At 60.0% G+C, this 115,343-nt stretch carries 77 protein-coding genes and 1 pseudogene (2 of these 78 cut by a window edge); 32 read left to right on the forward strand and 46 right to left on the reverse strand.

Annotated elements, in window-relative coordinates; translation table 11 throughout:
- From tssI to ACMXYJ_RS24450, 5 genes are all read left to right on the forward strand, one after another.
- Nucleotides 1-101, forward strand: the 3' portion of a protein-coding gene (tssI, locus tag ACMXYJ_RS24430) for a type VI secretion system tip protein VgrG (RefSeq protein ID WP_415757259.1). It extends 2,323 nt beyond the left edge of the window; the window shows 101 of its 2,424 coding nt (coding positions 2,324-2,424); its start codon lies off the left edge, out of view; the stop codon is at nt 99-101.
- A gap of 2 nt (nt 102-103) precedes the next feature.
- The gene (locus ACMXYJ_RS24435) at nt 104-3,343 is read left to right on the forward strand and encodes a phospholipase D-like domain-containing protein (protein WP_415757260.1); all 3,240 of its coding nucleotides are present in this window, start codon (nt 104-106) and stop codon (nt 3,341-3,343) included.
- Nucleotides 3,340-4,449: a T6SS immunity protein Tli4 family protein gene (locus ACMXYJ_RS24440; protein WP_415757261.1), complete on the forward strand. Its 1,110-nt coding sequence runs from the start codon at nt 3,340-3,342 to the stop codon at nt 4,447-4,449. The genes ACMXYJ_RS24435 and ACMXYJ_RS24440 overlap by 4 nt, the downstream gene beginning before the upstream one ends.
- A 124-nt stretch (nt 4,450-4,573) precedes the next feature.
- The gene (locus tag ACMXYJ_RS24445) at nt 4,574-5,395 is read left to right on the forward strand and encodes a tetratricopeptide repeat protein (protein ID WP_415760800.1); all 822 of its coding nucleotides are present in this window, start codon (nt 4,574-4,576) and stop codon (nt 5,393-5,395) included.
- Nucleotides 5,396-5,438: 43 nt separating this feature from the next.
- The gene (locus ACMXYJ_RS24450; protein ID WP_415757262.1) at nt 5,439-5,654 is read left to right on the forward strand and encodes a hypothetical protein; all 216 of its coding nucleotides are present in this window, start codon (nt 5,439-5,441) and stop codon (nt 5,652-5,654) included.
- A gap of 6 nt (nt 5,655-5,660) precedes the next feature.
- Here ACMXYJ_RS24450 and ACMXYJ_RS24455 read toward each other — a convergent pair whose 3' ends face one another.
- Nucleotides 5,661-6,437 (reverse strand): AraC family transcriptional regulator, encoded by a 777-nt coding sequence (locus tag ACMXYJ_RS24455; RefSeq protein WP_415757263.1) that lies wholly within the window; start codon nt 6,435-6,437, stop codon nt 5,661-5,663.
- A 93-nt stretch (nt 6,438-6,530) separates the two neighbouring features.
- On the opposite strand from ACMXYJ_RS24455, the gene ACMXYJ_RS24460 reads away from it, so the two are divergent.
- On the forward strand, nt 6,531-6,782 hold the full coding sequence (locus tag ACMXYJ_RS24460) for a hypothetical protein (protein ID WP_415757264.1): 252 nt from the start codon (nt 6,531-6,533) through the stop codon (nt 6,780-6,782).
- A 138-nt stretch (nt 6,783-6,920) separates the two neighbouring features.
- A complete protein-coding gene (locus ACMXYJ_RS24465; protein ID WP_056740119.1) occupies nt 6,921-8,072 on the forward strand; it encodes an MFS transporter in 1,152 nt (383 codons plus the stop codon).
- A 338-nt stretch (nt 8,073-8,410) separates the two neighbouring features.
- Here the strand turns inward: ACMXYJ_RS24465 and ACMXYJ_RS24470 are convergent, their stop codons facing one another.
- Both ACMXYJ_RS24470 and ACMXYJ_RS24475 read right to left on the reverse strand, forming a co-directional pair.
- Nucleotides 8,411-8,665 (reverse strand): hypothetical protein, encoded by a 255-nt coding sequence (locus tag ACMXYJ_RS24470; RefSeq protein WP_033061103.1) that lies wholly within the window; start codon nt 8,663-8,665, stop codon nt 8,411-8,413.
- Nucleotides 8,666-8,698: 33 nt separating this feature from the next.
- Nucleotides 8,699-9,085: a DUF6124 family protein gene (locus tag ACMXYJ_RS24475; protein WP_415757265.1), complete on the reverse strand. Its 387-nt coding sequence runs from the start codon at nt 9,083-9,085 to the stop codon at nt 8,699-8,701.
- 395 nt (nt 9,086-9,480) lie between these two features.
- Here ACMXYJ_RS24475 and ACMXYJ_RS24480 point away from each other — a divergent pair, with 395 nt between their 5' ends.
- Together ACMXYJ_RS24480 and ACMXYJ_RS24485 are read left to right on the forward strand one after the other, a co-directional pair.
- Entirely contained in the window at nt 9,481-10,077 is a 597-nt protein-coding gene (locus tag ACMXYJ_RS24480; protein WP_415757266.1) for a helix-turn-helix transcriptional regulator, read from the forward strand.
- Nucleotides 10,067-10,945, forward strand: a complete 879-nt coding sequence (locus ACMXYJ_RS24485; RefSeq protein WP_415757267.1) for a queuosine precursor transporter — start codon at nt 10,067-10,069, stop codon at nt 10,943-10,945. Before ACMXYJ_RS24480 ends, ACMXYJ_RS24485 begins: the two co-directional genes overlap by 11 nt.
- Nucleotides 10,946-11,004: 59 nt before the next feature.
- Here ACMXYJ_RS24485 and queC read toward each other — a convergent pair whose 3' ends face one another.
- Nucleotides 11,005-11,694 carry a 7-cyano-7-deazaguanine synthase QueC gene (gene queC / locus ACMXYJ_RS24490; protein WP_415760801.1) on the reverse strand — a complete coding sequence of 230 codons (690 nt, stop codon included), beginning with the start codon at nt 11,692-11,694 and terminating at the stop codon, nt 11,005-11,007.
- 287 nt (nt 11,695-11,981) lie between these two features.
- Nucleotides 11,982-13,130: a hypothetical protein gene (locus ACMXYJ_RS24495; protein ID WP_415757268.1), complete on the reverse strand. Its 1,149-nt coding sequence runs from the start codon at nt 13,128-13,130 to the stop codon at nt 11,982-11,984.
- A gap of 634 nt (nt 13,131-13,764) precedes the next feature.
- Here ACMXYJ_RS24495 and tnpB point away from each other — a divergent pair.
- Together tnpB and tnpC are read left to right on the forward strand one after the other, a co-directional pair.
- Entirely contained in the window at nt 13,765-14,169 is a 405-nt protein-coding gene (tnpB, locus tag ACMXYJ_RS24500; RefSeq protein ID WP_415756171.1) for an IS66 family insertion sequence element accessory protein TnpB, read from the forward strand.
- An 18-nt stretch (nt 14,170-14,187) separates the two neighbouring features.
- The gene (gene tnpC / locus ACMXYJ_RS24505) at nt 14,188-15,729 is read left to right on the forward strand and encodes an IS66 family transposase (RefSeq protein ID WP_415756930.1); all 1,542 of its coding nucleotides are present in this window, start codon (nt 14,188-14,190) and stop codon (nt 15,727-15,729) included.
- 570 nt (nt 15,730-16,299) lie between these two features.
- On the opposite strand, the gene ACMXYJ_RS24510 is transcribed toward tnpC, so the two are convergent.
- Both ACMXYJ_RS24510 and ACMXYJ_RS24515 read right to left on the reverse strand, forming a co-directional pair.
- Nucleotides 16,300-20,811, reverse strand: coding sequence for a hemagglutinin repeat-containing protein (locus tag ACMXYJ_RS24510; protein ID WP_415757269.1), 4,512 nt, complete (start codon nt 20,809-20,811; stop codon nt 16,300-16,302).
- A gap of 92 nt (nt 20,812-20,903) precedes the next feature.
- The gene (locus ACMXYJ_RS24515) at nt 20,904-22,631 is read right to left on the reverse strand and encodes a ShlB/FhaC/HecB family hemolysin secretion/activation protein (protein ID WP_415757270.1); all 1,728 of its coding nucleotides are present in this window, start codon (nt 22,629-22,631) and stop codon (nt 20,904-20,906) included.
- A 240-nt stretch (nt 22,632-22,871) separates the two neighbouring features.
- Between ACMXYJ_RS24515 and ACMXYJ_RS24520 the strand changes: the two genes are divergently transcribed.
- Nucleotides 22,872-23,993: an HlyD family secretion protein gene (locus ACMXYJ_RS24520; RefSeq protein WP_415757271.1), complete on the forward strand. Its 1,122-nt coding sequence runs from the start codon at nt 22,872-22,874 to the stop codon at nt 23,991-23,993.
- Complete coding sequence (locus ACMXYJ_RS24525; protein WP_415757272.1) at nt 23,990-25,582, forward strand: DHA2 family efflux MFS transporter permease subunit; 1,593 nt, start codon at nt 23,990-23,992, stop codon at nt 25,580-25,582. The genes ACMXYJ_RS24520 and ACMXYJ_RS24525 overlap by 4 nt, the downstream gene beginning before the upstream one ends.
- Here ACMXYJ_RS24525 and ACMXYJ_RS24530 read toward each other — a convergent pair whose 3' ends face one another.
- The 5 genes from ACMXYJ_RS24530 to ACMXYJ_RS24550 all read right to left on the reverse strand — a co-directional run bounded on the left by ACMXYJ_RS24530 (nt 25,583) and on the right by ACMXYJ_RS24550 (nt 30,077).
- Nucleotides 25,583-26,023: a carboxymuconolactone decarboxylase family protein gene (locus ACMXYJ_RS24530; RefSeq protein WP_223432503.1), complete on the reverse strand. Its 441-nt coding sequence runs from the start codon at nt 26,021-26,023 to the stop codon at nt 25,583-25,585.
- Nucleotides 26,024-26,186: 163 nt separating this feature from the next.
- The gene (locus tag ACMXYJ_RS24535) at nt 26,187-27,629 is read right to left on the reverse strand and encodes a mechanosensitive ion channel domain-containing protein (protein ID WP_415757273.1); all 1,443 of its coding nucleotides are present in this window, start codon (nt 27,627-27,629) and stop codon (nt 26,187-26,189) included.
- Between the two features lie 120 nt (nt 27,630-27,749).
- Nucleotides 27,750-28,376 carry an isochorismate family cysteine hydrolase YcaC gene (ycaC, locus tag ACMXYJ_RS24540; protein WP_415757274.1) on the reverse strand — a complete coding sequence of 209 codons (627 nt, stop codon included), beginning with the start codon at nt 28,374-28,376 and terminating at the stop codon, nt 27,750-27,752.
- A gap of 57 nt (nt 28,377-28,433) precedes the next feature.
- Nucleotides 28,434-29,117 carry an isochorismatase family protein gene (locus ACMXYJ_RS24545; RefSeq protein WP_046048436.1) on the reverse strand — a complete coding sequence of 228 codons (684 nt, stop codon included), beginning with the start codon at nt 29,115-29,117 and terminating at the stop codon, nt 28,434-28,436.
- 93 nt (nt 29,118-29,210) lie between these two features.
- Nucleotides 29,211-30,077: a pirin family protein gene (locus ACMXYJ_RS24550; protein ID WP_415757275.1), complete on the reverse strand. Its 867-nt coding sequence runs from the start codon at nt 30,075-30,077 to the stop codon at nt 29,211-29,213.
- 104 nt (nt 30,078-30,181) lie between these two features.
- Here ACMXYJ_RS24550 and ACMXYJ_RS24555 point away from each other — a divergent pair, with 104 nt between their 5' ends.
- Together ACMXYJ_RS24555 and dkgB are read left to right on the forward strand one after the other, a co-directional pair.
- Entirely contained in the window at nt 30,182-31,090 is a 909-nt protein-coding gene (locus ACMXYJ_RS24555; RefSeq protein WP_415757276.1) for a LysR substrate-binding domain-containing protein, read from the forward strand.
- Nucleotides 31,091-31,326: 236 nt separating this feature from the next.
- Entirely contained in the window at nt 31,327-32,130 is an 804-nt protein-coding gene (gene dkgB, locus ACMXYJ_RS24560; protein WP_415757277.1) for a 2,5-didehydrogluconate reductase DkgB, read from the forward strand.
- 3 nt (nt 32,131-32,133) lie between these two features.
- Here the strand turns inward: dkgB and ACMXYJ_RS24565 are convergent, their stop codons facing one another.
- From ACMXYJ_RS24565 to ACMXYJ_RS24590, 6 genes are all read right to left on the reverse strand, one after another.
- Nucleotides 32,134-35,352 (reverse strand): transporter substrate-binding domain-containing protein, encoded by a 3,219-nt coding sequence (locus tag ACMXYJ_RS24565; RefSeq protein WP_415757278.1) that lies wholly within the window; start codon nt 35,350-35,352, stop codon nt 32,134-32,136.
- 12 nt (nt 35,353-35,364) lie between these two features.
- Nucleotides 35,365-35,991: a response regulator gene (locus tag ACMXYJ_RS24570; RefSeq protein ID WP_415757279.1), complete on the reverse strand. Its 627-nt coding sequence runs from the start codon at nt 35,989-35,991 to the stop codon at nt 35,365-35,367.
- 110 nt (nt 35,992-36,101) lie between these two features.
- Complete coding sequence (locus ACMXYJ_RS24575; protein WP_415757280.1) at nt 36,102-36,515, reverse strand: response regulator; 414 nt, start codon at nt 36,513-36,515, stop codon at nt 36,102-36,104.
- A gap of 94 nt (nt 36,516-36,609) precedes the next feature.
- A complete protein-coding gene (mgtA, locus tag ACMXYJ_RS24580; RefSeq protein ID WP_415757281.1) occupies nt 36,610-39,312 on the reverse strand; it encodes a magnesium-translocating P-type ATPase in 2,703 nt (900 codons plus the stop codon).
- Nucleotides 39,313-39,813: 501 nt separating this feature from the next.
- On the reverse strand, nt 39,814-41,151 hold the full coding sequence (locus ACMXYJ_RS24585; protein WP_415757282.1) for a lysine N(6)-hydroxylase/L-ornithine N(5)-oxygenase family protein: 1,338 nt from the start codon (nt 41,149-41,151) through the stop codon (nt 39,814-39,816).
- A gap of 149 nt (nt 41,152-41,300) precedes the next feature.
- Nucleotides 41,301-41,783: a sigma-70 family RNA polymerase sigma factor gene (locus ACMXYJ_RS24590; protein ID WP_046048427.1), complete on the reverse strand. Its 483-nt coding sequence runs from the start codon at nt 41,781-41,783 to the stop codon at nt 41,301-41,303.
- Nucleotides 41,784-42,199: 416 nt separating this feature from the next.
- On the opposite strand from ACMXYJ_RS24590, the gene ACMXYJ_RS24595 reads away from it, so the two are divergent.
- The 3 genes from ACMXYJ_RS24595 to ACMXYJ_RS24605 are packed head-to-tail and all read left to right on the forward strand — an operon-like array spanning nt 42,200 to nt 46,748.
- Nucleotides 42,200-43,372, forward strand: a complete 1,173-nt coding sequence (locus tag ACMXYJ_RS24595; protein WP_415757283.1) for an efflux RND transporter periplasmic adaptor subunit — start codon at nt 42,200-42,202, stop codon at nt 43,370-43,372.
- Complete coding sequence (locus ACMXYJ_RS24600; RefSeq protein ID WP_415757284.1) at nt 43,373-45,346, forward strand: MacB family efflux pump subunit; 1,974 nt, start codon at nt 43,373-43,375, stop codon at nt 45,344-45,346. It abuts the gene before it with no gap.
- 7 nt (nt 45,347-45,353) lie between these two features.
- Nucleotides 45,354-46,748 (forward strand): efflux transporter outer membrane subunit, encoded by a 1,395-nt coding sequence (locus ACMXYJ_RS24605; protein ID WP_415757285.1) that lies wholly within the window; start codon nt 45,354-45,356, stop codon nt 46,746-46,748.
- A 141-nt stretch (nt 46,749-46,889) separates the two neighbouring features.
- Here ACMXYJ_RS24605 and ACMXYJ_RS24610 read toward each other — a convergent pair whose 3' ends face one another.
- Nucleotides 46,890-48,509 (reverse strand): pyoverdine maturation tyrosinase PvdP, encoded by a 1,620-nt coding sequence (locus tag ACMXYJ_RS24610; RefSeq protein ID WP_415757286.1) that lies wholly within the window; start codon nt 48,507-48,509, stop codon nt 46,890-46,892.
- Nucleotides 48,510-48,757: 248 nt separating this feature from the next.
- Between ACMXYJ_RS24610 and pvdM the strand changes: the two genes are divergently transcribed.
- From pvdM to ACMXYJ_RS24635, 5 genes are all read left to right on the forward strand, one after another.
- Nucleotides 48,758-50,107, forward strand: coding sequence for a pyoverdine-tailoring dipeptidase-like protein PvdM (pvdM, locus tag ACMXYJ_RS24615; protein ID WP_415757287.1), 1,350 nt, complete (start codon nt 48,758-48,760; stop codon nt 50,105-50,107).
- Nucleotides 50,108-50,137: 30 nt separating this feature from the next.
- Nucleotides 50,138-51,418 carry an aminotransferase class V-fold PLP-dependent enzyme gene (locus ACMXYJ_RS24620; RefSeq protein WP_415757288.1) on the forward strand — a complete coding sequence of 427 codons (1,281 nt, stop codon included), beginning with the start codon at nt 50,138-50,140 and terminating at the stop codon, nt 51,416-51,418.
- A gap of 150 nt (nt 51,419-51,568) precedes the next feature.
- Nucleotides 51,569-52,447 (forward strand): dihydropyoverdine dehydrogenase, encoded by an 879-nt coding sequence (locus tag ACMXYJ_RS24625; protein ID WP_415757289.1) that lies wholly within the window; start codon nt 51,569-51,571, stop codon nt 52,445-52,447.
- A 232-nt stretch (nt 52,448-52,679) separates the two neighbouring features.
- Nucleotides 52,680-54,329, forward strand: coding sequence for a cyclic peptide export ABC transporter (locus ACMXYJ_RS24630; protein ID WP_415757290.1), 1,650 nt, complete (start codon nt 52,680-52,682; stop codon nt 54,327-54,329).
- 197 nt (nt 54,330-54,526) lie between these two features.
- Entirely contained in the window at nt 54,527-57,004 is a 2,478-nt protein-coding gene (locus ACMXYJ_RS24635) for a TonB-dependent siderophore receptor (RefSeq protein WP_415757291.1), read from the forward strand.
- A 128-nt stretch (nt 57,005-57,132) separates the two neighbouring features.
- On the opposite strand, the pseudogene ACMXYJ_RS24640 reads toward ACMXYJ_RS24635, so the two are convergent.
- The 6 genes and pseudogenes from ACMXYJ_RS24640 to ACMXYJ_RS24665 all read right to left on the reverse strand — a co-directional run.
- Nucleotides 57,133-57,360, reverse strand: a pseudogene (locus tag ACMXYJ_RS24640) (DUF6124 family protein); the annotation flags it as partial.
- Between the two features lie 561 nt (nt 57,361-57,921).
- Nucleotides 57,922-58,878 carry an alpha/beta hydrolase gene (locus ACMXYJ_RS24645; RefSeq protein ID WP_415757292.1) on the reverse strand — a complete coding sequence of 319 codons (957 nt, stop codon included), beginning with the start codon at nt 58,876-58,878 and terminating at the stop codon, nt 57,922-57,924.
- Between the two features lie 166 nt (nt 58,879-59,044).
- On the reverse strand, nt 59,045-70,807 hold the full coding sequence (locus tag ACMXYJ_RS24650; protein WP_415757293.1) for a non-ribosomal peptide synthase/polyketide synthase: 11,763 nt from the start codon (nt 70,805-70,807) through the stop codon (nt 59,045-59,047).
- Nucleotides 70,807-81,780, reverse strand: coding sequence for an amino acid adenylation domain-containing protein (locus ACMXYJ_RS24655; RefSeq protein WP_415757294.1), 10,974 nt, complete (start codon nt 81,778-81,780; stop codon nt 70,807-70,809). Before ACMXYJ_RS24655 ends, ACMXYJ_RS24650 begins: the two co-directional genes overlap by 1 nt.
- 269 nt (nt 81,781-82,049) lie before the next feature.
- On the reverse strand, nt 82,050-82,784 hold the full coding sequence (locus ACMXYJ_RS24660) for a thioesterase II family protein (RefSeq protein ID WP_415757295.1): 735 nt from the start codon (nt 82,782-82,784) through the stop codon (nt 82,050-82,052).
- 171 nt (nt 82,785-82,955) lie between these two features.
- Entirely contained in the window at nt 82,956-84,128 is a 1,173-nt protein-coding gene (locus tag ACMXYJ_RS24665; protein ID WP_415757296.1) for an MFS transporter, read from the reverse strand.
- Nucleotides 84,129-84,339: 211 nt separating this feature from the next.
- Here ACMXYJ_RS24665 and ACMXYJ_RS24670 point away from each other — a divergent pair, with 211 nt between their 5' ends.
- The 3 genes from ACMXYJ_RS24670 (at nt 84,340) to ACMXYJ_RS24680 (ending at nt 87,662) form a co-directional block, all read left to right on the forward strand.
- Complete coding sequence (locus ACMXYJ_RS24670) at nt 84,340-86,166, forward strand: glycoside hydrolase family 15 protein (RefSeq protein ID WP_415757297.1); 1,827 nt, start codon at nt 84,340-84,342, stop codon at nt 86,164-86,166.
- Between the two features lie 168 nt (nt 86,167-86,334).
- On the forward strand, nt 86,335-86,724 hold the full coding sequence (locus ACMXYJ_RS24675) for a hypothetical protein (protein ID WP_008145319.1): 390 nt from the start codon (nt 86,335-86,337) through the stop codon (nt 86,722-86,724).
- Nucleotides 86,725-86,759: 35 nt separating this feature from the next.
- Nucleotides 86,760-87,662, forward strand: a complete 903-nt coding sequence (locus tag ACMXYJ_RS24680; RefSeq protein ID WP_415757298.1) for an alpha/beta fold hydrolase — start codon at nt 86,760-86,762, stop codon at nt 87,660-87,662.
- On the opposite strand, the gene ACMXYJ_RS24685 is transcribed toward ACMXYJ_RS24680, so the two are convergent.
- On the reverse strand, nt 87,631-88,614 hold the full coding sequence (locus ACMXYJ_RS24685; RefSeq protein ID WP_415757299.1) for a GlxA family transcriptional regulator: 984 nt from the start codon (nt 88,612-88,614) through the stop codon (nt 87,631-87,633). The two genes, ACMXYJ_RS24680 and ACMXYJ_RS24685, sit on opposite strands and share 32 nt — an antisense overlap.
- 90 nt (nt 88,615-88,704) lie before the next feature.
- On the opposite strand from ACMXYJ_RS24685, the gene inhA reads away from it, so the two are divergent.
- Nucleotides 88,705-89,400, forward strand: a complete 696-nt coding sequence (inhA, locus tag ACMXYJ_RS24690) for an isonitrile hydratase (protein ID WP_415757300.1) — start codon at nt 88,705-88,707, stop codon at nt 89,398-89,400.
- 527 nt (nt 89,401-89,927) lie between these two features.
- Here inhA and ACMXYJ_RS24695 read toward each other — a convergent pair.
- Both ACMXYJ_RS24695 and ACMXYJ_RS24700 read right to left on the reverse strand, forming a co-directional pair.
- A complete protein-coding gene (locus tag ACMXYJ_RS24695; RefSeq protein ID WP_415757301.1) occupies nt 89,928-90,737 on the reverse strand; it encodes an aminoglycoside phosphotransferase family protein in 810 nt (269 codons plus the stop codon).
- A 7-nt stretch (nt 90,738-90,744) separates the two neighbouring features.
- Complete coding sequence (locus ACMXYJ_RS24700) at nt 90,745-91,233, reverse strand: SRPBCC family protein (RefSeq protein WP_415757302.1); 489 nt, start codon at nt 91,231-91,233, stop codon at nt 90,745-90,747.
- A gap of 220 nt (nt 91,234-91,453) precedes the next feature.
- On the opposite strand from ACMXYJ_RS24700, the gene ACMXYJ_RS24705 reads away from it, so the two are divergent.
- Together ACMXYJ_RS24705 and ACMXYJ_RS24710 are read left to right on the forward strand one after the other, a co-directional pair.
- The gene (locus tag ACMXYJ_RS24705) at nt 91,454-91,852 is read left to right on the forward strand and encodes a GFA family protein (RefSeq protein ID WP_415757303.1); all 399 of its coding nucleotides are present in this window, start codon (nt 91,454-91,456) and stop codon (nt 91,850-91,852) included.
- 57 nt (nt 91,853-91,909) lie between these two features.
- Nucleotides 91,910-92,311 (forward strand): lysozyme inhibitor LprI family protein, encoded by a 402-nt coding sequence (locus tag ACMXYJ_RS24710; RefSeq protein ID WP_415757304.1) that lies wholly within the window; start codon nt 91,910-91,912, stop codon nt 92,309-92,311.
- 140 nt (nt 92,312-92,451) lie between these two features.
- Here the strand turns inward: ACMXYJ_RS24710 and peaD are convergent, their stop codons facing one another.
- The 4 genes from peaD to peaA form a co-directional block, all read right to left on the reverse strand.
- Nucleotides 92,452-93,570 (reverse strand): quinohemoprotein amine dehydrogenase subunit beta, encoded by a 1,119-nt coding sequence (gene peaD, locus ACMXYJ_RS24715; protein ID WP_415757305.1) that lies wholly within the window; start codon nt 93,568-93,570, stop codon nt 92,452-92,454.
- Nucleotides 93,571-93,594: 24 nt separating this feature from the next.
- Nucleotides 93,595-93,918: a quinohemoprotein amine dehydrogenase subunit gamma gene (gene qhpC / locus ACMXYJ_RS24720; RefSeq protein WP_008027961.1), complete on the reverse strand. Its 324-nt coding sequence runs from the start codon at nt 93,916-93,918 to the stop codon at nt 93,595-93,597.
- 1 nt (nt 93,919) lies between these two features.
- Nucleotides 93,920-95,350, reverse strand: coding sequence for a quinohemoprotein amine dehydrogenase maturation protein (gene peaB / locus ACMXYJ_RS24725; protein WP_415757306.1), 1,431 nt, complete (start codon nt 95,348-95,350; stop codon nt 93,920-93,922).
- A gap of 81 nt (nt 95,351-95,431) precedes the next feature.
- Nucleotides 95,432-97,012, reverse strand: a complete 1,581-nt coding sequence (gene peaA / locus ACMXYJ_RS24730; RefSeq protein WP_415757307.1) for a quinohemoprotein amine dehydrogenase subunit alpha — start codon at nt 97,010-97,012, stop codon at nt 95,432-95,434.
- Nucleotides 97,013-97,355: 343 nt separating this feature from the next.
- On the opposite strand from peaA, the gene ACMXYJ_RS24735 reads away from it, so the two are divergent.
- Nucleotides 97,356-97,712: a hypothetical protein gene (locus ACMXYJ_RS24735; protein ID WP_415757308.1), complete on the forward strand. Its 357-nt coding sequence runs from the start codon at nt 97,356-97,358 to the stop codon at nt 97,710-97,712.
- Between the two features lie 50 nt (nt 97,713-97,762).
- Here ACMXYJ_RS24735 and ACMXYJ_RS24740 read toward each other — a convergent pair whose 3' ends face one another.
- Entirely contained in the window at nt 97,763-98,017 is a 255-nt protein-coding gene (locus tag ACMXYJ_RS24740) for a DUF1652 domain-containing protein (protein ID WP_008145342.1), read from the reverse strand.
- A 274-nt stretch (nt 98,018-98,291) separates the two neighbouring features.
- On the opposite strand from ACMXYJ_RS24740, the gene ACMXYJ_RS24745 reads away from it, so the two are divergent.
- Nucleotides 98,292-99,782, forward strand: a complete 1,491-nt coding sequence (locus tag ACMXYJ_RS24745; RefSeq protein WP_415757309.1) for an aldehyde dehydrogenase family protein — start codon at nt 98,292-98,294, stop codon at nt 99,780-99,782.
- A 203-nt stretch (nt 99,783-99,985) separates the two neighbouring features.
- On the opposite strand, the gene qhpG is transcribed toward ACMXYJ_RS24745, so the two are convergent.
- From qhpG to ACMXYJ_RS24780, 7 genes are all read right to left on the reverse strand, one after another.
- A complete protein-coding gene (qhpG, locus tag ACMXYJ_RS24750) occupies nt 99,986-101,311 on the reverse strand; it encodes a flavin-dependent monooxygenase QhpG (RefSeq protein WP_415757310.1) in 1,326 nt (441 codons plus the stop codon).
- Nucleotides 101,308-101,985: a subtilisin-like serine protease QhpE gene (gene qhpE, locus ACMXYJ_RS24755; RefSeq protein ID WP_415757311.1), complete on the reverse strand. Its 678-nt coding sequence runs from the start codon at nt 101,983-101,985 to the stop codon at nt 101,308-101,310. Before qhpE ends, qhpG begins: the two co-directional genes overlap by 4 nt.
- Entirely contained in the window at nt 101,975-103,693 is a 1,719-nt protein-coding gene (locus ACMXYJ_RS24760; RefSeq protein ID WP_415757312.1) for an ABC transporter ATP-binding protein, read from the reverse strand. Before ACMXYJ_RS24760 ends, qhpE begins: the two co-directional genes overlap by 11 nt.
- Complete coding sequence (locus ACMXYJ_RS24765; protein WP_415757313.1) at nt 103,693-105,597, reverse strand: sigma-54-dependent Fis family transcriptional regulator; 1,905 nt, start codon at nt 105,595-105,597, stop codon at nt 103,693-103,695. Before ACMXYJ_RS24765 ends, ACMXYJ_RS24760 begins: the two co-directional genes overlap by 1 nt.
- A 222-nt stretch (nt 105,598-105,819) precedes the next feature.
- Nucleotides 105,820-106,845: a histone deacetylase family protein gene (locus tag ACMXYJ_RS24770; RefSeq protein WP_415757314.1), complete on the reverse strand. Its 1,026-nt coding sequence runs from the start codon at nt 106,843-106,845 to the stop codon at nt 105,820-105,822.
- Nucleotides 106,846-106,996: 151 nt separating this feature from the next.
- Nucleotides 106,997-108,226, reverse strand: a complete 1,230-nt coding sequence (locus ACMXYJ_RS24775; RefSeq protein WP_415757315.1) for a Zn-dependent hydrolase — start codon at nt 108,224-108,226, stop codon at nt 106,997-106,999.
- A gap of 24 nt (nt 108,227-108,250) precedes the next feature.
- On the reverse strand, nt 108,251-109,561 hold the full coding sequence (locus ACMXYJ_RS24780; protein WP_046055142.1) for an MFS transporter: 1,311 nt from the start codon (nt 109,559-109,561) through the stop codon (nt 108,251-108,253).
- A 162-nt stretch (nt 109,562-109,723) separates the two neighbouring features.
- On the opposite strand from ACMXYJ_RS24780, the gene ACMXYJ_RS24785 reads away from it, so the two are divergent.
- On the forward strand, nt 109,724-110,656 hold the full coding sequence (locus ACMXYJ_RS24785; RefSeq protein ID WP_415757316.1) for a LysR family transcriptional regulator: 933 nt from the start codon (nt 109,724-109,726) through the stop codon (nt 110,654-110,656).
- Here the strand turns inward: ACMXYJ_RS24785 and ACMXYJ_RS24790 are convergent.
- The 6 genes from ACMXYJ_RS24790 to ACMXYJ_RS24815 all read right to left on the reverse strand — a co-directional run.
- Entirely contained in the window at nt 110,653-111,264 is a 612-nt protein-coding gene (locus ACMXYJ_RS24790; RefSeq protein ID WP_415757317.1) for an RraA family protein, read from the reverse strand. The genes ACMXYJ_RS24785 and ACMXYJ_RS24790 overlap by 4 nt on opposite strands.
- Nucleotides 111,257-111,649: a RidA family protein gene (locus ACMXYJ_RS24795; protein WP_033061193.1), complete on the reverse strand. Its 393-nt coding sequence runs from the start codon at nt 111,647-111,649 to the stop codon at nt 111,257-111,259. Before ACMXYJ_RS24795 ends, ACMXYJ_RS24790 begins: the two co-directional genes overlap by 8 nt.
- 18 nt (nt 111,650-111,667) lie before the next feature.
- Complete coding sequence (locus ACMXYJ_RS24800; RefSeq protein ID WP_415757318.1) at nt 111,668-113,047, reverse strand: MFS transporter; 1,380 nt, start codon at nt 113,045-113,047, stop codon at nt 111,668-111,670.
- A gap of 127 nt (nt 113,048-113,174) precedes the next feature.
- Nucleotides 113,175-114,116 carry a 2-hydroxyacid dehydrogenase gene (locus tag ACMXYJ_RS24805; protein WP_415757319.1) on the reverse strand — a complete coding sequence of 314 codons (942 nt, stop codon included), beginning with the start codon at nt 114,114-114,116 and terminating at the stop codon, nt 113,175-113,177.
- Nucleotides 114,113-114,868: a class II aldolase/adducin family protein gene (locus ACMXYJ_RS24810; RefSeq protein WP_008145462.1), complete on the reverse strand. Its 756-nt coding sequence runs from the start codon at nt 114,866-114,868 to the stop codon at nt 114,113-114,115. Before ACMXYJ_RS24810 ends, ACMXYJ_RS24805 begins: the two co-directional genes overlap by 4 nt.
- Nucleotides 114,865-115,343 carry the 3' portion of an MFS transporter gene (locus tag ACMXYJ_RS24815; protein WP_415757320.1) on the reverse strand. 823 nt of this gene lie beyond the right edge of the window, so 479 of the gene's 1,302 nt are visible here — the last part of the coding sequence; its start codon lies beyond the right edge, outside the window; its stop codon occupies nt 114,865-114,867. The genes ACMXYJ_RS24810 and ACMXYJ_RS24815 overlap by 4 nt, the downstream gene beginning before the upstream one ends.

The raw sequence follows: 115,343 nt of genomic DNA on the forward strand, positions 1-115,343 counted from the left end.
CAAAACACCGCACTATCAGCACCGCGAACAACGAACGCAGCAAACAGGATTTGCTCGTTGAAGGCGATCTGTACAGCCAACTGCAAGCCAGGGATGAATGACCATGACGAATTCCGCAACGCCTTATAACGGCATTCGCCACAAAGAAATCAGCCAGATCAACACCGCCGAGGGCAAAGCCCTGCCGGCGGTCAATGCGCCGGATTTCTTTATTCAGGACGAATCCGCATTCGCCCCCAAACGCAGCGGCAACCAAGTACGTTTTTTCACCACCGGCGAGGACTACTACAAGGACCTCGCCGGCGCGATTGCCGGAGCAACAAAATCCATCTTCATCACCGGTTGGCAGATCAACTACGACGTGACGCTGGATGGAAAACAAAGCCTTTGGGAATGCCTTCACAATGCACTCAAGGCCAATCCGACGCTGAAAGTCTTCGTCATGCCCTGGCTGAGTCCGGCGGCAAGTGTCGGCACCCATGATTTCGAAACCATGCTGGCGATCTTTCAGCTCAATGCCGGCCTGAAAGGTGCTCGGGCGTTCTGTACCCCGGCGATCCAGCAGAGCGACATGAAAGGCCTGGGCTCGACCTTTTCCCATCACCAGAAGTGCGTGGTGATCGACAACAAGATCGGCTACGTCGGCGGCATTGACCTTGCCTACGGCCGACGCGATGACAACAACTTCAGCCTCGACGCTCGCTCGCGCCAGGGCAACGACGCCTACAATCCCGGCATCCCGCACCTGGGCTGGATGGACATGCACAAGCACGTCAGCCGCACCGGCCTGCTGATGGCCACGCTGTTCGACTTGTCCAGGCCGGCCGGTCACGTCCCTGTCCTGCCGGGCGTCGTCAAAGTGCCGTTGCCTGCCACCGATGGCGTCATCAACGCCGGCGCGACCATTCAGAACTTCTTCGCCAGCCCGGCGGCACCCGCTATCGAATGGATGTCCAAGGCCGGCAACAGCTTCAAGGAACAGATCGGTGCAATCGACCCGTTGGCTTCAACCAGAAAATACCTGACCGACGCGGTTATTCGACAGATATCGGCGCTGATCAAACGCAACTGGGAAAACCTGCCCATCGCTGAACCCTTGAAAGGCCAGGTGAAAGTCTGGATCAGAGAAGTCGAAGGCACCGTTGGTAACCTGCAAGCGGCCCTGCGCTTGAAAAGCTATGAGCTGATCAACAAATGGATGAGCGCCACCGACCTGGGCCGGATGATCGCGATGTTCTGCGATAAAGGCTACGACGCTCTGCCGGCAGAGAAAATGGGTTGGTTGAACGACATCAACGAAGTCGGCACATCCCTGCTCGGACACTTCTATGCGCTGCTGCAGAGCCGCCTGGAAAACCGCGAGGAACCGTTCTACTACCTCGAGCACAAGCCACAGCCGCTGGCCTCTTCAGACTACAGTCGACTGGCCGATGATCAGCCGCGCATGCCGTGGCAGGATGTCCACAGTCGTATCGAAGGTCCGTCAGTCTATGACTTGTCACGCAACTTCATCGACCGCTGGAATGGCCAGCAGGCGTACATTGCCGACATCAAGAAACTGGAAAAAACCAACGTTATCGTGGCGGTCATGGAATGGCTGAACATGCTCGCCAAAGATGCCGGACTGACCAATCACCTGGACCTGAACAACCGTATCCAACTGAACCTGCCCACGCCTAAGCCAGTGTGGATCAACCAGCCGCAATCCCTCCCGACACCACCGGAAATGCTCCGCGGCGGCGTCAGCGTGCAAGTGTTACGTAGCGCCTCAGCCAACATGACCGCCCAAGAGGCTAAAGGCCGAAGCAAATCCAACGTCCACCTGCCAGTCCCTCCCGGCATCAATACCGGCGGCGTCCAGGCCAACTGCCACAGCGCCATGTTGCAGGCCATCTCGAGTTCGCAGCATTTCATCTACATCGAGAACCAGTTCTTTCAGACCGATTTTGGGGATGAGGGGGAGCTGCTGGATGGCAAACCATTGTCCGGACCGATGGCCAGTCTGCGCGACCCGTCCAGTTTGCGGCAGGACTATGTAGCGCGAATCAACCTGCGAAAAGCTTTGGAAAAGGAAGACTTTGCCGAAATCAACTGGCAGGAAGTCAACGCTATCGGCAAACAGCGCAATGAAGAGGCTCGAAAGTTTCTCGATGGGTTCTTCGCTATCTGGCAAACCAATGCGCAGGGCTGGCTTACCAGAAAACTCGGCAAAGAAGTGAAACTCACAAACACCATAGGCAAAGCCCTTGCTGACCGGATTGGGCGGGCAATTGAAGAAGATCGACCGTTCCATGTTTACCTTATTTTGCCGGTACACCCTGAAGGCGCGTTGAACGTACTGAACCTCATGCATCAGGTTCACTTGACCATGCAGAGTCTGGTGTTTGGCGACCAAAGCCTGGTGAAACGCATTCAGCGACATATGGCGATAAAGGCGATGATGGATCGCAAGAGCACACGTGCGGAGGCTGAGAAAATTGTCGAGCGCAAGGATCGAGACGAAGTGCCAGTGTATGCACAACAGGATTGGTCCAAATACCTGACCTTACTAAACTTAAGAACTTGGGACACCCTCGATGGTCGGGTGGTTACCGAACAAATATACATTCACAGTAAATTATTGATTGCAGATGACCGCGTTGCCATTTTGGGTAGCGCCAATATTAATGATCGAAGTCAATGCGGCACCCGCGACTCGGAATTGGCGGTAATTGTAAGAGATAGTGAATCCATCCCGATCAAACTGGACGGCAAGCACGATCATCAGGTCGGAAGATCGATAAACACATTACGTAGAGATTTATGGAAAAAGCACTTTGCGTTGAGCTTGACGAAAAATTCATCAATCGAACCGGCCAAGGGCCTAACTGACTATCTTGATCAACCAGCAGCGGAAGAAACCTGGAAAAAAATACAGTTACGAGCCCAGGACAACACAACTGCATACAACAAAGTTTTCGATTTCATTCCACAGGATAAAAGCCAAGTACAAACGTCTGAAGGAGAAATGCGAGGAAGGTACAAGAAGGGTGTTCCTGCATCCCTTTGGCCCACCTGGATATATAGAGCATTGAATGAGCCAAAAGTTGGCGGGAAGTTGGCATCACCTATGCCATATGAGAAAAGCTTTTGGGAAAGCTCTAATTTGACTCCTGAGAAAAAATTTAAACCCCCTCTAGGAATCAAAGGATTCATTACTGCGTTACCTACAAACTGGACACGAGGAGAAAACAATGACTCCGGTCTTAACCTGACCATCATTGCGGATATTCCCGAAAAAGCCTCCAGCGTGATGGTAGCCAGCAAACAAGACTCTTCAAAAGATGGAACACAACGGTCATGAAATTTCTCCTGGCAATACCTTTCGCCCTCACGTTATTGCCGGCAACATTCGTTCTAGCTGAGCCGTCCCGACCTGAATGCCTGGGCCGTATCACGTTCGATAGTCCCGAAGGGATGGAATGGGCGACCTTCACGTTCAGCCGCAGTCAAATCAGTGAAGGGGGAGGACATTCATTCAGCAAGGAAATTAGCGCTGTTGACGACTCCATTGCATACGACTACGACGGGTTGGTCATCCGAGTCAGCCAAAAGGTAGACCGCGAGAAACTTGATCGGCAGCGCAACTACATTTTTCGAAAATCTGAAGACTTCAAGAAATCGCTGCAAAAGGATCTGGACTCGAACAAAAGAATTTTGAAAGACCTGGAAGATTCGAACTACGCGTCAGCGGACGTCACCAATCAGAAAAACGATATCAACAAGCTGGAACAGTCGATCACCCAAGCAACGATCCACGAACATGACTTGGGTATTCCCGATGCTTACGTTCTGGGCAGTAAATCAACACCGCACGAATTTTTGCTATGGCGCAATTCACGCATTTACTACTTCAGCATGAACAACCCTGCTGCCGATTCCGCACAACGCATCAAAGACTTGATCGCCCGCTTCGAACCGCGCGACCTCTATCAAGTCCCCAAAGGCCCCGGCGTCTGCATCCCCTACGGCTTCATCCACGACGATGGAAAAACCGGTTTCAGCGTCAAAAACAGCCTGCGCTTCACCAGCACGCCGAACGTAATCATGAGCATCATCAACTCCTCGCAAGATGATCCAACCAAAGCCACCACAGGCACCTACGACACCGATCACCGCCCAGGCTACGACGCGGAAAAATGGAAAAAGTCGAAGATCATGGAGAAGTTTTATTTTGGTGAGCGGATGACCACACTGGAAGGCTGGCGCCTGGACCCTCGCCCCGAGTCCGGCGAGCAGGAACGCGCCTGGTTTGCCATTGCACATGTCGGTGGACTTGCCAGTCCATTGATGGCCGTGCAGATGTTCACATTCAAGCAAGGCACCGATGGACTGAAAGACCTGACGCCGCCACCCGAAGCGGTGGTTCCGCGGTTCTTGAAATTGACTGAGAGCATCAAGTCTCAGTAATCACGCCGTACGATTTCAGTGGAAAAGGAGGATGGATTTATTTATGAGATGGATATCGCTTTTAATGAATCAATTCGCCCTCTTTTTCGTGTTCGCCTTATCTATCAGCATTGGAGGTTCAGCGATGGCTACGTCTGCCTCCTATATATGCGTCCATGAAGTCGACAACTTGCCAGCTATCGATCCTGACGCTGATGCTTGGTACCGAGAGGCCGCGTTGCTAGCCAAACCCGATACGCTCAGACCTTGGGATCGAATTGTTGATCTGTACTCGAAAGCTGCCGAGCGAAATCATTGGAAGGCCATGCACAACCTTGCGGCTCTTTACAGAACGGGCTGGCCAGGTGGCGTAGAAAAAGATACGCAGAAAGCCCTTGATCTCTATCAGAAGATGGTGGAGCTGAATATTCCGCAGGGTTACTACGACATGGCGGCAATGATAGGTAATACGACAGGAGTCACCAACCCAGCCTCCGACGGCATCGCGTTTCTAAACAAAGCCGCAAAACTAGGGAACCCGGCGGCCCAGACAGAGCTTGGCAAACGCTACATTTACGAGGCAAAAAATATCGAGCTTGGTCTTAAGATTACACAGTGCGCCGCTGACCAAGGGTATGGGCAAGCAAACTATGAGTTAGGCGATTATTACAATATTGTTGCCCACAACTACCCGAAGGCACTGAGTTTTTATCAGATCGCTGTATCGCAGGGGCACGCTGGCGCCGCGTTGGTGATGGCAGACATCTTCGATAAGGACTCTCTTCCTCATGACGCTATGTGGTACCGACCGGATGAGAAGCAGGATGCGTTGTACAAACAATTACGTGTTCAGCTGAAAGAAGATCCAGAACTGCGCGCCCCAAACCTCATGAAAGACCACCCGCTACCCGCCCATCCCAAACAAGGCTTCGACGCCGAACACCCGGATCAGCGCCCATCGCTATAACCCGAATCCCCCATGGAAGACCCATCAATCAAGGAGCTACATCATGCGTAAAACACTCGGAATACTCGCCGCCATATTGCTGGCCATTTCAATTTTCAGTGCACTGATCGGACTGGGCGGTATCGCTGGCGCAGCCTCTGGCGGTGGAAGGGTTTCCGGTGACGTGGATGTCGCATTCATGGCGGCCAAAGTGCTCTTTTTCTTGAGCTTGGCCGGTGGCGTGGTTGCGATTTGCTGGCCAAAAGATAACGCCGAATAAAACCCTTCAAGACTCAGCAAAATACCGCCCCGGCGTCACCCCGAACGTTCGTCGAAACATCGCAATAAACGCGCTGACGTTTTCATAACCCAGCTCCAACGCAATCATCGTCACGGCCTCTCCTGCCGCCAAAAGCTCCAGCGCGCGCAACAACCGCGCGCGCTGGCGCCATTGGCTGAAGGTGAAGCCGGTTTCGCTGACGAAGCGTCGGGCCAGGGTTCGCGCCGACACCCCGCCCCACTGCGCCCATTGGTCCAGTGAGCGGTTGTCTGCCAGGTCATCGACCAACGCCTGAGTGATCCGGCGCAATCGCGGATCGTAAGGCAGCGGCAGGCCGAAAGGTTCGGCGGGCGATGCGGCGATTTCATCGAGAATGAGTTGGGCGACACGCTCCTGTCGCTCATCAAGGGCGCCCTGCCCCCAGGTCGCAGCGCGGTCGACGGCCTCTCGGAGCAGACCGGTGGTCACGATGATGCACGGTTGCTCCGGCAACTCGGCACAGGCCGGCGGCGCCACATAGACACTCCAGCCATGAAACGGGCCGTGGGAGCGCAAGCCGTGCAGGCAGTCCGGCGGAATCCACACCGCGTGGGTGGCCGGCACCACCCAATGATGATCTGCCGCGTCCACGGACAACAAACCGCGCCGTGCCCCCAGCAACTGGCCGCGGGCATGCTGGTGCAAGGCACTTTGGCGCTCGACGGGGCTGTCCTGAGTGACGGCGATCACCCGCGCCGCCGTGGAAGACTGCGCCAGCTCGGTGGATATCAGCGGTTTGACCATTGGCAGTTTTACGTTATCGAATGACCTGGATGACGCAGTTTAGCCATGAACAACCCTTTAGGCTGAACACTCATTCAACAGAGGAACACTCTTATGCGCGCTGAAGACCTGCTTCCCGACCATCTCGACCAAGGCCAATTCAACGGCATTGCTGTGCGCAAAGGCACGGTCGGGGCTTTTCTGATCAATGCGCGCAGGCTTGCCGATCCGGGTGCCAGCGAAGAACAGCGGCGTCTGGCCGAGCACGACATCGTCGAGGCTTTGCCGGCGTTACGGGCATTGAGTTTGTTCGAGATTCTGCAGGTGCGCGACGAGCGCCTGCGCGGATTGTGCGAAGGGCACTGACAGCCGCGCTCGCGATGGAGGGTCAGGCTGTGCAAGGATGTCACCCTGCCTCACCGCGAACCTGGGCGGACGCTGATCGAACCCTCGCAGGTCGATCACTGTCCCTTGGGTACGCGACGTTTTTTGCCAAGGATTGATATGACCAACCTCAACACTCAAACCGCATTTGTTCCCGGACGCCTGGAACAGATGTCCACGCGCATCGCCTTTTTCATTGCCGGTTTCGGCATTGCAGCATGGGCACCGCTGGTGCCCTACGCCAAGGCTCGGGCCGGGCTGGATGAAGGGACGCTCGGTTTGCTGCTGTTGTGCCTGGGGGTGGGGTCGATTCTGGCGATGCCGATGGCGGGGCTTCTGGCCACGCGTTTCGGCTGTCGCCGGGTGGTGAGCGCCGGGGTGTTGCTGATCTGTGCGGCCCTGCCGCTGTTGGCGACGGTGACGTCGATTCCGGCGTTGATTGCTGCGTTGTTCATGTTCGGCGCGGGCCTTGGCACAGTGGATTCGACGGTGAACCTGCAAGCGGTGATCGTCGAACGGGCCAGCGGCAAGACCATGATGTCGGGTTTCCATGGGCTGTTCAGCCTTGGCGGGATTGTCGGTGCAGCGGGCGTCAGCGCCCTGCTCGGCTTCGGAGTTTCACCGCTGGGGGCGACGCTGGTGGTGATCGTGATGCTGCTGATCGCCCTGGCCAAGGCCGCGCCGCACCTATTGCCTTACGGCAGCGAAAGTTCGGGGCCGGCGTTTGCCGTTCCCCATGGCATCGTGCTGTTCATCGGCGGGATGTGTTTCATCGTGTTCCTCGCCGAAGGCGCGGCGCTCGACTGGAGCGCGGTGTTCCTGGCGCAGGAGCGCGGGATCGACACCGCTTATGCGGGACTGGGTTACGCGGCGTTTGCGTTGACCATGACCGTCGGACGTCTGACCGGTGATTCGATCGTGCGTCGTCTCGGCGCTACCCGGGTGATTGTATTCGGTGGGTTGACGGCCGCGGCGGGCCTGTTTGTGGCGACCTTCGCCCCGAGCTGGGAAGCGGCGCTGGTGGGTTATGCATTGTTGGGGGCGGGTTGTTCGAACATTGTGCCGGTGCTGTACACCGCAGTGGGTAAACAGACGGTGATGCCCGAAAGCGTCGCCGTGCCGGCCATTACCACGCTGGGTTACGCGGGCATTCTTGCGGGGCCTGCGTTGATCGGGTTTATCGCCCATGGCAGCAGTTTGAGTTTTGCCTTCGGGTTGATGGCGGTGTTGCTGGTGGCGGTGGCCATTGGCGGGAAGGTATTGAAAGTCTGAAAAGCATCGCGAGCAAGCTCGCTCCCACAGGGGATCTTCTGTGAACACAAAAAATCTGACACTCTCTCAGCAACTGAGCCACACACTAAAAAAGACATTTTTCATAATAAAAAATGTTCCGTATCTATCGGTACGGAACAATCACCAGGCAAGGCTCAGGTTTGCACAGAACCTGCGACTCTTCTTTACTTCAGCGTATGTCCATCACCGAAACCAGCGGCGCTACACAGGTTTTTGCACCCCTGCCTATCCGCTGATGACCTTGTGCATGAGTGGTGGCAATCAGGACGACGACCAGCCGAACTGTTTGTAACGGGGCGCCGAAAGGCGCCCTTTTTCTACGCTGAAACCTGCCCCTGCAATCGTCGTCCGACGACATCCATCAAATCACAGCCATCGCGCAGTGAAGTCACCAACACCCGCGCCAGCTCACTGTGGACACCCTCGCCAAACGCAATGCTCTCCAGCAGTTGCGTTGCGGTACGAATGCGGTAGGCCGCGGTTTCATGCAACACGTCCAGTGGTGCTTCAGTGTCGATCAGCAATGATGGGATGTTGCAGTCGATGCCAGTGATAGGCATGTATCGATCCATGATGAAAAACCTCCATTGGGTAAAGGCACACGATTATTCAGCGCTGGCAGTTGGACGACCTTCAGACGATCCCCGGGGCGGTTCCAGGTTGTCCAGCGCTCGATTGACCAGCAATTCGCCCAGCGCGGACAGTTGCTGAATACCCACAATGACATGGCGACGAGGGCCTTCCAGTTCACGGGCGAGATCGGTGGCCATGACACTGAGGGAGGCGAGGGTTTCAGAGGCGTGACAGAGCAGGGATTCCGTGTCGACATCCGGAACGACGGCGAAGAAATAGTTGGCAGATTTGGGAGGTGTGTGAGTGCGCAGGGGCACGCTGACGAGTTGTTCGGTGACTTTGGCGGGACTGGATGAATCGACGTTGTCGTCGGCCGGAAGGCCTGACGGTTCGATTGCGATTGAAGTGATCTTTTTCATGCCGGAGCTCCTTGCAAGGGTAAGAAAGCGCCCGTCTCTTGCCCTCAACCAGGATTGGGTGACGGCTATACACGGCGGACCGGTAGATTTATTACCAGAAAATTCTATTTAATTAATCAAATAAATGAACATCTGTGTAATTAAATGATTCTCGCCAGATTAATATTTTTTGGCTCTTCCTAGTTACTGTAAGAAACTTCTACAACCCAAGTAGGCAGCGTCTTACATGCAATGTCAGAACTCAAACGCGGAAATAGAAAACATTCCACAGCTGTTTACCCGTGAGAAAAATTATCTTTTTTGTCTAGGGCGCAGGCGTGTAGGATGCTGCACTCAAAGCGAATCACCTCCCCACGTGCGATCTATTGCAACGACACGCAAATGGTAAATATTTAATGCACAAGAAAGATAGAACGGAAAAGTTAAAAAACAACATCAAGTACCTGATAAAGAGCCGTGGAGAGACTCGGCTTTCCTTGTGTAATGCTAGCGGACTGACCAGAACGACCATCTATAACATTTTGGAAGGAAGGGTTGTCCATGTACAACAATCTACCATTCAAAAAATATCAGATTTTTTTGGTGTGTCTTATAAAGAGATAGAGACAATAGATTTTGAAGAGAAAGAAACAATAGAGAGTAGTGTCTCACCCTATGGGAATATGAACCCTGCAGCAGTCCCGATCATTAGAGAGAGTTTACTAATTGAAAGTCTGGACAAAAGAATTGGTGAGTTAGCCATCACGCATCCGCTGACATATTACTTCGGAACGGCCTCCAATTTAATAGGCGTGCTTCTGGAGAATGATATTAGTTGGATGAATGAGTCAGGGGATCTCTTGATAGTCAAGAAGGGCCTATCGAGTGGTGATGGAGAAAAATTGGCATACGATAAAACAACAAAAAAACTACGCATTACCACTGACAGTTTTGACACTGACACCAGCTACATTATTGGAGCAGTGATCGAGGAAAGATTTAATGGTAATTAACAATGAAGCGGAAAATAGCAAATACAAACTATTGGGATTTGAAAAAAACAAAAACCTGGTCGTCATTATGGTGATCCCCACAGGAAAAATTATAAAAATAAAGATAGGCGAGGTATTAAGAAGCGAAATAATAGACAACCTAAGCAAGCTGGAAATCAAGGATATATACCGGAAATATTACTCTGGAGGGACCGCGCCAACCACCTACGAAATGAATGATCGCCATGAACGATCCTGGATGATCTATGTAGCTCTAAATGTACTTCTGCTTTCACTTTACATCTTCACAAATATTGCGGCGACTAAACTTGTCTATTTGCAATGGTTTGATCTTGTCATACCTCCTGCTGTTTTTCTTTATCCTCTAACATTTTTAGTTGTTGATTTGTTGAACGAGACCTACGGACTTAGATTGGCAAGGAGAGCGCTGCTATTTGCTTTTTCAAGTAATGCTTTAATCGTTTTACTGATGAACGCAGTCATCTATCTCCCTGGACTACCCGGATGGAAACTTGATGTACCGTATACAGAAGTCGTCACTCACGTATCATCAGTCCTAGTAGCATCATCAGTTTCGTTTCTTTTCTCGGAGTACGTAAACTCTTACTTGCTTTGTAAAATAAAAGAGCTCACAAACTCCAGATTTCTATTTTTGCGCGTGTTTTTTAGCACTTTCTTCGCAGTGATAATAGATAGCATTCTTTTTTGCTTTATTGCGTTTTATGGTGCAATGCAAAATAGCGATATACTTAATATGGTCTACGCGCAAATAGCGATAAAGATGTGCTTCGCTGTATTTAACATTTTTCCAGCTTACGGAGCAAGGTCATTATTTAAAAGATATATAGCAGGAGCCAAAACCACCTAAAGCTCGGGGAGAGCGCGCCTATTACAAATTGCGCACTCTCCCAACAACACAATGTCTTTCTATAATTCAATTTTTATTTTTAGACTATCCAAAGCTTCCGCTCTATTCCCCAGAAACTCACTCAATCCTTTTGAACGAAGACTACAAGCATCACAGTCGCCGCACCCACTTCCCATTATCCCGTTGTAGCAAGTCAATGTATGATAACGAATCAAATCCAGTTGCTTATGGTAATCAGCCAAAGCCCAAGTCTCAGCTTTATTAAGCCGCATAAGCGGCGTCTCGATTCGTATCTTATAGTCCATTCCCAAGTGGATAGCGCTGTTCAACACCTTAACAAACTCATCGCCACAATCAGGATAACCAGAGCTCTCTGTTTCACACACACCTGTGATGACAGCTTCCGCGCCCACTTGATAGGCATAAATAGAAGCCAACGTTAAAAACAGAATATTCCTGCCAGGCACGAACGTATCAGGCACGCCGTTCCCCGTACTCCTTGCAATTGGAATGCGGTCGCGCGTCAAGCTGCTAATGGCCAGTTCGCTCAACAATGAAGCGTCCAATACTTTGTGCACCTTCACGCCAAGCTGTTTCGAAAGCTGTTGCGCCACTTCGATTTCCGCACGATGGCGTTGGCCATAATCAAACGTGATGCAATGAATTTCATCGTACATCGGCAATGCATGGATCAAGCAGGTGGTCGAGTCTTGTCCGCCGCTGAAAACGATTACGGCCTTTCTGGTCATGGTTCGTTCTTCCTTGGGGTGTCTCGGCAGGGTGCCGGGGCCGTTGACCCTACCGGGAAGCTCAAATTCTGGGTGTGGGAGGTTTCCGAAATGACCGTCTCCGATTTCCGTTTGTGTCATTTCCATGCTGGATTCCCGAGGGATTTTCCAAACAGTCATCACTGATGACCCGCTTCAAACGGCAGTTACGCGGTCCCTGTGGGAGCGAGCTTGCTCCGGGCGGCGATCCGACGAAAGCAATTGATCACTCAACATTGATGCTGACTAACCTGCCGCTATCGACGGTTTCAAGCCTGTGGAAGATCCATTCTGTAACCCGCCCCAGGCGCACCTTCATGCAACGTCGACTGAATGTTCGCATACAAGGCGTTCGCCTCGTGGGTAGTGATTGATCGCGAACAATCACGCAGTACAACGCGCAGAAGCACATTTTCCTGGCCCGGCAGCAGTCCGAGGCGTTCAATTGCCTGCACAGGTAAATCCGAGAATCCCCAACGTCCCTTGACCTGCATCTCCTCGATCCAGTCAGAGTTGTCGCCAGCAGCTTGTAACATCCTCTCGGTCAACACTTCCTCACTTAACCCTGGCGTTACCGCCAACGAAATATCGCGAGCAATCGAAGGTAAACGTGATACAGCGCTCCAGGGATTCAAATCATGCATCTGCGCCTGTACTCGTACGTTCTGATCACGTAGCAAGCGAATATCCGGAATTCCCTTGCGCAACATGGTCAGTCGATCCAACCCCATCCCGAGCGCCAGCCCTCCATGACGCTGCGGATCAATCTTCAAGCGCTCTAACAAAGACGTAGCAATACGACCGCACTCCAGCACCTCGACCGGAGAGCCGTCATTCACCACATTCACTTCGATTCCACCCTCCGTGTAGTGATGCGGGCTATCACTGTAGACCCAACGCTTGTCAGGAACGGCTGATTTGAGGATATCGCTGACCAGACGCAACAAGTGGTCATGTGTCGACAGTTCCGGATCACCCAGCACCCAGATATCCATTTGATGTGGTTCTGCGCAATGCCAACGATCCCGACTATCTCGACGAAAAGTGATACCTGGCGCGGCCAGCAATATCGTCTCCCCCGGTTGCCGCACATGAGCTGCACGCTGAAGTGCCGCCGGAATTTGACTGGTGGTTTGTGTACGCAAAAGGGAACACTCATCGACCCAACGGGTGTGTTCACTCCCAAGAGTGACTTCTGCTGGGTCATAACCCAGCAAACCGTAATTTTCTTCAGCGGACACAATTCGTGGTCCGGTCTGAAGTTGCGCTTGGGGCCAGCCTTTTTCAGCAAGCCCCTGAAGAACTTCATTTAGCAATAGTCGGACGGCGTGATCGGGAGCGCTTGCCTCGGTAAGATCAACCAGTAGCAGGGCTTGATGGACAGACGTATCTGTCAGGTATTTCTTTGATACATGCACTATATAACCCTCTATTAACAGTTGGACATTTAGCCCTAAAAAAAACAAACCCCATAAATAAAGCTAACGACATCAGGTCATCAGCAACAACCAAAAAAAGGCGAATATTAAATTTTCAGAACAAGATTACAGATATGCCCTACACAAATAACCTATAGAGAGCTTTACGATGAACAACAGTCAGACCAATTTAAAAAACCCAACAAATCATTTAACACATCAAAAAATTTGTATTAATTAGCCCACTCCCTAACATTTCCGGGAGTACACACCAACAAAATAAAAAAGAAAGATCAGATAAAAAAGAAAAATAACAAAATCAACTCACAGATGAATGAAGGTATCAGTGGGGTTCATTTAGCTATTGGTGATGGATCTTCCGGCTATCACATAGACTTCCTTAGCCCAGCCGTGAGCGTAAGCCCAATACACTAGCAGTTCCATTGGTAACTAATTACTGATAGCGCAGAGCAATCGGACCGCGATTGGTTAATACGCCTGTTCCACAGCACCTGTCGCAAAGATACCTGCGACAGTTCCTACATACATCCCCCCAGTAGGAGCTGTCGTGCTCGCGATGGCGGTTTTACATTCGTAAGCGCTCCATGAACCCCACATTCAAAGCGCTTAGCTGATGCCGGATGCTGTGCTCCCGATTCTCTCAGGAGGCCAGCTCGTCATGATGCGACCCGACGCCAAAGTTGAAAAAGTTTATCTCTACCCCAAGCCCGTGGACTTCAGAAAGTCCATTGATGGCCTCGCTGCGCTGGTCGAGCTGGACATAAAAGTGGCGGTGTTCGATCCCGTGCTCTTCGTTTTTCTCAACAAGCCCCGTAACCGCGTGAAGATTTTGTACTGGGAGCGCAACGGCTTCTGCCTTTGGCTTAAGCGCTTGGAGTCCGAGCGATTCAAAACATCGCCTGATCTCAGCGATGAAGTGATCGTTCTGACCGTCCAGGAACTGAACTGGCTGCTCGACGGTTTTGACCTGTGGCGCAACCGTCCTCACCAGGTTTTGACTCCACGCTACGTAGCCTGACCCGGTATAATCCGGGCCATGATTTCTCTGCCCGACGATCTTCCTGATGACCCCGTTTTGCTCAAGCAGCTGCTGCTTGAGGCACTCAATCGCCAGGAAGAAGTTGCCCAGGCTTATCAGGCTCACATCCTCGACCTGAAAGGACAGATCAAGCTGTTGCGCGACCGCTTGTTCGGGCGTAAGTCCGAGCAGACAGCGCAGCCCAATACGCCGCAACTTGCACTGTTCAATGAGCCTGAAAGCGAGCCGATGCCATTGATCGGCGATGCTGAAGAAGTCGTTTCCCCGGTGCCGCGCCGAGGAAAACGTAAGGCGTTGTCGGCTGAGCTGCCGCGTGTCGAGGTCATCCACGAACTGCCCGAGCACGAACTGACCTGTGCCTGCGGTTGCCGCAAGCACGTGATCAGCGAAGAAATCAGCGAACAGCTGGATATCGTGCCGATGCAGATCCGTGTCATCAAACATATCCGCAAGGTTTACGGTTGCCGTGGCTGCGAAACGGCACCGGTCACCGCCGACAAACCGGCTCAACTGATCGAAAAGAGCATGGCCAGCCCAAGCGTTCTGGCCATGTTGCTGACCACCAAGTACGTCGATGGCTTGCCGCTGCATCGTTTCGAGACGGTGTTAAGTCGACACGGTATCGATATACCAAGGCAAACACTGGCGCGCTGGGTGATGCAGTGCAGCGAACACTTTCAGCCACTGCTGAACTTAATGCGCGACCGATTACTGGAAAGCCCGGTGATCCACTGCGATGAAACCCGTGTTCAAGTATTGAAAGAGCCAGGTCGAGACCCGACCAGCCAATCCTGGATGTGGGTACAAGCCAGCGGCCCGCCAGATCGCAAAGTCGTGTTGTTCGAGTACACGTCCAGCCGTGCGCAGGAGGTTCCGTTACGTCTACTGGAAAGTTATCGCGGCTATGTTATGACCGATGATTACGCGGGCTATAACGCCTTGGCGTTGCAGCCGGGGGTTGAACGGCTGGCCTGCATGGCCCATGCGCGCCGCAAGTTTGTCGAGGCTCAGAAAGTGCAGCCGAAGGGCAAGACGGGACGTGCCGATATCGCCCTAACAATGATCAACAAGCTGTATGGCATCGAGCGCGACCTCAAGGACGGCGATGATGGACAGCGTTTAATCGGCCGTCAGCAAAGGAGCGTACCGATCCTGGCTCAGTTGAAAAGCTGGTTGGAGAAAACGCAGCCCCAAGTAACGCCGCAAAGTGTGCTGGGTAAGGCCATTAATTATCTGGCCAGCAACTGGAGCCGGCTGGAGCGTTATGTAGAAGCCGGTTTTTTACCTATCGACAACAATGCGGCCGAAAGGGCGATAAAACCGTTCGTTATCGGTCGTAAGGCGTGGCTGTTCAGCGACACGCCCAAAGGCGCTACCGCCAGTGCTCAGATCTACAGCCTGATGGAGACCGCCAAGGTCAACGGGCAAGAGCCTTATACGTGGCTACGCCACGTACTGGAGCAGTTACCACATGCGCAGTCGGTGGCGGATTATGAAGCGCTGCTGCCGTGGAACTGTTCGCCAGAGATACGAAGTTAAGCCTGACCCTATCGTGGGTGGTTGGATCGTACGCTATCGAGACCTTTCGATATCCTTGGCTGTACTGCCAAATCCACCCAACACGTAATAGACTCGGTACGTTTTTTGGGCCTCCAAAGCCCTGTAAAAACGGAAAATCCTACCCCCGGTACAAAAATAGTCCTACCCCCGGTACAGGTCCAAAATGGCTCACATGAGCGCAGATAGGGCGTACTTCTCCATTTTCGTGGCATTTATGTGACATTTGAATGGCATTTAAATACCACAGAAATAGGGCCCATCTTTTGTGCCACCTGAAATACCTGGCCTTGGCATTTTTGTGCCACTGAAATAACCAAACTTTGGCATTTTTATGCCACTAAAATAGCCAAACATTGGCATTCTTATGCCAGCAAAATGGTAGGTAAGCTATTTATGTGCCACAGGTAGAGAAATATGGGGCGCCGCGTCTGGGATCAGGTGGTGACTTTGAATGTGGGGTTCATGGAGCGCTTACTTACATTCAACATTGATGTTGACAGGTAGTCCGCTTTCGCAAGCAAGCCCGCTCCCACAGGGGATGTGTGTGGCTTAGATGTTTTTCTCGTCAATACCGGCCTGTAGCGACTGGCTGTCGTAATGACCACCCAAGGTTACGGGGCCGAGTTTGACACTGTGCTCCCCGGCGGCTGAGACGTCGGGTTTACTGCCCTCGGTTTGTGCTTTCTCCGGCAGATCCAGACCTGCCTTGACCCTGTAGTCGCGGTTATTCAGGTCGGTGGTGCTGACCTTGGTGTCCCCTAAATCCACGCGACTTTCAGATGAAGCAACCCGCGCGCCGGTCAATTGCGTTGCACCGTCAACCTTGAGATTCACACCTTGCGTGCCGCTGATGCCAGAGGCCTGGCCGACGCTGTCCTTGTGGGCATAACCGGCGTCCAGTTTTAGGGTCGGCTTGTAGTCCGTCCCGCCCGGTTTGCTGTTGTCGGCCACTTTGTCTTTGTCAGCGGGCGCTGCTTTCTTGCCGGTCAACCCGAGGTCAACTTCGACCTTGGCGCTGGTCTGGCTGTCCTGACGGCTTTCCACGATCAGGTCGCCTCCGACCTTGCCGCTGACCGTCGTCGCATCAATCCTCGCACCGGCCAACTGCGCATCGCCCGCGCTATTCAACACCACGCTGTCAGCCTTGAACTGGCTGTTCTGCTGAGTAGTGCCTTGCAGGTAATCAACGCCAACCTTGGCCCCGGCATTGAAGCCATGGTCGCTCTTGGCGATGTCTTTTTCGTTGGTGGCAGTGGGTGTGCTGTTGCTCAGATTACCGCCGGCATTCAGGGCGACGTTCCAGTTCGTGCGGTTCTGCGTGGACTGGGCCGATTCCTGATAGACCCCGCCGTTCTGCGCATCAAGGGCAACGCTCGGCGAGCTGACTTGGGTGCCTTGCAGGTGGATCGAATCACCGCTGAGTTGAATCTTGTCCTGGCTGTTGAGGCGGCCGCCGCTCAGGGTCTGGCTGCTTTCATTGACCCGGCCGATGTTGAAGTTGGCGCTCAGGTTGCCGCCCTGATCGCTGCTTTTCTCGGTGCTGGTTTTGCTGCCGCCTACATTAAGACCGCCACCGAGATTGCTGCCCGTGGAGCGATGGGCGTCAGAGGCCGCTTGCAGGTCGAGTTTGCCGCCGGCCTTCAGGTCGATGGCGTCGCGGGTATCGACTGTCGTCCCTTGCAGGATCTGGTCGCCGCCGCTGCTCAATTGCACCGGGCCTTTGCCCGCAATACTTGCCACGCGAGCCTGACTGTCCTGAGTCTGATTGCCTTTGTGATCCAGTTGGAAACCCGCGCCGAGATTGACGTTGGTGCCGTCGGTGCCAGGGGCGGTGCCGACGCTCAGCGAACCGTTGCCACGCAGGCTGGAGCTGTCGTTGCTCTGACGGTCATTGGCCTGATTCAGCGCCAGATCGCCACCAGTTTTGATGCTTACTCCGCCCTGCCCGCCATTGAATTGGCTGCCTTCGAACTGGCCGTCATTACGCAGGTTGATGTTCACGCCTTGGCTGCCGGCATAGCCGCCGACCACCGCCGTGGAGTTCTCTTTGCGAGTCTGGCTGCTGCCACCCGCGCCGCTGCCGCTGACATTCACGTCCTCACCGGTTTTGGTGTAGACCCGCACATCAGCCTTGGCGTCCAGTGCCTGATCGGTGCTGTTGCGAGTGTGACTGGCGGCGCTGGCCACCAGGTTGTCGGCGCTGATGTTCACCGCGCCCGCGCTCGCCTGGTACTGCGTGCCTTGATCCTGCAACGTGCCGGCGACGTTCACGTCCACCGTGCCGCCCTTGAACTGGCTGACCACGGCGTGGCTGTTTTGCTCGGTATGGCTACCGTTCTGATGACCGATCGCCACATCGATGCCGACATTCGGCTGGCCGAGGTTGGCGAGGCCGTCCTTGTCCGGCACCTTGCCGTTCAGTACGCCTTCGACAGCTTTGGCGATCGGCCGGGCGATGTCTTTGTATTCGACGTTGGCACCGATGTCCGCCGACCAGTTGCTCTCTGTATGAGTACTGCTGTCGGTGTTGCTCGCGGCCTGATTGTTGACCTCGGCGGCGGCGACATTCAGACCTTTGCCCGCATCAAGACGCGCGCCTTCAGTGGTGAGTTTGCCGGTGTTGATATTCAGGTTGCCGCTGCTTTGGACGCTGGTGGTTTGTGCGGTGGTTTTGTTCGTGGCGTCCTGGGATGTACCGTGGGCGAAATCGACGCCGCTGCCGGCACGATCGAGGCCGCCGGTGTAGTAGAAACCGCCGCTGGTGCTGGTTGTGTCCGTCGAAGTGCTGTGGCTGTCCTGCTCGGCCAGCAGCGACACGTTTTTACCGCTCAGGGTCGCGTCGCCGTTTGTGGCTTTGACCTCGGCACCTTTAAGGGTCAGATCACCGCCCGCCGCCAGTTGCACGTTGGCGCCGCTGAGGCTGGAGCCTTGCTGGCTGACATCACGGGTATTCGCGGTTTGCTGCTTGTCTTCGTAATGCACACCGGCGCGGTACTGGCCGGCGTCCGGTGCGTTTTCCTTGGCGTAGGCATCGAAGCCACGGGTCTCGGTGGTTTTGCCAGACTCACGGGTGTTCTGCGCGGAATGGACATTCACATCCCCCGTCGCCTCGGCGCTAAGGGTGCCATTGGCCTTGACCGTGGCGCCGGCCACTTCGATGTCTTTGGCGCTCTTGAGTTTGAGGTTGCTGTCGGAGGTCAGTTCGCTGCGCACCGTGGTGCTGTCCTTGGCGTTCTGACGGGTTTCATCCTTGGTGATGCCGAAAAACTTGCTGTCCTTGTCGTGGCTGTTGGCATGGGAGGTGTCTTGCACGCCATCGATGACCAGCGAGCCTTTGTCGCTGATCACGCTGGCCTCGCTGCCGCCGCGCACCTGACTGCCGCTGATGCGCACATCGTCGGCCTTGACGATCAGTTTGCCGCCGGCATTGACCTTGCTGCCCTGGTTCAGGGTTTTGCCCTGATCCGCATCACCGGTCTTGCCGAAGAAACCGCCGCCCACCAGATCGCCGGAATAGCGGTTGTCGCTGTTGCGTTGGGTGCGGCTGGCGCTGGTGATCTCGACCTGTTTGCCGGCGAGCTGGATATCACCCTTGCTGCTCAACTCCGCGCCCTCGGCACGTAACAACGCCGCCGTGGCCAAGGCGATATTGCCACCCTTCAACTGGGTGGTGATGCTGCGCTGCTCTTCGCTGCTGGTGTCCCAGTTGGCCTTCCACAGGTGTTTGCGGTGGTTGCCCTGATCGGTTTGGGTGTGGCTTTCGGTGGCGGCGGTCAGGCGCAGATCGCCGCCGCTCTGGACGCTGAGGGTGTTGGCAGCCTCGACCTTGGCCGCTTTGAGTTCGGTGTTGCCACCGGACGACAACTTGGCGTCACGGCTGGCGAGAATCTGGCTGCCGTGCTGGCGCGAGTCGCTGTCGGTTTGGGTCCGGTCATAGGTTTCCCAAGTGATGCCGATGGTGCTGTTGTTCCAGTTTTCGCGCTTCTCTTGAAGCTTGCGGCTTTCGACGGTGGTCAAGGTCAGGTTGCGTTTGGCGTCGACCTTTACGTCACGGCCACTGACATCGGCGGCGGCCAGCAGCAGATCCTTGCCGCTGTGCAGACCGACATCGCCCTGACTGCTGCGCACGCCCGCCCGGACCACATCGAGGCTGTCGGGAACGGCCTGACCGCTGATGCTCAGGTCACCGGCGGAACGAATCTGCACACCCTCACGACCGTCGACCTGCACCGGGCCGACCCGCACGCCTGCGCCCTCGGCGGTGCTGACGATGTTGATGCGCCCAGCCTGCATCGCACCGAACAGGCTGGCGTCGATGCGTTGGTCTTGAGTGTTGCCGGCCGGGTCCACGGTTTTAACCTGGCCGCTGGCGTAATCCACCTGGTTGCGGCCAACGGTGAGGTTCAACTGATCCCGGGCGCTCAGGTTGCCCTGGCTGTCGATGCGTGGGGCGATCAGGTTGACCGAGCCTTCGCGGTTTTGCAGGCCCGCGCCTTGAATCTGCAAGGAGCCGGTGGCGTCGCGGGTGCTGAGGGCTTGCAGCTTGCCGTCGTTCAGTTCGGGGCGACCGACCACCAGATTGGCGTTCGGGGTGTTGATGAAACTGCCGCCGTTCACCGAAATCCCGTTGGGGTTGGCCAACACGTAATCGGCGGCGCGGCCGAAGATTTCCTGAGCACCGTTGAGGGCCGACGGGTTGCGGCTGATCACTTCATTGAGGATCACGCTCGCGGCCTGCCCCTGGAATTGCGGGTTGGCCGCCAGTTGTCCTGCGAGTTGCGACTGGCCGGCTTGCAGCGCGTTGTTCAGCACCAAGCCCTGACGGTCAACGTTGTAGTCCAGGAACTGGTTATGGGACAGGCCGGAACCGTTAGGCGCAACGATATTGACGATGGGCACGCCGCCCTGGGTTTGCAGTTGCGCAGTGCCGCCGGGGCCTGGCGCGACCACTACGCCCCCTGCCAAAGCGTTAGGCAGGTGAGCAATCAGAAACAGGCTGGCAATCGCCCAGCGCAGTTTGCCCCGAGGGGAAAGATGGAACGCAAATGTCTGTGCAGGCATAGAAACCTCTCAATTAAAGTGCGGCATCACGTTGCGCGCCGAGTTGTTGGCCGTGGCTGTGGCGCTCAGGTCCGACGGCTGTTTGTCAGTGTTCATATCTGCAACCCCACGCGCATCAGCCAGGTCTCTGGCTCATGCTGCAAACCGCTGGGCGTGTTGAGGCTGCGTTGGTAATCGACGTCGACTTGCAGGTTTTTCCAGCTCAGGTTGACCCCGGCGCTGGCGCCACTCAGGCGTTGCCCTTGAGCGCCGTGGTCGGCCTTGATCCAGCCGTTGTCCAGGCCCAAACGTGGGGTGATCTGCACTGGCAGAGCGCTGCGCAATGGCAGGCGCAAGGTGTTGCGCCAGATCGCGCCACTGGCACCGGACGCACTGCTGACCCGATAGCCGCGCACCGCGGAATCGTCGGTGCCCAGCAATTGCTCGATGGCCGGCAGCGGATCGGGGCTGTATTGCACGTTGAACTGGCTCTGCCATTGCCAGGTTTGCTGGCCGATCTGGCCGTTGCGCCACTGGCTGAGGCCAGCGCGGTATTTGCGAAACTGCGCCTTGGGCAGGTTATTGACCTGGCGCTGGGCATCGTCATCGGCACCGAGCCAGCGCAAGCCTTGGGCGTAATTGATGTCCAGATTCCACACCGCGCTGTTGAGCCAGAACAGGTTCAGCCCGGCTTCGGCCACGGTCAGGGTCGGGCTCTGGATGCCCAGGCGAATGTTTTCCAGGTAACTGTCGACGTCCTTGTGGGCCAGTTGCAGATTGGCGCTCAGCTGATGGCTTTGATCGCGCCACAGCACCCGGTCGGCGCGCAGGCTCAGTTGATCGGTGATGCCGGTGCTGTGGAACGTCAGCGTGCTGAGTTTGAACGGCGCACGGTATTCGGCGTGGCTGGCGAACAGGCTGTAAGTCCAGTAACCGTAGGGAATGGCGTAGTACAGGCTGGCGTTGCGGCTATATCGGTCGCCCTGATTGAGGGTGTCGCTGAAACTCAGATTGAGCGCATCGTTGAGTTCCAGCGGGCTGTCCAGGCTCAGGCTCAGCGTGTCGCGATCCCGCCCGGTGCTGGCACTGCCGAGGTTGTCCACGCCCAGGCCCAACGACCAGCGCGACTGTCCGCGGGTGCGCGAACGCAGGATGAGCCGTGAGGCGCCGGGCTGGCTGCCGGGGGCGATGTCGGCGGTCAAATCCACGGAGCGCAGACGGTTCAACTGATCCAGGCCTTGCTCCAGATCTCGCAGGTTCAGCGGTTTGCCGAGCATCCCGGGGAACGCACCGCCGAGGGACACCGGCAAGCTCTGGTCGGCCAGCTCAATGGACTCGACGTAGCCTTCATCGACCACGATATCCAGCGATTGCACCGCCGCTGGCGCGCTGCGCAGGTAAGGCCGACTGGCGATGTAACCCGCCTCGACATACAGACCGGTGATGGTCGCCAGCAGATGATTGATCTGACCGACGCCCATGCACGACGACAGCTGCGGTTTGATTCGCTCATTGAGTGTCTGGCTGCTGATCAGCGTCACGCCGCCAATGCGCGTTCCGCTCAGGGGCCAGCAGCGCTCATCGGCAGGCACCGTGGCAGGAACGACAGGCGTGAGCGGCGCCGCACCGAAACTGCCGCGCTCCAATTGCCGGCGGCGCTGTTCCAGTTGCAGTTGTTGCAGATCGCGCTGTTGTTGCTGTTGTTGGCGCAGCACCTCCTGGCCTGGAGCAGTGGGCTCGGCCGCCTTTAGCGAGGAAACGTTCAGGCTCAGCAGCAAGGCCAACAACAGCGTGCAAGGCGTGGGACTACGACGAGGAACAGCGCGAAGCGAATACGGCACTCAACATCCTTGCGATCATCAAATGGCCTAATGCCACTCCATTAATGCGAGTGATAGTCAGATCGTTCCTACGCAAATGCAAGAGATGTCCTACAACGCTTACATTTCTTAAACATTTGCTTCGCCCCTTCTGTTTACCCAAGACCACCTGACGACCGGCAACAGAAATTAATTGCCACTAAATATTACCTACGTCATATTACATACGTAATAAAGACCCGTTTCCCACAGGTAATCTCCATGACTAGCATGCCCAGCCTTGAAACCGACCTTGCTGTCCCGGTGAGCACACCCAAGCCTCCCCTGCTCAAACGGTTGATCTTGCTGGCTGCGGTCATCGCTGCCCTGGTGTTCGGCGGGCTGTACGCGACTCACTGGTGGACCGCCGGCCGTTTCATCGAAGAAACCGACGACGCCTACATCGGCGGCGATGTGACGGTGATCGGGCCGAAGGTGGCGGGTTACATCGAAGAAGTGCTGGTGACCGACAACCAGAAGGTCAAGGCCGGTGACGTGCTGATTCGCCTCGACTCCCGCGACTATCGCGCCAACCTGGCCAAGGCCGAAGGTGCGGTGGCCGCCGAAGAAGCTCTGCTCGCCAATCTAGATGCCACCGAAGAACTGCAACACGCGGTGATCGGCCAGGCCCGCGCCGGGATTGATGCCGCCGGTGCCGAAACCTCCCGTTCCCGGGATGATGATGCTCGCTACAAAAAACTGGTCGGCAGCAATGCCGTCTCAGTGGAAAGCGCCCAACGCGCCAACGCCACCTTCAAGACTGCCCAAGCCCTCAGCGCCCGGGCCCAGGCTGAATTGCTCGCTACACAACGGCAGTTGAATGTGATCGCAACCCAGAAACAGCAAGCCCGCGCCGCACTGATGCAGGCTCGCGCCGAACGTGATCTGGCGCAGTTGAATGTGGGTTACACCGAACTGAAGGCCCCGGTGGACGGCGTGATCGGTAATCGCCGGGCGCGGGTCGGCGCTTATGCCCAGGCCGGTTCGCAATTGCTGTCGGTGGTACCGGCCAGTGGGCTATGGGTCGATGCCAACTTCAAGGAAGATCAGCTATCGCGAATGACACCGGGGCAACGGGTGATCATTCATGCCGACGTGCTCTCGGGGCAGGAATTCCACGGTCATCTGGACAGCCTCGCGCCGGCCAGTGGTTCGCAGTTCAGCGTGCTGCCGCCGGAAAACGCCACCGGCAACTTCACCAAAATCGTTCAGCGGGTGCCGGTGCGCATCGTGCTTGATCCGGCCGATGGCGTGCTCGGCCATCTGCGTCCAGGCCTGTCGGTCACCGCTGAAGTGGACACTCGCAAGGAACCTGAAACGCCAGCCGTGGCCAGCGCGCCATGAGCCGCGCCCTCGCTGCTCCCGCAAAGCCGTTCAACGCCGCGAACATGGCGACGGCGACCAAGGTGTTCGCCTTCGCCAGCATGTGCATCGGCATGTTTATTGCGCTGCTGGACATCCAGATCGTCTCGGCGTCGTTGCGTGATATCGGCGGTGGACTCTCGGCGGGCACCGATGAAACGGCGTGGGTGCAAACCAGTTACCTGATCGCCGAAATCATTGTGATCCCACTGTCCGGCTGGTTGTCCCGAGTGTTCTCGACACGCTGGCTGTTCTGCGCTTCAGCGGTGGGCTTCACCCTGGCCAGCCTGCTCTGCGGCGCGGCCTGGAACATCCAGAGCATGATCGCCTTCCGCGCCCTGCAAGGGTTTCTCGGCGGTTCGATGATCCCGCTGGTGTTCACCACGGCGTTCGTTTTCTTCACTGGCAAGCAACGGGTGATCGCGGCTGCAACCATTGGCGCGGTGGCCTCATTGGCCCCGACCCTGGGGCCGGTAATCGGCGGGTGGATTACCGATGTTTCCTCGTGGCACTGGCTGTTCTATATCAATCTGGTGCCGGGGATCTTCGTCGCGGTGGCGGTGCCGATGCTGGTGAAAATCGACCAGCCGGAATTGTCGCTGCTCAAAGGTGCCGACTACCTGAGCATGGTGTTCATGGCGCTGTTTCTCGGTTGCCTGGAATACACCCTCGAAGAAGGCCCGCGCTGGAACTGGTTCAGCGACAGCACGATTCTGACCACGGCATGGATCAGCGGACTGGCCGGCCTGGCGTTCATCGGTAGAACCCTGCACGTCGCCAATCCGATCGTCGATTTACGCGCCTTGAAAGACCGTAACTTCGCCCTTGGCTGCTTCTTTTCGTTCGTCACCGGGATCGGCCTGTTCGCCACCATTTACCTGACGCCGCTGTTTCTCGGCCGGGTGCGTGGCTATAGCGCGCTGGACATTGGTCTGGCGGTTTTCTCCACCGGGGTGTTCCAGATCATGGCGATTCCGCTGTACGCCTTTCTGGCCAACCGTGTTGATTTGCGCTGGATCATGATGATCGGCCTGGGGTTGTTCGCGTTGTCGATGTGGGATTTCAGCCCGATCACCCATGACTGGGGGGCTAAGGAATTGATGTTGCCGCAAGCACTGCGCGGGATTGCCCAGCAACTGGCGGTGCCGCCGGCGGTGACGTTGACCTTGGGTGGTCTGGCACCGGCGCGGCTCAAACATGCTTCGGGGTTATTCAACCTGATGCGAAACCTGGGTGGCGCCATCGGTATCGCCGCGTGCGCGACCATTCTCAATGACCGCACCAACCTGCACTTCACCCGGTTGGCGGAAAACCTCAACAGCACCAACGAAGCACTGAATCAGTGGCTGTCCCAGGTCGGCAACAACTTCGCCGCCCTCGGCCAAAGCGGTGACGTGGGCGTCACCGCGAGCCTGCATCAGCTGTGGCTGCTGACCTACCGCGAAGCGCAGACGCAAACCTACGGCGACGCATTCCTGATGATCATGGTCTGCTTCATCATCGCCACGGCGATGGTGCCTTTGATGCGCAAGGTGCAACCACCGGCCGCGCCGTCAGCAGACGCTCATTGATCAGGCTTGAGGCATTTTGCGAAAGCCAACCGCCAGACGGTTCCACGCGTTGATGGTGGTAATCGCCACGGTCAGGTCGACCAGTTCCTTCGGGCTGAACTCGGACGCCGCCAGCTCGTAGTCCTCATCAGGTGCGTGAGTCTGGCTCAACAGTGTCAGGGATTCGGTCCAGGCCAGTGCTGCACGTTCGCGGGGGGTGAAGAACGGCGTTTCACGCCAGGCCGACAGTGTGTACAGGCGGCGCTCGTCTTCACCGCCCTTTCGGGCATCGGCGCTGTGCATATCCAGGCAGAAGGCGCAGCCGTTGATTTGCGAGGTACGCAGCTTGACCAGTTCGATCAAGGTCTTTTCCAGCGGCAACTTAGAAACAGCGGTTTCCAGCGCGATCATGGCTTTGAGGGCATCTGGGGAAGCGGTGTAGAAATCGATACGCGGTTGCATGGTGGGCTCCAGTCAAAGGGGTGTGGAGCTACGTTAATCGCGCACTGAGCTGCAGAAAATAGCCAATTATTGGGAAGTTGAGGATGCCAATGGGATGCCTCCTGCTCATGTCGTCCTCATCCGAAATGCCTTTGCCATACCCGCGTCCATGACCTTCAAGCCCCTACGCTCGATTGCGCAGCCACTGCAAAAACCCCTTCTTCTGCACAACCCTAGGCGCTTCCTGAGTCAACGTCTGAGCCTTGTTCAAGCGGAAATCCAGTAACGCCTTCATCGCTTCGCCGATGTCATGCCGCGCATCCAGGCACGGTTTGAGGTATTCCTTCTCTATCCGGTACAAGCTGCAGAACGTCTTGGCACTAAAGTCCGCCGGCATCGCCGTATCCGACAAAATCCCGCCCTCGCCGATCACCTCACCCGGCCCCATGCGCCCGGACTCGAACTTGACCCCACCACGGCTCAGCTCCACCGAGACGACGCCGGATTCGATGATGAACAAGTGATCGCTGACCTCCCCCGCCGGCAGAATCATTTCACCCGCGCGGAAGTTTTGCAGGGTCATGTTCTGGCTGAAGGTTTCTTTCTCTTCCTGACGCAGGGTCGAGAAAATGTTCGACGCGTCCAGCAATGCCCGTGGCCGTGACAGGTTGGCAGGTGCGTTCGGTTCGACGTTCGACAACAGGCTGACGCCGCTGGCCTGCAAGTGCCGGAATGCCAGGTCGAACAGCAGATTACGGACCATGCGTTTCTGGTCCATGGAGACCACGAAACCACTGATTTCGTATTCCACACCGGTGGCGCTGGAACCTTTCAACGCGACACACGGCGCCGGTTTGTTCAACAGATAGCGGCATCCTTGCATCGCCCGTTCCAGCGCGTCGATCACCGTTTGCGGACGCGCGTGCGGGCTCAGTTGCAAGCTGATGGACACGCCAAAAATATCACTGGGCCGGCTGAAGTTGATGATCTTGGCCTTGGCCGCCAGGGAGTTGGGAATCACCGCCATGCTGCCCTGGGCCGTTTGCAGGCGCGTCGCGCGCCAGTCGATGTCGATGACCCGGCCTTCGGTGCCGTCGATGGAGATCCAGTCATCCAGTTGATAGGGTTTGGTGGTGTTCAAGACGATCCCGGAGAACACGTCGCTGAGGGTACTTTGCAAGGCCAGGCCGACGATGATCGCCAACGCGCCGGAGGTCGCCAGCACGCCTTTGACCGGCAGATCGAGCACGTACGCCAAAGCCGCGATGATCGCGATCAGAAAAATAACCGCGCCGAGCAAGTCCTGCAGCAAGCGCCCGGTGTGCCCGACCCGTTGCATCATCACCGCGCCGATCAGCACCGTCAGGGTGCGCGCACCGAACAGCCACCAGCCGATCTGCAAACCGGTGGCCGCCAGGTGCAGCGGGACGTTGTCGGCCCAGGGCGCCGTCTCCATGGGGTTCAGGCCTTCGTTGAACAGCAGGACACTGAACAACGAAAAAATCACCAGCCGCACGACCAGTTTCCAGTTGCTGCCATTGGCACTGAGCAGGCGCCACAGCCCCAGATCGATAAGGATCAAAGCCATCGCGCAGATCAATGGGTGATCGGTAAGCAGTGACAGCATCAAGCAACTCCAGCGAAGGCCAATGGACGGAAGATCGCACACATTTCCCTTGTGGAGTTATAGCTTTGAAAAACAAAAAAGGGCCTCGAATGAGGCCCTTTTCTATTCATCGATCCAACATTATTTGCTGTTGGTCAGCGCGTTGTAGCTGGTAAACAGGTTGCGGTAGTCCGGGATGTGGTTGGAGAACAAGGTGCCCAGGCCTTCCACATCGTTGCGCCAGTCGCGATGCAGCTCACAGGCCAGGCCGAACCAGGTCATCAACTGTGCGCCGGAGGCCGACATGCGGTCCCAGGCCGATTGACGGGTCAGTTCGTTGAAGGTGCCGGAAGCGTCAGTCACCACGAACACCTCGAAGCCTTCAGCCAGTGCCGACAGCGCCGGGAACGCCACGCACACTTCGGTCACCACGCCAGCGATGATTAGTTGTTTCTTGCCGGTCGCCTTGATCGCCTTGACGAAGTCTTCGTTGTCCCAGGCATTGATCTGGCCAGGACGGGCGATGTACGGCGCGTCCGGGAACAACGCTTTGAGCTCAGGCACCAGCGGGCCGTTGGGGCCGGTTTCGAAACTGGTGGTGAGAATGGTCGGCAACTTGAAGTACTTGGCCAGGTCAGCCAGGGCCAGCACGTTGTTCTTGAAACGGTCCGGGTCGATGTCGCGCACCAGAGAAAGCAGACCCGCCTGGTGATCGACCAACAGAACCGCGGCGTTATCCTTGTCGAGACGTTTGTAAGAGGTAGTCATGGGAGTAATCCTCGCTTTTTATCGATGCCGAGTGGAAGTCGGCGTGGGGGTACCCGGTTAGCGCTGGGAGTCCAGCACTTCGTGTTCGTTCGCCACTTGCTGAGCCTTGAGGTAGCTCTCGATCAGCAATTGATAATGCGGCATGGCCTGGGCGTAGACGGCCGCCCACTGCTCGGCGTCCGGACGGTTCCACGAGCCTTGCAGCTCAGAGAGCGTAGCCATGATGTCGATAGGCACCACCCCGGCTTGTGTTAATCGGGCAATTGTCAGATCAGTGGCCAGTTTCGAGTGGTTGCCGGAAGCGTCGACCACCGCAAACACTTTGTAGCCTTCGTGCACCGCCGCGATGGACGGGAACGCCAGGCAAACGCTGGTCAGGGTGCCGGCGATCACCAGGGTTTTCTTGCCAGTCGCTTTTACTGCCGCGTGAAACTCAGCATTGTCCCAGGCGTTGATTTCACCTTTGCGCGCCACGTATTGAGCGTGCGGTGCTGCCTCGTGAATCTCCGGAATCAACGGCCCGTTCGGCCCTTGCGGTACGGAGGCAGTGGTGATCACCGGCATCTTCAGTAGGGTCGCGGCTTTGGCCAGGGCAATGGCGTTGGCGCGCAGTTGCGGCACATCCATGTCCTTGACGATCTGGAACAATCCGCTCTGGTGGTCGATCAACAGCATCGCGCTGTCGTTGGGATCGATGGTCGGTTTCTGGCCATTGAAGTTGGCCGCGTTGACGGTACTCATGTGCGTCTCCTCTTTTTTTCAGGCAACAGCCATCCCTTGCCCGGGAACCGGCCTACGCATCCTGTGTAGAGCGGGTTGTTGAACCTGTACGGGTTAACCGTGCATCTGGCCGAACCGACCGGACTGGAAGTCGGCGAAGGCCTGGTGAATCTCTTGCTCGGTGTTCATCACGAACGGACCGTGACCGACGATGGGTTCGTCGATCGGCTCGCCACTGAGCAGCAACACGACGGCATCGTTATTGGCTTCCAGGCTGAGCTGCTGGCCATTGCGTTCGAACAACGCCAACTGCCCTTCGCGCACCAGTTCCACACCGTTGACCTGAACCGTGCCACGCAACACGACCATTGCTGTGTTACGACCTTCGTGCAGGTCCAGGGTCAGCAACTTGCCGCCGTTGAGGCGCAGGTCCCAGACGTCAATCGGGGTAAACGTGCGCGCCGGGCCGGTGTGGCCATCGAACTCACCGGCAATCAAGCGCAGGCTGCCGGCCTGGTCCTTGAGCGCGATGCTCGGGATGTCGCCATCGAGAATCGTCTGGTAACCGGCGTCGGCCATTTTGTCCTTGGCCGGCAGGTTGACCCACAGCTGAACCATTTCCAGGGTACCGCCGGTTTTGGCGAAACCTTCTGAGTGGAACTCTTCGTGGAGAATCCCGGACGCTGCGGTCATCCATTGCACGTCGCCTGGGCCGATTTTGCCGCCGCTGCCGGTGGAGTCGCGGTGTTCCAGTTCGCCCTTATAAACGATAGTCACGGTTTCGAAACCGCGGTGTGGATGCTGACCAACGCCACGACGCTCGGTGGTCGGGGTGAATTCAGCGGGACCGGCGTGATCGAGTAGCAAAAACGGGCTGATGTGCTTGCCCAGGTTGTCATAGGAAAACAGCGTGCGAACCGGAAAACCGTCACCGACCCAATGGGTCCGTGGGCTGGTGTAAATACCGATGATGTTTTTCATTCTGCCTCCGAATCTGGTGAGTGACGCGATGGACAAAGCTTAAAACTGAACCCTTTGATGCACTAGACTGCAAAAATCAGCCTTAGCGTTCTATATGGAGAACGATGGTGGAAGACCTCAACACCCTCTACTACTTCACCCAAGTGGTGGAACACCACGGTTTCGCCCCGGCCGGTCGGGCGCTGGACATGCCCAAGTCGAAGCTGAGCCGGCGGATTGCCGAGCTCGAAGAGCGCCTCGGTGTACGCCTGCTGCACCGCACCAGCCGGCATTGTTCACTGACGGAAATCGGCCAGGCCTATTACCAGCGTTGCCTGGCGATGCGTGTGGAAGCGGAAAGCGCTGCCGAACTGATCGAACGCAACCGCTCCGAACCCCAGGGCCTGGTGCGCATCAGTTGCCCGACCGCGCTGCTCAATTCCTGGGTCGGGCCGATGTTGACCCGCTACATGCTCAAGTACCCGCTGGTGGAGTTGTTCATCGAGAGCACCAACCGCCGGGTCGACCTGATCCACGAGGGTTTCGACATCGCCCTGCGGGTGCGCTTTCCGCCGCTGGAAAACACCGACATGGTGATGAAGGTGCTGGGCAACAGCACCCAGTGCCTGGTGGGCAGTCCGGCCTTCATGCCGCGCCTGTCATCACCAGCCTCCCCGGCCGACCTCAGCGGGTTGCCGAGCCTGCACTGGGGCGCGGCGCAGCGTGAATATCAGTGGGAATTGTTTGGTGCGGAAGGCGCCAGCGCGGTGATCCGGCATGCGCCACGAATGGTCACCGATGACCTGTTGGCGTTGCGTCACGCCGCGGTGGCCGGGATCGGCATCGCTCACCTGCCCAGCGTAGTGGTGCGCGACGACATTGCCGCGGGCCGATTGGTGGAACTGGTGCCGGGCTGGGCACCCAAATGCGGGATCGTGCATGCCATCTTCCCTTCACGCCGTGGGCTGCTGCCGTCGGTGCGTGCATTGATCGACTTTCTGGGCGAGGAATTCAGCCACAGCGATATTGCCTAGCGACAGCGACCTGTAGCAGGTGGCGAATCAGCTTAAGATCACAAGATCGCAGCCTCGTTTTACTCGACAGCTCCTACAGCGTACGCAAACCCCTGTAGGAGCTGTCGAGTAAAACGAGGCTGCGATCTTTCGATTCATGACTTGCGGTAAACATTGCTTTGCCGATCCAGCGGTTTTTCTCATCGGTGCGGGCGCGGATACTCGTGCCCATTCCCACTGCAACCCTGGAGTCATTGATGTCTATTCCCGCATTCGGCCTTGGTACTTTTCGCTTGCAAGGCCAGGTGGTCATCGATTCGGTGAGCACTGGCCTGGACCTGGGCTATCGAGTCATCGATACCGCACAAATCTACGAGAACGAAGCCGAGGTCGGCGAGGCCATTGCCGCCAGCGGCATTGCCCGTGACGAGTTGTTCATCACCAGCAAGATCTGGGTTGCCAACTTCGCCAGGGATCGCCTGATCGACAGCCTCAAGGAAAGCCTGCAAAAGCTGCAAACCGACTATCTGGACCTAACCCTCATCCATTGGCCGTCTCCGGACGATCAGGTGCCGGTCGAGGAGTTCATGGGCGCCCTGCTCGAAGCCAAACAACTGGGCCTGACCCGGCAGATCGGTGTGTCCAACTTCACCGTCGACCTGATGAAACAGGCGATCGCCGCGGTCGGCGCCGAACACATCGCGACCAACCAGATCGAATTGCATCCCTACCTGCAAAACCGCAAGGTCGTCGAATTCGCGCAGAGCCAGGGCATCCAGATCACCTCGTACATGACCCTCGCTTACGGCGAAGTGCTCAAAGACCCGGTGATCCAGCAAATCGCCGATCGCCTTCAGGCGACGCCGGCACACGTCACGTTGGCCTGGGCCATGCAACTGGGTTACGCCGTGATCCCCTCGTCGACCAAACGCGCCAACCTCGCCAGCAACCTGAAAGCGTGCGCCATGACCTTGAGCGACGCCGACATGGCGCTGATCGCGGGTCTTGATCGTGGCCATCGTCTGACCAGCCCCAAAGGCATCGCGCCCCACTGGGATTAAGCGTCAGTCTCGCTTGAGGCTCTGATCAAGGCGTGCCATGGCGTGCTGCAATTGATCGACGGCCTCGTCGATCAACGCCGCGCGCCCCTCGGCGCAGGCACGTTCCAGATCTTCGCAGCACTCGATCAAACGTTTTGCACGAACCATGCGCGCACCACCCTTGATGCGGTGCGCCAGGTCTTGCAGCCGGTGACGATTACCACAGACGTGCGCTGCAAGCAGATCATCGCGATCGTAGAGGTTGGTTACGGCCAGTTCTCGCAACAACTGATTGATCAGCGTCCGGTCTTCACCGACGTAGAGCTCCAGGCCAGTCAAGTCGATCTCGTACGTTGATTTTTCTGCAACCGGCGCTGGCGGCTCATTCACAAATCGGGACGCCAGCCAGGCACTCAAATCGGCCAACCGGATCGGTTTGAACAGACAGTCGTCCATGCCCGCTTCAAGGCAACGGACCTTTTCTTCTGGCTGCGCATTGGCGCTAAACCCAAGAATCAGCGTGGGTGGCAAGCCATTAGCGCGCTCTTCATCGCGTATCGCACCCGCCAATTCATAACCATTGACCACCGGCATGTTGCAATCGGTAATGACCAAATCGAGCTCGTGCTCGCGCCACTTCACAAGACCACGCTCGCCATCCTCAACCTCCAGTACCTGATGCCCCAGGTAGCTCAGCTGCCGTGAGAGCAACAATCGATTGGCCGGGTAATCGTCGACCACCAGAATCCTCAGCATCCGAGTCGCCACCTGCAATCCGCTATCCACCCGCTCGCTGCAGGCCAACGGTTGCAACGCAATCAGATCAAAGCTGATGTCGACCTGCGTACCCAGTCCGAGGACGCTGTCGAGCTGCAATCGGCCGCCCATCATTTCGCACAGAGTGCGGCTGATCACCAGTCCCAGGCCGGAACCATTGTGGCCTGACTGCTGGCTGTTACCGGCCTGCACGAACGGGCTGAACAGTCGCTGCTGATCGACCACACTGACACCGATGCCGGTGTCCTCAATACGCACACTGACTGCCAGATGCCCCGACACACCGGGCTCTACCCGCAGTGTCAGACTCACCTCACCTTCACGGGTGAACTTGATCGCGTTGCTCAGCAGGTTGGACAGCACCTGCTTGAAGCGCGTGGGGTCGACTAACACGTCACGATCGCTGTGTTCGGCCAATTCGACCCGCCACTGCAAGTTCTTCTGCCGTGCCAGGCCTTCGAAAACCCGGCACACCGACTCCACCAGCGTGCGTAGATTGGCGCGCTCCGGGGTCAGCGACAAATGCCCGGACTCGATGCGGGCGATGTCCAGGATGTCGCCGATCAACGCCAGCAATTGCTGCGCGGCATTGGATGCCACTTCGATGGCGGAGCGATCAGTGAAGCCCTCTTCCGCTCGCTTCAGCGCCAGTTCTAGCATGCCGATCAGGGCATTCATCGGTGTGCGGATTTCATGACTCATGGTCGCCAGAAAGGTGGTTTTGGCGCGGTTGGCATCGTCGGCGGCGTTCTTCGCATCCTGCAATTGCCCGAGCAGTTGTTGGCGTTGAGTTATTTGCCGACGCTGCCAGGCAATCCAGGCCAGTGCGAGCAACAGCAAAGCACCCGCCGCGGCGAACGCCTGGAGAATGCCTTGGCGATGACGCAGCCAGTAGCTGTCATCGACCACCACATCATTGCTCCAGCGGGCTAACAGCTCATCCATCTCCCGGGGCGAAATGCTCAGCAGTGCCTTGTTCAGAATCGAGTGCAACTCCAGCGCACCACGGCTGGTGGCCAGAGCGATACGCGCCGGTTCATCACCCACGGTGCCGCTTATCCGCAGACGCTCGCGGTATTGCCGGGTAATCAGATACCGAGCCACGATCAATGAACTGACTGCCCCGTCGGCCTGGCCCTTGATCACCCATTCCATACCCTGCGCCGGACTCTGCACTTCGAGCAGACGTACAGTGGGCGCCCGAGCGCGGATGAACCCGAGCAACGGATGACCACGATAAATCGCCAGGCGTTTACCGGCCATGTCATCCAGGGTCCTGGGGCTTCCCGGGGTGGTCGCACTGACCAGTACAAACGGATTGTTCAAGTAGGCCCGAGTGAAACGCAGTTCGACTTCGCGCTCCATACTGGGCGTGACCACAGGTAACACGTCGATCTTGCCGTCCTTGAGTTGCTGGACCTGCTGATCGAGGGAGTTACCCCGCTGCACGTTGAAGGTCAAGCCGCTGCGCTGGCTGATCAGCGTCAGCAATTGCGCAGTCAACCCGCTGAGTTGTCCCTGGGCATCGTAAAAAGTCAGCGGTGCAAAGTTCTCGACGGCACCCACTTCCACCGTCGGATGTTGATCCAGCCAACGTTGTTCACTGGCGCTCAAACGTACTCGCTCTTGACCCGTCATGTTGGCTCTTCCGGCACTCCAGCGCTGTTCGATGGCCGTGCGCTCATCCATGGGAATCGTCGCCAGAGCCTTATCGACAATGCTTTTCAGACGTGGGTTGCCCCGGCTGAAGGCAAAGCCGAACGGATTGGCGTCAAGGCCGGAAGGCCCCACCGGGCGCACGTTACTGAGGTAGTTGTTATTGATGAGGTAATTGGCGCTGATGAAGTCCCCGAGGTACACATCATCCTGCCCGAACGCCACCGCCCCGATCGCGTCGAGTGCCGAGGGGTAGCGTTGCAAGCTCGCATCGGGATAGAAGGCTTCGACAGTCTGCGCCTGCAGATAGTCATCGACCATGGCGATGCGTTTGCCCGCGAGGTCGACGGGCATCCAGTCGTCCAGGCGGGTAACCAGCATTGGCTGATCTTCGGCATAGGCACTGGACAGGATCAGCTCGGGATCAGCCGCCTCGAAGTTGTTGGACGTGCCGAGCAGGTCCAGTTCATCGCGTTTGAGCGCATCCATGGCCGCCTCGCGCGTGCGATAACGAAGCACGTCGATTTTTACGTGCAGCAGTTGCCCCAACAGGGCGGCATAGTCTGCGGTGATGCCTTCCAGCTCATCAACGTTGCGCGTGATTTCGAACGGCGGGTAGTCCGGCCCCGACACCCCGAGGCGCAAGACGCGTTTGCCACGCAACCACTGCCAGTCTTTTTCATCCAGCTGGACCTGATAACCCTCCACCGCGGAACGCCCCAGCACATGCAAATGCTTTGGCTCATCGGCCGCCGTCACCGACGCTCCCAGTCCACAGAACAGCAACAGAGCCCACAAACAATCGCGCATGATCGGGCTCACTCAGATCAGATGATTACGCTTGGCAAAATCCCTCAGGTACACCGCCGATTCCACGTTGAGTTTTCCAACCAAACGGGTCTTGTAGGTGCTGACGGTCTTGTGACTCAAGTGCATGATTTCAGCGATCGCCTTGTTACTGATGCCCCGGGCCAGATGCTGAAAGATCGTCAGTTCCCGGTCGGAGAGTTGATCGATCATCTGCTTTTCACTCAGTTGTATCGAGTTCAGCGACACCGACGCCGAGGGTAGCTGGGCGAAATAGGTGTAACCGGCCATCACGGCGTGCACGGCTCTGTGCAAGTGCTGCAAGTCATTGGACTTGGCGACATAGCCTGCGGCGCCGGCGTGCATGCAACGATCCTGATAAAACATGGGTTCCTGGGACGTGAAGACCAGTACTCGGCAAGGCACCTCGCTGGTCTTGATCCGCGCCAGTACATCCAGCCCGTCGAGCGAGGGCATCACCAGATCCAGTACCACCAGACCAGGCTTGTGTTCGCGGATCTTCGGCAAGACCTCATTACCACTCGCCGCTTCGTATATCTGCTTGAAACCCTCCTGCACCAGTACGATTTTGACTGCGGCGCGAACCACCGGATGATCGTCCACAATCAGCACTGACTTCATGGCAACTCCCTGTGCAAAAAATATGACGATTGAGCAATCAATGCCCATGAGCCCGGCCCGGTTGAACGCACCGGCTGCGCAAAGACTTTTGCATGGAAAACCGGGCGCAACTACCTGACAGAAATGACAGTGCCGACGAACGGTGGACGAGGGTTGATGATCGCCATCAGCCGCGCAATGGACGCCAGATCAGGCAGCAATGCGTGGCTCACCTCAACCGTCTGTTGAGCGCAGGCAGGAATGGGCGGCAGTTGCGCTTGCTGGCCGTCATAGATCAAGGCGTGATGAACCTGTTGGTTATCAAGGAAAAAATCGAACAGGTTCAACGCCCCGCCCGCCAGCGAGGCATTGATGACCACCAGATCAAATGGCTCGCAACCGTATTCGACCAGGGTCAACAGTTCTTCAAGGCTGTGCACCGGTGCTATCCGGTAGTAGTCGAGTTGATTGAACAGTCGCTCGACTTTCATGCGGTGAAAATGCAACTCGTCGGCGATCAGGATACGTAAGGCTTTGTTCGACAACGTGGGCCCCCAGGAGAGTGTCAGATTCGTGAGGGCGCAAGGCTACGGAAGACCCGTCGATCTTTCTGTAGGACTTTTCCTAAATGTGCACGCTTTATTGCCAGCCAAATCGGCGGATATAGAGCCCCTTCACCGCCTGCGTCAGCCCCATGTACGCCAGCAGAATCACTGGCAGGTACACGAAGTACAGCGACGGCAGCGCCTGCAATTTGAAGTAGTGCGCCAGCGGTCCCATCGGCAGGAAAATGCCGACGGCCATGATGATCCCAGTCATCACCATCAACGGCATCGCCGCACGGCTTTGCAGGAACGGGATTTTCGGCGTGCGGATCATGTGCACGATCAGCGTCTGGGTCAGCAGCCCGACCACGAACCAGCCGGACTGGAACAGGGTTTGATGGTCCGGGGTATTGGCGTCGAAGACGTACCACATCAAGGCAAACGTGGTGATGTCGAAGATCGAGCTGATCGGTCCGAAAAACAACATGAAACGCCCGACGTCCGACGGCTGCCAGCGTTGTGGTGTTTTCAGCATTTCTTCATCGACGTTATCGAACGGGATGGCGATCTGCGAAATGTCATAGAGCAGGTTCTGCACCAGCAGGTGCATCGGCAGCATCGGCAGGAACGGGATGAACGCACTGGCCACCAGCACCGAGAACACGTTGCCGAAGTTCGAGCTGGCGGTCATTTTGATGTACTTGAGCATGTTGGCGAAGGTCCGACGCCCTTCCAGCACGCCCTCCTCCAGCACCATCAGGCTTTTTTCCAGCAGGATGATGTCCGCTGCTTCCTTGGCAATGTCGACGGCGCTGTCCACCGAAATGCCGATGTCGGCGGTGCGCAGGGCTGGCGCGTCGTTGATGCCGTCCCCCATGAAACCGACCACATGACTGTTGCCCTTGAGCAAACGCACGATGCGTTCCTTGTGCGACGGGGTGAGTTTGGCGAAGACGTTCGTGGTCTCCACCGCTACCGCCAGTTCGGCGTCGCTCATGCGCTCGACGTCGTTGCCCATCAGCAGGCCTTGCTGCTCCAGGCCGACTTCGCGGCAAATCTTCGCGGTCACCAGTTCGTTGTCGCCGGTCAACACTTTCACGGCCACGCCGTGAGCGGCCAGGGCTTTGAGGGCCGGCGCGGTGCTTTCCTTGGGTGGATCAAGAAACGCCACGTAACCGATCAGCGTCAGTTCCTGCTCATCCGCCAGGCTGTAGGTGTCGCGGCCCTCAATCATTGGCCGTGCGGCGACGGCGACGACACGAAGTCCTTCGGCGTTGAACGATGCGGTGACCTGACGAATCCGTGCCAGCAATTCATCGCTCAGCGTTTCATCGACCTCGCCGTGACGCACCCGCGTGCACACCGCCAGCACTTCTTCCACCGCGCCTTTGCAGATCAGCAGGTGCGAATGATCGCGCTCGGCGACCACCACCGACATCCGCCGGCGCGTGAAGTCGAACGGGATCTCGTCGACCTTGCGAAACGCGGTGCCGACTTTCAGTTCACGGTGGACTTCCACGTGTTCCAGCACCGCCACGTCCAGCAGATTTTTCAGGCCGGTCTGGTAGTAGCTGTTGAGGTAGGCCATTTCCAATACGTCATCGGAATCGTTGCCCCAGACATCGACGTTACGCGCCAGGAAGATCTTGTCCTGAGTCAGGGTGCCGGTCTTGTCGGTGCACAGCACGTCCATCGCGCCGAAGTTCTGGATCGCATCGAGGCGTTTGACGATGACTTTTTTACGCGACAGGAACACCGCGCCCTTGGCCAGGGTCGAGGTGACGATCATCGGCAGCATTTCCGGGGTCAGGCCCACGGCAATCGACAGCGCGAACAGCAACGCCTGGGTCCAGTCGCCCTTGGTGAAACCGTTGATGAACAACACCAACGGCGCCATGACGAACATGAAGCGGATCAGCAGCCAGCTGACTTTGTTGACCCCTGTCTGGAATGAGGTGGGTGCGCGATCCGTAGCGCCAACCCGCTGCGCCAGGGCGCCGAAATAGGTGTTGTTGCCGGTGGTGAGAATCACCGCCATGGCCGTGCCGGACACCACGTTGGTGCCCATGAACAGAATGTTGTCGAGGTCCAGCGGGTTGCGGGTGTCACTGTCCTGCTGACGGCGGAATTTTTCCACCGGCATCGATTCGCCGGTCATCGCGGCCTGGCTGACGAACAAATCCTTGGCGCCGAGCACCCGGCAATCGGCGGGAATCATGTCGCCGGCCGAGAGCACGATCAGGTCGCCTGGCACCAGTTGCTTGATCGGCAGCTCAGTGCGCGACGCATCCCGACGCAACACCGTGGCGGTGTTACTCACCATCGCCTTGAGCGCGTCGGCGGCCTGGTTGGATTTGGTTTCCTGCCAGAAGCGCAGCAAGGTCGAGAGCACCACCATGGAGAAAATCACGATGGCGGCTTTCATGTCTTCAGTCAGCCAGGAGATGACCGCGAGCAAGGTCAGCAGCAGGTTGAACGGGTTTTTGTAGCACTGCCACAGGTGCGTCCACCACGGCAGAGGCTGTTCGTGCTCGACTTCGTTGAGGCCCAATTGCACGCGCAGTGCATCAGCTTCGAGTTCGCTCAGGCCATCGGTGTGGCTGCCGAGGTTGTCCAGCAGTTGGCCGGTGTCGCTGTTGGCAGCACTCACCAGGGTTTGCGCCAGGGTGGGCGGCACCTCGCGGCTGACCGTGGTGTCGGTGAAACTTTCCAGCAACGCCAGGCGACGGAAGTGTCGGGCAATGTGGCGGGTGCGCAGGAATCCGGCGAAGAATTCTTTGAGCAGGGACAGGTTCATGGCAGTTCCCCCAGGTCAGCCGGGAAACCGTCGAGCAGGCGTGTCGATGCGCCGCGATGACGACACACAGTCGAACATCACGCACGGTTCAGCGTCGATGAGAGGGACGTCGGGACACGGACCAGGACTGGCCGCGATCGGGATGCCGCTGCTCGCTTTTCGGCGAGACAACGGCACAAAAAAGTGGCGCGTTATCTTGCCGGGAAGGTGCCGGTTATCGAAACCGGCCGACTACTGTCACTCGAACAAGTACCCACTGTGGGTCTCCGCTATTGATTGAAAACGCGCGAAGCTTACGCCCCGATTTCTGGAGAGTAAACGAAGGAAAGGCGTGCGGCGGGGGAATCGCGGGATTCTTCAGGAAGGGTTCAGGATTGAATGTTTTGGGTGCTTTCAAAGGCCACATCGCGAGCAGGCTCACTCCCACATTGGCCCTGCATACACAGTTCCATTGTAGGAGTGAGCCTGCTCGCGAAGGCGGCCTCATAGGCACCAAAAATCTCAGCTGGCAGTCGCCAACAACAAGTCCACCACCGACCGGCTGTGCCCACGGTTCTTGCCATGGTCATACAGGGACCCTGCAATCTCATCGGCGCGGATCGGCAGGATCGACAGCAAGGTGTCGCTCAAGCCGTGGCTGGCCTGGCAGAAGCCCTGCATATAGATACCAGCCTTGCAGCGCTCGTCAGTGATCAGTTTGTAGTTGCGATCAACCTCGAAATCCCCCAGATACTGCTCCAGCGGCGCCAGCAGTTTGCGGTGCATCTGACGCTCATAACCGGTGGCCAGCACCACGGCGTCGTAATGACGGACCGTGACTTCGCCGGTGGCGTTGTTGCGCACGGCCAACTCGATACCGCGCTCGGTGGCGGTGGCTTTTTCGACGGTGGTCAGGGTACGGAACGCATGGCGCGCGATGCCCGAGACTTTCTGGCGATAGAAGATGCCGTAGATGCGTTCGATCAGGTCGATGTCCACCACCGAATAGTTGGTGTTGTGGTACTCGTTGACCAGACGCTCGCGCTCGCTGCTCGCCTGCTGGAACACCAGATCAGTGAACTCCGGCGAGAACACTTCGTTGACGAACGGGCTGTCGTCCGCCGGCTTCAGGGCCGAGCCACGCAGGATCATGTCCACCTGCACCGACGGGAAGCTGTCGTTCAAATCGATGAACGCTTCCGCAGCGCTCTGCCCGCCGCCGATGATCGCGATGCTCATCGGCTGGTTGTTCACGCACGGCTGCTTGGCCATCTGCGCCAGGTACTGGGAGTGGTGGAACACCCGGCTGTCCCCCTTGAGCGCCTTGAAGGCTTCGGGAATGCGCGGTGTTCCGCCGGCACTGACCACCACCGAACGGGCGGTGCGAACGTGCTGCTGACCTTGGGTATCACGAGAGATCACCCGCAGCGCTTCGACCTGCTGGTTGTGCAGCACCGGCTCGATGGCCAGCACTTCTTCGCCATAGCGGCTCTGCGCTTCGAATTGCCCGGCAACCCAGCGCAGGTAATCGTTGTACTCCATGCGGCATGGATAAAAGGTGCCCAGGTTGATGAAGTCCACCAGACGGCCGTGGTGCTTGAGGTAGTTGACGAAGGAGTACGGGCTGGTCGGGTTGCGCAGGGTCACCAGGTCCTTGAGGAAGGAGATCTGCAACTCGCTCTGGGTCACCAGGGTGTTGCCGTGCCAGCGGTAGTCGGCCTGCTTGTCGAGAAACAGAACATCCAGCTCGCCCTGATTCGGCCCGCGTTCTTGCAGAGCGATGGCCAGCGCCAGGTTCGAAGGGCCGAAACCGACGCCGATCAGGTCGTGAACGATGGGCGATGCAATTGCCTGTGTCATTTCCAGTGTCCTCTGGATGAACCCCCGAAGCAGCGGGGAGTAAGCCTAAGTGACCTGACCGGCCTTGAGCAGGACAGCAGATCGTCTGTTGGTATGGAACGAGGACAATGAAAATAAATTTAAGACTGTTTTTTGATGGGACAGAATGATCAATGGGCGTCCCATTGCAGCATCCGCACCCGGCAATGCTTCATTGCATTGACGATGTGCTTCTCCACCAATGCGCGAGAAATACCGAGGTGTTCGGCGATCTCCGGGTGCGACAGGCCATCGATCTTGCGCAGCAGGAAACTCTCGCGGCACAGCCGTGGCAATTCCGCCAATGCACGCTGGAGCATCTCCAGGCGTTGACCGTGATCGAGGCTGTGATGAGGGGATGGGGTGAAGTAGCGCTCTTCGTTGTCGAGCACTTCCAGCGACTCGACCTGACGCAGGGCATTGCGCCGATGGTCGTCGATCACCAGGTTGAGCGCGGTGCGATACAGAAACGCCCGAGGCTGCTCGATCGGCGTGTCGCTGGACCGCTCCAATACCCGCAGATAAGCGTCATGCACCACATCTTCGGCCACCTGACGGTTGCCCAGCTTGGCGTTCAAAAAACACACCAGCTCGCGATAGTAGTTTTCCAACATGACTCCCGGCCGCAGGGGTGCGGTTTCTATCCTTGAGCCAGACCGGCGACCGCCAAAATGGGCAGTGGCACGATAGTGGCAGTTCGAGGTGCGTAATTTATAGTAATTCTCATATAGATTTAAAGTATTGCTTCGCCTTGACCCACAAATAGTCAAGATCAAGCGGCTGCACACTGCTTCACCTGTAGGAGCTGTCGAGTGAAACGAGGCTGCGATCTTTTGATCTTGATCTGAAAAAATCAAAAGATCGCAGCCTCGTTTCACTCGACAGCTCCTACAGGTGTTACGCCATATGTCCCGGGCTAAATTCCCCGCGACTTTCCTCGTTTACAAGGCAGCTCCCCGTCCTTGCCGACTCTCCGGCAGCGTTCATCTGCTTTGAACGACGGGCCGATTTTCATTGGCCGGAACCCTGCATGAAACGTCCCCGACAGACCCGACGCGCCCTGCTTGTAGCACTTTGTCTGATCCCCGTTATCGCCGTGGCCGCCTGGCAGATCATCCCGCCCGGCCGCGACCAGTTCGCCACCGTGCAGGTCACCCGCGCCGACATCGAAAGCAGCGTCACCGCGCTGGGCACTCTGCAACCTCGACGTTATGTCGACGTCGGTGCCCAGGCGTCCGGACAGATCCACAAGATCCACGTGGAAGTCGGCGATGTGGTGAAGGAAGGCCAGTTGCTGGTGGAAATCGATCCGTCCACGCAACAGGCCAAACTCGACGCCGGGCGTTTCTCCATCGAAAACCTCAAGGCGCAGCTGCAGGAACAGCGGGCGCAGCACGACCTCGCCCGGCAGAAATTCCAGCGCCAGCAAAACCTCAAGGCCGGTGGCGCCACCCGCGAAGAAGACGTGCAGACCGCCGAGGCCGAACTGCGCGCCACCCAGGCCCGCATCGACATGTTCCAGGCGCAGATCCGCCAGGCCCAGGCCAGCCTGCGCAGCGATCAGGCGGAATTCGGTTACACCCGAATCTATGCGCCCATGAGCGGCACCGTCGTCGCACTCGACGCCCGTGAAGGCCAGACCCTCAACGCCCAGCAACAAACGCCACTGATTCTGCGCATCGCCAAGTTGTCGCCGATGACCGTCTGGGCCGAGGTATCGGAAGCCGACATCGGTCACGTCAAACCCGGGATGACGGCCTGGTTCACCACCCTCAGCGGCGGCAACCGTCGCTGGAACAGCACCGTGCGACAGATTCTGCCGGTACCGCCCAAGCCGCTGGACCAGACCAGCCAGGGCGGCGGCAGCCCCGCCAGTTCGAGCAAAAGCGGCAGCGCTCGCGTGGTGCTGTACACCGTATTGCTGGACGTCGATAACGCCGACAACGCGCTGATGGCGGAAATGACCACCCAGGTCTTCTTCGTTTCGGATCAGGCGAAAAACACCCTGACTGCGCCTGTCGCAGCGTTGCAGGCCGGCACTGAAGCGAACATGCAAATTGCCCAGGTCGTCGCCAAAAACGGCCGTATCGAGCAGCGTGACGTGCGCACCGGCATCAGCGATCGCCTGCGGGTGCAGATCATCGACGGCTTGCAGGAAGGCGATCACCTGTTGATCGGCCCGGCCGACGGGAGTGGCGGCTGAATGCTGACGCCCCTGATCGACCTGCACGACATCCGCAAAGCCTACGGCGGCGGCGATTCACCGGAAGTTCACGTGTTGCGCGGCATCGACCTGTCGATCCATGCCGGGGAATTCGTGGCGATCGTCGGTGCCTCCGGCTCCGGCAAGTCGACGCTGATGAACATCCTCGGCGGCCTCGACCGTCCGACCTCGGGCGAATACCGCTTCGCCGGGGAAAACGTTGCCGCACTCGACAGCGACGAACTGGCCTGGTTGCGCCGCGAAGCCTTCGGTTTTGTGTTCCAGGGTTATCACCTGATCCCGTCCGGCTCGGCCCAGGAAAACGTCGAGATGCCGGCCATCTACGCAGGCTTGCCGGCCGCCGAACGCCACGCCCGCGCAGCCGCCCTGCTCGACCGCCTCGGCCTGGCCTCGCGCACCGGCAACCGTCCGCACCAGCTCTCCGGCGGCCAGCAACAACGGGTGTCCATCGCCCGCGCCTTGATGAACGGCGGCCACATCATCCTCGCCGATGAACCCACCGGTGCCCTCGACAGCCACAGCGGTGCCGAGGTCATGACCCTGCTCGACGAACTGGCGGGCCAGGGCCACGTGGTGATCCTCATCACCCACGACCGCGAAGTCGCGGCACGGGCCAAACGCATCATCGAAATTCGCGACGGGCTGATCATCAGCGACAGCGCCCGGGACAATCCCGAAGCACAAACCTCAGCCAATCCCGGTGCGCTGCAAGCGGTGGATCTGCGCAAGCGCCTGACCGAAGGCGCCGAAGCCACTGGCGCCTGGAAAGGCGAACTGGTGGATGCGGTGCAAGCTGCGTGGCGGGTGATGTGGATCAACCGTTTTCGCACCGCACTGACGCTGCTCGGGATCATCATCGGCGTGGCGTCGGTGGTGGTCATGCTCGCCGTCGGTGAAGGCAGCAAGCGTCAGGTGATGGCGCAAATGGGCGCGTTCGGCTCCAACATCATTTACCTCAGCGGCTCGTCGCCTAACCCGCGAACGCCGCAGGGCATCGTCACCCTGGATGACGTCGCGGCGGTGGGAAGCCTGCCGCAAGTGACACGGATCATGCCGGTCAACGGCCAGGAGGCCGGGGTGCGTTTCGGCAACCTCGACCACTTGAGCTACGTCGGCGGCAACGACACCAATTTCCCGGCGATCTTCAACTGGCCGGTGGTGGAAGGCAGCTACTTCACTCAGGACGATGAACGCAACGCGGCGGCAGTCGCGGTGATCGGCCACAAGGTGCGGACCAAGTTGCTCAAGGACGTCGCCAACCCGATCGGCCAGTACATCCTGATCGAGAACGTGCCGTTCCAGGTGGTCGGCGTGCTCGCGGAAAAAGGCGCCAGCTCGGGCGACTCCGACAGCGACGACCGCATCGCCATCCCCTACTCCGCCGCCAGCGTCCGACTGTTCGGCACCCACAATCCCGAATACGTGGCCATCGCCGCCGCCGATGCACGCAAGGTGAAAGAGGCCGAAGTAGCCATCGAGCAATTGATGCTGCGCCTACACAACGGCAAGAAGGATTTCGAACTGACCAACAACGCGGCGATGATCCAGGCCGAGGCGCGCACACAAAATACGCTGTCGCTGATGCTCGGCTCGATTGCTGCGATTTCGTTGCTGGTGGGCGGGATCGGTGTGATGAACATCATGCTCATGACCGTGCGCGAACGCACCCGCGAGATCGGTATCCGCATGGCCACCGGCGCCCGACAACGGGACATCCTCCGGCAGTTCCTGACGGAAGCGGTGATGCTTTCGGTGGTCGGCGGGCTCGCCGGGATTGCCCTGGCGCTGATCGTCGGTGGCGTGCTGATCCTCAGCGAAGTCGCCGTCGCGTTCTCCTTGATAGCGGTGCTCGGCGCCTTCGGCTGCGCCCTGGTCACCGGTGTTGTCTTCGGCTTCATGCCGGCCCGCAAAGCTGCCCGACTCGACCCGGTCACGGCCCTTACCAGTGAATGATCGATCTATGAAGCCGCAACTCAGTTTGCTGACTCTCTGCCTGTTGCTCGGCGCCTGTGGCAGTCCCGCCCAGCGCCCGGACAGCGGCATTCAGCCGCCCGCCGCCTGGCAATCGCCGCACACCGAAAGTGCCTCACGCAGCAACCTGCAATGGTGGACGCAGTTCGGCAGCCCGCAGCTTGATCAACTGATCGGACAGGCCCGGGTCGGCAGTTACGATCTGGCCGCTGCCATCGCTCGGGTGCGTCAGGCGCAAGCCGAGACCGTGATTGCCGGCGGCTCGCTGCTGCCGGAGGTCAAGGCCGGCCTGAACGCCAATCGGCAGAAACTATTGCGCGGCAACGGCTACAGCCAGCTTGATGCCGACGGCGATAACAAGGCCGTCGATTACTTTAACGCCAACCTCAGCGCCACTTACGAAGTCGACTTCTGGGGCGGCCAAGGCGCTTCCCGCGACAGTGCGCAGTTCGGCTTGCAGGCCAGCGAATTCGATCAAGCGACGGTGGAGTTGACGCTGCTCAGCGGCGTCGCCAACAGCTACGCGCAAAGCGTGTCGTTGCGTGAGCAAAGCCGCATCGCCGAGTTGAATCTGGCGAACGCGCAGAATGTTTTGAAACTGGTGCAGACGCGTTTTGACTCAGGCTCGGCAACCGCGCTGGAACTGGCGCAGCAGAAGAGTCTGGTCGCCGCGCAACAGCGACAATTGCCGTTGGTGCAGCAACAGGCTCAGGACGCACAGATCAGCCTTGCCGCCCTGCTCGGACGGCCGGTGCAGGAATTGTCTTTGGGTCAGGAACGCTTTGATCAATTGTCATGGCCGACCATTGGCGCTGGGCTGCCCGGCGAGCTGATCAGTCGTCGCCCGGACATCGCCCGCGCCGAAGCGCAATTGGCCGCCGCACAAGCCGACGTCACCGTCGCCCGTGCGGCGATGCTACCGAAGGTCACGTTGAGCGCGGAACTCGGATCGGGCGCGGATCGCGCGGCGGACATGCTGCGCAATCCTTTCTACAACCTCACCGCCGGATTGCTTGCGCCGGTCTTCAACAATGGTCGCCTGAGCGCTGAGCGCGACAAGGCCACGGCCCGCCAGGAGGAACTGCTGGAGACGTACCGCGGGGCGATCATCAATGGGTTCGCCGATGTGGAAAAAGCGTTGAACAGCATTCGCGGCCTGGACGAACAGCGGCAGTGGCAAGGTGAAGAACTGAACCAGGCGCAGACCGCGTTCAACATTGCGCAAAGCCGTTATCAGGCCGGTGCCGAGGATTTGCTGACGGTGCTGGAGACACAGCGCACGCTGTATGCGGCGCAGGACTTGAATGTGCAACTGCGGTTGTCGCGGTTGCAGGCGAGTATTGCGTTGTACAAAGCGCTTGGCGGCGGGTGGCAGGTGTTGTGATTTGCAGCGCCAGTGAGTCCGCCATCGCGAGCAGGCTCGCTCCCACAGTTGATCTCAGGTGTTCACACATAATGTGTTCGCCATAGATCCATTGTGGGAGCGAGCCTGCTCGCGATTGAACGATAACGCGGTATCACCTGCTTAAGTGGTAACTGGTTTGGCCTTCAAATGCCGCGCATACCAAGGCCGCTGCGGCACTTTGCGGAACAGATCCGCCAGTTTCTTCTCGTCGTCACCAAAGGTAATCCGCAACGCCAGCTTCATGGTTTCCGGGTCCATCTCAACCGACTTGCCGACCTGTAACCCCGGCGTAGTACTGCAACCATGAGTACTCGGACCGAGCCACGGATCGTCGATCTCGACCCAACGCCCGGGCGCAAACCACGCCACGCCATTGACCTCAAGCCGACGGACCTCCCCCGGATGAAAGCGCTCGTGCGCACGGAACCAGTCTTCCAGACGATCATCGATCCAGCCATGGAAATGCCAGAACACCGGGTTCACATGGGACGAAAACGGGTCGCCGAGGAAGTCGTTTTCCGGCGCATACCAGCGTGCGGAAAAGTCCGCCGGATCCCGGGCAAACGGCACCGGCTGACCGTTGGACGAATCACGCGGCACCGAGGCCCAACGCATGTGCAGCCAGTCGTGCAGCCCCAATTCCACCTCTGAACCGAACTGACCCAGGGTCAATTTCGACAGATAACGCGGATCGCGGTACTGCGATTCCCAGACCTGGAAATTGCTGTGGTAGGTCTCGGCGGTCTTGATGTCGCTGACCCATTGCGAGTACTCGGCGTCGTCGTCGGCCAGCCAGGTCGGCGGCAGCGCAGTGCCGTCGTGGTTGTCGAAATAACGGGCGAAACCAACGCGATCACGCGCCAGTTCCGGCTGTGGCAAAGGGAAGTGCGACCAGGACGGCAAGTCTTGCAGGGAGCGCGCCTTGCCGAGCATGTGCCGGTGCATGAAGAAGAAATCCACACCCGAGCCGTTACGATCCTTGCGCGCGCCACGGGCATCACGCTCCTTGTCTCGCGGGCCCGGCTGCCAGCCAATACCGCGCAGGGCACCGCGCTTGTCTTCGGACAACGTGTGCCATTTGTCCCGGGAGGCATGCCAGAGCTGGTGAAACAGCCGATGCTCCGGGGACACCAGCCAGGCCAGCAGCGTCGGGTTGAGACCGGTGCGCTCGCGGGCTTCGGGGAACACGCGTTTGACGGCAATGAAGCGATTGTCCTGGGCCGTCAACATCAACGGACGATCCAGATTCAACACCCGACCACTGAGGGTGCCGCTGCCAGCATTGCCGAAACCGGCCCAGACTTCGTCCAGCAACAGGCTGAATTCGTAATCCGCTGCGCCGCTGGCGCTGAGCAGTCGCCAACTCAATTGCGCCGGTTTGGCGCCGGCCAGGTCGCCGAGTACCCGGTAACGCGGGGTTTCGCTCGAGCGCAAACGCTCGGCGGTGTCGAGGAACCCGCTCAAGCCGCGACCTTTGTGGCCGATGTCTAGAAACACCTCCAGCCCGTCCCGTGGCAGGCCTTCGATGCCGGCGTCAGCCCCCTCGAAACGAATCTGCCAGACACCGCGCAAGGTGTTCGCCAAATGCTGGCCAGCGACATCCGCGACATCGAATGACGCTTCGCCGGGGGTGATCGTCGGATCCGGTTTCGTCCATTCACGATGCCCATAAAAAGCCGCAGGCACGGCGGCGCCGGTCAGCGCCAGGCCTGCCATGAACCATCGTCGAGAAATCGTCATTGCCCTACCTGTGTCAGCCATGAAGCAGGCTTTATCCAAGCTAGAACGTTCACCCCCTTCAAAAATTTAACAGCATCGCCAGCAGGCTAGCTCCCACAGTGGATCTCCGGTGTTCGCAAAATCCCTGTGGGAGCGAGCCTGCTCGCGATGAGGCCATCAGCTCCACCCTAAATTTCCAACGGGATCACTCGTCCATCCCAGATAGCAAAGCCCTCCACACCGGGGCAACGAACCTGACTGAGATGAACATGACAAAACCACGTTCGAAAAAGGCGCTTTACATCGGCCTGCCGCTGGCCCTGGCGATCAGCGCCGGTGCAGGCTTTGCGGCCTGGGATTACGGGTTCAAAGACAATCCCGGTTACCCGGTCAAGGTGATGAAACAGGCCGATGAGCTGCACGAGCGAATCCTCTCCTTCGACAGCCACGTCACCGTCCCGCTGGACTTCGGTACCGCCGGCAATGAAGCGGACAAGGACGGCACCGGGCAGTTCGACCTGGTCAAGACCGGGCGTGGACGCCTGTCCGGTGCAGCCCTGACGATTTTCGGCTGGCCGGAAATCTGGAACGGCGCCAACGCCCCGCACCGCCCCACCGCCGGTTTTGTCGACGAAGCACGGTTCGAGCAGGAAACCCGCTACAAAATCATCAGCACACTGGTTCGCGACTTCCCCAATCAGGTTGCCATCGCCTACACCCCCGACGACTTCCGACGCCTGCACGGCGAAGGCAAGTTCGCGATCTTCATGAGCATGCTCAACGCCTATCCGCTGGGCAACGACCTGAACGCCCTGGACAAGTGGGCGGCGCGCGGCATGCGCATGTTCGGCTTCAGCTATGTGGGCAATAACGCCTGGGCTGATTCGTCCCGGCCGCTGCCGTTTTTCAACGATTCCCGCGACGCCCTCGGCGGCCTCTCGGAGATTGGCAAGCAGGCCGTGCACCGCCTCAACGACCTCGGCGTGATCATCGACGTTTCGCAGATGTCGACCAAGGCCCTGGAGCAAGTTGCCCAGCTGAGCCGCGCACCGATGGTCGCGTCCCACTCGGCGCCGCGAGGGCTGGTGGACATCCCGCGCAACCTCAGCGATCAGGAAATGCAGCTGATCAAGAACAGTGGCGGCGTGGTGCAGATTGTCGGTTTCCCGACCTACATCCGCCCGCTCAGCCAGGCCACCCAGGACAAACTCAACGCCCTGCGCGCACGCTTCGACCTGCAACCGCTGCAAGGCCTGGAGATGGCACTGATGCCGGGCGATCCGGTGATCACCGTCTGGTCCGAGCAACGCTTCGGCGAGTACGCCAGTCAGCTCTACGCGATTGTCGATGAAGAACCCAAGGCCACGCTCAAGGACTACGGCGACGCGATCGACTACGCGGTGAAGAAAATCGGCATCGACCATGTCGGCATCAGTTCCGACTTCAACGACGGCGGCGGTCTGGACGGCTGGAAGGATGTCAGCGAGGCCCGCAACGTGACAGCCGAACTGATCAGTCGCGGCTACGGCGAAGCCGATATCGCCAAGCTGTGGGGCGGCAACTTCCTGCGGGTCTGGGACCAGGTGCAGAAGTCCTCCAAGCCTGTGGCGAAAAACTGATTCTCTCTTTTGCAGAAGCGAACCGAGCTCATGACCAACCGTCGTTCATTCCTCAAGCAGGCCGGTATTCTCGCGGCCGGCCTGCCCTTGGGCGCAGCCGTGAACCTGCCGGCGCTGGCCGCCAATCCGGCGCCGCTGCCTAAGGATAAATGGGCGCAACTGCGCCAGATGTTCAATCAGGACCCGGACTACCTGCACTTCGCCAACTTTCTGGTGACCTCACACCCCAAACCTGTGCGTGACGCCATCGACCTGCACCGCGCCAACCTCGACCGTAATCCCGGTCGGGCTATGGACTGGGACCTGGGGGAAACCGAAAAGCGCGAGCAGGAAGTGCGCGTCTGGGCCGGTCGCTACCTCAAGGCCAAGCCCGAGCAGATCGCCCTCACCGGCAGCACCACCGAAGGCCTTTCGCTGATCTACGGTGGCATTCATGTGCGCCCCGACCAGGAAATCCTCACCAGCGAACACGAACATTACGCGACGAACTATGCGCTGGGGTATCGCCAGCAAAAGGACGGGGTCAAGGTTCGCAAGCTCAAGCTGTTCGAGAACAGCCACAGCATTTCCGTGGATGAAGTGCTGGGCTCGATTGCCAAAGGCATTCGCCCGGAAACCCGAGTGCTCGGTATGACCTGGGTGCAATCGGGCAGCGGCGTGAAACTGCCGATCGGCGAGATCGGCAAACTGGTGGACGAACAGAATCGCAACCGCGAGGAAAAGGACCGCATCCTGTATGTGGTCGACGGCGTCCATGGCTTCGGCGTCGAGGACCTCGACTTCCCCGACATGCACTGCGATTTCTTCATTGCCGGCACCCACAAATGGATGTTCGGCCCGCGCGGCACCGGAATCATCTGCGCCCGTTCGACCGAGCTCAAGGACGTGACGCCGACCATCCCGACGTTCTCCGAAGCCACCACCTTCTCGACCCTCATGACCCCCGGCGGCTATCACAGCTTTGAGCATCGCTGGGCCCTGAATGAAGCTTTCAAGCTGCACCTGGACCTGGGCAAAGCCGAAGTGCAGGCGCGCATCCATGCGCTCAATACCTATGCGAAAAACCGCTTGCTGGAGCACCCGCAGATCGAGCTTGTGACGCCTGAAAGCCCGGACCTGTCGGCCGGTTTTACCTTCTTCCGGATCAAGGATCGCGACTGCGAAAAAGTCGCCGTCCAGCTGATGGAAAACCGCGTGGTCTGCGACTCGGTAGACCGCGACGTCGGCCCGGTGATCCGCATCGCTCCCGGCCTGCTCAACACCGAAAACGATATCGACCGTTTCATGGCCCTGCTGACCAAGACCTCCTGACGCCATGACGCAGAACCCTGTGGGAGCGAGCCTGCTCGCGATAGCGGTGGGTCAGTCACCATCAATGTTGAATGTGATGGCCCAATCGCGAGCAGGCTCACTCCCACATTGGGCCTGGCGTGACACCCGTTTTTTATATCGAGATGATTCATGAACCGTGATCTGCTGACCCTGCCGCTCAAGGCACTCACACTGACAGCCCTCATGGCCGGCCTGCTGCCGGCTGCCGCGCAAGCCGCGGCAACCGCGCAACCGGGCAAAGTGTTCAAAGACTGCCGAGACTGCCCGGAAATGGTCGTGCTGCCCGCCGGCACCTTCACCATGGGCACACCGGACGATGAAGTCGGGCGCGAGCCTGATGAAGGTCCGATGCACGAGGTGACTTTTGCCAAACCGTTTGCCATGAGCCGCTTCCAGGTCACTGCCGGTGAATGGGACAGCTACGTGCGCGAGAGTGGCGTGACCATCGCCAATGGCGACACCCGGCCGGGCCGCGAGTGCGTCGCCAGCAAGCCGCGCTATCCGCAAAGCCCGCGTCAGCCGGCGGTGTGCATGAACTTCGACGACGTGAAAAACTACGTCGCCTGGCTGTCGAAAAAAACCGGGCAGACGTACCACATGGTCAGCGAAGCCCAACGCGAATATGCCGCGCGTGGCGGCAGCAAAGGGCCGTTCCCCTTCCCGTTCGATGAGGGCAAGGAATACAGCATCGCCAAGCACGCCAACACCTATGGCCCGGCGGACGGTTACAGCTTCAGCTCGCCAGTGGGCAGCTACCCGCCGAACGCCTTTGGTATGTACGACATGCATGGCAACGTTTACGAATGGGTCGAGGACTGCGAACACCCGGACTACGTCGGCGCGCCCACTGATGGCAGCGCCTGGGTCGAGCCCAAATGCGAAACCGTGCGGATTCGCGGCAACGACTGGGGTGAAGCACCGGTGTTCTCCCGCTCGGGCAACCGCAACAGCCAGTACCCGCAAGAACGCGGCGACTGGATGGGATTCCGCATCGTGCGTGATCTCTAAGCCATCACACCTCCTCCTGTGGGAGCGAGCCTGCTCGCGATGACTGCCTTCCAGTCGATATAGATGTCGACTGATAGTCCGCTATCGCGAGCAGGCTCGCTCCCACAGGGTTATGTGTGGTGTCAGTGACTTCGGGAGTCGGACTCGCCGCCAGTCGGCGCCCTTCTAAATTAAGCCTCCCACCAGACGTTCTACTGGGTATCTGCCTTTACGACCCAAGGAACTGTCTTCCATGACCCAGCCTGCCCGTGGCGCCATCGGCGAATTGTTCGCCCTGTTGAAACCCTTTCGGCTCATCGTCGCCGCGTCCATTTTCCTGGGCATGGTCGGCGGCCTGAGCGTCACGGTATTACTGGCGACCATCAACAACGCCCTGCATTCGGACACCGGCCTGACCCAAGGCGTGGTCGCCCTGTTCGCCGGTCTGTGCCTGCTGGCGCTGGCCAGTTCGATCTGCTCGGACATCGGCACCAACTATGTCGGCCAGCACATCATCGCCAAGCTGCGTAAGCAATTGGGTGAAAAGGTCCTCTCGGCACCGATCGAACAGATCGAGCGCTATCGCAGCCACCGCCTGATCCCGGTGCTGACCCACGACGTCGACACCATCAGTGACTTCGCTTTCGCCTTCGCGCCGCTGGCGATTTCCGTCACCGTGACATTGGGTTGCATGGGCTACCTGGCGATTCTGTCGTGGCCGATGTTCCTGATTATGGTCGCCGCCATCCTGATCGGCACGGCGATTCAGGCCTACGCCCAGAGCAAAGGGGTGCAGGGTTTCATGGCCGCCCGAGAAGCCGAAGATGAACTGCAAAAGCACTACAACGCGATTGCCGAAGGTGCCAAGGAATTGCGCATTCATCGCCCACGCCGCCAGCGCATGTTCGTCTCGGGCATCAAGGCTACGGCCGAGTTCATCTGCAACACCCAGGTGCGTTCCATCAACACCTTCGTGATCGCCAAGACGTTTGGCTCGATGCTGTTCTTCGTGGTCATCGGCCTGGCCCTCGCGTTGCAAACCTTTTGGCCGAGTGCCGACAAAACCGTGATGAGCGGCTTCGTGCTGGTGCTGCTTTACATGAAAGGCCCGCTGGAGCATTTGATCAGCACCTTGCCGATCGTCAGCCGCGCGCAGATTGCCTTCCGCCGCATCGCCGAATTGTCGGAGCAGTTTTCCACCCCGGAACCTCATCTGCTGCTCAGCGACAAAGGCAACGTCAAGCAAGCGGTGCACGAACTGAAACTGGCCGATGTGCGTTTCAGCTTCCCGGTGGCCGAAGGCGCTGCCCCTTTCCAGCTAGGGCCGGTGAACCTGACGATCAAGCAAGGCGACATCACCTTTATTGTCGGCGAGAACGGTTGCGGCAAGACCACGCTGATCAAACTGCTGCTGGGCCTGTACACACCGCAGCAGGGTGCAATCCACGTCAATGGCGAGGCGATCGACGCGCAGAACCGCGATGACTATCGCCAGTTGTTCACCACGATTTTTGCTGACTATTACCTGTTCGATGATGTGGTCCAGGGCGATACGCACATCCCCGAAGACGCCAACAAATACCTGCAACGGCTGGAGATCGCGCACAAGGTCAGCGTCAAGAACGGCAACTTCACCACCACCGACCTCTCCACCGGCCAGCGCAAACGCCTGGCCCTGGTCAATGCCTGGCTGGAGGAACGTCCGGTGCTGGTGTTCGATGAATGGGCGGCCGACCAGGACCCGACCTTCCGCCGGATTTTCTACACCGAGCTGCTGCCGGACCTTAAACGCCTGGGCAAGACCATCATCGTGATCTCCCACGATGACCGTTATTTCGACGTGGCGGACCAACTGGTGCGCATGGAAAGCGGACGGGTCGTCACCGAATTTGCCCCTGCCTGATCGCTGTTTTTACAAACCCTCGCCCTGCGGGGGTTTGTGCCATTTGCACGACGCCGATTGCTAACAAGCCAAATGATTCCACCTTTCGGAATTTTATTTTTCCGGTTTCTTTCCGGTTTTACGTTCGTGCTGCGTCTAATAATCATTCCTATTAACAAAAACTCTGCACAACACTTTTTCAGGAGCTCAGGTAAGTAATGCGACCTCAAACACGCCGCACACCTCTCGCGCTGGCCGTACAGCGCCCGACTTTGCATCGCACCCTGTTCACAAGCGTACTGCTGACCGCCACCTTGCTGGGGAGCTCGATGGCCAATGCTGCACCTGTGAAAGTGAACATTGCAGTCCAGCCGCTTTCCAACGCGCTGACCCAGTTGGGCATGCAGACTAACCTGCAGATCCTTTACAGCCCGGACCAGGTCGCAGGGATCAAGTCCCGCGCGGTGTCCGGTTCGTTGGAACCGTCCGACGCCCTCGCCGCCCTGCTGAAAGGCACTGGCATTTCGTTCCAGATCAGCGGCAATACCGTCACGCTGGTAAGCGGCGGCGGTTCGAGCCTGCAACTGGGTGCGACTACCATTTCCGGCCAGGCCCTGGGCCTGACCACTGAAGACACCGGTTCCTACACCACCGGCGCGACCACCACCGCGACCAAGCTGCCACTGACCCTGCGTGAAACGCCGCAATCGGTCACCGTGGTGACCCGTCAGCAGATGGACGACCGCGGTGTCACTAGCGTCGCCGACGCATTGCGCAACACCCCTGGCGTCACGTCGCAGAAGTACGACAGTGACCGTACTGAGTTTTCTGCTCGTGGTTTTGCCATCACCAACTTCCAGTACGACGGCGTCAACATTCCTTACGACGGCGTTTACGGCGAGAACCCCAACAACAGCGACGACGCGGCCAGCCTCGACCACATAGAAGTCATCAAAGGCGCCACCGGCCTGATGACAGGCGCTGGCGACCCGTCCGCCACGGTCAACCTGATCCGCAAGAAACCGACCAAGGACTTCAAGGCCTCGGTCAGCGCTACCGCAGGTTCCTGGGACAACTACCGCACCGAAGGCGACATCTCCGGTTCGCTGACCGATTCGGGCAACGTGCGCGGTCGTTTCGTTGGCGCCTACCAGGACAAAGGTTCGTACATCGACCACTACAGCCAGAAAAAAGACATTTACTACGGCATCCTTGAAGCCGACCTGACCGACGACACCCTGCTGACCTTGGGCGTCGACAAGTCCAGCGCAACGCCGCGCGGCAGTTCGTGGACCGGTAACGCGCCGTACTTCACCGATGGCAGTCGTACCGATTTCTCGCGCAGTTTCAACCCGGGTGCCGACTGGAGCCGTCGTGATTTCGACAGCGTCACCTACTTCGCGTCGCTGGAACAAGCGCTGGCCAATGACTGGAAATTCAAGGCCAGCTTTGATCAGAAAACCACCGATCACGATACCCAACTGGCTTCGGCCAGCGGTGGCTCCGCTGACCCGGTTACTGGCGAAGGCAACTTCCTGTACTGGGGTCGCTGGGAAGGTCATCGCGTGCAGAACTCCGCTGACGTAAACGTCTCCGGCCCGTTCTCCCTGGGCGGTCGCGAGCATGAACTGGTGGCTGGCTTCATGGCTTCCCACTCGCGCCAGACCGGTGCGACCTACGACACCAGCGCTTTCGAACTGGTGCCGGGCAGCATCTTTGACTGGAAAGGTCACCTGCCGAAACAGGAATTCCCGAAAAACGGCAAATACGAACGCACCCAAAGCCAGAACGGTCTTTACCTGGCCACCCGCCTGCGCCCGACCGACGACCTGTCGTTCATCCTCGGCAGCCGTCTGAGCACCTTCAAGTACAACGAAGATTACTCGTACTATCCAGGCGCTACCCAGACCGGCACCCACGCCAGCTACAAGGAACACGGCGTCGTCACGCCTTACGCCGGTGTGGTCTATGACCTGGACGATACGTACTCGGTCTACGCCAGCTACACCAAGATCTACCAGCCACAAATCTACAAGGACGTGACCGGTTCGACCCTCAAGCCAGTTGAAGGCGACAGCTACGAAACCGGCATCAAGGCGGCTTATTTCGAAGGCAAGCTGAACGCCAGCTTCGCCTTGTTCCAGATCGAGCAGGACAACGTCGCGCAATACGTCACCACCGACGTAGGCACCGGCCAAGACGTTTACAAAGCCATCTCCGGCGCCACCACCAAGGGTGTGGAACTGGAACTGGCCGGCGAACTGGCGCAGGACTGGAACGTAACTGCCGGCTACACCTATGCCCGTACCCGTGACGACGAGGAACAACGTATCTTCGGTTTCCCGCTGGCCTCCAGCAAACCGGAACACGTAGTGCGTACGTTCACCACTTACCGCCTGCCTGGCGCGCTGAACCAGTTCACCGTCGGTGGTGGTGTCAGCTGGCAGAGCGCTTTCTACGGCCAGAGCTACAGCCCGAACGTGGGTAACGGCGAAGGCGGCAGCACCATGCTCAAACAAGGCGGCTACACCCTTGTGGACCTGATGACCCGTTATCAGTACGACGAACACCTGAGCTTCACCGCCAATGCCTACAACGTCTTCGACAAGAAGTACATGTCGGGCCTTGGCAACTTCGGCACCACGTTCTACGGCGAGCCACGTAACCTGCAGATCACCGCGAAGTATGATTTCTGAGTGGCTGAGCTGAAATGAAAAATGCCCGTATCGCGAGATACGGGCATTTTTTATGGGTATGTGGAAAGCTCTGAAACTTGGGTTTGACTCAAGATCCACCAGCCCCCCTTCACCACAGGGCGCAGTGGCTACTCAGCCGAATCAAGCCTATCCAGCGCCCGGTTCACCGCCAGCTCCCCCAGCATGATGACTTGCGCAATGCCCAGCAGGGAGTTGCGACTCGGCCCGTCCATTTGATCCGCCAGGTCCAGGGTCATGACATTGGCCGAGGCCAGCGATTCGCACGCATGGGCCAGCAGGGTTTCGGTATCGAGCTCCGGGTGGACGATGAACAGGGTGCCGGGTGTGCGTGGGGTGGTTTTGAACATAGTGGTGCTCCTTGATTAGTGGAGCTGCGACCGTCCGCGGTCAAACGAATAAGGTGGCAGCTGTACGCGGGTTGACCGACCGGAAATCAAGGTATCCGGCACACCCGAAGGTGTCCCGCGCACAGCCACCGCAAAAAGCCTGAACTTCTCTTGGGCATGTGCACGCCTTGATTAACTCGGACGGTCAAATCCGGACGCTGGTTTTCAGCGACCGGGAAACGATAAAACCCAGGCTCAAGGCGCACAAGCCGGCGGATTCTGGCGTAGTCGTAGGCAACGACGCAAGGCGTTGTAGCTTTCAGGAAGTAACCTGCAGGTCTTTTAAACACGCCGGCTCAAGCCATGTTTAAACGCGGTCCATGTGGGAGCGAGCTTGCTCGCGAAAGCGGTGTGTCAGGCAACGGCGATGTCGACTGACACTCCCTCTTCGCGAGCAAGCCCGCTCCCACATTTGATCTCGGTCGCACACAGACTCTGTGCCCACTGTAGATCTAGTGTGGGAGCGGGCTTGCTCGCGTAGAACGATGACATGGTGCGTGCTGGCTCAGATCAGACCCGCGAACGCACCCACCCCGCCACTTCCGAATGAATCCCTTCCACTTCCCCCAACAACCCCGCCATGCGCAAAAAGTCATGGGTCATTCCAGGCTGTTCCAGCAACGTCACCTCATTCCCCGCCGCACGCAGTCGATCCGCATACGCCAGCCCTTCGTCATGCAACGGATCATGCCCGGCCAGGTACACCAGCGCCGGCGCCACGCCCGACAGATCCTCCGCCAGCAACGGCGAACATCGCCAATCCGTCAGGTCTTGCGGCGTACGCCCGTAATGCGCATAGAACCAATCCAGCGTCGGCGTCTCCAGCAAATAACCCTCGGCGAAATCCCGATGCGACGCGCGCTTGGTGGTGGCATCCGTCACCGGGTACACCAACAATTGCGCCTTGGGTTTCAACGCCAGTTCCTCAGGTTCACGCACCGCCATGATCGACAACACCGTCGCCAATGTCGCGCCCACGCTGTCACCGGCCACGGCCACCCGCGTTGCGTCCAGGCCATGTGCCGCGCCTTCACGCACCAGCCAGTTCCCCGCATCGCAGGCATCCTGCACCGGCGTCGGGAAGCGCCATTCCGGCGCCAGGCGATAATCCACCGTCAACAAGGCAAAACCGCCCTGTGAGGCCAGCCGCCGGCACAGCGCATCATGGGAATCGAGACTGCCGACCACGTAGCCACCGCCATGGAAATACAACACCACCGGTTGCAGCCCATCGACCGGTTGCCCGTCGCGATACACCCTTGCCGACAGGCTGTGGCCATCTCGCGCGGCGATGATGAAGTTCTCGCAGGCAACGCTGTCCAGCGGCACATCGAGAAACCCCGACGACGCTTCGAAATCGATCCGCGCCTGTTGTGGCGACTGTTCATGCATCGCGCGACTTTTGCCGGTCATCCGGCCGAACTCGGCGAGTTCTAGAAATGCTTCAAGTTCTGGCAACACAGCCATGGAAAAATCCTTCTACACAAATAGGTCAATACAAAATCTTGAAACGAGCGGAGCTTTTGTAGGAGCTGTCGAGTGAAACGAGGCTGCGATCTTTTGATCTTGATCTTAAAAAGATCGCAGCCTCGTTTCACTCGACAGCTCCTACAGGGGACCGTGGCGCTCCCGTTTAAGCGATTGCCAATCGGCGTTCCAATAGGTCTTCAAGCTCGTCGAGCAACTCGTCACCGCGCAGCAACTCGTAGTGCCCGCCCGCCAACAAGCGATCAACACCGTGGCTGCCAACCTGGGCCTCGAACACTCGACGCTCGTCATCACGCTCGGCCACCCACCAACGATGCGCCTTAATCTGAATCACCGGCAGTTGCCGATGCGCCAACGCCAGTTGCTTGAGGCGTGAGCCGGTGGCGAAGATCTGCGTGAGTTCCCCTGCGCCCAACGCAGCTTGCTCATTGGAGCCGTGCATCGCCGCCTCGATCACCGCCGTGGAGCCCTCGCGCTCATTCAAATCAGCGGCTTTCAGCGCAATCAACGCCTGAGCCTCATCGGCCGGCAGACCGAGCACAAACTTCAGGAAGTCGCCCAGGTCCTCGCGCCAGTCCCCCGCTTCTGCGGTACCCGCCACGTAACTGTCGACCAGCCCGGCAAACGCGACCGTTTCACCCTGGGTTTCCAGTTCGTGGGCGACCAATTGCGTCAACGCGCCACCAAGCGACCAGCCCAGCAAGTAATACGGGCCCTTGGCCTGCTGACTGCGAATCCGTTGCGTATAGGCTTGCGCCATGGCCAGCAGCGACTCGTCCTGCCAGCGCGGGTCGAGCAGCATCCGGCATTGCACGCCGTACACCGTGCGCCGGCCTTCCAGTCGACGGGCCAGCGGTTCGTAGTCGAACACCGTGCCGAAACCGGCGTGCAGGCAGAACAGCGCCGGCACGCTGGGGATTCGCGCATTCAGTGCCAGCAACGGGTCCGGTGCAGATGCCGGCTCGGCAGCCTGATAGCCGCTGAGTTCGGCGATGCAGGGTTTCTGCATCAAGTCGCGCAACTTCAATTCAAAGCCCAATTGCGGCTGACTGCGCACCCGCGAAATGACTTTGAGCACCTGCAACGAGTCGCCGCCGAGTTCGAAGAAGTTGTCGTCGATGCCCACTTGCGGCACGCCGAGCACCTCCTGCCAGATCGCCGTCAGCGCTGTTTCCAGTGCGTTGCGCGGTGCGCGATAACCGCCGAGCGCCCATTCCGGCGTAGGCAGTGCGCGACGATCAAGCTTGCCGTTGGCCGACAGCGGGAAACGCTCCAGCACCATGATTCGCGCCGGCACCATGTAATCCGGCAGTTGCGCTTGCAGTTCAGTCTTCAAGCGACGATCCAGCCCAACAGCACCGGCCGCCACCACATAACCGACCAATTGCTTGCCGGTCGGCGTGTCGTGCACCACCACGGCGGCATCCTGCACCCCGGCGCAATCACGCAGACGCGCTTCGATTTCGCCCAGTTCGATGCGGAAACCACGGATCTTCACTTGCTGATCAAGACGACCGAGATAGTCGATCAACCCGCATTCACGCTGGCGCACCAGGTCGCCGGTGCGGTACATGCGGCCACCGGCCTCGAACGGGTCCGGAATGAAACGCTCGGCGCTCATGCCGGGACGCTGGTGATAACCGCGCGCCAGGCATTCGCCGCCCAGGTACAACTCGCCGCTGACACCGGCCGGCAACGGATTGAGGTCCGCATCCAGCACATACAAGCCCCGCCCGGCCACACCACGACCAATCGGCGCATACGCCGCGTCGCTGGTTTCGCTGACCTCGGCACGCCACAACAGCGGCGTGACCACGGTTTCGGTCGGGCCGTAACCGTTGACCAGACGCTGCGGACGCAGAGCCCGTTTGACCTGCTCGAAACTGGCCTCCGGCACCGCATCACCGCCAAAGCAATACACCTCGACCGCCGGTGGATTGCCCAGGCGTTCAGCCACCTCGGCCATCTGTTGCAGGTACGCCGGCGGGAAGCAGGCCACGGTGACGCCGTGACGATGCAGCACTTCCAGGGTTTGCTCCGGGGTCCACAAACTGTCGTCACGGATCACCAGACTGCCGCCGGCCAACAGCACACTCAGCCAACGCTCCTGAGCGCCGTCGAAGGCGAACGACATGAAGTGCAACTCGCGGCTGCGCGGTGCCAGTTCGTAGAGCTCGATGATGCCGCGGCAATGCCGGGCAATCGGACCACGCGCCACGGCCACGCCTTTCGGTTGGCCGGTGGAACCGGAGGTGTAAATCAGATACGCGAGATGCCCCGACAACGGCTGGGAATCCGGGCACTCAACGTTGTCAGTAACCGTCAGTTGATCGAGCAACAAACGTGGCGGGCTGTCGGCCAGGGTCAGTCGCTCGCCCAGATCACTGTCGCAGAGCAACAGGCTGGCCGCCGAATCGCTCAACATATAAGCCAGTCGCTCGGCTGGGTATGCGAGGTCCAACGGCAGATACGCCGCCCCTGCTTTCAGCACCGCGAGGAACGCGACAATCGTGCGTTCGGAACGCGGCAACGCCACCGCTACCAGACGTTCCGGGCCGATGCCGCGACCAATCAGCTGCTGCGCCAGCCCATTGGCCTGCGCCTCAAGCTGTGCATAACTGACTTCCCGATCCTCGCAGATCAAGGCGACTTTCTGCGGTTGCGTGCGTACATGCTGATTGAACGCTTGCAGCAAATCGGCGTTGTCGTCGGACACCTGCGGCAGACTCAAACGCGCCTCAGGCAAACCAATGTTGCCAAGCAGACGCGTGGCATCCTCCGGCAACGCACGCAGCAAACCCTCAAGCTGCGCACGAATCCGCTCTACTTCCACTTCACTGAAGCGATCACGCAGGAACAGGTACTCAACTTCCAGGCCTTCTTCATTGGCGCTGACCATCAAGTCCATCGGGAAGTTGGTCACCCCGCCGCTGCCGACTTCGGCAAAGCGCAGCTCGCCTTCTTCGCCTCCTTTCAAGGCGCGGTCCACCGGATGGTTTTCGAACACGATGATGCTGTCGAACAAGCCTTGGCCACCCTGCCCGGCCCAGCGCTGAATGTCCGACAACGGCGTGTGTTCGTAGTCGCGGACCATCAGGTTGTAATCCTGCAAGTCGCGCAGCCACTCGCCCAACGGCTGTTGCGGATCGAGGGTCTGGATCACCGGCAAGGTGTTGATGAACAAGCCGAGCATGTCCTGCGCGCCGGCCAACCCGGTCGGACGCCCCGCCACCGTGGCGCCGAACGCGACACTGCGTTGGCCGCTGTGGCGTTGCAGCAGCAACAGCCACGCGCCTTGCACCAGTGTGTTGAGGGTCACGCGCTGACGCTTGGCGAAGCTGTGCAGTTTGCGCGTCGCCTCGGCGTCGAGGTTGCTGTACATCACGCCGTGACCGGAGCCCGTCGCACCGGAAGCCTTGGCCAGAATGGTCGGTTCTTCGAGCAACGCCAGTCGTTCTCGCCAGAAGCCTTCCGCTTGCGTGCCGTCCTGGCGTTGCAGCCAGGCGATATAGTCGGCGTAACGACCGGTCAGGGTCGGCAGGCTGTCGTTGTGATACAGGCGCAGCATGTCGCCCAACAGGTGCGAAGCACTCCAGCCGTCCAGCAACAGGTGATGGTAGATCCAGATCATCTGGTAACGGTCATCACCCAGGCGAACCAGGATAAAACGCATCAGCGGTGGGCAGCTCAGGTCGAAGCCCTTGGCCTGCTCCGCAGCCGCCAGTTCACTCAGCGCCTGTTCGGTGTCGGTACGCTCACGCCAGTCGAGTTCTTCAATCGGCAACTCGACATCAGCGAACACCGCTTGCAGCGGATCGGCCAAGCCATCGCGCCAGCGGAACGCCGCGCGCAGCACTTCATGACGTTCGACGAGGGATTGCCAAGCGGCGCGGAAACGCGGCACCTGCAAGCCGTCCACCGCCACGCTCAACTGGTTGACGTAGGGGTTCAGCTCCGGTGAATCGAGGCAATGGAACAGCATGCCTTGCTGCATCGGCGACAGCGGATACAGGTCTTGCAGACCGACCCGGGCGGCGATGTCGATGTGCGGCACCAGCGCAAAAGCCGGGACTTTCGGCGCTTCAACCAACACCGCTTCACGGCTGGTCGCCACCGCAGCGAGTGCACGAATGGTCTGCTGTTCGAACAGTTGCTTCGGACTGAACACCAACCCGCGCTGACCGGCACGACTCACCGCTTGCAGCGAGATGATCGAGTCACCGCCCAGCTCGAAGAAGTTCTCGGTGACGCCCACCGACTCCAGCCCCAGCAGTTCCTGCCAGATCTCCACCAGCAATGTTTCGGCCGGCGACGCAGCGGCGACTTGATCGTGGTTCTGACGCGACGCTTCAGGCGCTGGCAAGCCTTGGCGATCAAGCTTGCCGTTCGGCGTCAGCGGCAACGCGGCCAGGCACATCAAATGCGCCGGCAGCATGTGCGCCGGCAGACGGCTGCGCAGGTGCAACGTCAGCGCTTCACGCAAATCGTGCTCGTCGGCGAGCGGATCGCGCGGCACCACGTAACCGACCAACTGGCGACTGACCGGGCCTTCGCGATCGATCACGAACGCTTCACGCACGCCTTCGTGTTCCAGCAGGCAGGCTTCGATTTCTCCGAGTTCGATACGGAACCCGCGAATCTTCACTTGCTGGTCGATACGGCCAAGGTATTCAACGACGCCGTCGGCACGGAACCGCGCGAGGTCGCCACTGCGATACAAACGCGCGCCCGGCATGAACGGATCCGGCACGAAGCGTTCAGCGGTCAGGTCCGGTCGTTGATGGTAACCACGGGCGACGCCCTCGCCGCCCAGGTACAACTCGCCCGCCACGCCAACCGGCAACGGCTGCAAGCCGCCGTCCAGAATATAGGCGCTGCGGTTGCCGACCGGCCGGCCAATCGGCATGAACGCCGAGTCGAATTCGGTATCCGGGTACGCCAGCCAGATCAGCGGCGTGATCACCGTTTCGGTCGGGCCGTAGCCGTTGATCAGGCGCTTCGGTTGCAGCACTTGCTGGACTTCATCGAACGCATGTTTGGCCATGCCTTCGCCGCATGGGGTGTAGGAGCGGATCGGCAGATCGCGCCCCGCTTCGCCCATGAATTCGGCGATCTGCCCCAGATAGGTCGGGGTGAAGCAGGCGATGGTGATGCCGTGCTTTTCGATTTCAGCGCAAGTGCGCTCCACGCTCCACAACTCGTCGTCGCGGGGCATTACGGCCGAACCGAACACCAGTGGCGTCAGCCAGCGCTCGTGGGCGCCGTCGAAGCTGATCGAAGCAAACTGCAGCTCGCGATCATCCGGGGTCATGCCGTACAGCTCGCCGATCGACAGGCAATGCATGGCCAGCGGACCGTGGGCCACGCTGACGCCTTTCGGCCGCCCGGTGGAGCCTGAGGTGTAAATCAGGTACGCGAGGTTTTCGCCGCAGGTCAGGTTGACCGGGTTGGTTTCCGACATGTGCTCCAGCGGCTCGCGGTCGATTTCCAGGACCGACAGGCCTTCCGGCAACGGCAGTTTTTCCCGCAGCCACGATTGACTGATCAGCAGCGAAATGCCGCTATCTTCCATCAGATAACGCAGGCGCTCGGCCGGGTACGCCGGGTCCAGCGGCACGTACGCGCCGCCGGCCTTGAGGATCGCCAGCAGGCCAATGATCATCTCCGGCAAACGCTGCATCGCCAGGCCGACCCGCACTTCCGGGCCGATGCCCAGTGCGCGCAGGCGATGGGCCAATTGGTTGGCGCGGCGGTTGAGTTGGTCGAAGCTCAGTTCCAGGTCGTTGAAGATCAGTGCCGTGGCGTCCGGTCGGATGACGGCCTGAGCCTCGATCAACTGATGCACGCAGAGCGGGTTTTCCGTCGCGGTGAATGCGGGGTTCCACTCGACCAATTGTTGCGCGCGTTCCGGCGCGGTCAGCAGGTCCAGTTCACTCAATGCAGCCTGTGGCGCGGCGACCATCGCTGCCAGCAGCGCGGCCAAATGCTCGCTCATGCGGGCAATCGCCTCGGCGCTGAAGTGGCTGCACTGATAGCTCCAGTTCAGGCTGAGCTGGCTTTCGGCAGTGGCCGCCAGCGTCAGCGGGAAGTTGGTGCGTTCGTGGTTCTGCGGGATCGAGAAGCTCAAACCGGCCGGCGCGCCCTGTTGCAGCGCCTCGGCGACTGGGAAGTTTTCGAACACCAACAGGCTGTCGAACAGTGGCTCACCGGCACGCCCGGCCCAGCGCTGAATGTCACCCAACGCGGTGAATTCATGCTCACGCAATTCCAGGTTCTGCGCCTGCAAGCGGGTCAGCCACTGGCCGACGCTTTCAACCGCGTCCGGGCTGCTGATCACCGGCAAGGTGTTGATGAACAGGCCGAGTTGGCTTTCAGCACCCGGTAAGTCCACCGGCCGCCCCGCCACGGTTGCGCCAAACGCGACGCTGCGTTGACCGCTGTAGCGTTGCAGCAAGAGTGCCCAGGCACCTTGGACCAAGGTGTTGAGCGTCACTTTTTGCTGGCGGGCAAAGTCGCTGAAGCGTTTGCTGGTGGCGACATCGAAGGTCTGGCGGTGATCGGCGAATTCCGCCGTCGACAGGTTTTTACTGTCGCCATGGGCCAGGCTCTGGGCCAGCAGGGTCGGGTTGTCGAGGGTCGCCAGCTGCTCGCGCCAGAACAGTTCGTCAGCCTGCGCATCCTGACGTTGCAGCCAGCCAATGTAGTCGGCAAAACGCCCAATCGGCGCCTGCACGTCTTGCCCGGCATAACGCTGCAGGACTTCGCTCAACAGCAGTGAATTACTCCAGCCATCGAGCAACAAGTGATGGTGGGTGTAGATCAGTTGCTGACGCTCATCGTCCAGTCGCACCAGGGTCAAACGCATCAACGGCGCGCGGGTCGAATCGAGTTGCAGGCGTTCGCTGTCGATCAGTTGCACCAGCGCTTCGGTCTGATCATTGCGGTCGCGCCAGTCGAGGCAGGTCATCGGCAATTGCAAATGCCGATGCACCAATTGCATCGGCGCTTCGAAGCCGTCGGGGAAGTGGAAGCTGCTGCGCAGGATCGGATGAGTGTCGAGCACCGCTTGCCACGCGCGGCCCAGCCGTTCGGCATCGAGCCCGCGGGCTTCGACGCTGAGCTGGTTCACATAGGCGCCGGACTCCGACTCGTACAGGCTATGGAACAACAAACCGGCCTGCATCGGCGACAGCGGGTACAGGTCCTCGATTTGCGCCGGAGGCACTGGCAGACCATCGAGTTGCGCTTGAGTCAGACGCGCCAACGGGAAGTCCGCCGGGGTCACGCCGCCTGCGCCATCGCTCAGGCAATGAGCGATCAGCGCCAGCAACTCACTGCGGAAATCCGAGGCCAGTGCTTCGATCTCGCGCAGGTCGAAACATTCGCGGCTGAAGGTCCAGTCCAGTTTCAGTTCACCGCCATAGACCTGACCGTCCACCGACAGCCAGTTAGGCAACGGTGCATCGGTGGATTGCGCGGCACCGCTGGATTCGCGAGCCGGGGTGAACAGTGCGTCTTCGGCAAAACTCTGGTCGAACTGGCCGAGGTAGTTGAACGTCACCCGCGCTTGCGGCAACGCGGCCAGCGCCGCTTGGGTCGCGGCATCGCCCATGTAGCGCAACAGGCCGTAGCCCATGCCTTTGCCGGGGATTTCGCGCAGTTGCTGCTTGATCGCCTTGATCGAACCCGAAAGGTCGGCGGTCGGCGTCAGGCGTACCGGGAACAGGCTGGAGAACCAGCCGACGGTGCGGGTCAGGTCGATGTCGTCGAACAGCTCTTCGCGGCCGTGGCCTTCGAGCTGAATCAACGCCGATGCATCGCCGGTCCAGCGGCTGAGGGTGCGGGCCAGTGCGGTCAGCAGCAGGTCGTTGACTTGCGTGCGGTAGATCGCTGGCGCCTGTTGCAGCAACTGGCGAGTCTGCTCGCGATCCAGGCCGATGCTGACGCCCTGACGCAAGTGCCCGGCCTGGCTGGCTTGAGCGTTGGCGGCTGGAAGCAAATCATTGGCGACGCTCAGTTGCGCCTGCCACCAGTTCAGTTCGCCGGCAGCGGTTTCGGAACGTGCGTATGCGTCAAGCTTGTCGGCCCAGGCCTGGAAGGCGCTGGTCTTCGGTGGCAGCTCTTGCCCTTGATAGGCGGCCTGCAAATCTTCCAGCAACACCCGCCAGGACACACCGTCCACCGCCAAGTGGTGGATCACCAACAGCAACCGCTGGGAACCATCCGCCTGGGCGATCAACGCCACGCGCAGCAGCGGACCGTCTTGCAGGCTGAGGCTGCGCTGGGCTTCGTCGCACACCGATTCCAGCGAGGCATCGCTGGCCACGCGAGCGGTCCAGAGCATGTCGATCACATCGGCGCTGTCGGCCCCGACATACCGCGCCGACCATTGACCGTCGACCTGACTGAAGCGCAAACGCAGCGCATCGTGCTGTTTGAGCAGGCGTTGCAGCGCCGCTTGCAGGCGCGGCAATTCGAGGGTTTCACGCGGCGTCAGCAACACGGCTTGGTTCCAGTGCGCGCGTTGCGGAATCGGCTCGTCGAAGAACCAGCGTTGAATCGGCGTGAGTTTCTGCACACCGTCCACCGGCCCTTGCTGCGCCAACGGTGCCGCCTGTTCTTTCACTACCGTGGCCAGCGCTTGCAACGTCTGCTGCTGGAACAGGTCGCGCGGTTGCAGGCTCAGGCCGGCACGACGGGCACGGCTGACCACTTGAATCGAAATGATCGAGTCGCCGCCCAGTTCGAAGAAGTTGTCCTGACGCCCGATCTGCTCCACACCCAACACGTCCTGCCAGATCTGCGCCAGCACCTGTTCATGTTCGCTGCGTGGCGCTTCGAACGCGCGCTGACTGACTTGCGCGGTTGGCGCGGGCAGGCATTTGCGGTCGAGTTTGCCGTTGGGGCTCAGCGGCATCTGTTCGATCAGCACGGTCTGCGCCGGCACCATGTAATCCGGCAGGCTCGCCAGCAAATGGCTTTTCAGGGCTTCGCGCCACGCGCCTTGCTGCTCGGCATCGGCGCTGACCAAGGCTCGATCTTGCGGCACGATGTACGCAACCAGTTGCTTGCCGCTCGGGCCGTCGAGGGCCAGCACCACGGCTTCCTGCACGTCCGCATGTTGTTGCAGACGCGCTTCGATTTCGCCCAGTTCGATGCGCAAACCGCGAATCTTCACTTGGTGGTCGATACGCCCGCAGTAGTCGATGGCGCCATCAGCGCGATAGCGCGCCAGGTCACCGGTGCGATACAGGCGTTCGCCACTGCCGAACGGGTCGACCACAAAACGCTCGGCAGTCAGCGCGCCACGGCGGTGATAACCGCGCGCCAGGCCGACACCGCCCAGGTACAACTCGCCCACCGCGCCCAGTGGCAACGGTTGCAGTTCGCTGTCGAGGATGCAGGTGCGCAGGTTGGCGATCGGGCGACCAATCGGCACGCTGTCGCGACCCTCTTCCACGCAGGTCCAGTGAGTCACGTCGATGGCCGCTTCGGTCGGGCCATACAGGTTGTAGAGATTGGCTTGCGGCAGGCTGCGCAGGGTCTGGCGTTGCAGTTCCATCGGCAGCGCTTCACCGCTGCAAATGATCCGTTGCAGCGAGGTGCAGGCCAGCGCCTCGTCCGCGCCGATAAATGCCGAGAGCATCGACGGCACAAAGTGCAGCGTGGTGATCGCCTGTTCGACGATCAACGCGGCCAGACGTTGCGGATCGCGATGCTCACCCGGTGCGGCGATCACCAGGGTGGCGCCCTTCATCAGCGGCCAGAAAAACTCCCACACCGACACGTCGAAACTGAACGGCGTTTTCTGCAGCACGCGGTCCGTAGGCCGCAAGTTGTAGGCTTGCTGCATCCACTCCAGACGGTTATGCAATGCCACATGACGGTTGCCCGCGCCCTTGGGTTTGCCGGTGGAACCGGAGGTGTAAATCACATAGGCGAGGTTTTCTGCGACAGCAAGGTTTGGTAGATCAGTGCCCGGCAGGTCGCTCAGCCAGTCAGCCTCGGCGTGCAGGCACAAGGTGCGCACGTTGTCCGGGGTCGGCAGTTGCGCCAGCAGATGTTCCTGAGTCAGCAACAGCGAAATGCCGCTGTCCTCGATCATGTAGCTCAGGCGATCAATCGGGTATTCCGGGTCCAACGGCACGTACGCGCCGCCGGCCTTGAGAATCGCCAGCAGGCCGACGACCATTTCGAAAGAGCGGTCGCAGGCAATCCCCACCAGCACTTCAGGGCCTACGCCTTGGACGCGCAAGTGATGGGCCAGACGGTTGGCGCGCAAATTCAGCTCGGCGTAACTCAGGCGCTGCCCCTGGAACACCAGCGCTGCTGCCTCACCGTTTTCTGCCACGCGTGCTTCGAAATGGCGTTGCACGCAGACTTCGCCCGGATAGGTTTGAGCCGTGTCGTTCAGGTCATCGAGGATGCGCAGGCGCTCGTCGGCCTCCAGCAATGGCAACTCGGCGAGCGGGCATTGCGGGTTCGCCAGCACACCGGCCAACAAATTGCGCCAGTGACGCGCTAAATGCTCGATGCGCTCGGCGTCGAACAGATCGGTGGCATACGTCAGGCTGGCGAACAGCTTGTCGCCCTCTTCCTGCGTGTCCAGTTGCAGATCGAATTGCGTGGTGTGCGCCGTGGCGTTCAATGCTTCGACGCGCAGGCCCGCGAGCAAGCCGCTGACCGCCGCCGGTTTGGCTTGCTGGTGGTTGAACATCACCTGGAACAACGGGCTGTGGCTCAGGCTGCGTTCACCTTGCAGCGCCTGCACCAGACGCTCGAACGGCAAGTCCTGATAATCCTGGGCATCCAGCGACGCGGCGCGGGTCTGGTCGAGCAATTGGCTGAACGGCAGACGCCCGTCCAGTTCAGCACGCATCACCTGGGTGTTGACGAAGAAGCCGATCAGGCCACGGGTTTCCGCGCGATTACGGTTGGCAATCGGCACCCCAACGCGCAGGTCGGACTGACCGCTGTAGCGATAGAGCAAGGCCTGAAAACTCGCCAGCAACAGCATGAACGGGGTGACACCGCGCTGTTTGGCGAGGCTCATCAGACCGCTGGCCAACGTGGCATCGAGGGCGAAATCCAGACGCGCACCGCGCTGGCTCGGTTGTGCCGGGCGTGGACGATCAGTCGGCAGTTCCAGCAGCGGTTGTTCGCTGCCCAGTGTTTCACGCCACCAGTTGAGTTGACGCTCCAGCTCCCCCGCTTCCATCCAGCGGCGCTGCCACAGGGCGTAATCGGAATACTGAATCGGCAGTGCTTCCAGCGCTGCGTTTTGCCCTTGGCAATGCGCGGCGTAGAGTCGGGAAAACTCCTCGACCAACACGCCCATCGACCAGCCATCGGTGACGATGTGGTGCAAGGTCAGCAACAGCACATGGTCTTCGGCGTCGAGCTGCAACAGGCTGACCCGCAACAGCGGACCGTGCTGAAGATCGAACGGCCCGGCGATGTCCTGCTCGACCGCTTTCATGGCCAGATCGAGACGCTGCTCCTGAGGCTCGGCACGCAAGTCGATCTGCTCGATCGGCAGCGAAGTGAAGCCCGCCAGTGTCTGCACCACCTGACCGTCATCCTCGACGAAACGGCTGCGCAAGCTCTGATGCCGCTCCAGCAGCACGTCAAAACTCTGCTGCAACGCCGCGACATTCAGCGGCCCGTGCAAACGCAGCGCGGCTGGAATGTTGTACGCCGAGCTTTGCGGATCAAGCTGCCAGAGGAACCATTGGCGCTGCTGCGCATACGACAGTTCGAAGGTCGTTTGCGGCTCGGCAGCGGGCGGAATCGGCAGTTGGCCAAAGCTCACGCCCTGCTCTTGCATGCGTAACAGAAACTCGCGGCGCTTGTCAGCCGGCAGGCCGGCGAAGCGGGTGGCGATACGCTGGGCAGTGGTGTGTTCCATCAGTTGATCTCCATCTCGTCGAGAAGCGACTCAAGCGCATCAAGACGTGCATCGTTGTCAGCCGGGGCGTGTTGCCCGGCCATGGCGGCATAAGCCTGAAGGTCGGTGGATTCGAACAGCGCGCGCAGCGGCAGCTCGATGCCCAGTTCCAGTTCCACGCGGGCACTGGCCTGGGCGGCGAGCAACGAATGCCCGCCCAGTTCAAAGAAGTTGTCGCGTCGGCCGATCTGCGCCACGCCCAGCACGCTAGCCCAGATGTCTGCCAGTTGCCGTTCGAGATCGCCTTCGGGGGCTTCGAACGGGCGTTGCCATTCCTGAGCATCGGGAACCGGCAAGGCCTTGCGGTCGAGCTTGCCGTTGCCGGTCAGCGGCAAGGCGTCGAGCAGCAACCAGTGGCTCGGAACCATGTAATCCGGCAGATCCACCTTGAGCGCGGCGCGCAAGTTGTCGCGCCAGGTGATCGGGTCGTGCGGGGTTTGCTCGGCCACGACATAGGCGCACAACTGCGGGCAGCCGTCGCTGGAATGCACGCTCAACACCGCTTGGTGCACGCCCGGTTGGGCCAGCAGCGCGGCTTCGATTTCACCCAGTTCGATGCGGAAGCCACGGATCTTCACTTGCTGGTCGATCCGGCCGAGGTAATCGATGCTGCCGTCGGCACGCTGACGCGCCAGGTCGCCGCTGCGATAAAGGCGCTGCGAAGCCTCGAACGGGCTCGGCACGAAGCGCTCAGCCGTCAGGCCGAAACGCCCGTGATAACCGCGCGCCAGACCAGCGCCGGCGATGTACAACTCACCCGCCACACCCACCGGCACCGGTTGCAACTGGCTGTCGAGCAGGTACCAGCGCAGGTCGCGAATCGGCAGGCCAATCGGGCTTTGGGCCTTGCCGTCGAGGTCGGCCAGGCGGATCGCACGGTAGGTCACGTGCACCGTGGTTTCGGTGATGCCGTACATGTTGACCAGGGTTGGCTGCTGGTCGCCGAAGCGTTCGAACCATGGACGCAGGCTCGCGACTTCCAACGCTTCACCACCGAAAATCACCTGACGCAGCGCCAGGTTTCGCTCGCTGGCGCAGGCAATCGGCAACAACTGGCGGAACGCGGTCGGGGTCTGGTTCAACACCGTCACGCCTTCATCACAGAGCAAGCGGTGAAACTCCTGCGGCTCGCGGCTGATGTAATACGGCACGATCACCAGGCGCCCGCCGGTGCACAGCGAACCGAACAGCTCCCACACCGAGAAATCGAAGGCGTAGGAGTGGAACAGCGTCCAGACATCGTTCGGGCCGAAGTTGAACTCGGCAGCGGTGGCGGTCAGCAAACGCCCGACGTTGCCGTGGCTGAGCAATGCGCCCTTCGGCCGACCGGTGGAACCGGAGGTGTAGATCACGTAAGCGAGGTTTTCCGGGGTCGCCAGCGCGGGCAGGTTGTCGGCGCTGAAGGCCTCCAGTTGCAACGACTCCAGGCTCAGCACCTGCACGCCGTCGCGGGCCGGCAAACCGTCGATCAAGTGTTGTTGGGTCAGCAGCAACGTGATGCCGCTGTCTTCGATCATGTAGCTCAGGCGCTCGGCCGGGTATTGCGGATCGAGCGGCACATAGGCGCCGCCGGCCTTGAGAATCGCCAGCAAGCCGACTACCAGCGGCATCGCCCGTTCGGTGGCGATGCCGACGCGCACCTCGGGGCCGACGCCCTGTTCACGCAGTTTGCGCGCCAGTCGGTTGGCCTGAGCGTTGAGCGCGGCGTAGGTCAGTTGCTCACCTTCGTAGACCAGTGCGATTGCGTTCGGCCGTTGTGCGGCTTGAACTTCGAACAAGTGGTGCAGGGTTGGCGACGGCGGTTGCGCCTGGAACGTCGGGTTCCAGTGCTGGATCAACGCATCGCGTTGCGGTGCTTGCAGCAATGGCAGTTCGGCGACGCGCTGCTGCGGATCTTCGACCACGGCTCGCAACAGGTTCAGCCACTGCTCGGCGAGGCGGTTCATCGACGCCTCGTCGTACAGGTCAGTGGCGTAAGTCAGACTGGCATCGAGTTCTTCGCCCTGCTCTTGAGTGTCGAGCACCAGATCGAATTGCGTGGTGTGTTGCTGCCAGTGCAGACGCTCGACCTGCAAGTCGGCGACGCTGCGCTCGACGCTCGCACCCAACTGCTGCTGATGGTTGTAGAGCACCTGGAACAATGGGCTGTGATTGAGGCTGCGGTCCGGCTGCAAGGCGTCGACCAACTGCTCGAACGGCAAGTCCTGATTGGCCTGAGCGCCAAATGCGACCTGTTTGACCTGTTGCAGCAACGTGCTGAAAGACTGCTGCCCATCGATCTCGGCACGCAGCACCTGGGTGTTGATGAAGAAGCCGATCAGGCCTTCGGTTTCGAGGCGCGAACGACCGGCACTCGGCACGCCGACGCTGATGCTCGACTGCCCGCTCTGGCGATGCAGCAAGGTCTGGAAACTGGCCAGCAACAGCATGAACAGCGTCACCTGTTGTTCCTGGGCACGGTGACGCAAACCCGCCAGCAACTCGCGGTCAACGTTCAATACCAGACTGGCGCCGCGCTCAGTACGGCGGGCCGGACGGGGCAGTTCGCTCGGCAACTCAAGCGGTGCCTGGCTGCCATCCAGTTGCTCGCGCCACCACGTCAGCTGGCGTGCGCCCTCCCCGGCCTCCAGCCAGTCACGCTGCCAACGGGCGTAGTCGCTGTAGTTCACCGGCAGGCTGTTGAGGTTGGCGGCGTTACCTTCGATGGCAGCCTGATACAACGCGCTGAATTCATCGACCATGACCTGCATCGACCAGCCATCGGCAGCGATGTGGTGCACGGTGAGCACCAGCACGTGTTCGTCGGTGTTCACTTGCAGCAGCAACACGCGCCACAGCGGACCGTTGCGCAGGTCGAACGGACGGGCGATTTCTTCGGCGACGGCATTGTCGATCGACGACTGATCGAGTGTGCGTTCATCCAGTTGCAGCGCCAGATTGTCGTGCAGCACCGGACGCGCCTGCTGGCCGTCCTGCTCGAAGGTTGTGCGCAGGGTTTGGTGACGGGCCTGCAGTTGAGTGAAGGATTCGCGCAGGGCTTCGCGATTCAGCGAGCCCTTCAGGCGTAGCGCGGCGGGAATGTTGTAGGCCGAACTCTGTGGGTCCAGCTGCCAGAGAATCCATTGGCGCTGTTGGGCGTACGACAGAATGTGTGGCTGATCGACCGCTGCACGTTGCAGCACCGGTTGGCCGCTGACATCCGCCGGCGCGGCACGCTCGGCAAATTCCGCCAGATTCGCGGCGGAGAACAGACTGCTCACCGACAGTTCAAGTTGCAGCTGCTGACGCACGCGAGAGATCACCTGAAGCACCAGCAACGAGTGCCCGCCCAGTTCGAAGAAGTTGTCGTCACGGCCCACGCGTTCGACCTGCAACACGTCCTGCCAGATCAGCGCGAGTTGCGTTTCCAGCCCTTCGGTCGGGGCCACGAAGTCACGTTGTGCATCGCCCGCCTCAGCACGCGGCAAGGCTTTGCGGTCGAGTTTGCCGTTGTTGTTGAGCGGCAGTTTGGCCAGCAGGATCAGGTGATTTGGCACCATGTATTCCGGCAACGACTGGCGCAGAACGGCTTTGAGGCCTTCCAGATATTCCGTCTCTGAAACCACCACGCCGCCGGCCACGATGTACGCCACCAGTTGCGTGCCGTCCTGAGCGATAACCGCCGCTTCGCGCACGTCCTCACGGGCTTGCAGGCAGGCTTCGATCTCGCCCATTTCAATGCGGAAGCCGCGAATCTTCACTTGATGGTCGATACGGCCGACGTATTCCAGATTCCCGTCAGCGTTGTAGCGCGCCAGATCGCCGCTGCGGTACAGCCGCGCGCCCGGCTCACGGGCGAAGGGGTCCGGCAGGAAGCGTTCGGCGGTCAGCGCCGGGCGGTCGAAGTAGCTCTGGGCGAGGCTGGCCGGCGCGCCGATGCACAATTCGCCAACGCCACCGTTTGGCAGCAGTTGACCGGCAGCGTCCAGCACGTACAGCGCCCGACCTGCGATGGCTCGACCGATCGGGATGCCAAACGCGTCGCTGGCATCTTCGAGATGGCATTCATGAACACTGGACACCACGGTCGCCTCGGTCGGGCCGTAGGTGTTGAGCAATCGCACATGGCTCAAACCGGCCTGATGCCACAAGCGCAGACCTTCGACCGACATCGCTTCGCCGCCGACATGAACCTGACGCAACTCACCGAGATTGCATACCACACCGCTCGCGCATTCCCGGGCCAGCAAGTACCAGTAAGCCGCCGGCAAATCCGCCACGGTTACACCTTGCTGGACGATTTCGGCGGCGAGGCGGCCGGCATCCCACACATCATCGCCGCGCATGATCAACGCCGCACCGACGCACAGTGCCGGGAAGCACTGCTCGACGAAGCCATCGAAACTGAAGGTCGCGAACTGCAACACGCGGTCCGACGCCGACAGCAGCGAATAGTCGGCGGCGGTCTGGCAGAACTCGCGCAGCGCGGCATGGGCGATGGCCACGCCTTTGGGCTTACCGGTGGAACCGGAGGTGTAGATGATGTAGGCAAGATCGTCGGCGACCGCATGGTTTTGCGGGTCGCTGTCGGGATAGTCGGCGCTGTCATCAAGGCCGAGACGTCGCACGCCGGGCACATTTTCCAGCAGGCCGGACTCGCACAGCAGCACGTCGAGGCGGCTGTCGTCGATCATGTAGGCCAGGCGTTCGGCCGGGTATTTCGGGTCCAGCGGCACATAGGCAGCACCGCTTTTTAGCACCGCCAGCAGGCTGACGATCAGTTGCGGACCACGGTTCAGCGCGAGGCCGACGCGCTTGCCGGGGCCGGCACCGTTTTCGATCAAGCGATGGGCCAGTCGGTTGGCCTGCGCGTTCAATTGGCCGTAGCTCAAGGTCTGACCATCGACCTGCAACGCCATCGCATCTGGGGTGGCGGCGGCCTGAGCGGCGATTTGTTCGTGCGCCAAAAATGCTGTGGATAACTCAACTGCAGCCGGTTGGCTGACCGCGAGCACCGCGTTTTTGCCGTCGACATCGAGCAACTCCAGCGTGCCCAGTGCCGCGTCCGGCTGCGCCACCAGTTGCGTCAGCAGATGCTGCAGATTGGCCGACAACTCAGCGACCTGCGCCGCACTGAACCGCGCCGCGTCGTAACTGAAGTCCAGGCTCAGGCCTTCGCCCAGTTCGATGCCCAGGGTCAGCGGATAGTGCGTGCGTTCGTGGTTGTGCAGGTTGCCGAACGACAGACCGGCCGGTGCGCCCTGTTTCAGCGCCTCAGCCACCGGGAAGTTTTCGAACACCAGCAGGCTGTCGAACAGCGCCGAACCCTGCTGCCCCGCCCACCCCTGAATGTCATAAAGCGGCACATGCTCGAACTCGCGCATGGCCAGGTTCAACCCTTGCAACTCGCCCAGCCATTGACTGACGGTTTGATCCGGCTTGATCGCGCAGACCAGCGGCAGCGTGTTGATGAACAGCCCGAGCTGCTCTTCGATGCCCGGCAGCGGCGCGGAACGCCCAGCGACCGTGGCGCCGAAAACGACGCAATCCTGACCGCTGTAGCGTTGCAGCAACAGGCTCCACGCCGCTTGCAGCAAGGTGTTGAGGGTGACTTTCTGCTGACGGGCGAACTCGGCCAGACGCTGGGTCGCGCGGCTGTCGAGGGCGATGCGGTATTCCTCGCTGCCCTCGGCGCCGACCGGCGGCCGCAAGGCTTCGGCCAGCAACGTCGGCGCTTCCAGCGGTGCCAATGCCGCTTTCCAGAACTGCTCACCAGCGGCGGCCGATTGCTGCTGCAACCAGCCCAGATAATCGCAGTATTGCCCGGTTGGTGCCGGCAGCGTATGCCCCGCGGCGTAGTGCTGGATCACTTCGGCCAGCAACTGCGCATTGCTCCAGCCGTCCATCAAAATATGGTGGCTGGTGTAGATCAGGTGCCAGTCATTGACGCCCGTGCGGATGAGCTTCAAGCGGAACAGCGGCGCGCTGCCCAGTGCAAAACCCTGGGCGCGTTCGGCGTCGGCCAGCGCATCGGTGTCGGTCGCTTCAAGCACTTCAAGCGGCAGGGCCACTTGGCGGACAATCGCCTGGTGCGCGGTGTCGAGGCCTTGCCAATGGAAGCTGCTGCGCAGGATGTCGTGACGCTCCAGCGCGGTTTGCCAGGCCTGAGCGAATCGCACTGGATCGAGCCCCTGGATGTCCAGACGCAGTTGACTGATGTAGGCGCCGACTTCAGGTTCGTACAGGGTGTGGAACAGCATGCCCTGCTGCATCGGCGACAGTGGATAGAGGTCTTCAAGCGTCGCGACCGCCACTGGCAATCCATCGAGCTGCGCCTGACTGATGCGCGCCAGCGGGAAGTCCGACGGCGTGGCTTGCGGCGCTTCAACGGCGCAGCAGTGATCGATCAACGCGTTGAGTTCCAGCGCGTAATCGTCCGCCAAACGCTGGATGGTCGCGGCGTCGAACATCTCGCGGCTGAACCCCCAGCTCAGCGATAACTCGCCGCCGTAGACCTGGCCTTCGACCGTCAGCCAGTTGCCCAGCGGTGCCGATGGATCTTGCGCGACTCCGTTGCCTTCGGTGGACGGCACAAATATCGCGGCATCGTCGAACTGACGGTCGAACTGGCCCAGATAGTTGAAGGTGATGCGCGGTTGCGGCAACGCCGCCAATTCGGCGCGAATCGCCGGGGTGCCGAGGTAGCGCAGCGCGCCATAGCCCAGGCCTTTGTCCGGCACGGCACGCAGTTGTTCTTTGATGGATTTGATCGACGCGCCGAGATCGCTGGAGGGCATCAGATTGACCGGGAACAGGCTGGTAAACCAACCCACGGTGCGGGTCAGGTCGATGTCGTCGAACAGGTCTTCGCGGCCATGGCCTTCAAGCTGGATCAGCGTGCTGCCCTGCCCGCTCCAGCGGCAAACCGCGCGAGCCAAGGCGGTCAGCAGCAGGTCGTTGACCTGGGTGCGATAGGCCGCCGGGGCCTGTTGCAGCAGTTTGCGGGTTTGCTCGGCGTCGAGTTTGAGTTCGAGTTTTTGTTCGAAGCGGTTTTCCAGTGCGCCGGTTGGGCGATCGCACGGCAGATCGCTCGGCGCGTTTTTCAGTTGGGTCTGCCAGTGTCCGAGGCTGTTTTCAAAGACTGGCAGATGATCCTGCAAGCGAGCGACCCAGCGTTGATAGCTGCTGGTTTTCGCCAGCGACACATTACCGCCGCTATAGAACTGCTGAAGGTCTTCGAGCAACACGCGCCAGGAAACACCGTCCACCGCCAGGTGATGAATGACCAGCAGTAAACGCTCGGTACCGTCGGCCATCGCAACCAGCAGCGCGCGCATCAGCGGGCCATTTTGCAGATTGAGACTGCGTTGGGCTTCGTCGCACAGAGCGTTGAGTTCTTCTAGCGATTGCGCCTGACGTTGCCACAACACTGATTCAGTGGTCGGCGCGGCATAGGATTGTTGCCAACCTTCGGCGGTTTGTTCGTAACGCAGGCGCAAGCTGTCGTGATGGGTCAGCAAATGCTCAAGCGCGCGATCCAGCGCCTCGACGTTCAACGCCTCGCGCGGCACCAGCAGCAGCGACTGGTTCCAGTGCTGAAGTTCAGGAATGGCTTGTTCGAAAAACCACTGTTGCACCGGCGCCAACGCCACCGCGCCAACCGCTGGACCTTGGTCAATCAATGGCTGCTCACCGCTGCGAGCGGCCTGGGCCAGGCTGCGGATGGTCTGGTGCTGGAACAGGTCTTTGGGGCTCAACACGATCCCGGTCTGACGCGCACGGCTGACCACTTGCATGGAAACGATGGAGTCGCCGCCCAGTTCGAAGAAGTTGTCTTCAAGACCCACATTTTCGATGGCCAACACGTCCTGCCAAATCGCGGCCAGGGATTTTTCCATCGCCGTGCGCGGCGCGACGTGTTCGCGTTGTTGCTGCGAGCCGTCAATCGCTGGCAAGGCCTTGCGGTCGAGTTTGCCGTTGGGGGTCAGTGGCAGCTGTTCGAGAAACAGCAGGAACGCCGGGACCATGTAGTCCGGCAGGTGTTGGCGCAGCGCGGTTTTCAAGGTTTCACGCTGGGTCGTTTGAGCGTCGATGTCGTCCAGCAGCGATGGATCGGTCGGCACGATGTACGCGACCAGTTGCTGACCGTTGACGCCGTCCTGCGCCAACACCGCCAGTTCGCGCACGGCGTCCTGCTGCAACAGCCGCGCTTCGATTTCGCCGAGCTCGATGCGGAAGCCACGCACCTTGACCTGATGGTCGATACGACCGACATATTGCAATGTGCCGTCGGCCTGATAACGAGTCAGGTCGCCAGTGCGGTACAGGCGTTCGCCGGTGTTGGAGAACGGGTTCGGCACGTATTTTTCGGCGGTCATGCCCGGTCGCGCCAGGTAACCACGGGTGATGCCGGCGCCAGCCAGGTACAGCTCGGCAGACACGCCTTGCGGCACCGGTTGCAGGTCAGCGTCCAGCAAGTAGCTGGCGGTGTGTTTCAGCGGTCGGCCGATGTTTGCGCGGCCAAAGGCCTCGCGGCGGGTCCAGGTCGAATAGGTGGTGTCTTCGGACGGACCGTACAAATCGTAGACATGCTCGACGGTCGACTGCTGATACAACGCGTCCACCAGGCTCTGCTTCAACGGCTCGCCGGCGAGGTTGATGATGCGCACGCTTGGCGGGATCTGCCCGTCGCGCTGCAACGCATTGATCGCCGACGGCACGGTGTTGATCAGGCGCACCTGATCTCGGGCCGGCAGCTGCGGTAATTCCAGGGCGTTGCGGGCGATGATCACCGAGCCGCCGTTGGCCAGGGTGACAAACAGTTCCCACACCGACAGGTCGAAACAGACCGACGTCGACGCCAATACGCCTTGGATGTCTTCGCGGCTGTAGACCGATTTCGACCACTCGATCAGCGCCAGCACGTTGCGGTGGGCGATGGCCACGCCTTTGGGTTTGCCGGTGGAGCCGGAGGTGTAGATCACGTAGGCGAGGTTGTCTGGTGTGACGCGAATCATCGGCGCACTACTTGGGTAAGCGGCCCACTCCGTATCGTCCATCAGCAACACTTGCGTATCCGCCGGCACGTTCAATGTTGCGGCGACAGCTTGCTCAGTCAGCAGCACCAAAGCGCGGCTGTCTTCGAGCATGTAGGCAACGCGTTCGGCCGGGTAATCCGGGTCCAGCGGCACATAAGCGCCGCCCGCCTTGAGCACCGCCAGCAGCGCCACCAACAGGTTGTCGGAGCGTTGCATCGCCACGCCAACCCGGACCTCCGGGCCCACGCCCAGTTCGATCAACCGATGTGCCAGACGATTGGCCTGATGGTCTAGTTCGGCGTAGGTCAGCTGTTTGGCGGCGAAGGTCACCGCCAGCGCATTCGGGTTCGCGACGACTTGCTGGCTGATCAGCTCATGAATGCACAGGTCTTGCGGGAAGCTTTCGTCAGCGCGGTTCCAGTCATGCACGATGCGCTGGTATTCCGCGCTCTCCAGCAATGGCAAATCACTGATGCGCTGCTGCGAATCACTGACCATGCCCTGCAACAAATGCGTCCAGTGCTGCGCCATGCGCGCGATGGTCGCCGCGTCGAACAGGTCGTTGGCGTAGGTCAGCGCGGCGTGCAGCTTGCCGCCCTTTTCATAGGTGTCGAGGGTCAGATCGAATTGAGTGGTGCGCCCTTCCCACTCGATCACGCCCAGCGCCAGACCGGACGCGGTGCTGACCGTAGAAATGTCCGCGACCTGCGGCTGGTGGTTGTACATCACCTGGAACAGCGGCGTATGGCTAAGACTGCGTTCCAGTTTCAGCGCCTCGACCAGGCGCTCGAACGGCAAGTCCTGATGGGTCTGGGCACCGAGGGCGGTTTCTTTGATGGCACGCAGCAAGTCGTCGACGCGGGTCTGGCCGTTGAGCTGGATGCGCAGCACCTGGGTGTTGACGAAGAAGCCGATCAGGCCTTCGACTTCGGCGCGGTTGCGGTTGGCGATCGGCACGCCGACGCGGATGTCAGTCTGCCCGGTGTAACGGTGCAGCAGCGCGTTGAAGGCGCCGAGCAACAGCATGAACAGGGTGATGTTGTGCTTCTGCGCCGTGGCCCGCAGTTGCTCGGCCAACTGAGCGTCGACGGCGAACTCGTAACGGGTGCCGCGATAGCTCGGCATCGCCGGGCGCGGGTGATCGGTGGGCAGTTCCAGCACCGGGTGCTCGGCGCCCAGTTGCGCCTGCCAGTAGTCGAGTTGACGCGCCTGTTCTCCCGCCTCCAGCCAGCGGCGTTGCCACAACGCATAGTCGCTGTACTGGATCGGCAATGGCGCGAGTTGCGGTTGTGCGCCCGCCTCAAAGGCGTCATAGCAGCGGATGAATTCGTCGATCAGCACGTTCATCGACCAGCCATCGGAAACGATGTGGTGCAGGGTCAGCAGCAGAACGTGTTCCTGATCGGCGAGTTTGAGCAAGGTGACGCGCAGCAATGGGCCGGTTGCCAGATCAAACGGCAGCACGGATTGCTGCTCGGCGGCTTGGGCAACGGCCCTTTCGCGCTCCGTGGCCGGTAATGCGCTGAAATCCACCTGATCGATGACCAACGGCGCGCTGGCCGGCACTTGCAGCAAGGTGTCGTCGGCCTGGCGCTGGAACACCGTGCGCAGGGTTTCGTGACGTTCAACGAGGCTGGCGAACGCTTGTTCCAGCGCGGACAGGTTCAACTGCCCGGTCAGACGCACCGCGCCCGGCAGGTTGTAGGCGCCGCTTTGCGGGTCCAGCTGCCAGAGAAACCACATGCGTTGCTGGGCGTACGACAACGCCTGGCGATCTTCGGCTTCGACGCCGGCAGGAATGGGGAAACGGGCGAAATCAACGCCTTCCTTTTGCAAGGCCGCAAGGAACATCTGGCGCTTTTCCAGGGGCAACCCGATAAACCGGCGAGCAAGTTTCAAGGAGTCTTCAGCATTCATTTCTTAGCATCCGGATCAGTGGCGGGAAGCACAAAGGCACGTCGTCCCTATAAAACGAATGCAGACCGGAAAAATTAACGAATGAGAACAAGTATCAGAAAGGAGGTAGAACGCGGAGTGTCAGGGTGTCAAAAATCATTGTGGGAGCGAGCCTGCTCGCGATGACGGCCTGTCAGTCACATTTATGTTGAATGTGATGCCGCTATCGTCGGAACGCCGCCCGGAGCCGGCTCGCTCCCACAGGGGATTGGGTGATGTTTGGGATGGTGTCAGGCGCTGACGGCCATGGTATGCCGCCGATGGTGAACTTCCAGCTGATCCTTGATCACCCGCAACACCTTGGCTTCGTGCTCGTGGATGAAGAAATGACCACCAGCAAGCATGTCCACCGAGAAACTGCCGTGGGTTTCCTTGCTCCAGCCGATCAACTGTTCGGTGGTGGCGCGGTCAGCCTTGCCGCCGAGCACGTGAACCGGGCACTTGAGCAAGGGACGCTGCTGAGGCTCGAAGCGTCCGCACAATAGAAAGTCCGCGCGCAGCACTGGCAGCGTCAGGCTCATCAACTCGTCGTTGGCCAGCACCTCTTCACGGGTGCCGTTGAGGGTGCGCAATTGCTCGATCAATTCGGCATCGGTTTTGGGCTCGGCGAAACCCCGGTCGTAGTCGGCACGCAGGGTCGGTGCGGCGGTGCCCGAAGCGAACAGCGCCACCGGTTCCGGGCAGCCCAGCGAGCGAAACGCATGGGCCATCTCACAGGCGAGCAACGCGCCAAGGCTATGACCGAACAGCGCGTACGGCGCCTTGAGCGTGGCTTTTTGTTCCTGCGCGAGTTGCAGCGCCAGGCGTCGCATGTCGGTGTGCAAGGGTTCGCCAAACCGGGCGCCACGTCCAGGGAGTTCCACGGGTTGCAGCTTGAGCCACTCCGGCAGTTTGCGCCGCCAACGGCTGTAGACCATGGCACTCGCGCCCGAATAGGGCAGGCAGAGCAATGTCAGCTGGGTCACCGGGCTTACCTCGAAAAGTTGTCTGTATAGATGAACGGATGAACGCCGAAGGGAATTAGTCGTACACATCCCCCTGTAGGAGTGAGCCTGCTCGCGATAGCGGTGTGTCAGTCACCATCAAGTTGACTGACACACCGCTATCGCGAGCAGGCTCACTCCTACAGGGGTTCTTTATTTCAAGTGGCGGAAGCTTTGCACTGCGGAACCGAGGACCACGGCACCAGCGGCGACGGCGACCCAGAATCCGCTCCGGGCTCCAAATGCATCGATCAGCCAACCCGAACTGGCCGCGCCAATCGCCACGCCAATGCTCAACCCGGTCACCAACCAGGTCAGGCCTTCAGTGAGTTTGGCCGGCGGCACGATGCGCTCCACCAACGCCATCGCCACAATCAGGGTCGGCGCAAAAAACAACCCGGCGACGAACACCGCCAGCGACAGCCCGAGAATGTTCGTCGCCAGCAGCAACGGCAGCGTGGTCACCGCCGTCGCCACGCCGCCGTACAGGAACAGTTGCGGCAACGGCAGTTTCGAGCGCAACGCCCCGAACGCCAAACCGGCCAGGCACGAGCCGATGGCATACACCGACAACACAATACTCGCCGCCGCCGGCTGCCCCTGCTGCTGAGCGAACGCCACGCTGACCACGTCCACCACGCCGACGATGGTGCCCATGGCGACCATCAACAGCATCAGCAACTGAATCTCGCTGGAACGAATGATCGAGGCCTGATGATGGTCTTCATGGGGATGAATCGCCGGCTCGGTGTCACGTTGCAGCACAAACGCCGTCACCCCGATCGCCAGCATCAGCAACGCCGCCAATGGCCCCGCCTCGGGGAACGCCACCACGCACAACCCCACCGACAGTGGCGGCCCGACAATAAAACAGACCTCGTCCAGCACCGACTCCAGCGCATAGGCGGTTTGCAGCTCTGGCTGGCCGCGATACACCTCGGTCCAGCGCGCCCGCACCATCGCCGACATGCTCGGCATGCACCCGGCCAGCGCGGCGAATACAAACAACGTCCAGTTCGGCGCCTGCAAACGAGTGCAAAGCAACACCAGCAACAACGCCCCGCCACCGATCAACGCCGAGACTGGCAAGATCCGACGCTGCCCGAAACGGTCCACCAGCCGCGAGACCTGCGGCGCACAAAACGCGGTGGCCAAGGCAAACGTGGCGGCCACTGCGCCGGCCAATCCGTAGCCACCCTGCAGTTGCGAGAGCATGGTGATCAGGCCGATGCCAGTCATGGAAATCGGCATGCGCGCGATCATCCCGGCCAGCACAAAAGCGCTGCTGCCTGGGGCTTTGAACAGCTCGCGGTAGGGGTTTGCCATGGGTGCGGGTCTCAACAAGAGCCTGCAAGTTGCCATAAACACGGGTTGAGGGGAAAGCAGCCAATTGTTGGTTGAGTGTTAAGGCGCTGCCCCCGTGGGAACGATCAGGCAGTCAGGTGACGAATCTTTCACGGTTCGGCGTGAACTCTCATCACCGCCCGCCAGTCAGCTAGTTAAGCCCTCGACACAAGGCTCCTGGAGTTTCGCGACAATGGCTGATCATCATCCCGAACGACAAAGCGCCATCGACGCCCACGGCATCATCGGCGACATGCGCAGTGCGGCACTGGTCAACGACAAAGGCAGCGTCGACTTTTTTTGCTGGCCAGAATTCGACAGCCCATCGATTTTCTGTTCGCTGCTGGACACCCCCGAGGCCGGCATCTTTCAACTATCGCCGGACCTGCCCGATGCCCGTCGCGAACAAATTTATCTGCCGGACACCAATGTGCTGCAAACCCGTTGGCTCAGCGACCGCGCAGTCGTCGAAGTCACCGACCTGCTGCCCATCGGCGACAGCGAAGATGACACGCCGGTGCTGATGCGCCGGGTTCGTGTGGTCAGCGGACAGGCAACGTTTCACATGCGCTGCGCTGTGCGTCATGACTACGCTCGCGCCAAGACCCGCGCACGCGTGGAAGAAAAAGACGTAACCTTCGAGGCCGCCGATCAGCCGTCCCTGCGCCTGTCTTCGGATCAGGTCTTGCGTATAGACGGCCATGCGGCAGTCGCTGAATTCACCCTCGAACAGGACCAGAGCGCCGAATTCATGTTGGGCGGTATCGACGATCCGCGATTCAAGGAAGGCGCCGCCGCGATCTGCCTGGAACGGACCCTGAAGTTCTGGCGCGACTGGATCGGCCAATCCAACTACCGCGGCCGCTGGCGGGAAATGGTCAATCGCTCGGCCCTGGCGCTGAAGTTGCTGACCTCGCGCAAACACGGCGCGATCCTCGCCGCCGCGACCTTCGGCCTGCCGGAAACGCCTGGCGGCGAGCGCAACTGGGACTATCGCTACACGTGGATCCGCGACGCCTCGTTTACCGTCTACGCGTTCATGCGCCTGGGCTTCGTTCAGGAAGCCAATGATTACATGCGCTGGCTACGCGGGCGGGTCAGCGATTGCCACGGCAAATCGATGAAGCTCAACATCCTCTACGCCATCGACGGCCGTCAGGAACTGCCGGAAACCGAACTCTCGCACCTGTCCGGTCATGGCGGTGCAACACCGGTACGCATTGGCAATCAGGCTTACGACCAGGTCCAGCTCGACATCTTCGGCGAGTTGATGGACGCGGTGTACCTGGTCAACAAATACGGCGACGCCATCTCCCATGAAGGCTGGAAACACACGGTGGAAGTGGTCGATCAGGTCTGCGAAACCTGGGAGCAAGAGGACGTCGGCATCTGGGAAATGCGCGGCGAACAACATCACTTCCTGCACTCGCGGCTGATGTGCTGGGTCGCACTGGACCGAGCCATTCGCCTCGCCTCCAAACGCTCACTGCCCGCCCCGTTCGCCCGCTGGGACCAGACCCGACAAGCGATCTACGCCGACATCTGGGAAAACTTCTGGAACGAAGAACGCGGGCATTTCGTTCAGTACAAGGGTGGTACCACCCTCGACGGCTCGATGCTGCTGATGCCGCTGGTGCGCTTCGTCAGCGCCAAGGACCCGCGCTGGCTCGCGACCCTCGACGCCATCGAAAAGAATCTGGTACGCGACGGCATGGTTTACCGCTATCGCAATGACGACACCCGAATCGACGGCCTCGACGGCACCGAAGGCGCCTTCGCCGCGTGCTCGTTCTGGTACGTCGAATGCCTGGCCCGCGCCGGACGGGTGGAAAAAGCGCATCTGGAATTTGAACAGTTGCTGAGGTATGCGAACCCGCTGGGGTTGTACGCCGAAGAGTTCGACAGCCATGCGCGGCATCTGGGCAATACGCCGCAAGCGCTGACGCATTTGGCACTGATCAGTGCGGCGTGTTTTCTGGATCGGAAATTGAGTGGGGAGAAGAGTTTCTGGCAGCCGTGAGAGCACCTCGCCACAAGTTTGTGTAGTCCGAAGTCCTGCATTGTTTAAACAAAACCCGCATCCACCACCGGAAAATCCTCTGTTGCCAGCCGTTACATCCCCACCTACCATCGACCGTCAACGGGTACAGCGGAGCTGTCCAACAAAACCCGAATTCAAGGAACCAGAATGACCCAACGCATCCACCGCAGCATCGACACCCCACTCCGGTCAGGCCTGAACCGGGATGAATTGTGGGAAGGCCAGGACAAAGGCCTGATCAAATGCTGGGAAATCGGCCGCCAACGCGCCGCCCGTTTTCCCGAACTCGCCCAACGCTGCCTTGCCGGCGAACTGCCGGTGCTGGGCTGGAAAGGTGGCGTCAGCCGCAGCCTGAAAAAACTCGAAAAATACGGATCCCTCAAGTACCTCGCTCAGTGGCAAGGGTTACGCGGGGAAGATCTGGATGTTGATTTGGGTGAAGAACGGGCATTGACCTGTTCGCGGACCAACATGGTGGTGACGTTTACGCCGGATCGGTCGAAATATTTCAATCAGGTGGCGGAAATCGAGGCCTAGGAAATAGGCAAAAACGACCCTTTCTGGAGAATCGAATGAACAATGAAGCGCTGATCCACTTCATCCCAACTCCAGGCTTGTCGCTCGCCTACGAAGAACACGGCCCTACCACCGGAGACCCGATCATCCTCCTCCACGGTTTCCCCTACTCTCCACGCGCCTACGACGAAATCGCCCCAGACCTCGCCGCCAAGGGCTACCGCGTCATCGTCCCGTACCTGCGCGGTTACGGCCCGACCCGTTTCAACCACCCTGACACCCTGCGCTCCGGACAACAAGCCGCCCTCGCTCAGGATTTGCTGGATCTGATGGACGCGTTGGCCATTCAACAAGCCGCCCTGTGCGGCTACGACTGGGGCGGTCGGGCGGCGTGCATCGTGGCGGCGCTATGGCCAGAGCGGGTTCATTGCCTGGTGACCGGCGACGGTTACAACCTTCAGAACATTCCCCTTTCCACCGAACCGTTGGACCCGGAAACCGAGCACCGCCTCTGGTATCAGTACTACTTCCACACACCACGCGGCGTCGAAGGCCTTACGAAAAATCGCCAAGCCTTGTGTGAATTACTCTGGAAGCTGTGGTCACCCACTTGGGCAAAAGGTCCTGAGTTGTATCCGTTAAGCGCACCGGCCTTCAACAACCCGGATTTCGTCGAGGTGGTGATTCACTCCTACCGCCACCGGTTCATGTACGCGCCCGGCGACCCGGCGCTGGAGTGGATCGAAGAAGAGCTGACCCGACAGCCGCCGATCAACGTACCGACGATTTCCCTGTGCGGTGCCGACGATGGCGTCGGACCGGCACCGGAGATAGACGAAGACATCGCCCATTTCACCGGGCGTTATGAGCGGCGAGTGCTGGCGGGCGTCGGGCACAACATTCCCGAAGAAGCACCCAAGGCAACGCTCAGAGCATTACTGGATCTGCTGGAGGGCTGACGCTGAAACGCTCGCGATAGGCCTGCGGGGTTACGCCCATTGCCCGCAGAAAACTGCGTCGAAGCGTCTCTTCGCTGCCGAAACCGCATTGCACCGCCACCCGCTTGATCGGTACGCCGGTATCGCTGAGCAAACGTCGGGCGGTCTCGACCCGAATCAGTTCGATGGCCCGCGCCGGAGTCTGGCCGGTGTCGGCGCGGTAGTGGCGCACGAAACTGCGTTCGCTCATGCCGGCCTGCAAGGCCAGGGTCGGGATGCCGAGATCCTTGGTGAGGTTTTCGCTGATCCAGGCGTGAAGTTCGTCGAAACGGTTGCCTTCCTTTTGCAAAGAGAGGGTCACGCTGAACTGCGACTGGCCACCGGGACGTTTCAGGAACACCACCAGTTGCCGGGCGACTTCCAGGGCCATCGTGCGGCCAAGATCTTCTTCAACCATGGCCAGCGCCAAATCGATACCGGCAGTGACCCCGGCCGAGGTCCAGACCGGGCCGTCATTGATGAAAATCGGATTGGGCTCAACCTGCAGCCGCGGATGCAGCTGCGCCAACTGCTCGCAACGGGTCCAGTGAGTGACCACCCGCCGGCCATCGAGCCAGCCACTGGCCGCCAGCAAAAATGCCCCGGTGCACACCGACGCTACCCTCCGACATCCCGTCGCATGTTCACGAACCCACGCCACCAGCGGTTCGTCTTGCCCCGCGTCGTAAACGCCCCAGCCACCGGCAATGATCAACGTGTCACTGCCCTCTTCGGGCAACGGCTCGGCCAACAGCGCCAACCCCGCCGACGACATTACCGCCCCGCCGCCGCTGGCAATCACCGTCGGCGCGTAAGGCACCGGCAAACCTTGCTGGCGGGAAATATCGTTGGCCGAGGCGAACACCTGCAACGGCCCGGTGACGTCGAGCAATTGCACGTTGGCAAAGGCGAGCACGTGAATGGTTTTCGGCATGATTGGCGTAATTCGTGGGGTTATTGGCGTATACGCCAAATCCTACGAGCCTAAAGTGAAGCCGTCCACCCACTTCATGAGAAAAATGCCATGACGTTGCAGATCGGTTTTCTGTTGTTTCCACAGGTTCAGCAACTGGACCTCACCGGCCCTTACGACGTACTGGCCTCGCTGCCGGACGTAAAGGTGCATTTGATCTGGAAGGATCTGGTGCCAGTCACCGCGAGCACGGGCCTGGTGCTGAAACCCACCACCACCTTCGACGATTGCCCGACGCTGGATGTGATCTGCATTCCCGGCGGCAGTGGCGTCGGGCCGTTGATGGAGGATGAACAGACACTGGCCTTCATCCAGGCGCAAGCCGTCAACGCGCGTTACGTCACGTCAGTGTGTACCGGCGCGCTGGTGCTCGGTGCGGCGGGTCTGCTGAAGGGTAAACGCGCCACCACTCACTGGGCTTATCACGAATTGTTGGCGCCTTTGGGGGCGATCCCGGTGAAGGATCGTGTGGTGCGCGACGGCAATCTGCTGACCGGTGGTGGGATCACGGCGGGCATCGATTTTGCCCTGACCCTGGCCGCGGAGTTGTTCGACAAGGACACGGCAGAGCTGGTGCAGTTGCAGCTCGAATACGCCCCGGCACCGCCGTTTACGTCGGGCAGCCCTGAATCGGCTCCGGTGAGTGTGCTGGAGGAAGCCCGCAAACGTGCCGCCGGGTCATTGAAACTGCGCTCGGAAATCACTGAACGTGTAGCGGCGAAACTCGATCAGTTGTCAGCACGCTGATCCATCCCGACCGGCAGTCAGTGCCTGGTTGCCGGTCCCCCGGCCAAAACAATGCGCCGAGGATTTTCCATCGCCCATAAAAAAACCCGCCTAAGCGGGTTTCTCAAGACCATTTCGACATCCTGTCGGCAGCCATCCTGGCCAATGGTCGATCATCCGTGATCCTGAGCGCTTCCTGCGACTCAGTTGATGGGTCCAGAATAAACACATCGGTGACGTGTCAAAAGACGACATACCCGTTAGCGGGTGTAAGCCTTTGACCATTTCAGCCTTGAAGCCCTCTCCTGTCGCAGCTGCCAAGTCCTTTTCGACAGACCAAAAAAAACCCGCCGAAGCGGGTTTTTCCCAAGACCATTACGACTCCCTGTCGGCAGCGATTCCTTGCTTATGGTCGATCATCCGTGATCCCGAACACTTCCTGTGTTTCGGTTGATGAGGCTAGATTACGCTTCGGATCCAATGTGCAATAGACGACATAGCTACCATCGCGTGTAGGACATTCGCTATAGCCGCCCTTCCGAAAACCCTTAGACAGGTAAGGTTTCGAGCATTGAAGCCGCGAGTTCCGCGGCCTGCAGCTGACCTGCCGCCGCCAGGGTGTCGTCATCCTCGAGAAACCAGGCTGCCGACAATCCGGCAAACGCCAACACCCATTGCAGTAACCGTCGGCGCTCGAGGCCGGCGGCGTCAGCCACCACCGCGACCTGCCTGCGGAAACGCTGCGGGTCAGTCGCCGTCGGCAAGTCGGGATTACAGATCAGGTTGGCGTAATCGAATCCGCGCTCACCGATCACCCGCTTGGGATCGATGGCCAGCCAACCCCGCGGGCCGAAGTCCAGAACATTGTCGTGATGCATGTCACCGTGCAGCACCACGACGTCCTGCGGTTCGGCCAACAAGGCTTCGGCAGTGGCGAGACTGAGGGAATAAGGGCCACCAAACCGTTCAGCCGCCAAACGCAGCGACTTGAACCATGGCGCCAATGGAACCAGGGGCGGTGGTGGCGACGGCCGCGGCGCGTGCAGCCGCGCCAATGTCGCACACAGTATCTGGCTGGCTTCGTCGTCCTGACCGTTGAGCGCCATGTGCATCAGCGATCGCTGGCCCATGGCACGCTCGATCAACAACCCGTCTCCGTCATGGGCATAAACGCGGGCAGCGCCCTCGCCGCCCCACCAGGTCATCAACAAATTGCCGAACTTTTCTTCGGCATCGACAGCAATTTTCAACATCGCCGGCACATCACCCATGCACACCGGCAACAAACGACTGCCGGGCGTGATGATCGGTTCACCGTCCGGCACCAGCGCCCAGCGTTTCAGCCAAGGTTCGAACATGCAGCCATCACTCTTCCTGACGCTCGCGTTGCTTGGCACTGACTTTGAGAAATTCTTCGATGTTGTTCATCTGTTCATCCCAACCGCGGCTGTCCATGCGGAACGCCTTGAGTCGGCGCGTCTGAGGGATGTGATCGAAACCGGACTCGGTGACCTTGAGTAACGTGCCTTCATCCATGTCTTCGAGCTCGAACTTCACCAGGGTGGTGGGTTCCTGGGAGTAATCGATATCGGGCTCAATCGCGTACGGATGCCAGCGAAACGAAAACACCCGTTCCGGCTCGACCCGCTCCACCAGTACATTCCACAGCAAGTGTTCATAACCCGGGTACGTAATCTGCCCCTGGGTCCACTCACCGGCGACAAAACGCTTGCCTTCCAGCGCCACGCCAAACCACTGTCCGAAGGCTTCGGCATTGGCCAGCACACGCCAGACCTGCGAGCGCGGCGTTTTAAGCAGGATCTTCCTTTCGATGCGATCTGATGCTGGATTCATAAGTCACCTCCTGTACTGAACAGTAGGCCTGTAAGACCACAAGACCAACCCTAAAGTTGTATCAATCGGGTATCGCAATCAACCCTGTACGAAATATTCAGCTGCATTTCTGCCCCTGAGCACCGTTTGAAGACAAAAGTCAGCGGGCTGAAGCTGGTAACGTTTGCAAACCAGACAAGAAGATTAGCCCCACATTCACTCATGCTCTCGGGGAAACATCATGAATAGCCTGCACGGCAGCTGCTTGTGTAAAGCCGTCGAATACGAACTCGATAGCCTCGATATGCCCATCAGCCATTGCCACTGCCAAACCTGTCGCAAGGCACACGCGGCGGCATTTGCCTCGACAGCCGGGGTCATGCGCGAACATTTTCGCTGGACCAAAGGCCAGGACCGCCTGAGCAGCTACGAGTCGTCACCGGGCAAGCTTCGGCATTTCTGTTCGGTCTGCGGTTCACACTTGATGGCTGAGCGCCTGGCCCAACCCCACGTTATTGTTCGTGTGGCGACACTGGACGATGACCCGAAAATGACGCCGCAGGCGCATATCTGGACGACACATGACGTGCCGTGGCTTGGCTATGAATCGATTAAAAAATGCCCTGAATGGCAAACATAAAGGGTCGAATACGGCACTAAACTGCATCCCGACTTTCCTGCCACAACGAGAATCCCCATGCACCCACGCTTTCTTCTGGCATTGACGCCTCTGCTGTTCACGACTGCCGCTTATGCGGTGGACTGCGACAACGCCACCGATCAGGCGACGATGAATCAGTGCGCGGCGCAGCAGCACAAGGCGGCGGACAAGGAGTTGAATGCGCTTTACCAGCAGATCAACGAGCGTTTGAAGAGCAGCCCCGAAAGCAAAAAGCTGCTGATCGGGGCACAGCGTTCGTGGGTTGCGTTTCGGGATGCCGAGTGCAAGTTCTCGAGCGCCGGGGTGGAAGGCGGGAGTGTGTATCCGCTGATCTACAGCAACTGTGTTACTGAGTTGACCAAGGCGCGGGTTGAGACTTTCAAGAATTATTTGAAGTGCCAGGAGGGGGATTTGAGTTGTCCGGTGCCTGGGGCTTGATGCTTGGGTGACCATAAGGGCCTCATCGCGAGCAAGCTCGCTCCCACATTGGATTTTCAGTGAACACCTATTTTGTGTACGACCGAAAACCACTGTGGGAGCGAGCCTGCTCGCGAAGGCGTCAGTTAAGGCGCCGCAAATTACCGAACAAATATCTGCGCGGTCGTGATCGCCATATCCCCACCCGGCAACTTGATGCTGCCAATCTGCTTCATGCTCTCGGGATCAAAGATCGCCACGTCATTAAACGTCCCGGCCAGGTAAATCTTGCTGCCGTCCTTGTTGAACGAAATGCAGTAGTAGGAATGATCCAGCGTCGCCGCCTGGAGCATTTTCTTCTCCTTGATGTCGTACTTCGCCAGACGATTGAGTACGCCGAACATCAGGTTCGGATCCTTCGGCGAGCGCATGCCGCTGAAGTAGATTTCCGTCAGAGGACCGAAGTCAGTGGTTTCGGTCTTGCCGGTTTTCAGGTCGATGCTGAACAGCCCGTAAAGGTACTCGGCAGTCGCTGGATCCTGCTTCTTGTCCTTGAATTTCGCCGCGGTGTAGAGCAGCGAGAAGTCATGGCGATAAGTCTGCTGGTTCCACACGTAGAGCACGTCCGGCGCGCTGTAGTTCGGGCGTTTCCAGTGACGGCTGGGGATCAACACGTCGAACTTGCCGGTCTTCACATCGACCTTGTAGACGTCCGCCCCGGCCACGTACAACGCGCCGTCGTCACCGCTCTGCATGATGGTCAACTGCCGTGGCGCCGGGAAACTGCGCACGGGTTTGGCGTCCATGCCGGCGTCGGTGGCGTACACATCGAGCCGCGGTTGCTGCACTTCGTAGCGGTCGTTGAGCATCAACGTCGGGTTGGCAATGGTGAACAGTTCCTTGCCGTCGTGGCTGAGGGTGAAGGCGAACATCGACTTCGCTTTCTCCCCCGGTTTCTGGGTAATGCTGGCGTGAAACACCTGTTTGCAGCTGTCGAGTTCAACGCCATAGACATCCGCGTAGTGATTGTTCAGCACGTAAGCGGTCTTGCGGTCCGGCGACAACTGAACGGTGCCGGGACCGAAGGCATCCGGCATTTTGCAGGTCTTGAACAGGGTGTCGGTGGCCAGGTCGATGACGTGCAGGTTGTTCGGGTAATTGGTGGTCACCATGTACTCGTGACCGGTTTCGAGTGCAGTGTTTTCATCGGCCAGAACGTTGAGCGAACAGGCGCTCAGGACGGCGAATGCGGCCAGGCCGCAGGCTTTGATGCTAGGCATGCTGGAATCCTTATATCTGACCGATTACTTGTCTTTTGGAAAGACAGTCCCGAGATTGCGCCAGTTGTCGTTGGACGCCTGGGCATCCTTGTTCCAGTCCGGGTAGGTGCTCATCATGTCGGGCACCTGGGCCGGCCACCAGCAAGGGTCGGAGCAGCCGTAAAGGTCGGCTTCCATCGGCTGGCACAGCGACGACACACCGCCAAACGCATCGATTTCCCAACCCGGGTCGGTGGTCGAGGCGCAGCCGGCGACGGAACTCATCGCCACCACTTCTTCGATGCGGTTTTCGGCCGCGGCTTCATCCAGTTTCAGTGCCTTATTATTGATTGCCTTGAGATGTTTCATATCAGTGAGCCTTGCGCGGAGTGATGTAGCTGCTGATAAACGCAGGGTTGTGGGCCATGATCCGGGTGTAGACCTCGACGCCGAAGTCGACCCAGTCACGCATCAGTTCGCAGTAGTGATAGGTCGGGTGGGTCGGATCGCCGTAACGGGCATAACTCTCGTGGTAGCAACCGCCGGAGCACAGATTACGGATCTGACAGTCCTCGCAACCGGTGTTGGTGCGGTCCAGGCGCTGGGACAGGAAGTCGTTCAACTCGACCTGTTTTACGCCGCTGTGAACGTTGCCGAACGTCGGCAGACTCGAACCGGTAAACCGGTGGCACAGGTTCAGTTCGCCCTTGTGATCCACCGCCAGCATCTTCAGGCCCGCGCCGCATGGCAGGGCTTTTTTGTGGCCTTCGTGGATGTCGGTGATCAGCTGGTGCAGGTTGGAGAAACCGATGTTGCGGTGCTCCAGCGCCGCTTCCAGATAACGCCGACCGAGTTTCTTCATGTTGGCGAAGACTTCGATCAGCTCATCGCTGGACAGGTTGAAGGTGCTGATGTCGCCGGAGGTCACCGGGGCAAAACCGACCTCGGCAAAACCCAGTTCATTGAACAGGTGATCCCAGATGGTTTCGACGTCAGTGACGCCGGTGGTCAGGGTCACGCGGGCACCGACCGGACGGCTGTTGTAGCGCGACAGCAGCATCTCGGCCTTGCGCCGCACCACGTCATAAGTGCCCTGCCCGCCCACGGTGATGCGGTTGCGGTCGTGCACGGTTTTTGGTCCGTCGATACTGACTGACAGGCCGAAACGGTGGGCGTTGAGGTAGTCCACGGTCTCTTCGGTGAGCAGCGTCGCGTTGGTGGTCATGACAAACTCGACGAACTTGCCCGCCTCACGGAAACGCTTCTCGCAATAGTCGACCATGTACTCGATCAGCTTGCGATTGCTCAGCGGTTCGCCACCGAAAAACACCACGGTGAAACGCTCTTCGTCCGGGGATTCGCGCAACAGCATTTCCACCGAGGCGACCGCCGTTTCGACGTCCATTTTCTTGCCGGCCGACGGCTTGTCCAGGTCTTCCTTGTAGCAGTAGGTGCAGCTCAGATTGCAGCCGGTATTGACGTTGAGCACCACGGTATTGATCGCCGTGCGCTCGACCCGTTTGGTGCCGATGTCCGGGGTCAGCGGCGAGCCGTCGCTGACCAACTCCAGGGACATCAACTCACGCAAGGTCTCGGTGATTTCCTCGCCGTTGAAGCGTGAAGACAAGCGCTGGATCAGGTCGTCCGATGAACAGCCGGGGCCGCGCAAGGTATCGATAATGGTGCCCGTCAGTTCATCGCTGGCGAACAGCGAACTGCTGGGGATGTGAAACAGCATGCGGTCAGCATCGACGTGCACTTCGTGCAGATTCCGCTCAACCAGATTCAAAATAGCGCCCATTGCAACCTCCTGTGCAAACCCCGTTCTACGGGGCTCACGGTCATTCCAAAAAAATGTCTGAAGCCGTAGGGATCAGCGAACTCATGGAATGGGTGGATTGTTCCAGCGTTGCACGGTGACGATCATGTGGCCTTCGCCGGTCAGGGATTTCCCTGCGTCGTCGACGGCGGCAATCACCTTGAGGTTGCCGGCATTGTTGGTGGACATTTTGCGCTGCGGGTTCGGCCCGGCATCGCCCGGTGTGAACACGCCGCTGTCAGCCTGCATGGTGCCGGCGAACTTGACGTCCTCGTCTTCCTTGGCACGGTCGTCGAAGGCTTCGACCGACCACTGCGCCGGGAACACGCCGATGCGATACGGCTTGCCGTCGGCGCCCTTGCCCCAGGCTTCGGCATCAAAACGGCCCTGGACTTTCGGCGTCGAACCACCGCCCTCGCCGATCCGTGCCACCGAGAACTCGGGCACGACTTTGACTTCGGCGATTTTGCTGTAGACCGACAGGGTCGGGCCTTTCAGCGTGCCGACGGTGACGTTGCGCAGACCCGGTTGAGCATTGGCGGCGGCCTTGAGCTTGACGCGCATGCGCTCTGGACTTTGCTCCAGCACCTGGACCACTTCCACGCCTTTGCCGAAGTTCGGTTTGCCGGTGAGACCGCTGCCGACTAGGGTCACTTCAGTTTCGCTGCCGGCCTTCAGGTAACCCGGCTGCACCGCCAGCAAACGGCTGCTGCCCTGCTTGGCGGCGACGAAGTCCAGGCCCCGCTCATCGTGCTCGGCCTCGAACATCCGGCCCTGCATCGCGTTGCCTTGGGCGGCGAACACCTGGCGCATGGTCACGCCGTCGATGGTCACGTTGCCGCGCCATTCGTAACCGGTGTAGAGAATCGCGCTGCCATCGCCGTTGAACGGGCTGCCGTCGGCGTATTGGCCTTTGACGCTGACCTTGAACGTGTCGCTGCCATCGGCCGTGACGCTCATCACGCCGGCCAATTCACCCTTGCCCGGCAAGTGGCCGCTGAAGCTCCAGTCACCGACCAGAACATCAGCTTTTGGCGCGGTGCTCAGCCATTTTTTCCAGGCGGGGTTGTCCAGCGGATAACGCTTGGCCAACAGCGGCACCATGTCTTTGCGGGCCAGGTCGAACCAATCACGGTCACGAGCCAGAGCCTGGTATTCCAGCGACGGCCATTGGCCGAGGTGGAAGTTCACCAGACGCTCCCATTCCTGGGCCGGACGACGTTGCAGGGCGACCCGCGCACCGGAGTGGCAGCGGCCGCACATCTGGCTGGTCTGGTCGTCGAATTTCTCGACGGTATTGAGTCGACGCTCCAGCGCATAACGCACGCCGTCGGTCTCGCTTGGGGCCAGGCCTTGGGTGTCGGCCAGGTATTTGACCAGGGTTCGGCGGTCGTCATCGCTGATCTGCAAACCGTGCATGGTTTGCATGCGGGCGATGCTCATCAACCAGCCTTCAGGGGTTTTGCGCTGGTGGCTGATGCGGCTCAGGGCATTATCGGCTTCGGGGGTATGACAGCCCTGACAGGTTTCCTTGAGGATGGTCTGGGCGTCGCGGGCTGCCAGGCTGTAAGGCGAATGCAGCGCCACACAAGCGGCCACGGCCAGCAGACTGGCACTCAGGCCTGATCGGAGTTTTCTCTTCATCAACGTCGAACCTCGCACGGTGCTTTCTTATTTTTGTGGCTTATCGTTTTTATGGTTTCTGCCGTCGGCGGCGCACCGCTGACGGAGGCAAGAGAAACGTCTGCAATGAGCAATACACGGAGCGTGCCAGCTTGCCGATTACCTTTTAAATCAAGTCGTTGCGCGAAGATGACTGCTTTTCGCCATCGCTGAACGAGATCGCCTGCGTCTAATATCGCGACAGTTGTTGCAGTCTGAGACAGCATAGATGGCCTGACCGGAACAGCTCATCGGCCGACGATTGACGCCGATCCCCTGCAAGCGCGAAATGGTCGTTCACCGATTGCCACCAGGGGATAAAAAAATGGCAAGCATCACTGTCCTGGCGGGGGACTTTCTGCAGGGTGATGGAGAGTACAGAGACGGCGTTTTCACCCTCAGAACGTCGCTTCACCCATGGCCCGGCATCACCCTCCCGCTCTCATCGTTCAAGTGCATGGAAGTGGCCAACGAGGATTCGATCAACAACATCAAGGATGCCATCGGCTTTGGCGTGGCCGGGGCCATGCTGTTGGGGCCTATTGGCGCAATCGCCGGGTTCATGCTGGCCGGCAAGGAAACCGAAGTAACCTTTCTGGCGACACTCAAGGACGACAGAAAACTGCTGGCTGCCGTGGATGGCAACACGTTCGAAGAAATTTCCAGAAAGTTTGCAGCCTGAATAATCGGCGCGGGCCGCACCGCTGAACCACGGTGCGGCGTGACGCCGGTTCAGATGTCATAGGTGGGGGAAACGCTTTTGTGTACGTCGATTTCGTGCTGCATGTCCGCCACCAGCGACGCGATCGCATGGGGACTGTCCAGTGTCCACAGGGGAACGTGGGTGGCCACAATATCCACTTTGCCGGTCATGCAGTCGCAGACCCGAATCGTCAGGGACTGGTCCGCCGCCATGGTGCAGGTGCATACGGACGGCAGAAAACTGTGTTCAATGATGTTTTGAATTTCCAGGGTTGAAAGGAACATCGTTACCTCCCTCACGCCAGATGTATTGCCGGATGAACGGTCCGTCATTTCACCCACCGATCCTGAAAAATTCTAGTCCTCAATAATGAGTACCTCAAGGTCGCAACCCGGTTGCTCGTCGTCTCATAGCTGTCGCAATTTGCAACAATCTCACCGCGTCCGCGATGCCCTTGAGTGCCCCAAAACCCCGCCGGCCAAGGACGGCCCTGCCTTTCAGGCACTTGGCACAGCCATTGCGAAAGACCTGTTCTCACGAACAACAAGAGGTCTCGCCATGCCCCTCCCTTATTTGCTTCCCGCCACCTCGGCGTTCATCCAGCGCGCTCCGCGCATGCTCATCGGCGGCGACTGGGTCGAGGCCGCCGACGGCCAGACCATGCCCCTGCACAACCCGGCCACCGGCGAAGTGCTGTGCGTCGTGCCACGGGCGACGCCTGAGGATGTCGACCGCGCCGTGCTCGCCGCGCGTCAGGCCTTCGATGATTCGGCCTGGACCCGCACCCGGCCTCGGGAACGGCAGAACCTGCTGTGGAAACTCGCCGACCTGATGGAACGCGACGCCGAACTGCTGGCGCAACTGGAATGCCTGAACAACGGCAAAAGTGCGGCGGTGGCCCAAGTGATGGACGTGCAACTGTCCATCGACTTCCTGCGCTACATGGCCGGTTGGGCGACCAAGATCGAAGGCTCCAGCGTTGAAGTGTCGTTGCCGTTGATGCCCAACGATCAATTCCACAGTTTCATCCGCCGCGAAGCGGTGGGCGTGGTCGGCGCCATCGTTGCCTGGAACTTCCCGCTGCTGCTGGCCTGCTGGAAACTCGGCCCGGCCCTGGCCACCGGTTGCACCGTGGTACTCAAACCCGCCGACGAAACCCCGCTGACCGCGCTGAAATTAGCCGAACTGGTGCTGGAAGCCGGGTATCCCGAGGGCGTGTTCAATGTGGTCACGGGCACCGGCATTACCGCAGGTTCCGCCCTGACCCACAATCCGCTGGTGGACAAGCTGACCTTCACCGGCTCCACCGCCGTGGGCAAGCAGATCGGCAAGATCGCCATGGAGTCCATGACCCGGGTGACCCTGGAACTGGGCGGCAAATCACCGACCATCGTCATGGCCGACGCCGACCTGAAGACCGCCGCAGCCGGCGCCGCCAGCGCGATTTTCTTCAATCAGGGCCAGGTGTGCTGCGCAGGTTCCAGGCTGTATGTGCAGCGTAAGCATTTCGACAATGTGGTGGCGGACATCGCCGACATCGCCAACGCCATGAAACTGGGCAATGGCCTGGACCCTAGCGTCGAGATGGGGCCGCTGATTTCCGCGCGCCAGCAGGAGCGGGTTTACGGGTACATCGAAAAGGGTCGGGAAAGCGGCGCGACGATCGCATGCGGTGGCGAGCAGTTCGGGCCGGGGTTCTTCGTTAAACCGACGGTGATTGTGGATGTCGATCAGAAGCACTCGCTGGTGCAGGAGGAGATCTTCGGGCCGGTGCTGGTGGCGATTCCGTTCGATGATGAAGCCGATGCATTGCGCATGGCCAATGACAGTCCTTATGGGCTTGGGGCGAGTATCTGGTCGAACGATCTGGCGGCGGTGCACCGGATGATTCCGCGGATCAAGTCGGGTTCGGTGTGGGTGAATTGCCACAGTGCGCTGGACCCGGCGCTGCCGTTTGGTGGGTACAAGATGTCGGGGGTTGGGCGGGAGATGGGGTATGCGGCGATTGAGCATTACACCGAGTTGAAGTCGGTGTTGATTAAGTTGTGAAACAGCTTTTGTAGGCGCTGGAGAAGCCTGCGATCTATTGACTTTTTTTTTGGGGGGGGGTCAAAAGCCACCCCTCACCCCAACCCTCCCGAAACGTCGGACCGCCCCATAGGGGAGAGGGGGAAAGGGAGCAGATCTTCATGGTTTTCGAACCTGAGTACGACTCGATATTTCAGGTCGATGTAGCTCTAAGAACACCTCGGTCAGTCCCCTCGCCCCTCTGGGGAGAGGGTTAGGGTGAGGGGACGATATCCCTGACTCAACAACCAACTGCGAACCACCCGTCCCTGCTCCACCGTCAACCCCGCCAAAACCTGCTCGGCCGGTTCGGTCCGCAACCGCCGCACCAACGGCGCCAGCTCAACCCCTTGCACATGCCAGATCCCCAGCGGCTGATCCGCCGTGATCACCACCTCGGCTTCATCCACAAAACCCTCTTTCAACACCGGGGCCCGCTCGATTCTCAGCGAGGAAAAATCCGCCTCGGCATGCGCCACTTCAGCATCCGGCCACTGCCGCCGTGCAAGCCAGAATGGCTGCTGCAACCAACGCTGTTCATCAGCATAAAAATCCCGCCCGATCCGCGCAAAACGCAAAAACAACTGCTCCACCCGTTGCTGATGAAAGCGCTGAGCCAACGCCGCTCGCTCGGGTTTGCGCAACAACGTGTTAATCACCGTCGGCGCCTGTAACGCCGAGGACAATGACTGAAAAATTCCGTTGCCCGACAGCGGATCCACCGCCATCGCCGCGTCGCCGACCCGAATCCAGTTTTCGCCACACACCTGCGGGCAAAGAATCGCAGTGCTGCTGCGCGCATGCAGTTGCAGGTCAATTTCCGGCTCGGCGCCGAAAAACGCCCGCGCCAACGCCGAACCTTGGCGCCGTTGACGACAGTAATCGAGCAACATCGCCTTACCCGGCAATTGAGCACTGGCCACGTCCACCGTCCATTGCCAGTAACACTGACCGTCGGCTCGCCGGGCCATCCAGGCCCAGCCGTCCTCGAGGCTTTCCACCGCACTGGCGGTGCTGCCCGGCGTGCCCTGCCAGCGATTGAGCAGGCTGACCGTCTCCGGCCCGCGCAGGCCTTTGCCCAGCGCTGGTGCCTGACGCCCACGCGCCTCAACCAGAAAATCCGCCAGCAGCGCCTCGCGCCCTTCGACCTCGATCCGATGCCCCGAAACCGATGACTGCACCGTCAGCACGCGGCCTTCGATCAGCTCAACGCCAGCCAGGCGCAGATCCTCGCGCAAGCCTCGATCAAAGCTTGGGCGATCCAGTAAAAATTCGATGTTCTGCGCATGCTGCTGGCCGTTCCATGACACCTGTCGTTGCGACGGCAGCGCCGCATCCGCCAAGGCTTGATGAAGCCCCGCGCCACGCAAGGCCTCCAGCACCCGAATGGAAACGCCTTCCAGCGCCGCAAACCGCCGCCATTCACTGACCAGCGTCACGGGATAACCGAGCCGACGCAAACCCAAGGCAACCGCCGCTCCCGCGGGCCCTGCGCCAAGAATTAAAATCATGCTCCGAAGCGCCGTTCAGGGCCGCGATAACGGGCATTCTCCCGCAGCCATTCGATGACCTGTTCGTTGCTCGCCTCGGGATGTGCCACCAGGAACCCCGCGATGTGCCCGCTCAACGCCGCACAGCCGAGACTGGCGCCAGACTGCCCCGGATAGGTGCCATGCACGCACGCCGCGAAATCCGCCTGAGCACTGTTGAGCCATGACCATTCCTGTTCGGCACAACGGGCATCGCCGGTAACTCGCAGCACCTGTGGATAATTCGCCGGAAACACGCCCTCGCCCTGCGCCGGACTGGATGCACAGAGCAAAATACCTCGCGCTACCGCCGCGGCACAGGCTTCACGCAACAGGCTGCGATCCTGACGCAGACCCAGGCTCAAATTGATCAGCCGAACGTCCTGCGCCACCAGCCAGTCAATCGCCGTGGCGATCTGCAACGCGCTGGTGACCCCACGCTGGTCGAACACCTGAGCCACACAAAATACCGCCGACGGCGCTCGCCGACCGATGGCCTCGATCACCGCACTGCCGTGGCCCAGCGGATCGTCGCGCAAGTCGCTCTCGGCCAATCCATCCGCCAGCAACGAGAAGCGCCGCCCGGCGACCACTTGCACCCGCTGCGCTGCTGAGTGACCGCTGTCCACCACACCAATCCGCAGTTCAGGCTTCATGCAGCACCGTTTTTGAAGTGAGCACGCCGTCGAGCAATTCGAAGCGTAAATCGGCATCGGCCAAGGTTGAAGGACGGTGGCTGATGAGGATCCGCGTACGCCCGGCAAACAGTCGGTCGATGGCTTCGATGACTTCGCGTTCGGTGGCTTCATCCACCGCCGAAGTCGCTTCGTCCAGCACCAGAATCAACGGGTCCTGCAACAGCGCCCGGGCGATGGCGATGCGTTGTTTCTGCCCGCCGGACAACTGCTGACCGCGTTCACCCAACGGACTGTCGAGGCCTTCGGGTAACGACTCGATCAGGCTGTCGAGTTGCGCCAGACGCGCCACTTCGGCAATCGCTTCACGGCTGGCGTCCGGCACCGCGTAGGCGAGGTTGTCGGCGAGGCTGCCGCGAAACAGCACGATGTCCTGACTGACCACGGCAATCCGTCGACGCAGCTGAAACAGATCCAGTTCGCGCAAATCAACCTCTCCCAGCAACACCCGGCCGGACTGAGGGTCGTGGTGCCGTTGCAGCAGGTCGATCAGGGTTGATTTACCGACCCCGGAGCCGCCGCTCAGGGCGACTTTCAAACCGTAGGGAATTCGCGCTTCGATGCCGCGCAGGGTTGTCGGGCGACCGGGATGGCTGAAGTGCACATTGTCGAAACGCAGCTCGCCAGAGGCCGGCATCGGCTGCGGCGTGACCGGCGTGAGAACGGTCGGCTCTTCGCCGCGCAACTCCATCACGCGCCCGAGGCTGACGGTCATTCGTTGGACCGCGACATAGAGACCCAGCAGGCTCTGTACCGGTCCGACGGCCATGCCCAGGTAGGTGGAAAACGCGATCAGCGCGCCCAGTTGCCAGGTCCCCTGCACCACCCAATATCCGCCGATCAGGAACGCGCAGGCACGGGACAGAGACGTCAGTGTGCCCGGCACCGCCTGAGTGAAAAACTCGGTGACTTGCAGGCGCAGCAACTGGCTCATGTAGCCTTGGCCCAGTGTCTCCAGGCGCCGCGATTCACGCTGTTGCTGGCCGGCAGACTGGATGAATTTCATCACCGGCAAGGTCTCGACCATGAACGAGGACATGTCCGCCGAGCGCTCGCGCAATTGCCGCACATCGCGCTCGACCTTGCGCCGCATCCAGCGTAGCCAGAGCACGTCGAGGGGAATCAGCACCAGCGCCAGCAACGAGAGTTTCCACGACAGGGTCAGCAGCATCGCCACGGCGCAGACCAGACCGATCACGCTCGACACCGCCGAGAACAAGGAGTCCACGGCAAAGCGCTGGATCTCTGCGACGTCGCCATCGAGGCGCGACATCAGGTCGCCGATGCGGCGCTGTCCGTAGAAGCTCGGCGAGAGGGTTTGCAAATGCCGATAAAGGTCATCGCGCAGGGCAAACAGAATCCGCCCGGACAGCCGCGTGTGCAGGTAACGGTTGATTCCCGACAACCCCGTTCCGAGCAGCCCGGCCACGATCATCAGCCCGGCGATCAGCACCAGCATCGGAAAGTTGCGCGCCAGCAGACCATCGTCGATCAGCAGTTTGGTCAGCCAGGGCTGGACCAACACCAGCAACGAGGCACAGACCGATAACCCGAGCAGCCCGGCAATCGCCAGACGATGGGGCCGCACGAAGCTGTAGAGCCAGCGCAATGCCGCTTGCAGGGCTTCGGGGTTCTGGCTGTCGATCAGCCGAACGATCAAGCGCTGCATCACGAGCGCAACTGTTTGAGCTTGCGATACAAGGTCGCGCGGCTGATGCCCAAGGCGTCGGCGGCGGCCGAGACGTTGCCCTGATGAGTGTCCAGGGACTGGCGAATCAGCTCCAGCTCATTCTCGCGAATGCTGCCGGTCTGAGGGCGTTCGCTGGCGCTCAACTCGTCGAGCATGCTGTCGGGCAAGTGGTCGAGGGTGAGTACGGTGTCCCCCGGCTCGCGCATGGCCAGCGCCGTGCGCAAAACCATTTCCAATTGGCGGATGTTGCCCGGCCAGTGATAGCCGCCGAGCAAGCGGTTCAAGTCGTCATGCAGGACCATCGTCGGCGCATCCAGCTTGGCCAGCAGGCGAGTGACCAGACCGCTGAAATCCTCACGCTCGCGCAACGCCGGGAGCATCACGCTGATGCCGTTGACGCGGTAGAACAGGTCCTCCCGGAAGTGTTTGTCTTCCACCAGACGCTTGAGGTCCCGGTGCGTGGCGCAGATCAATGCGACGTCGATGTCTTGTTCTTCACCGGCGCCCAACGGTGCCACTTTGCGGTCCTGCAACACCCGCAGCAGACGGGCCTGCAAGGCCAGCGGCATGTCGCCGATTTCATCGAGAAACAAGGTGCCGCCATGGGCCTGTTGCAGACGACCGATCATGCCGCCGCGGCGGGAGCCGGTGAACGCGCCTTCGCGGTAGCCGAACAGTTCCGACTCGATCAGGCCTTCGGGGATCGCCGCACAGTTGACTGCGACGAAGGGTTTGTCGCAGCGGGTGCCGGCCATGTGCAGGGCGCGGGCGATGACTTCCTTACCGGTGCCGGTTTCGCCCAGCAGCAACACCGGCAGCTCATTCGCCAGGCCTTGACGAGCCATGCGCAAGGCTCGGGCATACCGGACATTGCTGCCGGCCAGGGATTCGAGATCCGGTTGTGCTTTGGCGGTTTTCGCGGTGCTGCGCGGCGGCGTGCTGACATTGATCGAACGCTGCGGCGCACGCAGGGTTTTGTAGAAGAACTCTCCTTTGGCCGTTTGCAGACTGCCGACACCGCCCTGATGCAGACGCGACAGCAGTTGCAGGCCATCGACGCCCAGAAACTCTTCACAACGTCGACCGACCAGCGCCGAGCGCTCGGCGTGGAGCAACTGACAGGCCTGGGCGCTGACCGCGAGAATCTGTCCGCCAAGGCTCACCGCCAACAGACCTTGCCAAGGGGATTCGAGGTACTGCCGACGGCTGTGGAAGGCCAGGACGATCTCGTCCGGATAACTGGCGTTGAACACTCGGCTTTCGATCTGGCTGACGGCCATGGCCAGCAACGCGGTGCTGTCGTGAACACGACCGAGCGGGCCTTCGCGGGTCAGGTCGAGTACGCCGAGGATGTCGCCTTGGGGGCAGTAAATCGGCACCGAGGTGCAGGAGAAATCGGTCAAACGATCGAGGTAATGTTCGCCGCAATCGATCATCGTCGGCCGGGCTTCCACCAGTGCGGTGCCCAGCGCGTTGGTGCCGCGAGCGGCTTCGCTCCAGCAGGCGCCGAGGGTGATGTCTTGCAGGCCGCTGCCCTTGAGGCGATCGGCGCGTCCTTCGACGGCGAGGATGGTGGCATCGGAATTGGCGAGGATGATCAGCCCTTCCTTGCCTTGGCGTTCGGCCAGGTAATCGATGGCCGGCAATGCCGCATCGATCAGCAGCCGATTGCTCGCCAACAGCACGTCGAGGCTCGCGCTCGATTCCAGCGCCAGCTCGTGCTTGGCATTGAAATGCACGCCATGGCTGAGGCTACGCCGCCATGAGGCATCGATTTCCGCCCGCAACACGCCATCCGGGACTTCGCCCTCGAGATGGAGTTTTTCCCGGGCCAACCGGGCTTCGCGGTGCAGTTTGGGAGGAGTTGTTTTTATTAGCGTCATCAAGCGCTCGGGATCGGTCCGCCCTGCGCTTTTTTAAGTTCAGCGCCCTGCCGCAATCTTTACGTTAACGTCAGGGCGATGGCAAGTGCCTTACAGCGCTTGTGTTCCGTCAGGTCGACCGCGTTATCGTTCTTCGCGAGCAGGCTCGCTCCCACAGGTCATGCGCAAAACCTTGTGGGAGTGAGCCTGCTCGCGATTGCGATCTACCAGACACCAAAGATCTCAAAGGTTCCACACCTCGGCATTCACAAAAAACGCCCGCGCATTATCCTCAAGACTCTCCAGGTGATACCCGCCCTCCTGCACAATCAGACACGGCAACCCAAGGCTGCGAATCCGCTCGCCCAGCCGCGCAAACCCTTCACGGGTCACCGCCACTTTGCTCTGCGGATCCAGCTCGAAAATATCGAAGCCCAAAGACAACACCAGCACCTCGGCGCCGAAGTCTTTCACCGCCGCCAATGCCACGTCCAACTGACCCAGGAAGTCCGCCTCACTGGCGCCATGCGCCATCGGCAAGTTGAGGTTGAAGCCCTCGCCCTTCCCGTCTCCCCGCTCATCAGCGAACCCGGCAACCCCCGGATAGAAGTTGGTCGGATCGCCATGCACCGAGACGTAGAGCACGTCATCGCGGTCGTAGAAAATCTCCTGAATTCCCTGCCCGTGGTGCATGTCGGTGTCGAGCACTGCGACGCGCTCAAATCCGGCACGCAAGACCTGCGCCGCCACCGCAGCGTTGTTCACATAGCAGAAACCGCCCGCCGCCTCGGCCCGGGCGTGATGCCCCGGTGGACGGCACAAGGCGTAAGCCGCCGGCTCGCCATCGAGCAAGGCTTGGGCGCCAGCGATCGCGCTTTGCGCCGACCAATAGGCCGAACGCCAGGTCTGCTCGCCCACCGGGCAACTGCCGTCTGCCAGATAGCGCGCGGCTTGGGCGAGAATCCCGCGCAGGGCGTTGGGCTCGCGGACGAAGATGTTCGACATCACCTCGTCGCCCCAGTCCTCGGGAATCTCCTTCCAGCGCTGATGCGCTTCCTGCAAAAACGTCAGGTACGGCGCGCCGTGGACCGCCAACAGCGGATCGAGCCCGGCATCGACCGGTTGCTCGACTTTGAAGCCCAGCGAGTGCGACGCCTGGACCAACCGCTGAGCGCGTTCGGGCACTTCCTGCGGCGTGCGCATCTGCCCGCGGGAGTAGTAGCTGCGTGGATGGTGAAGCAATTGTTCGGGGTGGAAAAAACTGCGCATGGGGTTAATACCTGTCAGTTAACCTGGATCTTGAATCCGTTCGCGTTCAACTGTGGGAGCGGGCTTGCTCGCGAATGCGGTGTGTCAAACAACATTTGTGTCTACTGACACACCCTCTTCGCGAGCAAGCCCGCTCCCACAGGGATTGTATTTATTCAGCTCTTCCGGCACGGGCCAGCACGGCGTTGAGCAACACATCAGTGCCCTGACGCACGTCCTCGGGCAGCACGTCTTCGGCTTCGTTATGGCTCAAGCCGCCGACGCAAGGAATGAACACCATCGCCGTCGGGCAATACCGCGCCAGATGGATCGCATCATGCCCGGCGCCGCTGACAATCGATTGCTGAGCGTAGCCCAGCGCGTCCACCGCCTGCTGCACGGCCGCCACGCAATCGGCATCGAACGGTGTTGCCGGGCTGATCCAGTGAGGCGTAATCGTCAGGTTCAAGCCTCGGCTATCGGCAATCGCCTGAAGCCGCTCGCGGACTTGCTGCTCCATGGCCTCAATGGCTTCGTCGCGGTGATGACGCAGGTCGACGGTGAAATTCACCAGCCCCGGAATGGTGTTGCGCGAGGACTTGTTGATGCTCAACTCGCCGACAGTGGTTAGCCCTTCGGGGGTGAAATCACTGGCCAGGCCTTCGATTGCCTGGATCATTTGTGCGACGCCGTACAAGGCGTCCTTGCGCAACGGCATCGGCGTTGTACCGGCGTGGGCGGCCATGCCTTCGACCCGCACGTCGAGCCAGCGAATTGCCTGGCCACCGCTGACCACGCCGATGCTTTTGGCGTTGTCTTCGAGGATCGGACCTTGCTCGATGTGCGCTTCAAAGTACGCATCCACCGCGCCGCCAAACGGGCGCTCGCCGGCATAACCGGTGCGTTGCAACGCCTCGGCAACGCTGATGCCGTCGATGTCACGCACCGCCAGCGCTGCGTCCAGTGGCATGATCCCGGTGAACACCGCCGAGCCGAACATCGCCGGGGTGAAGCGTGCGCCTTCTTCGTTGGTCCACACCGCCACTTCCAGCGGCTTGCGGGTCTGGATGCCGAGGTCATTCAGGCAACGCACCACTTCCAGGCCGGCGAGTACGCCGTAGACGCCATCGAAACGCCCGCCTTCAGGCTGTGTGTCGAGGTGACTGCCCATCATCACGGGCGCAGCATCGGGGTCGGTGCCGGCGCGGCGGGCGAACAGGTTGCCGATGGCGTCCACGCTCAGGGTCATGCCGGCTTCGCGGCACCAGTGGGAAAACAGTTCGCGGCCAGCCTTGTCTTCATCGCTCAGGGCCAGGCGGCAGCTGCCGCCACGGGCAGTGGCGCCGATTTCTGCCATGTCCATCAGACTCGCCCAGAGGCGTTCACCATTAATGTTCAACATGAGGTACTCCTGGAAATACGTTAATCAAGCGTTGGCCATTTCGAGGCGTTCAGCGCTGGCATGGCGACGGGCAAGGGACAGGACACAGATCAGCGAAGTCGCGGCAATCAGGCTGTAGAACACCGCCATCGGCCACCATTGGCCGGCGAACTTGTGTGCCAGCAAGGTGCCGATCAGCGGCGTCAGGCCACCGGCCACGGCGCCGCAAATCTGATAGGCCAACGAAATCGCGGTGTAGCGCACGCGGGTCTCGAACATGCCGCTGACGTAACCGGCGATCACCGCGTAGAACGACGCCATGCACACCACCGCCAGGGCGATGCCGAGGATGATCAGCGGCGCCTGGGCCGAGCTGACCAGCACGAACATCGGGTACGGCGAGGCGATGGCCAACAACGACACCAGGCACAGGAATCGCGTTGCGCCCATTTTCTCGGCGACCCACGCCGCCAGCGGTTGAATGCAGAACTGAATGATCGCCACCACAAACAGGCACTCAAGGATCAGCGAGCGCGGCAGTTCGAGTTGCTGGGTGGTGTAGGCGATCATGAAGGTGTTGGTGAAATACACCCCGGCGATCCCGAGGGTGTTGGCGCCGATGCACAGCAGTAGCGGGCGCCACGCGGTACGCAGGACTTCCATGACCGGCGCCTGCTCTTTGCGCGTACTTTTGCGGGCCAGTTCGCGGCTGGCGAGGAACTCCGGCGACTCATTCACGCCCAGGCGAATCGCCAGGCCCACCAGCAGCAGCAACGAACTGGCGAGGAACGGCAGGCGCCAGCCCCAGCTCATCAGGTCTTCTTCCGGCAGACGGGTAACTGCGCTGAAGGCCAGCAACGACAGAATCAAACCGGCCGGGCTGCCGAGTTGCGCAAAGGATGCGAAGAAGTTGCGTCGACCTTTCGGCGCATGCTCGCCGGCCATCAACACCGCCCCGCCCCACTCGCCACCGACGGCGATGCCCTGGACGATGCGCAGCAGAATCAGCAGCACCGGCGCCGCTGCGCCGATTTGTGCGTAGGTCGGCAGCAAGCCGATGCAGACCGTGACCACGCCCATCATCAGCAACGTGATGATCAGCGACTTCTTGCGGCCGATGCGGTCGCCGATATGGCCGAAGATAATCCCGCCCAACGGCCGCGCAAAGAAGCCCACGGCGAAGGTGCCGAAGGCGGCCATGGTGCTGAACAGTTTGTCGTCTGAGGGGAAGAACAGCGCGCCGAATACCAGCGCGGCGGCGGTGGCATAGATGTAAAAGTCGTACCACTCGATCATGGTGCCGATAAAGGCTGCGGCTGCCGCACGGCGCGGCTGAGGAGAAGCGTGGGGCTTCATGGGTCGGTCTCCTTTGGTTATTTTTTTGGCAGGAGTGAAACTGCAAAATCAAGGCGCTCTGACGGCGCCTGTCTGGAGATGATTTATCGTCTTGGGGCTATGATTAGTCAATTTTCTATTTATTATGCGGATTATTACGTCAGCTTATAATCGAGAGCCGCCATGGCCGAACGCGATGTACAACGCCTGCTCAATGACCGTCTGGACTGGAACCTGTTGCGCACCTTTCGGGTGATCGGTCAGGAGCTGAGCATCAGCCGCGCCGCCGCCCGCCTGCACCTGACGCAACCGGCGGTGAGCCAGGCGCTGAAGCGTCTGGAGGAGCAACTGGGCCGACAATTGATCGCCCGTCGCGGGCCACGGTTTGCCCTGACCGAGGTCGGCGAGCAGATCTTCGAACTGGCCGGGGAAATTTACGGGCAGATGTCCCAGGTCAGCAGCGTGCTGGAGCAACCGGCCGACGAAGTGATCGGCAAGGTTCGCTTGCTGATCATCAGCCGGATCTTTTCGGAGCGCTTCGATGACTTCCTCGCGGACTTTCATCGCCAGCACCCGCGAGTGGATCTGGAAGTCGACGTGATGCGCAGTTCCGACATCGTCAGCGCCCTCCAGGAAAAAACCGCGACCCTCGGCCTGAGCCTCAATCGCCGCCCGCAACCGCGCCTGGAACAACGGCTGTTCCTGCGTCAGCGCTATGCGTTTTTCTGCGGCAAGCACCATGCACTGTTCGGCCAACAGAACGTCGCCGAAGGGGATTTGCAGCGGGAGAACTTCGTCAGTTTCACCAGCGACCAGATCGGCGGCATGCTCTCGCCGCTGACGATTTTTCGTGATCAGCAAGGCTTCAGCGGACGGATTGTCGCCTCGTCACCGAGCCTGGAAGAAGTCCGGCGACTGGTGATCGCCGGGTACGGAATCGGCTGTTTGCCCGAACACGTGGTGGCGGCGGACGTCGACGCCGGATTGCTCTGGCGCCTGCCGCCCCACGAAGGGATTGCCGATGTGGACATTCATTTGCTGTGGAACCGCGAGCAGCGCATGAGCCGAGCCGAGACGATTTTTCTCGAGAGCCTGCAACGCTGTTTGACGGCTTAAACGCGTAACACCTGCGCCACCGGCTCGCCCGCACGCAAACGCTCGAGCAAACGCGGCTCGGCATTATCGCAAGCCAAGGCCTGTTCGATGACGCCCGCCGCGGTTTGCCAATCGAGAAACAGCACGCCGTTGTCGTCCGCCAGCACCAGATCCCCCGGTTGCACGGTGACACCGGCACAGTGGATCGGCTGATTGATCTGACTATCGCCACGGCCATGCAACTTGGTCGTCAGGAGGCTGGTGCCGCGAGCGAAGACCGGCAGCCCGGCCTCGCGCAGTTCGAGCAAGTCGGTCACCGCGCCGTCCACCACGATTCCCACCGCACCGGCGCAGCGCGCCGCGCAACTGGTGACGGCGCCCACCGGGGCGTGTTGCCAGTCACCGTCGGTGTCGATCACCAGCACATCGCCCGGTTTTATCAGCGCCAAAGCCTGGTTGACGGCGATGGCATCGGCGCCCACCAGTTTCAACGTCAGCGCGCGGCCGACCAGTTTCACATTGGGCACCATGGCCCGCAGTTGCGAGTCGGCAAAGCCTTCCTCGAGAAAGTGCCCAAGGGTCGGAAAGCTCACCGCGTTGAGTTGCTCGATCAGCTGCGGCTCATCCATGTTGCGCCTCCTTGGCAATCAACTCGGCGACACAATCGATTTCCAGCGACACGCCCCACAGCGCCACACACACCGTGGTGCGGGCCGGTGGCGCATGGCCGAGGAACTCGCGATACACCGCGTTGAACGGCTCCAGCTGCGCGGGATCGGTGAGGTACGCATTGACCTTGATCACGTGGCTGAAGTCGGACCCGGCTTCAATCAGGATCGCCTCCAGATTGCGCAAGGTTTGCCGCACTTGTTCGGTGAAGTGGGCGGGCTGGTCATCGAGCCCGCTCTGGGCCGGAATCTGCCCGGCGGTGAACACCAGGTGGCCGCTGACGACCGCTTGGGAGTAAGGACCGACCGGGCCGATGAAGCCCGGGGCCGACTGAATTCTGCGCATGTTGTTGAACTCCATTGATCAGGCAGCGGCCGATTTGACAGATTTGCCGAGTGCTGGCTCGTTGGCCGGCACTGCCGCTGGGACTTCACTGATGTCTCGCTTGAAGGTCTCGGTCAGCAGCAACAAGGCCACCAACGAAATCAATGCGGCGCCGATCATGTACCAGGCTACCGAAGAGCCTTTGCCGGTCGCCGCTAGTAATGCGGTGGTGACGATGGGCGTCGCGGCACTGCCGAGCAGGCCGGACAACATGTAGCTGATCGACAACCCGGAATAGCGCACCCGAGTGCCGAACAGTTCGGCGAGGAAGGTCGCGATCGGCCCGTAATTGGCCGCGAAGGCCGTCATCAACAGCAGGTAGCCGAAGATCACACAGGGCAACTCTTTGGTGTCCATCAACCAGAACAGCGGGAACGCCACCAACGCTTCGGCCACGATGCCCGCGACGATGATCGGCTTGCGTCCGTAGCGGTCAGACAGCGCGCCGAACACCGGCAGCATGACGATGCACCAGGCGCAGGACAGCAACACCACGCCGAGCATCACGCTGCGGCTGAACCCGAGGTTCTGCGTGCCGTACGTCAGGCCGAAGGCAACGATGATGTTGAACGACGCCCCGGTCGACATGGTGGCGATCCCGCCCAGCACGACTTGTTTCCAGTACTTGCGAAACACTTCCGCCAACGGCATTTTCACCTGCACCTCAGCTTCCTTGACCTTATTGAAGGCCGGGGTTTCAGAGATGTTCAAGCGGATGTACAAGCCCACGGCGATCAACAGCACGCTGGCCAGGAACGGAATACGCCAGCCCCAGGCCAACAGGTCTTCAGGGGACAGCCACGCGGCAATCAGCAGGAAGGCCAGGTTGGCAATCATGGTCCCGGCCGGAACGCCGATCTGTACCCACGAGCCGTACAAACCGCGCTTGTTGGCGGGCGCATGTTCCACCGCCATCAGTACCGCACCGCCCCACTCGCCACCCAACGCCAGGCCTTGAATCACCCTCAGCAGCAACAACAGGATCGGCGCCCAGATACCAATGGCCGCGTAGTTAGGTAATAACCCGATGGCGAACGTAGCGGCGCCCATGGTCAACAGTGAAACCAACAACATCGACTTGCGTCCCAAACGGTCACCGAAATGCCCGAACAGTGCCGCGCCGACAATCCGGGCCAGGTAGGCCGAAGCAAACGTACCGAACGCCAGTAATGTACCGATCAACGGATCGAAATCCGGAAAGAACACTTTGTTGAACACCAGCGCCGACGCCGTGGCGAACACAAACAAGTCGTACCATTCCACCGTGGTGCCAATCACACTGGCCACCGCTACTTTTTTCATGCTGACTGCAACTTCCGGAGGTGCGCCGGACTTTTCTACAGGCGATAGATCGCTCATTACTGTCTCCAGGAGTTCATCAAGAACTCATATTTAATTGTTTTAACTGGCAGTAAAACGTTCGAGGTGAGGGATTGTTGTTATAGATCGCCCAACTCAGTGGGCGAGTTCGCAAGGCGCTTTCTAATTAATAACCGAGTGTTCGGTCTGCACAATTCAATAACGGCTCACCAGCATTTAAACGGCGAAAGTTCTCTGCTACTTGTTCGGCGATACAGTCGTGAGAGGCCGCCGATGCCATGTGCGGGGTGATGGTGACGCCGGGCATTGTCCAGAGACGGTGATCGACCGGCAGCGGTTCCTGTTCGAAAACATCCAGCAAAGCGCCGCGCAGTTTTCCTCTTTTTAGGGCTTGTTCGAGATCATCGATATTGAGATGACCGCCCCGGCCACAATTGACCAGCGCAGCGCCGTTGGCCAATCGCTCGAACGTTGCACTGCCGAGGATGCCGCGGGTTTCGCTGGTCAGCGGCAACAGGTTGATCAGCAACTCCAATCCGTCGAGAAACGGGTTCAACTTTTCCGCACCGGCGAACGTCTGTACGTCCGGCAAGTCCTTGCTGCGACGCGCCCAACCACGAACGTCGTAACCAGCGGCGGCCAGGTCCTGGGCAATCGCGCTGCCCAACGATCCAAGCCCCATCACCCCAACCTTGAACTGCCCCGCCGCCCGTTGCAGTGGCCGCTCCCAACGCTGGTCCTGTTGCTGCAACTGCACCTGATCGAAGCCGCGGTGATAGTGAATCGCCGCCCAGCGCACGTACTCGGTCATGCCTTGGCGGTGGCCGGGATCGACCACTCGGCAGATCGGCAGATCCGGGCACGACGGGTCGTGATCGAGGTGATCGATGCCGGCGGCCACCGAGTGAATGACTTGCAGATTCGGCAATGCGGCGAGGCTGCCCGGCAAGGGAAACCAGCACGCGGCAATCTGCGCATTCCTGGCCAACGGTTCATCGGCCAGGACTGCCTTGAGTTGCGGCGCACTGCGGGCAAAGGCAGCCTGCAGTTGCTTGAGCAGCAGGTTGTCGCGGGACAGCAAAACCACGGTGTTGGTGACGGTTTTCACGATAAGTAGGACTCGCGCTGGGATTCGATCAGGGTCAGGGCGGCCTCCCAGGCCAGGTCGATGATGTTGTCCTGCTCATCGCGGTCAAACTGTTCGGCGGTGTGTGCGCAGACTTCCGGGGACGGGTAATGCAGCGCCGAACCACCGGACAACGCCGCAACCTGCGCCTGACAGGCACGCTCCAGGAAGTGAATCTCCTGGAACGCCTGGGCCACGCCGGAACCACCGACCAACAGTCCATGGTTGCGCAGGATCATCGCCCGGTGCGGGCCCAGGTCGGCAATCAAACGCTCGCGCTCATCCAGTGACAGCGCGATGCCTTCATAGGTGTGATACGCCAACTTGCCGTAGAACTTCAGCGCGTGCTGACTGATCGGCAGCAAACCTTGCTTCTGGGCGGCGACCGCCATGCCAGCAGCCGTGTGAGTGTGAATCACGCAATTGAGATCCGGGCGGGCCATGTGGATCGCCGAGTGAATGACGAAGCCGGCGGCGTTGACCCGATGACCTTCATATTCCGGGTCAACGACTCGCCCGTCCTGATCGATACGCACCAGGTCCGAAGCGCGCATGCGGTCGAAAATCACCCCGTAGCGGTTGATCAGAAAGTGATGCTCAGGCCCCGGAATACGTAGGGTGATGTGGGTGTCGATCAGGTCGGTCATGCGAAAGTGCGCGACCAGGCGATACAGCGCAGCCAGTTCGCAACGGGCTTGCCATTCAACCGGGCCGATGTGTTCAGGTTTACTCACGAATACACCTCTTTAGCAGCGTGGGTGACGACCGGGTTGGCGCGCAGGCGGGCCAGGCCGCAAACACCGATCAAGGACAGGGCCGAGAGCAAGGTGAAGAACACCGCCAACGGCAACCATTGTCCGGAAAACTTGCTCGCCAGCAGCGTGCCGATCAGCGGCGTGGTGCCGCCGGCCAGCGCGCAGCTGAGTTGGTAGGCGATAGAAATGCCCGAGTAGCGCAGGTGCACCGGGAACGCCTGGGTCATGTAGCCGGCGATCACCGCGTACAGCGCCGAGAGAATCACCACCGCCAGAGCAATGCCGACGGTCATCAGCACAATGTTCTGTGTGCCCACCAGCATGAACATCGGGTACGGCGTGACCATGCACAGCAGCGCGACGAGTTTGAGGAAGCGTCCTTCGCCGATGCGCTCGGCCAGCAACGCGGAAAGCGGTTGCGAGAGCAGCTGAATGACGGTCACCAGGAACAGGC

The sequence above is a fragment of the Pseudomonas arabinosi genome (genome assembly GCF_047758675.1).
In the GTDB taxonomy this organism is placed as follows: domain Bacteria; phylum Pseudomonadota; class Gammaproteobacteria; order Pseudomonadales; family Pseudomonadaceae; genus Aquipseudomonas; species Aquipseudomonas arabinosi.

Excerpts from the sequence above, each read along its gene's own strand:
- ACMXYJ_RS24760 (WP_415757312.1), bottom strand. The coding sequence starts at position 103,693 with ATGCAGCGCTTGATCGTTCGGCTGATCGACAGCCAGAACCCCGAAGCC.
- ACMXYJ_RS24565 (WP_415757278.1), bottom strand. The coding sequence starts at position 35,352 with ATGCGCGATTGTTTGTGGGCTCTGTTGCTGTTCTGTGGACTGGGAGCG.
- ACMXYJ_RS24545 (WP_046048436.1), bottom strand. The coding sequence starts at position 29,117 with ATGAGTACCGTCAACGCGGCCAACTTCAATGGCCAGAAACCGACCATC.
- inhA (WP_415757300.1), top strand. The coding sequence starts at position 88,705 with ATGACGTTGCAGATCGGTTTTCTGTTGTTTCCACAGGTTCAGCAACTG.
- ACMXYJ_RS24595 (WP_415757283.1), top strand. The coding sequence starts at position 42,200 with ATGAAACGTCCCCGACAGACCCGACGCGCCCTGCTTGTAGCACTTTGT.
- ACMXYJ_RS24485 (WP_415757267.1), top strand. The coding sequence starts at position 10,067 with ATGGTAATTAACAATGAAGCGGAAAATAGCAAATACAAACTATTGGGA.
- ACMXYJ_RS24620 (WP_415757288.1), top strand. The coding sequence starts at position 50,138 with ATGACCAACCGTCGTTCATTCCTCAAGCAGGCCGGTATTCTCGCGGCC.
- ACMXYJ_RS24765 (WP_415757313.1), bottom strand. The coding sequence starts at position 105,597 with ATGACGCTAATAAAAACAACTCCTCCCAAACTGCACCGCGAAGCCCGG.
- dkgB (WP_415757277.1), top strand. The coding sequence starts at position 31,327 with ATGTCTATTCCCGCATTCGGCCTTGGTACTTTTCGCTTGCAAGGCCAG.
- ACMXYJ_RS24510 (WP_415757269.1), bottom strand. The coding sequence starts at position 20,811 with ATGCCTGCACAGACATTTGCGTTCCATCTTTCCCCTCGGGGCAAACTG.
- ACMXYJ_RS24455 (WP_415757263.1), bottom strand. The coding sequence starts at position 6,437 with ATGGTCAAACCGCTGATATCCACCGAGCTGGCGCAGTCTTCCACGGCG.
- ACMXYJ_RS24520 (WP_415757271.1), top strand. The coding sequence starts at position 22,872 with ATGACTAGCATGCCCAGCCTTGAAACCGACCTTGCTGTCCCGGTGAGC.
- ycaC (WP_415757274.1), bottom strand. The coding sequence starts at position 28,376 with ATGACTACCTCTTACAAACGTCTCGACAAGGATAACGCCGCGGTTCTG.
- ACMXYJ_RS24700 (WP_415757302.1), bottom strand. The coding sequence starts at position 91,233 with ATGAATCCAGCATCAGATCGCATCGAAAGGAAGATCCTGCTTAAAACG.
- ACMXYJ_RS24670 (WP_415757297.1), top strand. The coding sequence starts at position 84,340 with ATGGCTGATCATCATCCCGAACGACAAAGCGCCATCGACGCCCACGGC.
- ACMXYJ_RS24785 (WP_415757316.1), top strand. The coding sequence starts at position 109,724 with ATGGCCGAACGCGATGTACAACGCCTGCTCAATGACCGTCTGGACTGG.
- tnpC (WP_415756930.1), top strand. The coding sequence starts at position 14,188 with ATGATTTCTCTGCCCGACGATCTTCCTGATGACCCCGTTTTGCTCAAG.
- ACMXYJ_RS24570 (WP_415757279.1), bottom strand. The coding sequence starts at position 35,991 with ATGAAGTCAGTGCTGATTGTGGACGATCATCCGGTGGTTCGCGCCGCA.
- ACMXYJ_RS24625 (WP_415757289.1), top strand. The coding sequence starts at position 51,569 with ATGAACCGTGATCTGCTGACCCTGCCGCTCAAGGCACTCACACTGACA.
- ACMXYJ_RS24740 (WP_008145342.1), bottom strand. The coding sequence starts at position 98,017 with ATGTTCCTTTCAACCCTGGAAATTCAAAACATCATTGAACACAGTTTT.
- ACMXYJ_RS24635 (WP_415757291.1), top strand. The coding sequence starts at position 54,527 with ATGCGACCTCAAACACGCCGCACACCTCTCGCGCTGGCCGTACAGCGC.
- ACMXYJ_RS24710 (WP_415757304.1), top strand. The coding sequence starts at position 91,910 with ATGCACCCACGCTTTCTTCTGGCATTGACGCCTCTGCTGTTCACGACT.
- ACMXYJ_RS24480 (WP_415757266.1), top strand. The coding sequence starts at position 9,481 with ATGCACAAGAAAGATAGAACGGAAAAGTTAAAAAACAACATCAAGTAC.
- ACMXYJ_RS24685 (WP_415757299.1), bottom strand. The coding sequence starts at position 88,614 with ATGCCGAAAACCATTCACGTGCTCGCCTTTGCCAACGTGCAATTGCTC.
- ACMXYJ_RS24735 (WP_415757308.1), top strand. The coding sequence starts at position 97,356 with ATGGCAAGCATCACTGTCCTGGCGGGGGACTTTCTGCAGGGTGATGGA.
- ACMXYJ_RS24600 (WP_415757284.1), top strand. The coding sequence starts at position 43,373 with ATGCTGACGCCCCTGATCGACCTGCACGACATCCGCAAAGCCTACGGC.
- ACMXYJ_RS24650 (WP_415757293.1), bottom strand. The coding sequence starts at position 70,807 with ATGGAACACACCACTGCCCAGCGTATCGCCACCCGCTTCGCCGGCCTG.
- ACMXYJ_RS24610 (WP_415757286.1), bottom strand. The coding sequence starts at position 48,509 with ATGACGATTTCTCGACGATGGTTCATGGCAGGCCTGGCGCTGACCGGC.
- ACMXYJ_RS24530 (WP_223432503.1), bottom strand. The coding sequence starts at position 26,023 with ATGCAACCGCGTATCGATTTCTACACCGCTTCCCCAGATGCCCTCAAA.
- ACMXYJ_RS24655 (WP_415757294.1), bottom strand. The coding sequence starts at position 81,780 with ATGAATGCTGAAGACTCCTTGAAACTTGCTCGCCGGTTTATCGGGTTG.
- ACMXYJ_RS24435 (WP_415757260.1), top strand. The coding sequence starts at position 104 with ATGACGAATTCCGCAACGCCTTATAACGGCATTCGCCACAAAGAAATC.
- ACMXYJ_RS24695 (WP_415757301.1), bottom strand. The coding sequence starts at position 90,737 with ATGTTCGAACCTTGGCTGAAACGCTGGGCGCTGGTGCCGGACGGTGAA.
- ACMXYJ_RS24795 (WP_033061193.1), bottom strand. The coding sequence starts at position 111,649 with ATGCGCAGAATTCAGTCGGCCCCGGGCTTCATCGGCCCGGTCGGTCCT.
- qhpC (WP_008027961.1), bottom strand. The coding sequence starts at position 93,918 with ATGAAACATCTCAAGGCAATCAATAATAAGGCACTGAAACTGGATGAA.
- tnpB (WP_415756171.1), top strand. The coding sequence starts at position 13,765 with ATGCCGGATGCTGTGCTCCCGATTCTCTCAGGAGGCCAGCTCGTCATG.
- ACMXYJ_RS24475 (WP_415757265.1), bottom strand. The coding sequence starts at position 9,085 with ATGAAAAAGATCACTTCAATCGCAATCGAACCGTCAGGCCTTCCGGCC.
- queC (WP_415760801.1), bottom strand. The coding sequence starts at position 11,694 with ATGACCAGAAAGGCCGTAATCGTTTTCAGCGGCGGACAAGACTCGACC.
- ACMXYJ_RS24465 (WP_056740119.1), top strand. The coding sequence starts at position 6,921 with ATGACCAACCTCAACACTCAAACCGCATTTGTTCCCGGACGCCTGGAA.
- ACMXYJ_RS24790 (WP_415757317.1), bottom strand. The coding sequence starts at position 111,264 with ATGGATGAGCCGCAGCTGATCGAGCAACTCAACGCGGTGAGCTTTCCG.
- ACMXYJ_RS24780 (WP_046055142.1), bottom strand. The coding sequence starts at position 109,561 with ATGAAGCCCCACGCTTCTCCTCAGCCGCGCCGTGCGGCAGCCGCAGCC.
- ACMXYJ_RS24665 (WP_415757296.1), bottom strand. The coding sequence starts at position 84,128 with ATGGCAAACCCCTACCGCGAGCTGTTCAAAGCCCCAGGCAGCAGCGCT.
- ACMXYJ_RS24605 (WP_415757285.1), top strand. The coding sequence starts at position 45,354 with ATGAAGCCGCAACTCAGTTTGCTGACTCTCTGCCTGTTGCTCGGCGCC.
- qhpE (WP_415757311.1), bottom strand. The coding sequence starts at position 101,985 with ATGAAGCCTGAACTGCGGATTGGTGTGGTGGACAGCGGTCACTCAGCA.
- ACMXYJ_RS24535 (WP_415757273.1), bottom strand. The coding sequence starts at position 27,629 with ATGCTGTCACTGCTTACCGATCACCCATTGATCTGCGCGATGGCTTTG.
- peaB (WP_415757306.1), bottom strand. The coding sequence starts at position 95,350 with ATGGGCGCTATTTTGAATCTGGTTGAGCGGAATCTGCACGAAGTGCAC.
- ACMXYJ_RS24550 (WP_415757275.1), bottom strand. The coding sequence starts at position 30,077 with ATGAAAAACATCATCGGTATTTACACCAGCCCACGGACCCATTGGGTC.
- ACMXYJ_RS24450 (WP_415757262.1), top strand. The coding sequence starts at position 5,439 with ATGCGTAAAACACTCGGAATACTCGCCGCCATATTGCTGGCCATTTCA.
- ACMXYJ_RS24440 (WP_415757261.1), top strand. The coding sequence starts at position 3,340 with ATGAAATTTCTCCTGGCAATACCTTTCGCCCTCACGTTATTGCCGGCA.
- ACMXYJ_RS24680 (WP_415757298.1), top strand. The coding sequence starts at position 86,760 with ATGAACAATGAAGCGCTGATCCACTTCATCCCAACTCCAGGCTTGTCG.
- peaD (WP_415757305.1), bottom strand. The coding sequence starts at position 93,570 with ATGCCTAGCATCAAAGCCTGCGGCCTGGCCGCATTCGCCGTCCTGAGC.
- pvdM (WP_415757287.1), top strand. The coding sequence starts at position 48,758 with ATGACAAAACCACGTTCGAAAAAGGCGCTTTACATCGGCCTGCCGCTG.
- peaA (WP_415757307.1), bottom strand. The coding sequence starts at position 97,012 with ATGAAGAGAAAACTCCGATCAGGCCTGAGTGCCAGTCTGCTGGCCGTG.
- ACMXYJ_RS24630 (WP_415757290.1), top strand. The coding sequence starts at position 52,680 with ATGACCCAGCCTGCCCGTGGCGCCATCGGCGAATTGTTCGCCCTGTTG.
- ACMXYJ_RS24460 (WP_415757264.1), top strand. The coding sequence starts at position 6,531 with ATGCGCGCTGAAGACCTGCTTCCCGACCATCTCGACCAAGGCCAATTC.
- ACMXYJ_RS24770 (WP_415757314.1), bottom strand. The coding sequence starts at position 106,845 with ATGCGCAGTTTTTTCCACCCCGAACAATTGCTTCACCATCCACGCAGC.
- ACMXYJ_RS24555 (WP_415757276.1), top strand. The coding sequence starts at position 30,182 with ATGGTGGAAGACCTCAACACCCTCTACTACTTCACCCAAGTGGTGGAA.
- mgtA (WP_415757281.1), bottom strand. The coding sequence starts at position 39,312 with ATGAACCTGTCCCTGCTCAAAGAATTCTTCGCCGGATTCCTGCGCACC.
- ACMXYJ_RS24800 (WP_415757318.1), bottom strand. The coding sequence starts at position 113,047 with ATGAGCGATCTATCGCCTGTAGAAAAGTCCGGCGCACCTCCGGAAGTT.
- ACMXYJ_RS24470 (WP_033061103.1), bottom strand. The coding sequence starts at position 8,665 with ATGGATCGATACATGCCTATCACTGGCATCGACTGCAACATCCCATCA.
- ACMXYJ_RS24705 (WP_415757303.1), top strand. The coding sequence starts at position 91,454 with ATGAATAGCCTGCACGGCAGCTGCTTGTGTAAAGCCGTCGAATACGAA.
- qhpG (WP_415757310.1), bottom strand. The coding sequence starts at position 101,311 with ATGATTTTAATTCTTGGCGCAGGGCCCGCGGGAGCGGCGGTTGCCTTG.
- ACMXYJ_RS24645 (WP_415757292.1), bottom strand. The coding sequence starts at position 58,878 with ATGGCTGTGTTGCCAGAACTTGAAGCATTTCTAGAACTCGCCGAGTTC.
- ACMXYJ_RS24445 (WP_415760800.1), top strand. The coding sequence starts at position 4,574 with ATGGCTACGTCTGCCTCCTATATATGCGTCCATGAAGTCGACAACTTG.
- ACMXYJ_RS24525 (WP_415757272.1), top strand. The coding sequence starts at position 23,990 with ATGAGCCGCGCCCTCGCTGCTCCCGCAAAGCCGTTCAACGCCGCGAAC.
- ACMXYJ_RS24745 (WP_415757309.1), top strand. The coding sequence starts at position 98,292 with ATGCCCCTCCCTTATTTGCTTCCCGCCACCTCGGCGTTCATCCAGCGC.
- ACMXYJ_RS24775 (WP_415757315.1), bottom strand. The coding sequence starts at position 108,226 with ATGTTGAACATTAATGGTGAACGCCTCTGGGCGAGTCTGATGGACATG.
- ACMXYJ_RS24590 (WP_046048427.1), bottom strand. The coding sequence starts at position 41,783 with ATGTTGGAAAACTACTATCGCGAGCTGGTGTGTTTTTTGAACGCCAAG.
- ACMXYJ_RS24675 (WP_008145319.1), top strand. The coding sequence starts at position 86,335 with ATGACCCAACGCATCCACCGCAGCATCGACACCCCACTCCGGTCAGGC.
- ACMXYJ_RS24585 (WP_415757282.1), bottom strand. The coding sequence starts at position 41,151 with ATGACACAGGCAATTGCATCGCCCATCGTTCACGACCTGATCGGCGTC.